The following is a 115,343-nucleotide window of genomic DNA, read 5'->3' on the forward strand; positions in this document are numbered from 1 at the left end:
TATTTGCTGTTGATAGCTTTCCCGCTAATGGGCTGGGCCAACGCTTCGTCGCGCGGCTGGCCGGTATCGCTGTTCGGCGTGCTTCCCCTGCCAGCGCTATCATCCAAGGGCTCACAACTAGGCCATACGCTTGGCGACATGCACCAGTTGTTCGTCTGGGTACTTATCGCCGTCATCGGATTGCATGTTGCGGCTGCGCTGTACCACCATTTCATCGTCAAAGATGACACGTTGCGGCATATGTTGCCGAATCGTTAGCGATTCGCAGAGACGCACTCGTTGCGTCCAATCGGGCATTTTCACCAAGGGGAAATGATGAGTCAGACAATGAAGTTTTTCCGCACATTGAGCATGGGACGGACAGCAGCTTTCCTGATGCTTGCTGGAGGCGCTGGGGGCGCTGCTGCCGCGCCCGAAGAAATTCAAGTCTATATGGATGAAATGAACAAACCTGGTGAATTTGGTTTGGACATTCACAATAACTACGTGCTTTCCGGCTCGCGCGAGCCTGATCACAGCGGCGGCTTGGTGTCGCGCCATACATTCCGTGTCACACCCGAATTCTCATATGGACTGAGCAAAAGCTTCGAACTGGGGGCTTATGTCCTGAGTGCGCGAGGTCCAGATGGCGAAACAAGAATCGATGGCGAGAAACTCCGCGTGAAATTCATTGCACCAAAAGCTGAAGAGAACCCTTTCTTTTATGGCGCGAATCTAGAAATCGGACGCGTTGATCATCGGTTGGATGAAAATCCGTGGAATGGCGAGTTGAAAGGAATCTTTGGTTATAAGGGGGGCCGTTGGACCGCAGCCATGAACGCCAATATCGATTTCAAGATTTCAGGTCCGGCGGCAAATCCTACTAGCCTGGAAATTGATACCAAACTTGCATATAAAACCAATTGCGGTTATCAACTGGGCGTGGAAAGCTATAACGCGCTGGGACCATTCCGGCAGCTCGGTGCCCTCGGCCAGCAAAGTCAGACTTTGTATGCCGTAATCGACACGTCTATCCACGGCTGGGATCTCAATTTTGGGATAGGTCGAGGCTATGCTGGGGCAACCGACAGGTGGGTCCTGAAAGCGATAGTTGGGGTGCCATTTGGAACTTGACGATATTTTTGCCCCGCTTTGACTACGTCACCTACCAGCACTAGAAACTAGCACACAGTTGTGTCGACGAAGTATCTGATCTTGCTCCTCTGGCTCAGTAGTTTTCTGCTTTATATGACTGCCACTTCCAACGCGTCAAAATGCAATTTATCTTCTTTGAGCAATGACATTAAATCAGCAACCGCGTTTTCGATATCGCAAATTAGGTCAGTGTTCTTTGACAAACGCTCGATATTGCTTAGGTGACTAAAATGATGAAGCACCTTCAAAATTCTCTTGGCCTTCAAAGTGCCGAATAGAATTTCAGAGCGCATATCGACTGTGATATCAACATTAGATGGAAAGCTCAACGACGGACGGGTCATTGTCGTTGAACAAAAGAAGCGCGCCGACCGTGGAATCGCGCGAGAGGTTTGGCTGACGATCAATCTCCCTGAATTTAGTTCTCAGCCAATTGTATGGCACGAACACCTAGATCCTCTGGTAGTTAATATTCACGCGGGAAGGCTCTATGTTGTAGGTATGCCACCCACTCAGCGCGAGTTTGAGCTGCTTGGGAGACCTCAACCTTCATACCTTGCTTATATTTGGGAAAACGGTACTTGGAGACGAATACCGTTTTCGGAAATCCCGGAAGCAATTTTCGATGCCAATATGTTCTTGGAAGGGCTCCCGCTTGCGAATGAAAAACTTGTGACTTTGGCGCAAAAGGATCCTAGTTTATTGAACGAATATCCGAGGTGGTTGAGGCGAATTGACCCAAAATTTATAGGACCGTTCTACTAAATTTTTTAACGCAATGAGTTAGGTTTGAATCCTTGGGCGTGCGCACCTCATTGTAGTGCCCTATACGAATAGCGACTGTCCACAATGTAGAAACTCGAAAGGCCACTTCGGGGCGAAATCGGGCTACCGCAATCGGCTCAAAACGGCCAGTTGCGGACAGTCGAATGTGCTTACCGCACTGGACGACGTACTGCAATCATTAAAACTCGCTCGGCATTTCAATCAAGTTAATATATGACTATGAAAATACTTCGAATTCTCTTTTCTGCTTCGGTTTTTTTTGTTGCGGGTTCCGTCTTGGCTGGAGAAAGTGGAAGCCCATCCTTTGTCTCGGACAAAAATATTCAAAAAATAGCGGAGACATACGCACTGGATGCAATCCAGCTCGCGAAAACTCAATTGGGAATTAGTCTTGACTGGACCGACGATAGTATCGGCGAGGTAGAAAAGGCGATGACAAGTATTCACACCTCTTACATGACGACATCACCACGGCCAACGGATGAGCAGGTTATGTTGTTCGCAACGCGCTACGGGAGCTATGTAGGTGAAGTTTATCGTCGTAATCATGGAGCCGAATGGGGCATGGTCACACTCGGTGGTCAAAAATTTCCAGGGCTTCAAACCAAGTCCGGAATAAATTTTTGGCCGTGGGCACGAATATCGAATCGCATCGTAGATGGCGCTGAAAATAACGTTCTCGACTATTACAAGGTGCTGTTGAAAAAGTAGGTACGCTTATGTCAGTGCGTGGGATGGGGAATGGTTCCACCACTTCTATGGACACCACGAAGAGGATGAGTGGGTTGAGATTTCCGTGACATCCGCGGCCCAGCGTGAAGCTGTTCTGCGAGTGCTCCGCTCAGTGCATGTGCCTGGCGTCACGACAGAGACAGGATTCAAAATCTTCGGCTACGTGCCCCTTGGTATGCATGTCGAATATCTATAACCCACCATGGCACTCACCTATGATCGGCCGATAAAATTGGCCGCTATTCAACAACAATGATCACTTGGTGAATTGCTGCACATTTACCTTCATCTATGTGACATTATCTCTATTGGACAATATATAGAAAAATATGGACTGGGAACCAATTTCCGAAGCATCACTATTGGATAAAATCAGCGCGGCTGAGATTCGCATGAATCCTCAGCAAGCCAGGTTGTGGGAAGCTATACGTATCGTGCCACATAAGTGGGAAGAAAAATCCTACGGAAAGCTTGGCAACGGGTTCTGGATAGTCGCTATTATCGGCGCTACGGTGATTTGGTACAACGATATTGAAGACGGGTTCAATCGTTCTCATTACACCAGTTTTGGCACGATGGATGAATATTGGTGCAACCAAGATGAACTTGAGATGGCGCTGCAGCACGTACTTAATTTCGTCGAAACTGGCCAAGAAACGAGGACAACGATAGGCCCCTCAATGCCCGGCAAATGGTCGCGCTAATTAAGGCCGCAATCAGCCAGTAGTTATTGTTCGTTCTTTGTTTGGTCATTTATCGGGTATGACATTTTTGAATATGCCACCACGTTGAGAATGCATCGATGCTAAGAATTGAATTTGAGGAGCCGACTGAGTCAGTCTGTAATTGCTGCCAAAATACGACAGTCAGACTGACACGATTTGTATACAAAGGTGACGATGCGTTCGCCGTCTACTACGCACAATATACGCATGGGCACAGCGAGAAGCGTCTCAGCGGCATTATCAGCTTAGGCGAGTGGGGCTGCGACGAGGTCGGCCCTGAAGCCAGGTTGGCGTTCCCATTCCAGATTTGGGTGAATGGTGACAATTTCCAAGTTGGTTTGGTTGATGCGGTAGACTCCCCCTGGAGCCACGTGACCTTCTTAGGCCGGATACTTGACCGCAAAGAGGCGCTGGCACATGAGTGGATTAATGACGTATTCCACATCACTGACCACATGGTTCAGGATGATAAAGAAATCGTGGAGTACCTCAGTTAATATTGGCCAATTTTGGTCGTTATGAAGGCGACGCCGACTTGCTTGCTCGTAGAGCGTTGGATGTGAACCCGAGCTATGCGGCCGAATTCGGCCACAAACGGTCATTGAAGATGCTTCGCTCGTACGGTCCACGGTGGTCGTCCGGCCGTATGAATTACTGTCAACCAGCATAATAGGTCGGTAGTCTGTCCAATTAGGCAGCATTTTTTCTTACTCTAATTCAAATTAATCGCCTATATGCATTCTTTCTCTCTCGGCGGCTCTAGTCGCGAAAAGGTCATAGTCACAGTTCATGGATACGAACGTCCTCCCATTGGGGACTACCACGATGACAACTGGCTTGCCGTCGTTGTTCAGGTAAATGCCGGCGCGTTTTCGGGGAAATTTGACGCAGCTTTTCTTACCGAGGACTTCGTCAGCTTTTTTGCACAATTGCGTGACCTCTATGATTCTCTGAAGGGTGAGGCGATTTTTTCTACTCTCGAAGAGCAGCTGACTATTCGTGTTGCCAGTGATGGTCGCGGTGGTGTTTCTGTCGCGGGTGAAGCATTAGATCAGCCTGGTATCGGAAACAAACTTGTGTTTAAGCTCGCCATGGACCAAACAAACCTATTGCCAGCATTGAGAGAGCTAGACGAAATTGTTTCGCGGTTTCCGGTTCGCGGCGCTTAACATGACAGTAGATTGTGACGCCGCGATAATGTTCGTTCTTTGGACTGGCTAGGTCTAGTGGCGCGCATCACTTTTGCGTTTGAGTGTCTGCTTTCGCAAAGCACGGGTGACCGTTTAGGGTCGTTTACTGCCTGTCGCAACACATATCAGTTGGTCATGACGTGTCTCGTATCCTGATATAGTGTCAGGATGGAATATGGCTGTAACCCGCATGGATATTAGGTCTACGAAGAATATGTCTAATATCTATGCGGAATACGTTGATTTGTTTTCGGGGCATAGCGTTTTATCATCAAACGAATATTAGACACTTTTTCGTCAAAATTTTATTCTGAGAGTAACCTTTTTAAGGATCTCAATGTGATAAATACAACCGGAGCACATGTTGCGCGAATCTGATCAGGAATCGCCTCGTAACGGAGTGGACTTGAATTCGACAATTGAAACCCGGGAGGACGCCATTCAATGGTTCTGCGAAAAGGGATTTTCTGCGTTCAGGCGCGATTGGAACTACGGAGAGACTGTGTGCGTTTGTGCGTGTCAAGATGTAGCGGCTATGCGTGAAGTACCCGTATTCCAAGGCGTAATTTGTATTCACCCCTACCGTGGAGAATGGGCCTACTCCGATTTATCAAGTCCCGAAGCGATCATCTTATGTGGAACATTGCACAATGCCTCGCACAAAGCAGCGGAACTTTTGATTCAAAAATTGGCGAATGATGCTAAGGTGTCTCGTGATTCCAATTGGCGGAGCAAGTGAAGGCGACGGACCATAACAAGTCGCTCGAAAGCTTCCCAAGCTAATTAAGTTTTCCATATTTAGCGCGGCTTCGCGGCCGATTTCCGCTTCGCAAATATCTGATTTCTGCCACCTCGCATCCCAATAAACTGGCGGGACTATACATTTTTGCGGGGCGTTTTCTATGGGGACTTTCCCTCTAAAAAAATTGGGCTATTTGTGCGCGGATTCGTGATTGTTTCTGGACTTCTGCTGGTCCCACATTTCCAGTTGTAGATGGCTGACTTCTTGCAATATTCGTCTCAAACTAATTGCCATAGAAAATTCTCAGTATTACGCTTCTCGATATCTCCTTACTGGTGAAGCACCATGAGCGTTTTGTCCACAATCCTTAAATTTTCTGTCGTCATAGTCCTGCTGGCTTCAATCGTCGAAGCAATCGTACTATCGATTACGCTAGGGAAAGATGCTTATGACTGGAAGGCGGCTTGCGTATCAGTGGTCGACTTCCTAATCCGCGAATATCCATTGCACTGGTTGCTCCCATTGTTGTTTTGGATCGATTTGATGGATTGGTTCTGGCGACATCGGCTATGGACGTTGCCAATGTTCCATTGGAGTGGCTGGCTTGCATGCTTTGTCGGGCAAGAGTTCTTCTATTATTGGTATCACCGCATGGCGCACCGCGTGCGATGGTTCTGGTGTACCCACGCTGTTCACCATTCACCCAATCAGCTCAATTTGTCGGCAGCATACCGTTTTGGATGGACCGGGCGTCTTACGGGCTCGTTACTATTCTTCATGCTAGCCCCGTTTCTCGGCATGCCACCGCGTATTGTCTTGATGTTGTTGTCGCTGAATCTCTTATATCAGTTCTGGATTCACGCAACCTGGATTCCACGCCTTGGACCGTTGGAGTGGCTGCTGAACACACCATCGGCTCATCGCGTGCACCATGCGTCGAATCCAGAATATCTAGACGGAAATTACGGCGGAGTACTGATTATCTTTGACCGCCTCTTTGGCACGTACATCAGCGAGAGAGCCGATGTGCCATGTCGCTTCGGATTAGTAACGCCTGTCAAAACTTACAATCTGCTCGTCATCGAATTCGACGAGTGGAAAAAGCTAGCTCATGATCTGAAAATGGCGCGAACAGCGCGAGAAGCTCTGACCTACTTACTGAAGCCACCGGGTTGGCGACATGATGGAAATGGGGAAACAACCGAAGACCTTAAGCGGAGGTCTGTATTGAGAAATACGCTATAGAGTGAACATCGTTTGGCCGTAGACGCATGTTCGATTCGCACTCCCAACAAATCAGCTTGCGGACGCGGGTTCGATTCCCGCCGCCTCCACCATCACACACCGCCCCAAACCTCGCCAGACCGCGTAAATGCTAGATGTTACAAAAGCTACTCGGTCTGGCGTGGTCTGGAAAGGTCTACGTTTTCGCCCAAATTCCGCCCACGTTTTAACGCTAGATGAAAAACGGGTGCGGAACAAATGATAAAAAATCTACATCATCTCTGGGGAACGCAATTGTTCAAGCTGATTCAATTCTCGCGCCTTGACTTACCTAGGGCAAGGTATCTCTGAGTATGCCGCTCACACCTGACTAAATGACAATACAAAACTCATCATTTCTCATTTCTCCATTTTCTTATTGTTAATATTATTAGTAATAGGGAAAAAGAACTGACCACAGAACACATACATAAAACACATATTTAATTTTTCTGGCGATGCTTCGTAACCAAAATACTTCGACAGTCTCACTATCAAATACAGAAGCCACGGTGCGGCAATCGCTTGCAAATTTGCAAATAAAATTTTCATTTTTTACTCATTTCAACCGGCATCGATGGGACAAACGATCCGCCGCCCTGCACAACATTTCCAGCCGTAACACCACCAATAGCAGGAATAGGATTTATGCTCTGGAGAAGCGCGGGTAGCCCGGGCTTAAAAATCGGGAAATAATTCGATAGAGAATTTTGTACTTTTAAACCAGCAAATGCACCCGCGGCACCAGCAGCCCCACCTACCACCCCACTCCACACCAAACTATTATTGTCTCCATAAAAAAGATTCTGAAATAGCCCATTGGTTGATCCATTCATAATACCAAGAACACCATTTCCAAGAAGTCCCGTATTCATGCCAAGCGGCGTTAAAAGTGCTCCCGTCAATCCGGCCACCATACTTTGCCCTATTCTAATTTGCCCATTATTTTGCTTATACTGGCCTGCGGCGTCCGCTATCGTACTTAACCCGCCACCAATACCAGAAGCAATTGCACATGACCCAGGATTTATCATGCAATAGTTGATGGTATTAGTCGTAACCCCAGGGGCTGCTCCCACCACCCCTGGTAAGAGAACCAGTGTCCCCGCCGCAGCCGCCGCGTTAAGTGTTTGATTTAGCACTTGCAAACGCGCAGCTTGATCGCTATTAATACTGCTCCCAATACTCTGCCCTGAAGGCCAATTTTCAGTACCCTGCAATCCATAAATGGGCGAATACGCATACATATCAGGATTGGCCTTCTGAGCCGGCGTCGCATAGAACATGTAACCTGGGCCACTATTACCTTCGGCTGCCAACAAGCCATGTGCCTGACTTAAAAATGCTCGGGCATTCGGATCTTCAGCACCCGGCGAACCATTCTGGACTTGACGGTCTGCCTGTGCGGTCAATGCCTGCTGCGCCTGATCAAGAGAAATGCCTTGCTGCGATGCGTAACGTGCGGCGTTCGATTTGATCCACGCTTTCTCATCTTGGTGCAACTGCCGGTTATTTTGATCTGCAATCAACGCAGCGTTCGCGCCGGTCGTCGCGCCCTGGATTCCACCTCCAGCCAATGCGCCCGACGCAGCCCCGACCAAAGTCGCCCCCAGATTCATCATGTCATTAAAAGCTCGCGTCCCTGGCGTATAGCCTTGACTGACCAGATAGTCGCTCATAACCGGCACCATCGCTTCATGCGTCATACCCGCAACAGCACCAGCAGCAGCACTACCCCCTCCGATCTTGGCCTCGATCAATCCGACGATGCCGTGCAAAACGATCTTTTCCTGGGAGCCATCAGCCCAATTATTTTTAGTGCGATATCGCCAACCATACCGCTCAACGCTGCACCGGCCAGGTCTGCAGCACGCTGATTCTCTTGTGCTTTCTGCTGCTGCGCCTGCAAATCCTGCGCTTGTTGCAACGTCAATGTATTAGTCAGCGACTGATTCGCCGTGGCCGCATTACGACCGGTCAGGGTCGTTGCATTGGCCTGGCTTTGCGCATCCTTCGCGGCGTCACCAGTGCCAGTGATAGTGACATTGGCCGGACTGATCACGCTGTTAGTGTTACTGGTCTGATCGCCGCTTTTCGGCATACCGACACTGCCGTTCAGATTGCCCAAAACATTTGCGGTCAGATTACTAGCGACACTACCGGTCGAAGCGCTGGCGCTGACGCTCTGCGAATCGGTATGTTGCGTATTGGTCAGATCGCTATAAGTCAAACTAGCCGTCTGCAGACTGTTTTGATCAGGCGTGGCAGCACTGGTAATCGCCGCGCCTCTCAGGTCGGTGTTGCCCTTGACGTTGATATCGAATCCGCCGCTGCCGGCAGCAATGCCGCTTTGGCCGACCGCACTTTGATAGTTGTGGTCAACGGTTTGCTTGGCGTAGCTGACACTACCGCTAACCATCTGGCCAGTGCAAATCGGCGGAACGCAGATACTCAAACTAAAGCCGCCGCTTTCCTGCTTGCTGTCAAAATTGCTGGTGTTTTGCAAGGTCCAGATATTGAGATCCCCGCCTACATCGGCAATGACCTTATTGCCGGCCAGCTGCGCACCCTTCATATTCAGATCGCCACCGCTCTTGACACTGAGCTGATTGGTGGCACTGATCTGCGTATTGTCGTAGGTCACCTCGGAGCCGTTGGCATGCCCCTTGGACACCGATGCGCCGATCTGGAAACTTAAACCGGTCTGCTGCCCGTTGGAGCCAAGGGTCGCGCCGATACCTGCGCTGCTACCGCTGTTCGAGGATTGCAGATTCGTCGTGCTTTGGGCCGCACTCAGATTGATATTTTTGGCGGCATCCAGACTGATATCCTGTGCCTGCAACTTGGCGCCTTCCATGCTGATATCACCTTCCCGGCTGGTGATGGCAATCGAACTCGCTTGCGCAGTAGTGCCGCGCGCCTGGGTTGCGCTGTTGTTGCTGTCCTGCTTACTTTGGCTAGTACCGAGATTCACGCTAATGCCGAAGCCAGCACCACCAGTACTAGGAGGCGCATCCGAATTCGGTCCGGCCAGGGCATTCTGTGTAGCCGATATACTGCCCTTGGCTGCATCTACAGCGCCAGGCAAATCACTCCCAAGCTTGTAGGCATCGTATCCAGCCTTGAGCGCCAGCGCGCCCTTCAAGCGATCATTGCTGGTGTTTTGGCTTTCGGTAGCCATGTCACCGATCTTGGTGAGCGCGCCGCCGATAGCCCCGGTCAAGCTGCTGCCCAAGGTCACGCTGTGGGTCTCAGCATGGAACTGGCTACTGCTACTGTCCTGGATGGCCTGCAAATCGACCGCATTGCCGCCGATGCTCATCTGGTTATTGGCCAGCAATTCCGCGCCCTGCGTGGTGACGTTGCCATGACCGGTTCCCTTGTACTGATTATCCAGGCCCGCCTGCATACTCAAATTTCCGCCATTGGCTGAGATCAAGCTGGTACTTTGCACGGCACTGGTGCCAGTGCCGTTCTGCTCCGCGCTGGTCTGGCTGTAATTGGTGAAACGGAAATTGAGACCACCCATCACACCGATGCTAGTGCCGCTGCTGTGGCTATCGCTCTGTGAGGTTTGTGTATTTGCTGCGGCCAGTACATTGATGTCACGCCCGGCGTTAATGCCGATGTTCTGATCGGCGGTCACGGCACTGGCGGTAATCGTGGTATCGCGTCCGCTACTGGTGTTCACGTTGGCGCCGCTGATGTCACTACCGATCTGGTTGACGCTAGTACCGTTCTGATGCTGATCCTGCGCACTATGCCCGAAGCTGACGCCAGTCAAGACACTACCCGAGAACCCGGATTTCGTTTCCTCAGCAGAGAAACTGTCCTTGCTCGTTTGCTGCGCGCTGACGATATTTAAATCGCGTCCAGCATTGATATTCAGATCACCTTGCGCAATCACCTGGCTACCCTGCACGTTGGTGTCACGACCTGACTGCAGAGCGATCCCAGCACCACCGTTTAAGCTGCTGCCGATGGCGTCCGTCGTGTTCTGATTCATCTGGGAACGGCTGGTCGATGATGACAGCATGCCGTGCGACGTGGTGTAAATGGCCTGATCGACGCTGCCAGTTTGCTGCGCCGTTCCAATATTGATGTCGCGACCAGCTACCGCTGTGAGTTGTCCGCCGGCATTGGCCGTCGCCGCTGCAGTGTTGATATCCTGCCCAGCGACGAGCGTCAACTTTCCGCCCGTATTGATCGCCGTACCGTTGGCCTGCGTCTGATTCTCATACAGGTGATTGTCAGCGTTGTAGGTGACGTTATAGGTGTTTTGCGTATTGACCGCCGTCAGGTTCACATCGCGCCCTGCCGACAGCGCCGCGTCCCCCGTGGTATTGACGTTCACCGCCGCCAGATTGATATCGCGTCCGGCCTGAATCGACAATTGATCGGCATTGACACTGGCAACCGGTCCCAGCACCGTGTTCGTCCCTTGCACACTGGTCGCTGAGATCGCGTCGGTGCTCATTGTCACGTCACGCCCGGCCAGAATACCGACACGGTGACCGGAAATACTGCCGCCATTGTTCAACACGTCATTCTGTGCGACCAGAATGGTCGCACCATTGGCCCCGGTACTACGGATATCGCCGGTATTGGCAATGTCCGTTGCCTGGATGATCATGTTGTTCGATGCTTGCAGCGTACCGCCATTTTGCAACGTACCGTTCACCTTCAGATCGATATCTTTACCCGATATCAGTGCCCCAGTCGGCGAAATGTCGCTGGCGTCTGCTCGGGTCAGATACACCACCGGCGCCAGCACTTGCGTATGCGTGCCATCCGGTAACGTCACATCGGTCGACACCATCCAGACGATGTCAGAGGTCAATGCCGCCATCTGCGCATCGGTCAGCGCAATGCCGGGCGTGAGCTGAAACTGTTTTGCCGTTGCCACGCCAGAGTCCATCAGCGCCTTATATTCATCCTCATTGCTGGCATGGCCGTCCAGAAAGCGCTTACCGGTCAATTGGGCGATCTGGTTGGTAACGGTTTGTGCCTCATAGAAACCGTCGCCCAATCGCTTTTCTGTGGAGGCCGGATTAACGCCCAAGAGACCCAGCATGTAGTTGCTGGAGAGGAAATTGCCGTAATTGGTAAACTTCGGATCGGTCTCAATCAGATAGGGCTGATTCGGTTGCGTATGTATGGTGTAGAGCTGGTTATTCGGCAAGACCAGATTCGGCAACGGTGCTTGAGGTGTCCCGAGGGTCTGGTGACTGCCGGTCGTACTGGTGACTTTGCCGGCGCTGCCACTGGCGGTGCCAACCGTATTGGCATTGGCAGCCCCCGTTGTCAGACCTGACTGATTAGCGCCCAATTGGAGAGCACCCACACTCGGCAAGGCGCTGCCGCCCACGCCATTGCCGACCGCCTGGTTCGGGCCGGTCACCGGTTGCGTGTTCTGCTGCACGGTCCAGACCTGCAGGGCCAATGGGGTCGACGGCAGATTCACATCATAAGCCGCGCCGTTATTGTCATACGTGTAGTAATTCTGATGCGGATGGCCGCTCACCCAATGGTAGTAATTCTCGCCGGCGGTCATGTGGTCGACCGTATCGATGGAACCGGTCGCACCAATATTATTGATGCTACCCACCATGCCGCCCAAAGTCCCGCCGGCAATGATTGTGCTCTTGTCGTTGGTCACATTGCCCGACAAGGTCATGTTACCGGCTGAGCTGATCTGGCCGGGATCGCTGCTGGTGACCACAGTTTTAGAAACCGTCTGCGTATAGTCCTTCTTGTAGAATTTCTCGAAGCGGTTGCCATCCGGTATCACCAGCACAATCCCACCATCACCGCTGTCGCTCCAGGTGACTTGACTCGGCGTGTACCAGGTCGTGGGCGCGGCCCACTGCGCATATTCGGTCACGTGCGTGGTTTGGGTCGGGTCGACCTGCTGGATTGTCGTGAAGTGATTATTTTGATTCAACAGCGACGCCGTCTGCAGCGTCAACGCGCCACCGGAATTAATGGTCGCCGAACTGTTTACAATACTGGCGGCACTGCCGGTCACATTGTTGTTGGCGTCGAGCGCGCCACCCATGGCCATATCGCTCAGGCTCTCAATCAACGCATGTTCGCGGTTGGTGATCTGCTGCGCACCGATTTGCAGCGTATTGCGCGAAGCGATCACGCCGGCCTGATTGGTCGTCGTATCGACATCGTTGGTCAGCGTCTGCGCACCCAACGCAATATCGTTGCCGTAGATGCGGCCTGTGTTGATGATCGCATTGGACGAATGAATGACCGTCTCACCATTACCGGCATTCATTAAGCCACTGCTTTGATTATCGACATTGGCTGCATTTAAGGTCAGATTGCGCACTGCCTCCAGATTGCCGGTATTGGTCAGATTACCTGTGGTCGACAACGTCAGATCACGGTTGGCGGTAAGTAAGTTGCCGGCGGTGTTGGCATAATCTCCCTGCAGGCTGATGACGGCATCCTGTTGGGCCACAACTTGACCATTGCCGACCAGCGTCGGCGCCGTCAGCGTCAAATTATGAGCGCTGGCAATGGTCCCCGCTGTGTTATCGAGATTGCCGCTGGTGGCCAGCGCAATATCGCCGCCGGCATTGGTGGCAAGCAGACCAAAGATATTCGAGAAGCTGGCGACACTCACATTGACAGGGCCGCCGGCAGTGATACGACCGCCAACATTGGTCACTGCCGCGCCCGCTTGATTCAGTTGCAGGCTCTGGCCTGCGTACAGGTTACCGGCATTGTTGTTGACGTTGTTGCTGGTATTTAAGGTTAAATTTCCGGCGGCGATGACCTGCCCGTTGCTACTATTGTCCAGATTCGTACTGGTCAGCGTCAGGTCGCCATTGCCGCCGATGGTGCCCATATTGGGTGTATTGGCCGCATTGGTATTGGTGATCTGACTACCGCCGTTGATTTGCGTTAAACCTGTGCCGCTATTGGCAATCCGGCCCGACGTGTTATCCACACTGGCGCCAGAGACTGTCATCGTCGCCGTGCTGCCATTGGCCTCAATACGACCGTTGGCGTTGTCTACGGCCCCCGTAGCAATGGCCGATAGGTCTGTGCCGCTTTGGATCACGCCATAGGAATTGGTCAGCTGACCATTCGACTGCAGAGATAACGCATCTTTTGCGTACAATGTCCCGCCGGTGTTATCGACCGGGCCAGCGTTGATCGTTGCAGAACCGGCGCTACCGATAAAGCCACCGACACCATTGGCGATACCGTTGCTGATGCCTTGCGCTGCCGTAATCGAGAGCGGTGCGCCGCCCAGGCTTTGCACGGTTCCTGCGGCATTGGAGAGGCTGTTCGCGTTGACCATGAGGCCGGATTGCGTGCCTTCGATTTTACCGGCGGTATTGTTGACGACCCCTGCCGCATTCACAGTCAACTGACTGCCGCCCAGATAGCCGCCGGCGCTGTTGTCGATGTCGCCCTGGGTAGCTGCAATGGTCGTGGCCTTCTGACCGAACATGCTGCCGCCCTGATTATCTATAGATAACGCCTTAACATTGGTCACACCGTTGCCACCGATGCTACCTTGCTGATTCTGTAGCACGCCGCTACTAGCGCTAACCGTCAACGTTCCACTGCCTGCCAAGGCAATTTGCCCGCCGGCGTTGTTCAGCGTCTGCGGGGTCAAGGTCAGATCGGCGCTATTGGTCTGAATCACACCGCCGTTGCTGTTGTCGAGCGCATTGGCAACAGCAATGATGTTGGTGCCTGTACCGAATTGAGCGATTTGGCCCGCTTCATTGGTCAAGTCGGTAGCGTGGATCGTCAACTGATCCGCAGTGATTTTACCGTGCGAGTTATCGAGCTGCGGCACCGTCAATGCAACGGTCGACGCATTGATTATCCCGGCAGTGTTCCTGACACTGGCCGCATTGACTTGCAACGCCTGTCCTGCTGCCAGGTTACCGCCGCTGTTATCTAACGCGCCGCTGACGGTTGTTGTGAGATTGTTGCCGGCGCTGATCTGGCCGCTGTTGGACATGCTGGCAGCCGTCACAGAAACATCGCCATTGCCGCCGATGACGCCGCCTGCAGCACCGCCCGCGGTCGTTCCCGCTGTATTGGTCAATTGGCCAGTAGTCGTCAGCGTCAAACCGCTTGTATCGAGCGAGGTGATCCGGCCCGCGCTGTTGTCGATGGCGCCGGCTTGCAAGTTCAACGCCGACCCGGCTTGCAGCACGCCCTGGTTGTTCGACACGGCACCACTTGCAGCGATGTGTTCTGTACCGGCTGCAATCACCTGGCCGCGCTGATTATTCAGGCTCGATGCAGTGAGGGCCAACTGGCCACCAGTCGCGACATTACCAGCGACGTTGCTCACAGCACCGGCATTCACGGTCAATGTCCCCGATCCGGTATGGCTCAAACGGCCCGCGTCATTGGAAATGCTCCCCGCCTGCAGATTGACGTTTTGTCCGGCGGTCGTGATGACACCCGAGCTGTTATCCAATAGGCCGCTGGTGGCGATACTGGTCTCACCAGTACCCGACTGATTCAACGTCCCACCATGATTCGACAGCGTTGCGGAACTGGAGGTCAACTGCGCTGCACCGATGACGCCCTGATCATTGATCACGGCGCCGCTGGCGCTGAGGGTTGCAGCGCCAGTGGCTTGCAGATTGCCGCCGGTATGGTCAATGTCGCCGCTGCGGGCCGTGACTGCGACCGTGCCGCCAGCGCTGGTCTGTGCATGCGACAGATCCACGCTGGCGCCGTTGATACCAATATTGGTGCCTGCCGTGTTCTGCCCTGTCGAGCTCAGATTACCCGCCGCAATCAAGGATAGATTGCCGCTCTGTGTGGCTTTACCGCTGGCATCGATACCAGCGCCCAGCACGCCCGTGGAGGCAATACTGCCGGCATACAGTGTCAGGTAGCCTTGTGCGGCAACCGTGCCGGTATTGGCGATCTGATTGTCGCTCGATAACTGTGCTGTTTGTCCGCTGTAGACCGTGCCGCTATTGACGATGCCGTCATGGCTGTGTATCGTCACCTGACCCGTGGCGCTCACTGGACCGGCAAGCGTGATCTTGCCCTGGCTGTCCAGATTCAGATCGCCCGCACTGGAGGCGATATTGCCCAGGCTTCTCACGCCCACACCACTCTCATTGGCTAACAGGTAGATCTTATTGGCATACATACCGCCAAGAGAGGCAATGTCCACCCCCAAGGCCGGTTTGTTGTTATCGCCTTGCAGAACCTTGACGCCCAAACCGTTGTAATTGACCTCGTTTGTTCCCACGACCGCATTGAGCTGGTTAGCCCATACCGGACCGTTGACTGCAATACTGCGCGAAATGAGATCCAGGGTATCGGCACTGGCAGCGTTTAAACCGGCACTGCCGATCTGGATATCTCCGCCGGTCACGTGAAACGTGCTGAGGCTGCCATCGGCAGCCAACACCGGTGTGCCTGTCGTCAGAATGGCACGTGATACATTGATATAACTCGCCGCTGTTCCCGCGCCACCTACCGTAATACCGTTGGGATCGGCAATCACCACCACGGCACGCTGACCAGCCACCTCAATTGTGCCGCCGATGACGGCACGATTGGTGCTGGTGACCTCATTGAGAATTACCGATGCGCTGCCGTTCGTCAAATTCGGGTTGCCCGGCACATATCCTGCCAACTGTGAATTAACCACTGTCGGAGAATTTCCAAGCACCACGCCTTTCGAGTCAATCGCCAGTTGCGAAAATTGGTTGTGACTGAGGCCAGACGAATTAGGCTTAGTGATCTGAACGAGGGGCACCCCATTCGGCGCCGTTGTGACAGTGGGTCTGCGCGAACCGGCGTTCGGATCGGCGACGATCTGGGCTGAGACGATGCTGACACAATTAAAAAGCATCGCCACGGTCACCGCCATCTGTGCGAAGCGCAGCAGCGGTGTAGTCGCGGTCGTCGCAACGGCGCTACCGGCGCCCGATGCTTTGCCCTGACTGGAGACGTTCTCCGCGACCGCCATCAACATGCCGCGGCTCTTATTGAAAATCACGCGGAAATTTTGGGTATTCATATTCTGTCGTCCAGTTCAGGTGTATCGATGGTGATAAATGTCGAACGTATTACTCAGCGCCTGCGCGTCTACGGCAAGTTAAACAAACGACCCCGTTCGGCAGAAACTGGCCGATGCTACGGATACGTCCGCACGGCCCAGCACAGCGTTGCATGGAATGATTAATCGGTGCTTTACTCGCCTGCGTGGCACGATGAAATGCCTCTGTTGCCCGTGGATGAGTATTCATATCTTCACATTCCCTTGCTCGAACTAATATTGATAGGCCAAGTTGAAACCAACAGCCGGCATCGTCGTATTAAAACCTTGTGGCTTGTATAGCGCCCAGCTGGAAAACACGTCGTAGGTCAGCCCGAACAAACCACCGCGCAGACCGACAGTCGCACCGGCCAGCTTGTTGCCAAGGAGGTTTGCGACGCTGGGGCCATACACCTGCCCATAGTCGAGGCCGACATACGCGGACTGGCCGCTGTTGGTGATCGGCAGATTCAATTCATTGCGCAGATAAAAGCCGCGCTCAGCAGCCAGCGTCAGCTCACCATCAAAGCCGCGCACGGTGTACCGATTGCCAATGCTGAATTGATCTGCCAGGTAGAGCGCGGAACGCGTCGTCTGGCCACGGAAGGTGCCGATATAGGTCAGCGGTTGACTGGCGATGTGGAAAGGCACGCTCAAGGTCGCATCGACCGTCTGCAGGCTGTAGTGGAGATTATTGGTGCTCGGATCTTCTTGCCCCGATAAATTGCGGGCATACGTCTGCCCATTGAGCCAGTTGACACCCCACTTCTGAGCGACCGTCAGATCGAGCTGAGCGTTACCGATGTAATGCGTATGTACCCAGGCCAGTTCGGCAAATGTGGTGTTACGTTCCTGCACCGCGATTTCGCTGTCCTCGATGTAGGCATGGTTCCAGCGTTTGCCGACGCGGAACTGCCAGCTATTCTTTTGCGCCTGATCGCGCTGGAACAGCTGGGCGATTTTAAGTTCCAGATTGCGTGATTTCCCGCTCGACACAAAGGTCTGACTCGCCTGAGCCACCTCTTGGTGATAATCATAGGTGCTTCCCGATACCGCAAAATTCCAGTAACCAGCGGGCACAGCGTAATACACATTGTTGCCATTGGTGCCACGCTGACCCGCCTTGCGCTGTGCATCGGTATTGATGCCGACGTTGAACAGATCGTTCAGCCCCAAAGGATTATCGACCGCCAGATTCAACCCTGCCTGCAGCTTGCCGGTTCCCTTGGCGCCACTATCATCAAACGTCCCGGTCAGCTTCCACGGCTTGCTGCGTTTGACCTGAATCACGACGTCACTCTCGCCCGGCACGTCGCCGGCACGATCTGCATATCGACATCCTGGCTCGGCACGCGCTTCATCTGCTCCAATCCCTGCTCCAGGTCGCGCAAGTTGAGCAACTGCCCGGAACCAGTTGGAAATGCACTGCGCCAGGTACCGTACAAGGTTGGATCAGAAAAACGAATCTCCCGGATTACGCCAGGAACCAATACCAGTTTCAACACGCCGCCGGTCAAGTCCTGTTCCGGTATGCCAATCCGTGTCGTGCTATAGCCGCGTTGCAGAATCAGATTGGTCAGGCGCTTGACGATCAGATTCAGGCCGCCTTTGCCAATACAGGCGCCATCGTATTGGCGTAGGTAGTCTTGGGCAAAGCGGAAGTTATCGAACGGAAGATCGCTTGCGCCAAGTGCATGAACCGCAGGCGATAATTGAGAAGGAACGTCAAGGACAAACTGGTGGATCGTGAAGCAAGGGGATTCACTAGGAATACTCAAGCCTTCCAGCGCTTCAGCTGCGGCCTTGTCTTCCAGACTCACGTTAGGCGCTTGCAACTGCCGCTGACGTTCCTGCAGATCGGCCTGATTACGGCGCCGCTGCTCTTCGCTCGACGGCGTTTGCACACTGGGGTCACGACGCCGCAACTCTTCCAGATCCGGCAACGGCGCCGTCTGTGCACTGCTGCTGTGGGCGGTGCCAGCCAATAGCAAAGTCAGGCCAATGCGCTTGGCAAGGCCCGATGGATACTGCCGCTTACGTTGAACGAACTTCCCCATGTCTACAGCTTTCTTTCTTTTTATTGCACTGGAAGAAAGAGTGTAGTGAGGAATGATCTGTTAAATGTTGTTGATTTACCAAATTTTGCAATTGTTCACTATTTTGGACGGAAGAATAACGAAAATAGTTTCGATAAAACAACACCAACTAAGAAGAAACAGATAAAAGCAAGTTTATCGCACCCAAACCACCGCACAAAGTGCGTCATTTTGCGTCAACCCGTTGCAGCCGATTTCCCGGCGAACCCCGCGCAGCTTGGAGGGTTGGCGCTTTACCCGTTTGCGTTAAAAGCACACCATTTAACGGGGCGGGCAGGCGAGGGGGGAACTGCGCCGCGCAGGGTATGTCGTGTCATTTTCTTGTCGCGGTAGGCGATTGATCTCAGATACAAAAAAGCCGCTCACAGAGCGGCTTGGATTGATGCTGGCAGTACGTTAGTTGCCGACGGCATGTATGTATGCGCCAGGCGCGTACTTGGCATACATACTCTTATCGAGAATTTGTGCGCCCGGACACCGGCTCTTTAATGAAGTTATATTGCATGCCACCGGGTTCGGCATTCATGCCGTTGATCATCCCAGTACCCCAGCTTTGCCGCGTTGATCCAGATTGCGATAGCCGGCCAGTAAATCCTTCTCAAATTGCGTTAATGCAGACGCTGCCTGTTCTCCTGTCAGGACGTACTGCACGTCCACTCCGATTGCCGCCAGCGCCCGTAAATACACGGCATCTGGCGAGCGTTCGTTTTGCTCATAGAGCGTTTGCGCACGTCGCTTCAGGCCACCTACAGCCGCAAAATCGTCCTGATTCATTGCCAATCGTAACCGTTCTTCCTTGAGGATTTCGCCAATTGATCTCATTTGAACTCATTGCTGGTAATTTCGTGAGCGACCATTATGCGTCCATTCGCGTGAGATGTGTAGTAACTAAGGTTTCATAAGGTATCACTTGTAGTTATTTGTACTCACTTGTAGTCGTTTGTAATCTCTATATATTTAACATGATCTCAAATAAGAGCTATATAATTATGCAACTTAACAACCACACCGATTCTCCGTATGAAAATTTGTTCTCCCCGCCGTTCCCCTGAAGATTGTCTACAGGCACCAATTAGCATGCGACTGAGTGCGAAGGAACTCGCCACCATCGAGGAACTTGCCGATGCCATAGGGCGGTCACGCGCCTCATTTATCCGCCGCTTGATTGTTCGCGGACTGGAGGCTTATGAGCTTGATCCACGCCACACAGTTCTTGACCGGTTGTACATACGGGACATGGCTGAACAAAAGGCGGAGGCTGCTGCGTCAATTTCTGCCGCCATCGTGACGGATGGTAAAGGCTGAACAGGATTTGCAGGCAGCGATGGCGATCAAAGCTACAGGATCGCGTCTGCTCGCGAAAATGGCGTCAACGATACGCAAGAGTTCTGTAATAACGGACATTCATCTTCAAACAAAGAACATTCAATGAGAAATATTGGTTTGCGCTGTCCCCATTGCTCGATCTTGCCGCGTGCCGTTAAAAGCCGTCCGATGTCGGCTTTGATGAAAGAAATTACGTATATGTGCCAAAACCCGGAATGTGGTTTCTGCTTTGTCGCCAGACTGGAAATCGCCCGGACCTTGTCCTTGTCGTCTATCCCGAAACCTGGCGTCAACGTGCCGCTGTCGCAACATATCAATTGGTCGGCAATTCAACAACTGCCTTAGGTTCCAGGACGCCGATGATCCATCCCACCATCCTGGCGCCGCCGTAATCACAGCCTAAGCAATCCCACTAACGAGTAGTCATTTGTCATGCCTGTCAGCAGGCATGCCGGCTTCGCACATCCTGAATAAAACAAGTAACGTTTATGCCGCACTATTTTATGTACACCATCCTCCACGTCATATGCCGTCTTTCCAGCTTCCCCGTCCTTGGCAAGACGTGGTTGTGGCGCCATGCAATTGAGTCGTTGATATCCCGTGTATCTGAACCCAGGACGGTCCGTGATGTGGTCATGTTCACGCCATCCGTGGCGAATGTCGACGTCGGGTGATCGCCATGAACCCATCCTTACATGCCGACATCCATGCCCGTCTGGCTGAATTCAATTTCAAGCCGGAAAAACAGGGCTATCTGCGCAGTGGAACTTGTCCACAGTGCCAGAAGAAAGAGTTATACATTCATGCCGACCATCCCTGGGTATTGCGCTGTGGCCGCCTGAATAACTGCGGTTGGGAGAGCCACGTCAAAGAGCGTTATCCAGAATTGTTTGACGATTGGAGTAAGCGCTATCAGACGCCGGAGACGAGCAATCCACTGGCAGCTGCCGACGCCTATATGCAACATGGCCGAGGTTTTACTCTGGCACGGGTGCAAGGTTTATATAAGCAGGAGAGCTACTACGATCCAGAACTGAAGATTGGAAGCGCCACCGTGCGGTTCCCGGTCGCCGATGGCTATTGGGAGCGTTTGATCGACAAGCCGCAGCGCTTCGGCAAGAAGAAGGCCAGATTTAGCTTTGGTTCCCATTATCAGGGTAGATTCTGGTCGCATCCGTCGCACAGCCTACAAGCTGTTAAAGAGCTCTGGATTGTAGAGGGCATCTTCGATGCCATCGCCCTGGAGCATCATGGGATAGCGGCGGTATCGATCATGAGCTGCAACAATTATCCCGCCCAGTCGCTACAGGATCTGCGTGATGCACGTGGCAACCAGGGTTGTCGCCTGGTGTGGGCGCTCGATGGCGATGCCGCCGGCCGCAGCTTTACGACCAAACACATTGAGCGTGCACGTGAGGCAGGGTGGGAGTGCACCGCTGCGCAGATCCCGCAGAACGATAAAGTCAAACTGGACTGGAACGATTTACATCAGCGCGACAAATTGACCGCTAAGGATATCGAGAACTATCTGTATCACGGCGCCTTGCTGATTGCCGGCAGCGCCAGCGAAAAAGCCTTACTGATGTACGGCAGAGACAATAAGCTGGAATTTGACTTTAGTTTCCGCAATCGCCTGTTCTGGTTTGATCTGAATCTGGTCGAATACAACAAGGTCATGGAGCAATCGGATAAGGATGGTGCCGACTGTCGCCTGTCGGAGGCTGCCAAGCGAGAAAAGGCGCTGTTCGCCAGCCATAGCATCCGACCTATTGCCAATTGTAATCCGACGCCACTGTATTACCAGAAGAACGAATTGACCGATGAAGCCTGGTATTACTTCCGGGTAGATTTCCCGCACGATGGCGCGTCGATCAAGAACACGTTTACTAGTGCCCAGATTTCCAGCTCGGCCGAATTCAAGAAGCGCCTGCTCGGGATTGCTCCTGGTGCGATGTTCAGTGGCACCAGCGCGATGCTGGATCGCATGATGGAGCGTGACTTGTTTCACATCAAGCGGGTCGAAACCATCGACTATATTGGCTACAGCAAAGAATACGGCTGTTATGTGCTGGATGACGTCGCGATTAAGAATGGCGCGCTGCATGACATCAATGGCGAGGATTTTTACGACTTGGGGCGCATTTCCGTCAAATCGTTGAATCGCTCGGTGACCCTCAAAATCAATCGCGATCCGGATGGTTACACTACTGAGTGGGTGGATCTGCTTTGGAAAGCCTTTGGTGCGAAGGGAATGGTTGCCCTGACGTTCTGGTTTGGGGCGTTGTTCGCTGAGCAGATCCGGCAACGCAAAGCTCCTATCCCTTCCTGGAAGTGGTTGGCAAGGCCGGTGCCGGCAAGTCGACCTTGATCGAATTCCTGTGGAAGCTGTTTGGTCGCATTGGTTATGAGGCTTCGATCCGAGTAAATCCAGTCTGGCTGCACGTGCGCGGAACTTCTCGCAGGTCTCTGGCTTACCTGTTGTACTGATCGAGTCTGATCGCGAGCGCATGGATGGCGAGAAGAGTCACGTCAAATCATTTGATTGGGATGAGTTGAAGACAGCATATAACGGCCGTTCCACGCGTGCGCGCGGCATGAATACCGGCGGCAATGAGACTTATGAACCGCCGTTTCGCGGCGCGATCGTGATTTCGCAGAACAACCCGGTCAATGCCTCAGAGGCGATTCTGTCGCGGATCGTTCATCTGTATTTCGATTTGACTACGCAGACACCGGAGTCCGGTGAGGCTGCCGATGCGCTGAAGTTCATGCCTGGCGAGAATGTGTCCGGCTTCATTCTGGCTGCGACCAGAAAAGAGAAGGAAATCATGGCGACCGTGGCCGAACGCACGGCAGTCTATTTGAAAGAACTGCGAATGCGTCCAGAGATCAAGATGCCGCGCCTGGTGGAAACCCATGCGCAGATGCTGGCTTTGACGGATGCACTGGCTTTGGTGATCAAGCTGACATCGGAGCAACAGAAGGCTATACGGGAACAGATCATCATCATGGCTGGCGAACGGCAGCAGGTGATTAACGACGACCATGTGCTTGTGCAGGAATTCTGGGAGGCATTCGACTATCTGGATAGCAATGACATGCATCGCTTAAATCATTCTCGCGATCCGCAATTGATTGCGGTGAACTTGAATCACTTTGTACAGATCGCCGCAGAGCGTCGACAACAGATTCCTGTGATTGGCGATCTCAAGAAAGTGTTAAAAACTAGTCGCCGGCGCAAGTTCCTCGATGTGCGCGTGGTCAATAGCCAGATTCGCGCCAAAGAAAGCCTCAGAGCCAGCACAGCAATGAAGTGCTGGGTATTTCAGAACGATATTAGTAAGGGGCAGGTATGAGTTTAATGACACAGGCGTTTATCGTTGAGCGTTTCGGCCTGCGTTTGAATATCGAACAGCTATCAGGATTGCTAGGAATAACTAAGGGCGCGCTTTATAACCAATTAAGTGCGGGGACTTGTCCTGTAAGAACCTATATTGATGGCGGGAAGCGATGGCAGACTATCGAGATGTTGCTACACATCTCGACGAATGTCGCGAGTCGGCGGTTTAATGACGGCCGGGAAGGGCAGTATGAGTTACGAAAGTATTTCTGCTGCCTTTTCTGGTCTATGGAGGTCTTCAGGTTTCAAGTTTGTGTAGCGCCGCAAATGGCGCCAGTCCTTATGGCCGGTAACTAGCGACACTTGCTGTATTTCGTACCCCTCCTCAAATAGGCGCGATGTGCCTTCGTGCCGCAGATCATGAAAATGTAGATCCGGAATGCCGAGGGTGTCGCAGGCTTCTTTGAAATACTTCGACATCGTCTGTTCATGAACTGGGAAAATTCTGTCGTCATCACGAGATTGGCTTTGTACGATATCCCACGCCTCACCCAGCAGCGGCACCCACTGATCATTGCCTTGCTTTTTTCGAGGATCTTTCCGATCGCGCACTAGCGCCAATTTTTTATCGGGATCCAGATCTGACCATTGCAATTTAACTATTTCGCCACGCCGCATAGCCGTGGCAATAGCAAAGCGAACGATGTCGCTATATGGTTGTTTGAGTTGTTGAAGTAGGCCGGCAATCTCATCCTCCGTTGGTCGACGTTCTCGCTTACCACCCCCGCCAATTAAGCCTAAATGATTCAGAAGAGGTCGAGCTTGGCCTGTAACGTCTGGAAGTGCAATTTTTAGGAATGAGCCGGTATAGCGCATAACGGTACCGAGCTTGCTAATTTCCATATTGATCGTATATGGGCCAGCCCCTTCTTCTTTGCGCATTTTGCAATATGAGACCAGATCTTGGTTCGACAGTGCTCCCGCGCGCTTATCGCCCAGCCCCTCGGAGAGGCGGCGCAGCATGTAATGTTCGTTTGACGTGTCTGTTACGGGGCGGGAGTGATCGCGAAGATCGCGGTACGACTGTATCACTTCATTCATACGTAGTATGCCCGGCTCTGCTACAATTTCGCCGCGGTCAATCTCGGCTTCGCGTTGTCGTGCCCAAGCTTCGGCTTGTGCTTTGGTCTGGAAGGTTTTACACAATCCTTTGTGGCCTTTGCGACGTATCAGTGCGCGCCAAGAAGTGCCGATTTTTACTATGCTTGCCATGTATCACTCTCCGTATCACTTTGTATCACTGCTAATGTGAAGTGGGATTATATAGGATGAGCTCTTCATAGGAGAAGTCGGTTAGAAAGTGATGTAAATTTATCCAATCTCGCCATAGTTCAATGGATAGAACGAGTGCCTCCTAAGCGCTAGATACAGGTCCGATTCCTGTTGGCGGGACCAAGTCCTCTTTTTCCAATCTCGGCTAATTGACCGTAAGCTACGTATGTAAAGGCTTTCCGGCGTTTATCTCCCTTTCCGCCAGCCCGCAAAAAAGTAATTCTCCACGTTTTACCGGCACCGTTTGCGAAAATTCTACGAACGAATTACGAAATGGCATCATTCAAAAAAAAGATGGGAATGTCTAGCGCGTTCAGCTTTACGTCCAAGGACAACGAGATTCGGGTGCGTTCGTCACCAAGGCCCAGTCGACAGCTTGGGCGGCTAGACGCTTAATTGATGGCCTGACATTTCATGACTCCGCCATGAAGCGATCACTCGATTTGCAAAAAAACGCGATGACCTGAAGTTGGCGAGAATAGTCGGATATCGTGATCTTCGTATATTGCAGATTTCTTACGACGAAACTGCTGCCGAACTGAGCGAACGCTTGGGCTGATCGCAAATGCAGGCGGACGGCAGCAAATGACCCCAAGGACACGGTCACGGATGTCCGCTTTCGGGAAGTGAAATTCGCAACCGGACCAGGCAAGGGCGGCGCCGTGACCTGTCAGGGCTTCACGAACCGATAGGCGAAGCGATCGGTCCTGCCCTTGATCGACGGATCGAACGCCTTGATCGAGTGCAGATCGCCATTGTTCGCGAGCATGATGCTCTCCGCGTCCAGTACGAAACCGGCCGCCTCCACCTCCTCGCGAACGGATGCAGGCTCAATCCGATGCAGCGACTGGGCGTCGCTCGTGCCCGCCCCGAAGGCGGCAGCGTGGTCTACGATGACGTAGTATCCACCAGGCTTCAGCCGCTCGTAGACGGCTCGATTGAAGTGGGCCGCCGTTGCGCCCCGAGCCTGCATCAGTTCGGTGTGGAGATCGTGGTAGAACAGGTGCAACCATAGGACGTCCGCTGGTTGCGTGGCCTTCGGCATCGCCACGAGGTCCGCGGAGACGGCTTCGACGTTCTCTCGGCCCGGCTCCTTCGCGAGCGTCCGCATGCGGCCTAGCGGATCGTTCTTGAAGTTGGCGACTTCGGTTGGCACGAAGCTGTAGACCCGTCCTCCGGGTCCCACGATGTCGGAGAAGAGACGTGTCCAGTCGCCGTCGCCTGGGTAAACATCGATGACGGTAGAACCCGCAGCAACTCTTGCGAACTGGATCAACTCAGATAGTTTGGATTGTTCGTACATCGGGAATCTCCGTTACGGTTGAGTATAGGTAAACGCCTTAGCAAAAGCCTGGCTGATATTGCCGATTGCTACAATTGCATAGCCCATAATGTTTCTCCGACCTTATGTTCAAACTAAAGTGTGCGAAACGTGGTCCCACGACTGGCGGGGCTTGTGGGCCAGCCGCGGAGCACAACGGGGTCAGACCTGCGCCATGCCCCATCGACGGCGAGATCCACGCCGGTGATGTAAGAACTTTCATCGGAGGCGAGGAACGCGACCGCTGCCGCGATTTCCTCGGGCATGCCTCTGCGGCCCATTGGGATCTGCGTGGTGAACTGTGCGACTGCCTGCTCGGCCTGTTCAGCGGTAAGGCCCGTCGTCGTCGCCAAGGCCGGTGTGTCGATTGCTCCGGGACTCATCGAATTCACACGAATCTTGCGATCCTTTAGTTCCATCGTCCAGCCGCGCGCGAAGTTGCGCACTGCCGCCTTACTCGCGGCGTAAGCAGTGAATCCTGGAAGCCCGAGGACGTTGGAGACCGAAGAGTTCAGGATAATGGAACCGCCGTCTTTGAAGAGGGGAAGGGCCTTCTGTACCGTAAAGAACATTCCCTTCACGTTCACGTCGAAGGTCTGGTCAAAATGGGCCTCAGTAGCTAACGCGAGCGGTGCGATTGTCCCTGCGCCTGCGTTCGCGAAGAGAACGTCGATGTGACCATGTTTTTCTTTCACGACGGCATACAGCCGGTCCAGGTCTTCCAGGCGCGACACGTCGCCCACGACCGTCGTAACGTTTCTCTTGATGGCGGCGGCGGCCTCCTTCAACTCTTTCTCTCGTCGCCCAGTAATCACGACGTGCGCACCTTCTTCCACGAAGCGCTTGGCTGTGGCCAAGCCAATCCCGCTGCTCCCACCGGTGATAACTGCAACTTACCTTCTAATTTATTCACGACTTTCACCTTTCGTTTGCGCTGTAAGGCAGCGCCGCTGTTCCCATCGGTACAAAGGCGCTGTATCATTTGGATCAGAGATCCAGATCCTGATTCGCAGTATCTGAACCAGTGATCCGATTATATGGATCAGTGAACCGTTTGTCAAGGAGCACTCATGCGAGCCGACGCCAAAAAAAATTACAACCATCTACTTGCAGTCGCGCACGACGTTGTCGCCCAGCACGGTGTCGACGCCTCCATGCGAGATATCGCCCGCCGGGCTGAGGTTGGGTTGGCCACGCTGCTACGTCATTTCCCGACGCGAGAAGCCTTGTTTGAAGCCTTGTTGTGTACGAATCTAGACGAACTGACGCAGAAGGCAGGCGAACTTGAAACGTCGAATTCACCTGCCGAAGCGCTCGTGTCTTGGTTTCGTGAATGGATGGCATTCGCGCAAAGCTATAGGGGCGTCGTCGCCCTGATGGCGGCCGCCCACACGAACCCGGACTCCGCTCTTTATGCTTCATGCGCAGCGGTGCACTCAGCGAGCGCGCGACTACTGCTCCGTGCCCAGGCCGAGGGAACGGCGCGCACCGATATGAATGGGGACGACCTGTTCGGCCTGATGGCGGCGCTCGGCTGGCTTGTCGACCTACCGTCATTCGCGCCACGGGCCGATCATCTCGTCGACATTGTCACTAGCGCCATCCTGCCAAATCGGTCGAGCAATAATGCCAAAAAGGCAGCGTGTTGAACCAGTTCGACGTAGGATGGCCATTGCCGAGACGTTGAGCGAGTGTGCAATATAGGTTGATCAACGGGCCCGTTAGAGAATCGCAGAGACCAACAGCCCGTGCCACGTTTTGTCGCGCGCACGCGGCATTCAGGCGATTGGGGCCGTGTGAAAGACTGATCATGGCCGGTCACAGACGTTTGACAGGATGTATTAATCTAAATTGAAGGCGGCTGCCCATTGCTTATAGAGGATCGCAAGATTCGTGTGAATTCGATGAGTCCTGGACCAATCGAAACTCAGGCTTTGGAGAAGGCGGGGCTCACAGATGAACAGGCAGAACAGGCCGCAGCTCAGTTCGCCTCGCAAGTTCCGCTGGGCCGCAGAGGCAAGCCTGAGGAAATCGCTGCCGTCGTCGTGTTCCTTGCTTCCGATGAAAGTTCATATATCACCGGCGTGGATCTCGCCGTCGATGGGGCATGGCGCAGGTCTGACATGAAGATGTCTTCGACACATGACTGCGACCCATTCGGCGCCTGAGACAGGAGTCTGCTGATTGGCTGTTGAGAAAAATTCTATGGATCCAAAATGAAACGGCGGATGCTCCCACGAGCATCCGCCATTTTTTTCGCACGTCCATGACTTACAAGTCTGATGGTTGCCGCGTGAAGGAGCTTGCGGCCTATCGTGCCGATGTCCCTCGTGTTCGCGTGCATGAGGCCGTAATTGGCGGGCCGTCAATGGTAATGCGATAATAGTTTTCATTAGAATGTCTTTGAGCCCTAGAGCAAAGACTCAATATGCAACGTCGAATGTGTCGACAGAACAGTCTCTGATCCTAGTGGTGCAAGTAAAAAACGAGGAAATAAATCAATGGTTACGCAGACAAGCGTTTTTGGTGCGCAGTCAACGTCTGAAAAATTACCGCTGCTAGCGGCAGATGCGCTAAGAAAGATCGCACGCGACGAGGGACTCAAAGCGCAAATAGAAAACGATCCAGTGCTATTTGGAATTCTCAAACGCGCGGCCGACCGATACATTGGCGGCAGCACCTTAGCGCAATGCATTCAGACGATACAGAACGTTAATGCACTTGGCCACGCCGCCACTGCGGACTATATGGGGGAGAGCACGCGAAATGAAGCCAAGGCAGTGGCCGAGACGGAAAAGTTTTTGGAATTGAACACAGCAATACAAGCCCATGACTTGAACTGCACCATCTCACTCGATCTTTCTCATATCGGCCTTGCCGTTGATCCTGCCCTAGGCATTGCGAACGCCGCAAAAATTGCCTTGGCCGCGCGCGCGATTGGGCGCGAAGTCATTATCAGCATGGAAGGATCGGAGCGCACGGATGCAATTCTTGCCGCACATGCTGAGCTGTGCCGGGAATTCGATAATGTGGGCATTACCTTGCAAGCGCGCCTGTTGCGTACCGCAGCTGACATTCAAAGTGTGCTCCAGCGCCCCGGAAAAATCCGTTTGGTCAAAGGTGCCTATGACGAGCCTGAGTCGCTGGCCCATCCTCGGGTGAGCGACGGCTTGACCACCGCATTCCGTGAATACACGCAAACGCTACTGGCAAGCGAGCATGAGTGCTCGATTGGTACGCATGACAGCCAACAACTTGAATGGGCGCATGCCTTCATTCAATCACAAGACTTGTCGACAAAGCACTTTGAGTTCGAGACCCTTTTAGGCCTGGGTCCCGAACAGTCTGCCCGCATGCGAGAGCTGGGTTTACCGACGCGTCAATACATTGTGTACGGAAGCGAATGGTTTCTGTATGTTTGCCATCGCATTGCCGAGGATCCGCCAAGGTTGTTCCAGGCCTTGGCAGACGTTATCGGCTGACATCGCGGGTGAACCGAACTCGTTAATCTGTTGTACAGATTGAAGCGCGCGTGTCGCAACCGGTCAGCAAGAAAATCAAGACCGGTAGCGACTTCAAAAAATCGGCCTATTCTGTTCACGGGACCAAATCCATTCTCTCTAATTTCCGTTAATTGGCCGCGACCATACGCATGTAAAAAAGCGCACATGGCAGGCCATGCGCGCTTTTCGTGTTTCTGACGAGTTCCTATCTTCCGTGTGACACCGCGGAAGATCGGGATGCGTGAAAGTTAGAACTTGTGACGGATACCAACTGCAATCGAAGTCTGGCTGTCGTTGGTCGCTCCGGTACTGTCGCCATAGACACCAGGATTGATGGTGTCGTTAGCGCGCAGGTTCGAAACGAATGCATACAGATCAGTGCGCTTCGACAGGAAGTAATCCGTACCCAGGTTAAATTGGGTCAGGCGACCCTTTGGCGCGCCGGCATCTGCAAATGTCAGCTTGTCATACTGAACGCTGGCCAACAGGTGCAGAGGTGCTGTAACGGCGTAGTTCACGCCCAGTTCGAAGATATCGGTCTTGGTGTTGTTCAGGCCGCCAATGATGAAATTGCCCGGTGTGATCGAAGTGGAGACGCCTTGGATGTAGCCGGAATCGGCAGCCAATGGCTGCTTGACGCGCGACCAGTTGCCGTACAGACGTGCTGGACCAGCTTGGTAGCTAGCGCCCAACGAGAATGTCTTCAAAGCCGTATCGCCTGGGTTGCCGACGAATGCTGGAGCGCTGTTGGTCAGGGAAACGTCGCTAGGTGTAGTACCCAGTTTCGATTGGTAGTAAGCAGCGAACAGACCCAGTGGGCCGTTTGCGTACTGACCGCCGAGACCGAATGATTGACCGCTCGATGTTTGGCCAGCTGTTTCGCCGAAGCCGTAGATTGCGCTAGCTGTGAAGCCCGATACGTCTGGTGTGTTGTAACGGATCGAATTGTTGGTACGTGTACCTTCCAAACGGTCCAGGTTATGGCCAACTGCACCAGTCACGCCGCCGAAGTCTTGAACCGAAGTCCATTGGCTAACGTCGTCCAGGATGTCAGTTTGACGACCCAGCAGAACGGAACCGAAGTTGCCGCCCAGACCAACCACCGATTTACGACGGAACAGAGTTGTGGAACCCTTGTCGCCTTGCAGTGCGCCGGTGTCGTTCGAGAAACCGGCTTCCAACTGGAACAGCGCCTTCAGACCGCCGCCCAGATCTTCAACGCCCTTGAAACCCAGGCGCGAACCTTGGATGATGCCGGAGTTGACGCTGAATTTGCTGCCGGTGTTGCCGGTCGTGGTGTTCAACACTGGATTGCTATAAACAACACCGGTGTCAACGATGCCGTAGATGGTGACCGAACTTTGAGCTTGTGCAGCACCTGCGATTGCGCCGAGTACGGCCAGTGCGATGAGTGATTTCTTCATTTGACGTCCTTTATTTGAAAAACTGTCTTAAGGATCCGTACAGCGTGTCGGATAGGTGAACATTAGAGGCTATCGCATTAAATGTATGGTCTTTTGTCTGCTGTGTCGCCATGTCTGGGTGAAACGTTACTGACTTTGTTAAATACGTTGTATTTATTCGTGATATGGAGAAAAAAGATTCGATGCGTCGGTCGCAAACCTTGTTGTTCTGCGGCTGAGCGAGCGTTAAAAATAATCGTGGATATGGGCAGGCATGACGGTAACGGTCAAACGGCGGGTCATATATTTTCCTGTTTTAGAAAAATTGAATGAAAATTTTTAGTGTGGTTTTTTTTAATGGGTAGTGCGATACAAAACGAAATATGCGCACGGATTTATGCCAAGACGCAAGCGAAATGGCATTGGATCGGTTACAGGTTTGAATCAGCTCCGCTCAGTCGCAAAGTAGAAAATGGCAAGGCGTTTTGATGCGAGAAAATGAGCGGAGAATGGCGCGATATAAAAGCTATAGGCTGTTACAAATGACGGAAATTGTCTGTCGTGCTCATGCTTCAGCATCGCCTCGGAACAACTGTTCCAGCCGATAACCAAAATTGTAGATCGGCGTGATCTGATAGCCATTTTCTGGGCGCAGTTGCAACTTGCTTCGAACTTTGGCGACATGCGTGTCCATGCTGCGAGAGGAAATTTTGAAATTGCGCGGCCATACAGCCTCGAGAATGCAGGCTCGAGAAAGAGGTCGTCCGAGATTGCGGAAAAACAGTAGCGCCAAATCGAACTCCTTTTGCGTGGTCTCGATTTCTTTGCCGGCGCGCGTCAGGCGATGGGCCTCGGTTTCGAATACATAATCGCCAAATGCGATCTGCTCATTGGAGTTTTTTGCCGGATAGGCGCGTCGTAACAGGACCTGCACTCGCGCAATCAGTTCGCTGCGCCGGATCGGTTTGATCATGTAATCGTCTATGCCCATCATCAGGCTTTCGACGATTTTATCTTCGTCGAAGCGGCTGCTGATGAACAGGATGGGAAGATTTTTCGGCAGTCTGTCGCGTACCCAGTGGACCAGCTTGGGGCCGCTGATGTCCTGGCTCTGCCAGGCCAATACCAGCATATCGTAGCTCTCGCGATGCAACTGGCTCAATATGTCATTCCCATTTTGAAATGGGTGGCAAACATGTCCACCTGATACCAGTGTTCTGCAAACGGAATCAGTTTGTCCAAGGTGGTCGTCAAGAACGGCAATTTTCATATTTCGGGTGCTTGGTTAAGAGTACCGGAGCGATGCGATCAATGTATCCGGACTCCGTTTGCGTCACATTAAGTTACGCAAAATGGTTTCTTGATGCTGCGTGATTTGATACACGCTTGCTTCGCTGGCGAATCTGTTCGGAGAATTAGAAACGTTGAGTTACATTCGCTGAGCAGGGTAAATCACATTTTTTTCAAGCTCTAAATTAGCATTGAAAACTCAGATAAATAGGTCGAAATACGTTACTTATGTAATCAGTTGTTTCTGCCGCCGCGGCGCTTCCGGAAATAGGGAAAGGGCGAACAAGATAATATTTCAGGGATTCGGCAGCTGCCGCGAGTTCGTTGCTACATGCGGCTCGCCGGTGGTTGTGCGGTATGCAGGATGAGGCTTGCGAGGAAGTTTTTTGCTTGAGATGCCGGTTCCGATTTTGTCTTTTTGAAAAAATCAGAACCGGAGCAGCGGGTGAAGTCGAGTAATGCAATGCTGGCGACATGGCGTCGCCCGGCTGATTGCTATTTGCGGCTGCTCAAGTCCATCAGCATCCGAGTCAGCAAATAAAATCGCGGTACAACACTGTCGACTTCGGCGTACTCTTCCGGTGTGTGAATGCCACCGCCGACAATGCCGAAGCCGTCCAACGTCGGTGTGCCGACACCGGCGGAGAGACTTGCATCCGCTGCGCCGCCGCTGCCTTCCAGCGTCAGTGTGCGTCCCAATTCTGCATAGATAGCTTGTGCCTTGGCTGCCAGTGCGTCCGATTGCGGATTCTTCGGCATCGGCGGGAAGCCGCGGGTCAGTTTGGTGCTGACTTGCGTATCGGGAATCAGTTTTTTCTGCGCAATCTTGGCCAGGTCTTGTTCTACCCGATCGAATTCCTCCGGCACCGCGACCCGCACATCGGCGAAGGCCGTAGCGTGATCTGGAATCACGTTCTTGGAACCGCCGGCATTGATCACCGTGAAGTTGACGGTAGTGTGCTTGTTAGGGTTGCCCAACTGCCCTAATTGCAAGACTTGATGCGCCACTTCCATTGCCGCATTGCGTCCGCTTTCCGGCGCCACGCCCGCATGGGCGGCTTTGCCGATGACATCGACTTCGGCCGTACCGCTGCCTTTGCGCCAAATTACCAAGCCGTCGGCCGGACGACCGGGCTCCAGATTCAAGGTGACGTCATGTTGTTTGGCAATTTTCTCGATCAGTGTGCGCGAGCCGGCTGAGCCGGTCTCCTCATTGGTGTTGAGCAAGAAAGTGATCTGCCCGTAATCGGTAAAATGCAACTGCTGCAGGATTTTCAGCGCATACAGGCCGGCGACGACGCCGCCCTTGTCATCCATCACGCCGGGCCCGTAAGCCCGCTTGTCCTTAATGTAGAACGGCCTGGCTTTGGCTGCGCCAGCCTTGAATACCGTATCCATGTGCGCCATCAGCAAAATCTTGACCTGTCCGCTGCCACGCAATGTTGCAACAATGTTGTTGCCGACGGCGGGTGTGGCCGGATAGGTTTCGACTTGCGCCCCGAGCTTTTTCAATTCCTCGATCACGATCGCGCCGACTTGCTGCAGGCCTTGTTCATCGGCGGTGCCGGAGTCGATGTTGACCAGGCGCTCCAGCAACTTCAATGCATCATCCTTGGATTGCTCGGCCTTTTCATAGACCGGTTGATATGGTTCGGCCAGTGCTGCAGGGGCGGCGGCGCCAAGGAGAACGCCGAGACTCAGGCTTGAGATCAATGCGGGACGTGTAAAGCGAAACTTCATTGTGTTCTCCTTTTTTTCATGGGTATTGCTGCACAAAGACGGCAGGTGTTGTGAAATGAATCATGATGCTATTGGAGAATATTTTTAATAGGATAAATCAAACATGAACTATTCGATCGTTTTTCATATCAAAACGTAATTGCATATATGCTGCTGATATGGGAATCGCTATGAAAACAATAAAAGTCCGAAGCGTAGTCCTAGCTTGTGCATTGTTTGGTCTTGCGCATGTTCTGTGCCAGGCTGCAGACGTATCCCCAGCGACGGGCATCGACGGATTCAACGGCTATGCCGCTGCATCACTTGGCAACGGCATCATCTACGGTCTGGGCACGACCGGACAAAAGCCGATGCGCTGGCGTGCTGCAGAGATTCGCTTCGGGCAGGATGTTGACTTGTTCGGGCTGCGATCGAGCGGCTATCTGTCTCAGGGTGATACAACCCGGCTTGACGTGGTCTATTACAACGAGGGCCACCCAGATAACAACCACCGCGATGGTTACGCGCTGCAAATGGTCTTCCGCAAGAAGCTGCAGCCGCATCTTGATCTGGAACTAGGCGGTGGCCCGTATTTCAGCATGAACCGGTCCACCATCAATGGCACTGAACTGGATGACGGACGCATGGGCGCGCTGTTGTCGGTGGCGTTGCTGGCCCGCCTCGATCAGTATTCGCCAGGTTTGAGCATCCGCATCGGCTATAACCACGCGGTGGTGCCCGGCGCGCCATCATCGGATGCCTTACTGGTTGGGATAGGCAAGGAGTTCGGTGGCGGGCAGGCAAGCGCACCTGATTTGACGGAACGCTTACCGGTGTGGCTGTCAGCGTCGGGCGGCTTCGCCCAGACTAATCAATCCGGGCCGGGGAAACGATTCAGCTATGCATTGGATGCAAAGACTTATTTTGGACAATGGGCGGCATCAGTGTCGGGGATTGAGGAAGGAGATGACGGCGTGCGCGTGAATCGCCGGGGGATTGCCGCACAAGGCTGGTACGTACAGCCGATCACCGAGAACTGGTCGCTTAGCGCCGGCGCCGGGCCTTATCTGGCGACCAACAAGCGCCAGTCCGACAGCACGACGTTGAACGGTTTGTTCACGATCCAGCTTGACCGCAACCTCGGTAAAAACTGGAAGGTCTTCGGCAGCTTTGGCCGGGCGGTCACTTTCACGAACAAAAACGATGCTGACCTGATGACGGTCGGTTTGAGCAGGCGTTTTGATTTTTAACCGCAGTGTGCGGCGAATCCTGCCAGCTGCAGGCTGACGCAATAGTCATCCTGCAGCGAACCGCCAATCCTGCTTATCGCAAGCTGTCGGCAAGCTTGTTCTCGTCCATGCTGCGTCCCAAGACCACCCAAAAAATGCACAGCGATAGCATGCCAGCTACGGCGTACACCGAGACATCGAGATAATTGCCGCCGATTTTCAGTGGGATCAATGGCGCGTCGGCAGTGCAGATCATATTGGCAGAGTACATGCCGACATAATGCATGCTGGAAACCGCCAGTGCCATTACCAGGGCGGCGGCGACACGATGCAACAGTTGCGTCAAGTTGAAGGCCAGCCACAATGCGGCGGCAGCGGCGACTATTGCGATCACTGCAGAAATGAAGACGGTGGCAGGATTCAAGGACATGGTGGCACGCAGATTCATTGCATACATGCCCATGTAGTGCATCACGCAGGCGCCGAGGCCCGCCAGCAGACTGCCGGCCAACCAACCGGATGCCTTGAATTTGCCGTGCCCGCCTGCCAGGTATAGCGCAATACCGGAAATCGCAATGGCTGCGATCAGGGATGCTCCGGTCAGCACGGCATCATACGAAATCGGGACAGATAAACGATACGCCTGCATGGCAAGGAAGTGCATCGACCAGATGCCAATCCCACCCAGAGACGCTGCTGCGCAGATGGTCATTCCCCAGTCAAGGCTGCCATCTTTGCGGAACATCGATTTGGCACATTGCAGGGCTAGCAGCGCGCCCCAGAAAGAAATCAAATAAGACAACAGAACTAAGGCAGCATCGTATTTTGGTGTTAACAACTGTCCTAACAATGGTTCCATGACTTTCTCCCTGGTTAATCAAACTGAATGACAAGAGAGGCGTTGCCGCATCTCTTGTGTTTGTCTTTAGAACAATATTTTTCTAACTCAGTACAATTGAAATCCATACGGAAAATGCTGTTTAACCCCCTGATCTCTATAGTTTCCAAGTGGAAATAATATAAGACGGAAATTTCGTTGTGGCAACTTATTTTGGCGGCGGTTCGGGAGAGTGGATTTTTGTATAAGCGGTGACTGGCGTCGCTGCAGAATATTCCGTATCCGACGCCACTGGTCTTATCGACGGCCGGCTACGTGCATATGGCGGAGATGCAAATTAGTGTAGATAAGCGGGAATTTTGCGTAGTACAGGTAAGGTACAATATGCGGTTCATTCATCCTATATTGACTGCGCGTTGCCAGCGTCGTGTGCCGCCGAATGCGGACACGACGCTACCGCAGATCTTTCTTTTTCTGGTCTCATCCAAATTATGGCAGTCATTTCTATCACCAATGCGCAACTCGCATTCGGTCACGTCGCGTTGCTGGACCGCGCGGAATTCTCCCTGGAAACGGGAGAGCGAGTCGGCCTGATCGGTCGTAACGGCACCGGCAAATCTTCACTGCTCAAAACCATTGCAGGCGTCTCCAAGCTGGATGATGGCCTGATGGTCATGCAGCAAGGTATCAAGATCGCGTATGTCGACCAGGAGCCGCATTTTGATGAGTCGATGTCGGTATTCGACGCCGTGGCCTCGGGCATGGGCGAGATGCAGGCATTGCTGAACGAATATGACGCGCTGACCGGGCAGTTCGGCGGTGATAACGATGACGCCATCATGGAGCGTATGCATGAGATCCAGAGCAAGCTCGATGCTGCCGATGCCTGGAGCCTGACCAACAAGGTCGAGACCACGCTGGATCGCCTGAACCTGAATAAAGACCTGCTGATGGGCCAGCTCTCCGGTGGTATGCAAAAGCGGGTGGCACTGGCTTGCGCGCTGGTCAGTACGCCGGATGTGCTGCTGCTCGATGAGCCGACCAACCATCTGGATTTCAGCTCGATCATGTGGCTCGAAGGCCTGCTGCGCGACTACAAGGGAAGCGTGCTGTTCATCACCCATGATCGCAGCTTTCTCGACAATGTCGCTACCCGCATCATTGAACTCGATCGCGGCCGTCTGCTGTCTTTCCCTGGCAACTTCACGGCGTATCAGGTGCGCAAGGCCGAGCAGCTGGAGATCGAAGAAATCGAAAACGCCAAGTTCGACAAATTCCTGGCGCAGGAAGAGATCTGGATCCGCAAAGGCGTGCAAGCGCGTCGCACCCGCGACGAAGGACGCGTGCGCCGGCTGGAAGCGCTGCGTCTGGCGCGCAGTGCACGTCGCGACCAGCAGGGTCAGGTCAAGCTGGACGTATCGTCCGGCGAACGCTCCGGCAAGATCGTGGCCGAGCTGACCAACGTCAACAAGGCCTATGGCGACAGAGTCATCGTGCGCGATTTTACCGCCACCATCATGCGCGGCGACAAGGTCGGCTTGATCGGCCAGAACGGCGCCGGCAAGACCACGCTGTTGAAACTGATTCTTGGCGTCGACCAGCCTGACAGCGGCACTGTCAAGCAGGGCACCAAATTGCAGATCGCGTATTTCGATCAGATGCGCGCACAACTGAACGAAGACGCCAGCCTGGCCGACACCATTGCCCCGGGCAGCGACTGGGTCGAAATCAATGGCCAGCGCAAGCATGTGATGACTTATCTGAACGACTTCCTGTTTGCGCCGGAACGCGCGCGTTCGCCGGTCAAGTCGCTATCGGGTGGTGAGCGTAACCGCCTGCTGCTGGCGCGCCTGTTCGCCAAGCCGGCCAACGTGCTGGTGCTGGATGAGCCGACCAACGACCTCGACATCGATACGCTCGAACTGTTGGAAGAACTATTGGAAGACTACGAAGGCACAGTGTTCCTGGTTAGCCATGACCGTACCTTCCTCGACAATGTCGTGACGCAAGTGATTGCCGCCGAAGGTGATGGCATGTGGCGCGAATATGTCGGCGGCTATACCGACTGGGAACGTGTGCGCCCGAGCCAGGCAGCATTGATTGCCAAGGCCAAGAGCGAAGCCAAGGTCGAAGTAAAGGCGGAACCTGCGCCAGCGGCCGCGCCGAAGCAGAAGAAATTGAGCTACAAAGAGCAGCGCGAACTCGAAGAGTTGCCGGTGTTGATTGCCAAGCTGGAAGCGGAGCAGAAGGAAATTTCCAGCCAGTTGGAAGATCCGGACCTGTACAAGAAAAAGCCGGAAGAAGTGAAGCGTTTGAATGACCGTTTCGCGGAAATCGATGGCTTGCTGTTGGAAAGCCTGGAGAAGTGGGAAGTGATCGAGGCACGCAGCAAAGGTTGATCCAGGTCGGCAGCCGGCATCGCTGGCGATCAGGGAAGAAGGGCGCCAGTGTTGGCGCCTTTTTTATGATGCTTATCGTTCGCACAGATTTCCTGGAGTTTGCATGATGACGACCAATCCAACAGAATTTCCATCGATCCAGACCGATCGGTTGTTATTGCGCGAAATCGTCGCGACGGATGCCAATGATCTGTTTGCTATTCATGGCGATCCCGAGCTGATGCGCTGGTTCGGTACCGACCCGCTCAAGGATATCGCTGCTGCGCATGGTTTGATCAAGGCCTTTGCCGGATGGCGCCTGCAAGAAAATCCTGGTGTGCGCTGGGGCATCCAGATCAGGGGACAGCCGCGGCTGCTAGGCACATGTGGGTTGTTTCGCTGGGACCGCAACTGGCGCAAATCTATGCTCGGTTATGAACTGGCGGCACAAGCGCAAAAGCAGGGCGTGATGTTGGAAGCAGTAAGCGCCGCTCTGTCATGGGGCTTCGCGCACATGGAATTGAACCGGATTGAAGCACAAATCCATCCGGACAATCATGCTTCACTCAAATTGGCGCGACGTCTGGGATTTGTAGAGGAGGGGCGCTTGCGTCAGGCAGGATACTGGCGAGGCGAATATCACGACTTGCTGCAATTCTCGCTGCTACGTGGCGAGTGGTCGCCACGCTGACAAACACTCATCAATTCAGCCGCCGGCACGCCTCGCGCAATTCGGCGGCTTGCTGCTGCAGTTGCTCGGCATCCGCCGCCAGCGGCCGTTGCGCCAGATAATTTTCCAGATCTTCCAACGCTGCTTGCGGACAATCCAGCTGGGAGTAGGCTTGCCCGCGGTCGCGCCGTTCGACGGCGTCGCCAGGCAATAAGATCAGCAGTCGCTGCTGTACTTCCAACAGCCGCTGCCATTGTTTATTTTGCTGAAAGATTGCTTTCAGGTTGCGTAGCATGCGGACCAGGATGTCGTGCGGATGTGCCGCCTGCAGATAGGTGATCAGAGAAATGCGGCTGGCTGCGCGTTCCGCATCGCTACCGGTCGGCAGATAAGGTTCGAGCCGTTCTTCGAGTTCCTCGCGGGACAGGCTGGCGCCATTGGCAGGGTCGATCATGATGTCGCCCGACGGGATCGTCAGCTTCATCAGGAAATGGCCCGGGAATGACACCCCCTTGACCGGCAGGCCGATCTGCTGCGCCAGTTCCATATACACCAACGCCAGCGAAATCGGGATGCCGCGCCGCTTGGCAATTACGCGGTGTAGGTAACTGTTATCGACGTCATAGTAATGATTGACGTTGATCGCAAATCCCAGTTCCTGGAAGAAGAAGTGGTTCAACAAGCGCAGCTTCTGGATCGCCGACGCATCCGATGGCAGGCGTTGCCGCAAAGTATTCGCCAGACGGTCAAGCTCGTTTTGCGGCGCGTCGAAATCCAGCTTGGGATAGGCATCCTGCGCAATCGCCAGCGCCGCCTCAAACAAGGGTACATCGTTGGCTTGCTGCACCAGCGAGGTAAAGTAATCTAGAGATGTGATCGTCATGACTCTATCCTAGCAAATTAATTTCCCGCCGCGATTTACAGACCTTAAATTTCACTTAAGTCAACGACGCCGACTTATTTGCAACATTCTCTTGCCGCTTGCTCAACGTGCAATACGCTTGAAGTCGCGGAAGCGAAAACCCATTGCCAATAAGGCACCGAAGTAGGTGACACCGCAAACCGCCAGGACGGCCAGCAGCGCGCCAACCCGTACCAGTGAATTGGTATGCGGGCCGACCCAGTCGAACTGATTTGCGCTCCACAATGCAACTGCCGCCATCAACAGCAGTGCAGTGAACAGGCGGATCAGATATTGAATCCAGCCCTTTTCTGGTTTGTAGATGCCGCGCCGCATCAGGCTCCACAGCAAGAAGCCTGCATTCAGGCAGGCGCCGATACTGATCGACAACGCCAATCCTGCCACAGCGAAGATTGGCACGAAGATGTAATTCATCGCCTGGGTTGCGATCAGCACGCCGATGGCGATCTTGACCGGAGTCCGGATGTCCTGTTTGGCATAAAAGCCGGGGGCCAGAATCTTGACCACGATCAGTCCGATCAGGCCGACACCATAGGCGATCAACACCTGGCTGGTAACGGCGACCGAGGCGGCGTCGAATTTTCCGTGTTGGAACAAGGTTGCTGTCAGCGGAACCGATAATGTCGCCAGGCCAATGGCGGACGGCAGCGCCAGCAAGAATGTCAGGCGCAGGCCCAGTCCAGCAGCGACGAATATTCATGGCGGTCGTTGTCGGCGTTGGCCTTGGTCAGGCTGGGCAGCAGGATGGTGCCCAGCGCCACGCCCAGCAGGGCGGTCGGAAACTCCATCAGGCGATCGCCATAGGTCAGCAGCGAGACGCTGCCGTTGCCCAGGCGTGAAGCGATGTTGGTGTTGATCAGCAGGCTGAGCTGGGCAGCTGACACTGCAAATACCGCCGGCCCCATTTTTTTCAGGACCCGCTGGACGCCGGCATCGCGCAAGCCGGTCATCGGATTGAAGGCAATCCGCGGCAGCATGCCGATCTTGATCAGCGCCGGGATTTGAAGTGCCACTTGCAGCACGCCGCCGACCAGCACCGCAAACGCCATCGCGTAGATCGGGTGTTCCAGATACGGGGCAACAAATAGAGAGGCGACAATAAATGCCAAGTTGAGCAGCACAGACGTGAAAGCGGGAATCTTGAATTCGCGCCACGTATTGAGAATGCCGCCCGCCAACGCGACAAAGGACATGAAGCCGATATACGGAAACATGATTCGCGTCATGAATACCGAGGCATCGAATACCTGTTGATTGCCTTTCAAGCCCGAGGCAATGAAATAGACGAAAACTGGGGTGGCCAGGATGCCGATGATGCAGGTCAGGACCATGGCCCAGGTCAGGACGGTAGCGACATGGTCGACCAGATCTTTGGTCACCAGATCGCCTTTCTGGTTCTTGTATTCGCCCAGGATCGGCACGAAGGCTTGCGAGAAGGCACCCTCGGCGAACAGCCGGCGCAGCAGATTTGGAATACGGAAGGCGATGGCAAATGCATCTGTATAGCCGTCGGCGCCGAATGCACGCGCATACAGGATTTCGCGAATCAGTCCCGTCACACGCGACAACATGGTCATGCCAGACACGGTGGCAAGCGTTTTATGCAAGTTCATGGAGCGGCATTATAGCGGTAGCCGCAGAGCAGCCGCAGCTTCGTGGAATTTGCTTAGTATCACAGTAATGTTTCAGGCGTCTTCCCGTAGCGGGAGGCCTTGAGGGCGTCGTAAAAGGTTGCGAGAATGCGACAGTTGCTGCCCGTCATGTCTGCAAATGTGCATTCTTGCGACAGAATTGCTACGAAAGCAAGAGCAGTTTGCCTGTTTTTCAAAAGACGGTTATAATCCGTGGCTTTACAGAATTCTGCGTCGCGGTCTGGTTTGTTTATGCCGCGTAAGCATTCCCGACCTCGTTTTAGGAAATATAAATGGCAAATACCGCACAAGCACGTAAGCGTGCTCGTCAAGCAGTTCAGCAAAACCTGCACAACTCCAGCCAGCGTTCGACTCTGCGCACAGCAATCAAAGCTGCTCGCAAGGCAATCACTGGTGGCGACAAGGCTGCAGCAGCCGTGGTTCTGCAGAACTCCGTATCGGTTATCGACCGTATCGCTGACAAGAAAATCATCCACAAGAACAAGGCAGCACGCCATAAGAGCCGTCTGAACGCAGCTCTGAAAGCGCTGGCAGCTTAATAGTATTTGTCGGGCGGCCCTGGTCGCCTAGCATTGCTAGCTTGTTGTTGGATTAAGAAAAACCCTGCATGGCGCATGTCATGCAGGGTTTTTCTGTTTGGCTTGGCTTTTAGTCTTCAAAGTGGATGGCGCTCAAACTGCCTGATCCGCAAGCCATTCAAATGAAGCACTTGTCTTCGCCGGCCTCGCGTTGCGAGAGTGGCGATGGCAATCCAGTGGCCTGTATCCTTTGCCGGTCGATATCGATATTTGTTATTGTGGCAAGCCGTCAATGACGGTGCCTGGCTTGATGTTCTTTTCCTTGAACCAACCCTTGTTCATCTCCAATGCGTAAGATGCGGCGCCTGCGGCGCAATGTGAATCGAGCGTCTGCGCCTTCATTTCCTCAACATTCAGGATCACGCCCTTTTTGTCGATGAAAGCGACCGACAGCGGGATCAATGTGTTCTTCATCCACATGCAGATGCCCGCCGGCGCATCGAATACGAACACCATACCTTCGTTGGCCCCCATTTTTTTGCGGAACATCAGGCCTTGCTCGCGCTCTGCTTCGCTGCGCGCGACTTCTGCCTTGATGACATGGATACCGATATTGAGTGGCGCGGTCGGAAGTGTTTGATATTCCTGCGCTGCTGCCGGCAACGATGCAAAAGCGCAGGCAGCGAGGGATGCTGAAATGATTGCGGCGAACGGAATCAGGCGATTTTTTCTCATGTTATTTCAAGGCTCCTTTGGGGTATGGCGATTATACAGAGAGCAAAATCGGGAGGGAGTCTTTGGCGCGGGAGAATATTGTTTCAGGACGTAAAAAAAAGGCAGGACGCGCCTGCCTTTCTCTTGAAGCTGATGCTGGAATTACTTGGCAGCAGGAGCGGCTTCAGCTGCTGGAGCTTCAGCTTTTGCAGCCTTGGCTGCTTTCTTTGCTTTCTTGACTTTGTGTGTAGTCTTCTTGGCTGCAGGTGCCGACGCTTCAGCAGCGGCAGCAGCAGGAGCTGCTGGTGCAGCAGGAGCTGCGTCAGCAGCGAAAACGGAAGTAGCGAACAGGCCGGCAACCAGGGCAGCGATCAGTTTAGTCATTTTGTATTCCATTCAGTTAGCGAGTTAATCAATTCATGATTCACTTGAATCACTACGATTAACGACGCTCGAAAACAGATGGTTGACACTGTTCTCCAAAAAAATCATTTATATGTTTCTAAATGTATCTGCCGTGTGTGCAGACATCTATCGCATCTGCGTCAATGTCTGCATATGTAGATGTGGGTTGAATAGGGTTATCCGCTATTTCACCGGAGTGTTCAAATCGGAAGGATCGATTTCCATCGATTCACCGGGCCACAGCGGATGACTTTGCAACGACACTTGACCTATTGCTAGCCTGACCAAGCGCAGCGTGGGTAATCCGACGGCGGCAGTCATGCGTCGTACCTGGCGGTTTTTCCCTTCGGTGAGCGTCAGCGTCAACCAGCTGGTCGGCTTGTCGTGGCGCTCACGAATCGGTGGATCGCGCGGCCACAACCAATCCGGTGCTTCGACCTGGCTTACCCGGCACGGCATCGTCACGAAATCGCCAAGATCGACCCCATTGCGCAAGCGCGTCAGCATCGCCTGATCGGGAATGCCTTCGACCTGGCTCAAATATGTCTTTGGCTGTTTCAGCGCCGGGTGACTAATATTGTGTTGTAGCTGGCCGTCATCGGTCAGCAGTAGTAATCCCTCGCTATCGGCATCTAGGCGTCCCGCTGGATAGATATTGGGGATGTTGATGTAGTCAGCCAGTGTTTCGCGGCTGGGATGTGCCGAGAACTGGCACATGACTTGGAAGGGCTTATTGAATAGGATCAGAGGCATATACCCGTAGTGTCGCAAAAACATAGCGTCTAGTAAAATACTAGTGCATAATACAAAACGATGTCTTATGTCTTATATAAGACTTGATAGTTTTGAAACTTGACCCGCCGAGCCGACTTTATCGCCTCAACTCCGGAGATTCTGATGTCCCAACATATCAAAGTGCCTGCAGAAGGCAAAAAAATCACCGTCAACGCCGATTTCTCGATCAACGTCCCAGACAACCCGATCATTCCTTATATCGAAGGCGATGGCACCGGCCTGGATATCAGCCCGGTCATGATCAAGGTTGTCGATGCAGCTGTTGCCAAGGCATACGGCGGAAAACGCAAGATCAGCTGGATGGAAGTGTACGCCGGTGAGAAGTCGACTAAAGTTTACGGCCCGGACGTCTGGTTGCCGGAAGAAACCTTGGCTGCGGTGCGTGATTATGTTGTTTCGATCAAGGGACCATTGACGACGCCTGTTGGCGGTGGCATCCGTTCGCTGAACGTGGCTTTGCGTCAGGAGCTGGATCTGTACGTCTGTCTGCGCCCAGTGCGCTACTTCAAAGGCGTGCCGTCGCCTGTGCGTGAGCCGGAAAAGACCGACATGGTCATCTTCCGCGAAAACTCGGAAGACATCTATGCTGGCATCGAATGGCAGGAGGGTAGCGAGGGCGCCAAGAAGCTGATCGACTTCCTGATCAAGGAAATGGGCGTCAAGAAAATCCGTTTCCCCAACACGTCGGGCATTGGCATCAAGCCGGTTTCGCGTGAAGGCACAGAGCGCCTGGTACGCAAGGCAATCCAGTACGCGATCGACAATGACAAGCCATCCGTGACGATTGTCCACAAGGGCAATATCATGAAGTTTACCGAAGGCGGCTTCCGTGACTGGGCCTATGCACTGGCGCAAAAGGAATTCGGCGCCGAGCTGATCGACGGCGGCCCATGGGCGAAATTCAAGAATCCGAAGACCGGCCGCGATATCATCATCAAGGATTCGATCGCTGATGCGTTCCTGCAACAAATCCTGTTGCGTCCAAACGAATACAGCGTGATCGCAACCCTGAACCTGAACGGCGATTACATTTCCGACGCGCTGGCGGCACAAGTCGGTGGCATCGGCATCGCTCCGGGCGCCAACCTGTCGGATTCGGTAGCGATGTTTGAAGCTACCCACGGCACAGCGCCAAAATATGCCGGCAAGGACTACGTGAACCCAGGTTCGCTGATCCTGTCGGCGGAAATGATGCTGCGTCACATGGGCTGGCTGGAAGCGGCTGACCTGATCATCGAATCGATGCAAAAATCCATCACTTCGAAAAAGGTCACTTACGACTTCGCACGGCTGATGGAGGGGGCTACGCAGGTTTCATGTTCCGGTTTCGGGGACGTGATGATTTCGAATATGTAATTTATTGTTATTTTCGAAAAAGCCAGAACATGTTCTGGCTTTTTTTACGTCTGTACATTTTCGGTTTGCCCATAAAAAAACCTCACCGAAGTGAGGTTTTTCACAAAAGCTGCTTAATAGCGAAAATTAAGGAGCTTGGATGTTAGAAGCTTGCTTGCCTTTAGGGCCTTGCGTGACTTCGAACTGGACTTTTTGACCTTCTTTGAGAGTCTTGAAGCCGTTCATCTGGATTGCCGAAAAGTGAGCAAACAAATCTTCACCGCCGTCATCCGGAGTGATAAAGCCGAAGCCCTTAGAATCGTTGAACCACTTGACTGTACCTGTTGCCATAAAATAGCGTCTTTCAAATAATGACTAATCACACGAGCCGTAAAAGCAAGAAGCCTCGCGTAACGCTGCCCCTTCTAGAACTTGCTCACTTCTATTAACAAGCAAAAACACACTTATCAATGAATGTCATTGTTCTCGTTAAAAATAAAAAAGTCAAGTAATTTCCATTATGCAATTAAATTTGTTGTTTTGAAATGTTTTGTGCTCTTGATTTAATCTGTTTTAACGTCATCTGCATAGCATTCAGAAAACGCGTAATATCGATATACACATTAATTAATCAGCGTTGCGCGTTGCGCATTTGTCGGAAGGTTTTAGAATAGGCGCATGGTAACCAAGCATGAAGACGGGACAGTAGCGACGCGGCAAGAGCAAAAGCTCAAGCCGCCTCCCATGTATCAGGTGTTTCTGTTGAATGATGACTACACGCCAATGGAGTTCGTGGTTGCCATCCTCCAGGAATACTTCAACAAGGATCGTGAAGCCGCAACGCAGATAATGCTGAAGGTGCATCGCGATGGCAAAGGCATGTGTGGTGTATATCCCAAAGATATTGCATCCACAAAAGTTGAACTGGTATTAACGCACGCACGCAAAGCAGGGCATCCCCTGCAATGCATGATGGAGGAAGCATGATTGCGCAGGAATTGGAAGTAAGTTTGCACATGGCGTTTGTCGAAGCACGACAAGCACGGCATGAGTTCATCACGGTTGAACACTTGCTGCTGGCCTTGCTCGACAATCCGTCCGCGGCCGAAGTGCTGCGGGCGTGTGCCGTCAACATTGACGATATGCGCAAGACGCTGACGATCTTTATTGGCGACAATACGCCGACCGTTCCGGGTTCGAATGAGGTTGATACCCAGCCGACCCTCGGTTTTCAACGCGTGATCCAACGCGCCATCATGCATGTGCAATCGGCTTCCAACGGCAAGAAGGAAGTCACCGGCGCCAATGTGCTGGTGGCGATCTTCGGCGAGAAGGATTCGCATGCAGTGTACTACTTGCACCAGCAGGGCGTGACGCGTCTGGATGTGGTCAACTTCATTTCGCATGGCGTGCGCAAGGATCAGCAGACCGATGCGCAGAAATCTTCGGAAGGCGCGGAAGAAGTACAGGCCGAAGGCCAGGCCAAGGAAAGTCCGCTCGACCAGTTCACGCAAAACCTGAACAAGCTCGCTACCGAAGGCAAGATCGATCCGCTGATCGGTCGCGAGTACGAAGTCGAACGCGTGATCCAGACCTTGTGCCGCCGTCGCAAAAACAATCCGTTGCTGGTCGGCGAAGCAGGCGTCGGCAAGACCGCGATTGCGGAGGGATTGGCATGGCGCATCACTCAGGGCGAAGTGCCTGAGATTTTGCAGAATGCGATCGTGTATTCGCTCGACATGGGCGCACTGCTGGCCGGCACCAAATATCGCGGCGATTTCGAGCAGCGCCTGAAAGCGGTCCTCAAGCAATTGAAGGACAGCCCACATGGCATCCTGTTCATCGACGAAATTCATACCATCATTGGCGCCGGCTCGGCTTCGGGCGGTACGCTGGACGCATCCAACCTGCTCAAACCGGCATTGTCGAGCGGGCAGTTGAAGTGCATCGGCGCTACGACCTATACCGAGTTCCGCGGCGTGTTCGAGAAAGACCACGCGTTGTCGCGGCGCTTCCAGAAAATCGATGTCAACGAACCGACCGTCGAACAAACCGTGCAGATCCTGCGCGGCCTGAAGTCGCGCTTTGAAGAACATCACGGCGTCAAGTATTCCGCTTCGGCACTGACCAGTGCTGCGGAACTGGCGGCGCGTTTCATCAATGACCGTCATCTGCCGGACAAGGCCATCGATGTGATCGACGAAGCGGGTGCGGCACAACGTATCCTGCCGAAGTCGAAGCAGAAGAAGACCATCGGCAAGGGCGAGATTGAAGACATCATCGCCAAGATTGCGCGGATTCCGCCGCAGTCGGTCAACCAGGACGACCGCAGCAAACTGCAAACTATCGACCGTGACTTGCGCAATGTCGTGTTCGGTCAGGACCCGGCGATCGATGCCTTGGCGTCGGCCATCAAAATGGCGCGCGCCGGTTTGGGCAAGACGGACCGTCCGATCGGTTCTTTCCTGTTCTCCGGTCCGACCGGGGTCGGCAAGACCGAGGTAGCCAAGCAACTGGCGTTCATCTTGGGCATCGACCTGATTCGCTTCGACATGTCGGAGTACATGGAACGCCATGCGGTGAGCCGCTTGATCGGCGCGCCGCCAGGCTATGTCGGTTTCGACCAAGGCGGTTTGCTGACCGAGGCTGTCACCAAGAAGCCGCATGCGGTGTTGCTGCTTGATGAGATCGAAAAGGCGCATCCGGATATTTTCAATATCCTGCTGCAGGTGATGGACCATGGCGCATTGACCGACAACAACGGGCGCAAGGCGGATTTCCGCAACGTGATCATCATCATGACCACCAATGCCGGTGCGGAAAGCCTGCAGAAGCGTTCGATCGGCTTTACCGACAAGAAGGAAGCTGGCGACGAGATGGCGGATATCAAGCGTATGTTTACGCCGGAATTCCGCAATCGCATCGATTCCATCATCAGCTTCCGTGCACTGGATGAAGAAGTCATCCTGCGCGTGGTCGACAAATTCTTGATGCAGCTGGAAGAGCAACTGCACGAGAAGAAAGTGGAAGCGATCTTCACCGAGAACCTGCGCAAGTTCCTGGCGCGCAAGGGCTTCGATCCGTTGATGGGCGCACGGCCGATGTCGCGCCTGATCCAGGACATGATCCGCAAGGCGCTGGCCGACGAGCTGTTGTTCGGCAAGTTGGTGACTGGCGGCCGCGTGACAGTCGATCTCGACGACAAGGATCAGATCAGTCTCGACTTTGCCGAGAAAGATGCATCCTCGCCGTCGGCGCCGGAAGAAACGGTCGAAGTGGAGTAAATCCGCTTTTGGCTTTTGCTTCAGCCAAAACAAAAAGCCTGAATACACGAAAGTGATTCAGGCTTTTTTACGCTTGGATGTTTGAATCTACAACATTGTTTTGCTGCCAGCGTTTCACCGGCTGGCGAAGTGCTGGCAGCAACTTGTCGCTTAGGGCAGGACAGTGCTGCCGCTCGCTTGCTTGGCTTGGATATCCGAGACGGCTTGCTCGATGGCAGCGATGCGGTAGGTGGTGGCAGGATGGATCGCCGTGTACCCGTTGAGTACCGTAGCTGGATATTGCGTGGCCAGGCGTTGCCAGAATGCCGAGGCATCGTCGACCTTGTAGCCGGCGCGCGCTACCATGTACAAGGCCAGCTTGTCGGCTGCTGCATCAAGCTGCTGCGGATATGGCTTGACGCCGGCGGCGCCGCTTAATGGCGCGTTATCCGGACGCAGGCGGACCAGGTTGTCGATCACGCCGGACAGCGTGGCGGTGAGGCGTTGCCTGGCTGGATGGGTCAGCGTGTTATGCGCCATTTCCTTGGCGATCACGTAGGCCAGTTCATCGTCGCTACGCACGAATTTCATCATGCCCGCGCTGATCAGGACGCGACGACCGTCAGCATAGCTGATCACGTTGTCGGTGTTGCCCAGTTCGATGCCGAATGCGCAAGCGCGGGTCAGCGGGACGTTCAGGGTCTGGTTGCTGCCGTTGCGTGCGATCGTCACCTTGATGTTACTGCGGCCGTTAACCAACGGTCCGAGCATCAGTGCGGTTTGGCGCTCGGCATCGGCGCCGGTCGGCACCGGTTTGTCCTGGATCGCCACCAGCAGGTCGCCGCGTTGCAAGCCGACTTTGGCCGCGCCGCTGCCGGTCAGTACGCCGGTCACTTGCAATTGATCGGTCAGTCCGAGTGAAGTGGCGGCGTCGATGAATTCGGCGGTGTAAGAGAATTTTGTCTTGGCGGTGAAGCCGAGCAGGTTGCGCGCGTTGTTGCGGCACAGGACGGCGTTATTCACCAGCAGTGGAGCTGCTACGTCGTATAAGCGGTCTTGCAGTGCGACCAGGCTCTTCAACTCCGCCTGCTGTGGCGTTACCGCTGGCGCGGCTGGCTTTGGGGCCAGTATCGGCTTGCCGGTGCTAGCGGCATTTTGCGTGCCGGATGTAGTTGGTTCTTGCGTCGCGCAGGCCGCCAGGAACAGCACTGGTAATGTCACTGCTGCATAACGCTTGACTCCCTGCCATCGGGAGTGACGTGTCAATCTCATTAAGTTCTCCATCAATGTTTTCCGGTGCTGCCGAAGCCGCCTGCGCCGCGTTCGCTGCTCTCGAAATCTTGTACAACATTAAAACGGACCCGTGCGACCGGCACGATAATCAATTGCGCCAGCCGTTCCATCGGGTTGAGGGTGAATTCGGTTTGGCCGCGGTTCCAGGTGGAAACCATCAGCTGACCCTGGTAATCAGAGTCGATCAGGCCAACCAGGTTCCCCAGCACGATGCCATGTTTGTGGCCGAGGCCGCTGCGCGGCAAGATCATGGCGGCGTAGGCAGGGTCGCCAATATGAATTGCGAGCCCGGTCGGGATCAGGTGGGTTTCACCGGGTTTGAGCGTCACAGGCGCGTCCAGGCAGGCGCGCAGGTCGAGTCCTGCGCTGCCTTCGGTGGCGTAGGCCGGCAATTGATCTTGCATGCGTGGGTCGAGGATTTTGACGTCGATGATATTCATTGAATTTTGTAACAATCTATATAAATAAAATAATTCGGGTACGTGCGGCAAATGAACGGCATGACAAGCGCAGGCCTGTCTGGAATTCATGTAACCAATTCTGATTTCGATGCGGCTCGCTGGCCTTCAGGCCGACGCTGAACTATGCAGCAACTATGCACCAAGACGCGCAGCAATGGCAGCGATCAACTGCCGCGCCAGCTGCTGTTTGCCGGCACGCGGAAGATCGGTATGACCGTTCGCGTCGAACAACACCAATTGGTTGTCATCCTTGCCAAAGGTATCGTGGCCGATATTGCCGACCAACAGTGGTACATTTTTCCTGGCGCGTTTGGCCTCGCCATATTGCAACAGCTTTTCCGATTCGGCAGCAAAACCGACACAGTACGGTGGTTTGGGCAGCGCTGCAACTGTTGCCAAAATATCCGGGTTTTGTTCGAATACCAATTCCGGCGCGCTGCCGTCGGCATTCTTCTTCAGTTTCTGGGTGCTGGCATTGGCTACGCGCCAGTCGGCAACCGCAGCGACGGCGACGAATATGTCGGTGGCGCTGCTGGCGCTTTGGGCGGTGAGCTGGGCCATGACGATATCGTGCATCTGTTGTGCAGTCTGGACGCTGATGCGGCGCACGCCATATGGCGTGGCAAGTGCGGTTGGTCCCGACACCAGCGTCACTTCGGCGCCGGCTTCATAGGCGGCGCGGGCAACTGCATAGCCCATTTTTCCTGATGACAGATTGGTGATGCCGCGTACCGGATCGATTGGCTCGAAAGTCGGGCCGGCGGTCAACAGCACGCGTTTGCCTTTGAGTAGTTTGGGCTGGAACGCAGCAATCACTTCTGCCAGCAATTGATCGGCTTCCAGCATGCGTCCCATGCCGACTTCACCGCAGGCCTGCTCGCCGGCATCGGGGCCGAGCAGCTGGATGCCGTCCGCCAGTAACTGGTTGGCGTTGCGCTGGGTGGCGGGGTTTTGCCACATTTCGACGTTCATCGCCGGTGCGACCAACAGCGGCACCATCGCCGGCCGCGCTACGCACAAGGTCGACAACAAATCGTCGCAAGCGCCGTGCGCCAGCTTCGACATGAAATCGGCGGAGCAGGGCGCGATCACGATGGCATCGGCGTCGCGGGTGAGATCGATATGCGGCATGTTGTTGCCGATGCGCGCATCCCATTGATCGGTAAACACGGGCTTGCCGGACAAGCCCTGCATGGTCACCGGTGTAATGAAATGCATGGCCGCCGCAGTCATGACCACCTGCACCGAAGCGCCTGCCTTGATCAATGCGCGCGTGAATTCCGCTGCCTTGTAGCAGGCGATGCCGCCGGTTAGTCCCAGCACGATTTTTTACCCGCGAGATCCATGTCTGCTCCTGGAGGGGGAAGGGCGTGTGCTTCGTTTGTTGAAAGCAAGATTTAACGCAAAGTTAAAAGCAAGAACGCCAACATTTTTCAACTGTCGTCATTCCCGCGAATGCGGGAACGAGCCGGTTGGTGTTTTGCAAAAAAATGGCTTACTTATTTACGCGCCGCAACTCATCAATAATGAACAATACCGCACCGACGCAAATTGCGCTATCGGCGACATTGAATGCTGGCCAGTGCCAGTTGCCGACATAGAAATCGAGGAAATCGATGACGTGGCCGTAAGCGACGCGATCGACCACATTGCCGATGGCACCGCCGAGGATCAATGCCAGTGCGGCGCAGAACATGCGTTGTCCGGCATGCCGTTTCAACAGAAAAATGATGAACACGGCGGCGGCGATGCCGATAGCGGTGAACAAGTGGCGCTGCCAGCCGGATTCCGACGACAGGAAACTGAACGCAGCACCCTTGTTGTACACCAGCACGAGGTTGAAGAACGCGGTCACCGGATGCCATTCGCCGTAGCTGAACAGGCGCACGATCGTGATCTTGGTCAATTGGTCGATCAGCAATACCAGGGCGGCAATGCCAAGCCACGGCGCCAAGCCGTATTTGGAAGAGGAGGCTGCGGCGGAAGAGCGTTTTTTAGTGGCCATATGTGTGTCGTATCGGTTGTCAGCTCAGAATCGGTGCATCAATGTTCGAGGAGCGAACGCGGCATGCATATCGTCGTTAGACGATTTCAGGCCGCGTTCGGTTATTGCAGTTGCCGGTGCAGTTGCCCGCTTACGCAAAGTGACGATGTTCGCCGCTGCCGAACAGATTGGCGACGCAGCGTCCACACAGCCCCGGATGTTCCGGATGGCTGCCGACATCGGCACGGTAGTGCCAGCAGCGTTCGCATTTCTGTTGAGCCGACGGCGTTACCAGGATCGCTTCTTCAGCTTCCGTCGCCACTTGAGTGACGACAGCGCTGGAAGTGATCAGGACGAATTTCAAGTCATCGCCGAGGCTGTTGAGCAATGCGTACTTGGCAGCGCTGGCCTTGATTTCGACTTCGGCCTGCAGCGAGGATCCGATGCCGCCGCCCACTCGCACTTCTTCCAGTTGTTTGGTGACGTCGGCGCGCACAGCGCGTACAGCATTGAATTTCTCGATCAGTGCCGCGGCATCGCTGATTTCCGGCAGTACATAATAGGTTTGCGTGAAAATGGTTTCATCGCTGGCCGCATACGCTTCCGGGCTGGCAAAGAATGACCAGGCTTCTTCTGCGGTGAACGACAAGGTCGGTGCCATCACGCGCAACAGCGCTTGCGTGATATGCCAGATCGCGGTTTGTGCAGAACGACGCGCTTGCGAAGTGGCGCCGCTGGTGTACAGGCGATCCTTCAGGATGTCGAGATAGAAACCGCCCAGGTCTTCCGAGCAGTACATCTGCAGCTTCGAGATCACCGGGTGGAATTCATAGGTCTGGTAGTGCTGCAGGATGTCGGCTTGCAGCTGCGTCATGCTGGCGATCGCATAGCGGTCGATTTCCAGCAGGTCGGCGATCGGCACCGCATCTTTCAGCGGATCGAAATCCGAGGTATTCGCCAGCAGGAAGCGCAGCGTGTTGCGGATGCGGCGATACGACTCGGTGACACGTTTCAGGATTTCGTCGGAGATCGTGATTTCGCCGGAGTAATCGCTGGAAGCGACCCACAGGCGCAGGATTTCCGCGCCCAGCGAGTCCGCCACTTTTTGCGGTTCGACGCCGTTCTTCAACGACTTCGACATCTTGCGGCCTTCGCCATCGACTACGAAGCCGTGCGTCAGCAAGGCGTCGTAAGGCGCGCGGCCGTTCAACATGGCCGAGGTCAGCAGCGACGAATGGAACCAGCCGCGATGCTGGTCCGAGCCTTCCAGATAGAGGTCAGCCGGAAATTTCGATTGGGCCGCGTGCGAACCACGTAATACGGTCTGGTGCGTGCTGCCGGAATCGAACCAGACGTCCAGCGTGTCCTTGTTCTTGACGTAATTGTCGGCGTCGTCGCCCAGCAGTTCGCGTGGATCAAGGGCTTGCCAGGCTTCGATGCCGTGCTGCTCGATGCGCTTGGCGATCTGTTCCAGCAGTTCCGGTGTGCGTGGGTGCAACTGTCCGCTTTCCTTGTGCACGAAGAACGCCATCGGCACGCCCCATTGGCGTTGGCGCGACAGCGTCCAGTCCGGACGGTTGGCGATCATGCCGTGCAGGCGCGCCTTGCCCCAGCTAGGGAAGAATGCAGTGGCTTCGATCGCCTCCAGCGCGGTGGCGCGCAGGCTCGGATGGCCATCCTTCGGCAGGTTGTCCATGCTGGCGAACCACTGCGAGGTGGCGCGATAGATGATCGGGCTCTTGTGGCGCCAGCAATGCATGTAGCTGTGGTCGAACATGACCAGCTTGAACAGCGCGCCGACTTCTTCCAGCTTGCTGCAGATCGGCTTCGATGCTTCCCAGATGGTCATGCCGGCAAAGAACGGCAGCCACGATGCAAATTTGCCGTCGCCCATCACCGGGCTGATGATGTCGTCATCCTTCATGCCATGCGCCTTGCACGAGATAAAGTCTTCGATACCATAGGCTGGCGCCGAGTGGACGATACCGGTGCCGCTGTCGGTGGTGACATAGTCGCCAAGATAGATTGGCGACAGGCGGTCGTAGCCGGGATCGGTGTCGGCCAGCGGATGTTTGAAATTGATTAGCGACAGCGCCTCGCCCTTGCAGGTGGCGATGGTTTTGCCTTCAAGGCCGAAGCGTTGCAGGCTGCTCTCAACCAGTTCCTGCGCAAGGATCAGCAGCAACGGCACGCCGTTGCGTTCAGTCTGGACCAGCGCGTAGTCGACTTCCGGATGCACGTTGAGCGCCTGGTTGGACGGGATGGTCCACGGCGTGGTGGTCCAGATCACCACATAGCCTTGCTCGACCGGCAGCGATGTCAGGCCGAATGCTGCGGCGATCTTGGCCGGTTCGGCAAATGGGAAGCCGACATCGATCGACGGATCGCGCTTGTCCTGGTATTCGACTTCCGCTTCGGCCAGCGCCGAACCGCAATCGAAGCACCAGTTGACCGGCTTCAGGCCACGATACACATAACCTTTTTCCAGGATCGTGCCGAGCGCGCGCAATTCATCGGCTTCATTGCCGAAGGCCATGGTCTTGTACGGGTTGTCCCATTCGCCGAGGACGCCAAGGCGGATGAAGTCCTTGCGCTGCAGGTCGATCTGTTCGTTGGCGTAAGCACGCGCCTTGGCTTGCACTTCGGCCACCGGCAGGTTCTTGCCGTATTTCTTTTCGATCTGGATCTCGATCGGCATGCCGTGGCAATCCCAGCCCGGCACGTAAGGCGCATCGAAGCCGGCCATGTTGCGGGCTTTGACGATCATGTCCTTGAGGATCTTGTTGACGGCGTGACCCAGGTGGATTTCACCGTTGGCATACGGCGGGCCATCATGCAGGATGAATTTCGGGCGGCCTTTGGACGCCTTGCGGATCCGTTCGTAGACTTTCTTTTCCTGCCATTGCTTGACCCATTGCGGCTCGCGCTTGGCGAGATCGCCGCGCATCGGGAACGCAGTTTCGGTCATGTTGACCGGGTACTTGCTCTGCGGCTTGCTTTGCGGCTTGGCGGCTTTATTGTTTTCTGGTTTGCTTGGCTGATCGGACATAATTTTCTTCAATGGAATTCAGTGGAGCCTGCCCGTCGGCGGGCAGAGCGGAATGAGGTGCTGCCGAACAGCGTCAAATTCGATCTGTGGCCGAAGTCGGCGCACGCGTGGTGGGATTCATCGACTCGCCGGTGTGCTGACGGAAGTATGCGCGTGCATTGTCGACGTCGCGACTGATCGCGGCGGTCAGGGTTGGCAGGTCGACATATTTCTCTTCATCGCGCAGCTTTTGCAAGAATTCAACCTGTATAAGCTTGCCATAGCAGTCGCCGGCGAAGTCAAGGATATAGCTTTCCAGCAGCACCCGGCCGCTATCGTCGACTGTCGGGCGGATGCCGATGCTGGCGACGGCAGGCAGTGGTTGCTCACTCAAGCCATGGACATTGACCACGAAGATGCCCGACAGCGCCGGCAGCTTATGGTTGACGCGCAGGTTGAGGGTCGGGAAACCGATGGTGCGGCCGAGTTTCTTGCCGTGCACCACGCGTCCGGAAATTGAATAGGGGTGGCCGAGCAGGGCGCGCGCATGGTCGAAGTCGCCGGCTGCCAGCGCCGCGCGCACTGCGGACGACGAGACGCGGGCGCCTTCATTCATGACAGTCGGCAAGGTCTCGACGTGGAAGCCGTATTTCTTGCCGGCTTCGACCAAGGTTGCGATATTGCCGGCGCGGCGGGCACCGAAGCAAAAGTCCTCGCCGACCATCAGCCATTTGACATGCAGGCCTTCGACCAGCACCTTTTCGATAAAGTCTTGCGGCGACATGGCGGCAAAGCTGGCATTGAAGTGTTCGACGATCACGCGATCAATGCCTGCCTGCGACAGCGATTCCAGCTTGTCACGCAGGTTGGCGACGCGGGTCGGCATGTTGTCAGGCTGGCCGGCGCGGCGCGCAAAGAATTCGCGCGGGTGTGGCTCGAACGTCATCACGGCTGCATCCAGGCCGAGTTCCGTGGCTGCCTTGCGGACGTGCGCGAGCAGTACCTGATGGCCGCGATGCACGCCATCGAAGTTGCCGATAGTGAGCGCACACGGTGCGCGCGATTCGGCGTTGGGAAGTCCGCGAAATACCTTCATTGAAGTAACCGGAATATTTATCGCAAAAACCTTGGATTATAAATGCTTTCGGCGTCCAATCCCCGCGAAGAAGTCGATCGGCAGTGGTTTGCGTGCCTCGAAATTGCCGAATTTGTCATTTTGCCGGGAGAAATGCCGCAATTACAGGACGAAGCGGCCGCCAATTCGACGCATATTGTATTTTAGATATGGGCGAACGCTATCGCTGCAATCCGATTGCCCAAAAAAAATCGCCCCGAAGGGCGATATCAGACTATTGGCAGATTGCTATGTTGCCGCTTGTCTCGCCTTTTCAGGCTTTCTTGTCACCACCCAGCAGGCCGCCCAACAGGCCTGCCAGATCACCCATGCCGCCGGCCGGAGCTGCAACCTGGCCGTTAGGCGTCAGTTTGTCGACCAGGCCTGGCAGAATTTCCGACAGGTGGCTGGCTGCTTCGCTTGGGGAAATGCCGGCCGCCTGAGCCAATTCCTGCAGATGGCCGCCACCCAGTGCCTGCTGCACCTGATCCGGCGAAATCGCCTGGTTCTGGCCGTTGCCGATCCAAGACTGCACAACCGAGCCCAGACCTGCACCTTCGAATGCGCTGAGAAGCCCGCCGCCAGCACCTTGGCCTGCGCCCGTGCCGCCGCTTTGCAGTGCCTTCAACAGCAAAGGTACAGCAGCTGCCATCAACATGGCTTTCGGATCATTCGATTGCTGCTGGCCGCCACCGCCGATTGCGCCAAGTACCGAATCCAGTAGTCCCATAATATTCTCCAGAGTAATAGTGCGATAAGCCGTCAAGGCAGAGGTTACTTCGTCGAAAAATACAAAGTAGTTCAGAAAATCGATATTACAACGCGGCAAGGGCTTTGAGTAGTTGCGAAAGTGAAAACGATTGTGTCATGGCGACGTTTATCATTTTAGTCAGGCTTGGAATAATTGCTTAGACCAAATTGTAAAAACCATAGAAAGAAGCCGACGTCATTCATCTGCCTGGCTACATCTCGCCCCAGATGGCATTGATGGCCGCCAGCGCCGCCAGGCCGGCGGTTTCGGTACGCAGGATGCGCGGGCCCATCGACAGCATCAGCGCACCATGCGCGCAGGCGGTATCTTCTTCCGCTTCGGTGAATCCGCCTTCCGGGCCGATCAGCAGTGCCAGCGCCTGCGGCGGATGGTGGCGCGCCCAATCCGAGAGTGATTGCTCGCCGCGCGGGGACAATAGGATGCGCTTGTGCAAATCCTGCTGTCGCACCCAGTCGTTAAATGGCGTCAGCGCGGCCAGGTTCGGCATGCGATTACGGCCACTTTGCTCGGCTGCGGCGACGATGACGGCTTGCCAATGGCTCTGTTTTTTCTCGGCCCGTTCGCTATTCAGGCGCACCACGCAGCGCTGTGCAGCCAAAGGCTGAATCGCTGCTGCGCCAAGCTCGACCGCCTTCTCGATGATCCAGTCCAGTTTCGACGACTCCGGCAGCGCTTGCGCCAGGGTGATCGCGTAGGGTAGCTCGACTTCGCGCGGTGAGAAGGTCTTGATTTCGGCGTTGACACGCTTTTTTTCAATGCTGCTGATGGTTGCCGTATATTCGCCGCCCTCACCGTTGAACAGGGTGATCGGCGTGCCGGCGGGCAGGCGCAGGACCTGCACGTGATGTGCAACCTGTTCCGGCAATGCCAGCTGCTGGCCGATTTCGAGAGGAGTGGAGACGTAGAAGCGCGGCATGAAGTAAGTCGATTCCTTGGGTTATTGGGGGGGGGGCGGAGTGGTTCTTGTCATCTGATTAATAAGTCATGCAGGCTGCGCTCAACAAGCCCAGGCCAAGACTGACTGTACCAAGAAAGATGCCGGATGCAATCTTGTTTTCTGGGATATCGGCAAGCAGCGTTGGCAACATCAGACGGACGATCCCGAAGGCCAGCAGCTGGACCACCAGTGCGACGATGCCCCAGATCAGCATATCCATCAGGTTGATGCTGTTGGAAATTGCCGAAGCCAGCGCCACGACATAACCCAGCAACGCACCGGCCAAGCTGGCGGTGGCGGCGTGGTTGCCGGCCCGGATCAATGCCAGCTCATGGTACGGCGTGATGAAAATGTAAATGAGAAGAAAGGCGCCGGTCAGCACCAGTGCCAATCCGAAGTGAGACAAGAACGCGGGGAGGCCGGCGGGCAACATTGAAAGATCCATGAATCGAAGCTCCTGAAGGTAAGGGCGAGCGCGTTGGAGGCGCTTGTCGCCAGCACTTAATTAACAAAATAAGTAACAAAATAAGTAACAAAATAAGTAACAAAATTAATCAACAAAATAATGCGGGACGAAACGGCTGGTGTCTTTGGTAATCAGCGATACATCTTCGCGAATGCCGATGCCGGCAGGTGCATCGCCGACGACCCATGAACCGACCGATGTATAAGCTGGCGTGATGCCGTCGTCGAATTTCGGCTGGGCGGCAAAGGCCTGATAAATGTAGCCTTCGGCGCCGTATTGGCCAGGTTGATGATGTACTTCGCCGCCGGCGTAGATCGTGATGTTTTCACCTTCGCGCGAATACAGCGGCTTCTTGACGAAATCGCCGCTGATACGCCAGGCGTCGAAAAATGCCGGCAGCAGGTTCGGATGGCCGGGGAACAATTCCCACAGTACCGGCAGGATCGCCTTGTTGGAGAGCACCATCTTCCAGGCCGGTTCGATCAGGCGCATCGGCCGCGCCAGCAGATGCGCGGCAAACTCATCGCGGCATAGCCATTCCCACGGATAGAGCTTGAACAGGTTGTCGATTTTCAGGTCGAAGTCGTCGACGAATTCGGCATGTTGTTCATCCCAGCCGATATGTTCGATGGCCATCTGTTTGGTGGCAAAGCCGGCCTGGATTGCAGTATCGCGCAGATAGGCGAGATTGCCCTCATCTTCTTCATGGCCGCCGATACAGGCAAAGTGCAGCAGGCCCTTGCTTTGATGCTGTGTCGCCAGGGTTTGCCATTGTGCGATCAGCTTTTCATGGATCGAATTGAACTGGTCTGCCTTGGGGAATACGTCCTGCAGCCAATACCATTGCGCCACGCTCGACTCGACCAGGCCGGTCGGCGTGTCGGCGTTGTATTCGAGCATCTTGGGAGGATTTTTTCCATCCCAGGAGAGATCGAAACGGCCGTACAGCGAGAACTCCTTGTCGCGCCAGCTTTCCTCTACCAGCGACCAGAACGGTTTTGGAATCGCAAATTGTTCCAGCCTTTCGTGGGCGATCACATGCTCGACCGCCTGCAGGGCCATCTGGTGCAGCTCAGCGGTGACATCCTCGACGACATCGATCTGCGCTGCCGTGAAGCGATAGGCATAGCGCTCGTCCCAGTACAAATCATCGATCGAATGGTAAGTGAAGCCGAGTGAATCGAACTGCGCCTGCCAGTTGGGTCGCGGGGTCAGGTTTTCGCGGATCATGCTCAGCCGCCGCCGGAGATATGGACGCCGCCGAAACCGCCGCGCGCCACACTACGGGCTACGGAGTGATTGCTGACTTCACCGCTTTGCAGGCCAAAGCTTCTGCCGCCGATACGTGCGCTGCGCTGTGCGTTGTCGCGGTCTCCTAGGTCGTAGCTCGGGCCGTAGTAGCGGTAGTGGCCATATCCACCTCCGCCTGAATTGGTGCTGTTGCCGCTGCTCGGCGCAGCTTGGCAAAGTTCGGGACGGCCCCAATCCTTCTGACAATCTTCCTGGCTCAGGTATTCATCACGCGCCTGCTTGGGGCCGCAACCGGCCAGCATGGCCGACGCTGCCAGCACCAGCGGCACGGCGTGGCTTTTGCGGCCCGGCCGTGCGATTGGTTCCAGCGTTTTTTTGTTTGATGCTGAGGACTGCGGGTTGGCACTAGGTTCTCCATGAATGTGATGAAACCTGGTTCTGACGGGCGATTTATGTTTTCGAACTGCCCGGCATGTGCAAGGCATCAAAACCACAAAAAGCGTAAATTTGCGACAACGGCTTAAGTTCCAAGATAAGTGCCAAGATGAGCGCCAAGATTCTGCACGAAATTGGGCAGTGCGAATAGTGCCGGATGCACATCAGCGTTGTAATACTGAAGCTCGCCGACAGCCCGGTCTTGCAAGCGGGCGGTCACGGTGTTGCGCTCCACATCACGCGGATCGATAGAATCGCTGGCCACGGCCATGCCCCACAGCGCGCCATACAGCGGTACATACGCGGTGTACGGCGCGACATGGCGGAAAGATGCGTTGAGGCGCTGGCGCAGCAGGCCGAATCGCTGCGGATGATGAAATGGGCTGCCCAGATGCATGACCAGTGCGCCACCCGGCGCCAACGCTGCCTTGCAGGCCTGCAGGAATTCCAGCGTGTAGCAGTCGGCAGCAAGGGCGCTGCCGTCGGCGGTTTGTGGATCGGTCAGGTCCAGCAGGATCAGGTCGTAGCGCGGGCCGGCGGCGTCACGTGCGGCTTGCTGTACAAAGGCAAAGCCGTCCTGCGCCACGTGGCGAACGCGCGGCTCGTCCAGTGCGCCGCGATGGATTTTTTGCAGATGGCGGCGCGCCAGTTCGATGACCTCGGGATCGATTTCGCACAGCGTGATTTCTTCGATCGAAGGGTGCTTGAGCAATTCTTCGCTGCTGCCGCCGTCGCCGCCGCCGACGATCAGTGCGCGGCGCGGTTGCGGGTGAGTGATGGCGGCCGGATGCACCAGACATTCGTGATAGAAGAACTCATCGCGTTCCGACGTCATATAGGCACCGTCCAGCCGCATCACTTTGCCGAACTCGGCGGAGTCGGCAATTTCTATACGCTGGAATGGCGATTGCGTTTGCACCAGCGGCGGCGCCAGTCGCGTGCCGTAGGCGGTGTGTGGGGTCAACTGCTCCAGCGCCAACGTGTGACCACTTGCGTCGCCGCCGCGCTGCAGGCGATGGGTTTGCCATTGCGCCGGTGCGAAAGCGGCGATCAGCGTGTCCAGCAAACCGCTGGCCTTGGCGCTGTTGTCTTCAGTGTAGTTGCACACATACACATCGAGCGTTACCGCCCGTCGTTCCGGCCAGGTATGGATCGCCAGATGCGATTCGGCCAGCAGTAGGGCGCAGGTGACGCCGGCGGCGCTGCCATCGGCAGCCTGGAATGGATGGAATTTTTCGCCGACGATGGTGAGGCCGGCGCCTATGGTTTGCGCAACGACCAGTTGCCGCAATTGCTCGGGATCGAGTAACAAGTCAGTGCTGCAACGGCAGTCATGGCAATCGGCCGTCAAGTGTAATCCTTGCATGGGGAAATGGATGAATGATGGTCCAAGGGAGCGAATCTGATGCGGAAATTGCAAAAAATATCAATTTCTGCTGCATTCGCCATTCATTGCGGTCTTATGTGGCGCGGCAGCATTTTACTGTCCCATTGTGCATAAGATGTGCGGATTTGACCCGGGGACGAGCGCATTTTGGTAAAATATCGGCCTTTGTGGCTGTTCTGATAACCGGTGCTGACACTGTCAGGCGCGGTTGCGGATTCGCCTCCGACCAATTCACAACCATTGCCTACCCGCCCACACCATGACATCCACACTCCCAACCACCAAGATGGCCAACGCAATTCGCGCACTGGCAATGGACGCAGTACAAAAAGCCAATTCCGGCCATCCCGGCATGCCGATGGGTATGGCGGAAATCGCAGTTGCCCTGTGGGCCAAGCATTACCGTCACAATCCGGCTAATCCGCACTGGTTCAACCGTGATCGCTTCGTCTTGTCAAATGGTCATGGTTCGATGCTGCAATATGCGTTGCTGCACCTGACCGGCTACGATCTGTCGATGGACGAGATCCGCAATTTCCGTCAAATGCATTCGAAGACTCCGGGTCATCCGGAAGTTGATGTCACGCCGGGAATCGAAACCACGACCGGTCCGCTGGGCCAGGGCCTGACCAATGCGGTCGGCATGGCGCTGGCGGAACGTTTGCTGGCAGCGGAATTCAACCGCGGCAATTTCCCGATCGTTGACCATTACACTTACACGTTCGTCGGCGACGGCTGCCTGATGGAAGGCATTTCGCACGAAGCCTGCTCGCTGGCCGGCACATTGCGCCTGTCGAAACTGATCGCGCTGTACGATGATAACGGTATCTCGATCGACGGCCACGTAGAAGGCTGGTTCAAGGACGATACCCCGAAACGCTTCGAAGCCTACGGCTGGAACGTGATCCGCGCCGTCGACGGTCACAATGTGGAAGCTGTCAGCGCCGCCATCCATCAAGCCAAGCTGTCCGACAAGCCAACCCTGATCTGCTGCAAGACCGTGATCGGCAAAGGCTCGCCAAACCTGGCCGGCACCGACAAGGTGCACGGCGCGGCACTGGGCGACAAGGAAATCGCTGCCGTGCGCGAAGCGCTGGGCTGGCCTTACGCGCCATTTGAAATTCCGGCAGATGTCTACGAAGCCTGGGACGCCAAGGCGCAGGGCAAGCATTTCGAAGGCGACTGGAATGCATTGTTCGCTGCTTATGCTGCTGAATTCCCGCAGCAAGCCAGCGAATTCACCCGCCGCATGAAGGGCGAGTTGCCAGGCAATTTCGAGCAGACCGTGAGCGCCTACATCGCTACCTGCGTCGAGAAGAAAGAAACCATCGCCACCCGCAAGGCCAGCCAGAACGCCATCCAGGCGCTGGCGCCGGTGCTGCCGGAATTCCTCGGCGGTTCGGCCGACCTGACCGGTTCCAACCTGACCAACTGGAAAGAATGCGTCGCCGTGCGCGCTGACCAGCCGGGCAATCACATCAACTATGGCGTGCGCGAGTTCGGCATGAGCGCAATGATGAACGGTATCGCCCTGCATGGCGGCTACATCCCGTTCGGCGCGACTTTCCTGACTTTCTCCGACTACAGCCGCAATGCCCTGCGCATGGCGGCACTGATGAAGATCCGTTCGATCTTCGTGTTCACCCATGACTCGATCGGCCTGGGCGAAGATGGTCCGACCCACCAATCGGTGGAGCACGTATCGAGCCTGCGCTTGATCCCGCAACTGGACAACTGGCGTCCATGCGACACAGTTGAATCGGCAGTGGCGTGGCAACAGGCCGTGTTGCGTCAGCATGGTCCAAGCACACTGATTTTCTCGCGTCAGAACTTGCAGTATCAGGAGCGCGATGCGGAACAGATCGCCAACATCCAGCGCGGCGCTTACATCCTCAAGGATGCACCTGATGCCAAGGCGATCCTGATCGCCACCGGTTCCGAAGTCGAACTGGCGATGCAATCGGCAGCGGCGCTGGAAAAAGAAGGCATCGCGGTACGCGTGGTGTCGATGCCTTGCGCCGACGTGTTCGATCGCCAGGAAGCATCCTACAAGGCGAGCGTGCTGCAACGCGGCTTGCCACGTGTGGCGATCGAAGCCGGCGTGACTGCTTTCTGGCACAAGTATGTGGGCCTGGAAGGCGCCGTGGTCGGTATCGATACCTTCGGCGAATCGGCTCCGGCTCCAGTGCTGTTCAAGCATTTCGGCTTCACTGTTGAAAACGTCGTGGCCAAGACCAAACTGGTACTGGCATGAATCTGAGAGCAGCACGGGCTATCGGCAAGATGGACATCACCAACATCGTTGGTGATGTCGTCATCCGTCGCGCCACCGTCGCCGATGCGGGAGTGATCGCGGCGGTGCGCATCGACAGCTGGCGCGCTACATACCGTGGCATCATTCCGGATGACTATCTGGATGGCATGAAGATCGAAGACAGCACCGCCATCTGGAGCCGTATCCTGGGTGCGACCTCGAATGCGGCTAACGTATTCGTGGCCGAAGTGGATGGCGAAGTGCTGGGTTTTGCAGCCGGCATGACGCTCAAGGAAGCCAAGCTCGGTTTCGATTCCGAGCTGACAGCGATCTATCTGGAACCGTCGGTGCAACGCGCCGGCATCGGCCGCAAGCTGGTGGCGCATGTGGCGGCAGCATTGGCCGCCGCCGGCGCTAACAACATGCTGGTCTGGGTGTTGGCTGAGAATCGTCCGGCGCGGCAGTTTTACGAGATGCTGGGGGCAGAGCTGCTGGCCGAACAGCCGTTCAGCTGGGATGGCCTGGATTTGCAAGAAGCCGGCTACGGCTGGCGTACTATCAGAGTAAATTGAAGCCGGATTGAATGGCGTTGATTGCAGCACAAGTTTATTGTTAATGTTAATACCTTAGGAGAAAACCATGACTATTCGCGTCGCCATCAATGGCTATGGCCGCATCGGCCGCAACATCCTTCGCGCCCATTACGAAGGCGGCAAAAGCATGACATCGAGATCGTTGCCATCAACGACCTCGGCGATCCAAAAACCAACGCCCACCTGACCCAGTACGATACTGCCCACGGCAAGTTCCCTGGCACCGTGACAGTTGATGGCGATTCGATCGTGGTCAATGGTGACCGTATCAAGGTATTGGCACAGCGCAATCCGGCAGAACTGCCATGGGGCGAATTGGGCGTTGACGTCGTGCTGGAATGCACCGGCTTCTTCACCACCAAGGAAAAGGCCAGCGCCCACATCAAGGGCGGCGCCAAGAAAGTCATCATCTCGGCACCAGGCGGCAAGGACGTTGACGCGACTGTCGTGTTCGGCGTCAACCACGGCGTGCTGAAGTCCAGCGACACAGTGATCTCCAACGCATCCTGCACCACCAACTGCCTGGCGCCGCTGGTCAAGCCGCTGAACGACAAGATCGGCGTGCTGAACGGCCTGATGACTACCGTTCACTCCTACACCAACGACCAGGTGCTGACTGACGTTTATCACGAAGACCTGCGCCGCGCCCGTTCCGCCACCATGAGCATGATTCCTGCCAAGACCGGCGCCGCCGCCGCTGTCGGCCTGGTGCTGCCAGAGCTGAACGGTAAGCTGGATGGTTTCGCGATCCGCGTGCCGACCATCAACGTTTCGCTGGTCGATCTGTCGTTCGTTGCTGCGCGCGACACCACTGTCGAAGAAGTCAACGCCATCATGAAAGAAGCGTCGGAAGCCGGCGCTCTGAAGGGCATCCTGACTTACAACGTCGAGCCGTTGGTATCGGTCGATTTCAACCACAACCCTGCATCGTCGAACTTCGACTCCACGCTGACCAAAGTTTCGGGTCGCCTGGTCAAGGTGTCGAGCTGGTACGACAACGAGTGGGGTTTCTCGAACCGCATGCTGGATACCACGATTGCATTGATGACGGCCAAGTAAGCTGTCTTTGCCACGCCAAAAAACGCTCTGCTTGTCGGGGCGTTTTTTTATTGATTCCGCGGTTTGTCGAACGAGCGGCGGTTTTCTAAAAACTGTTACTATTGAAGCAACTCGATTGGGGAGCGAATATGGCAAACACCGGATACTCTAGCAATCCAGGCGATTTCGAGACGATTGCCCGTTCGACTGTGCCGTCAGAATTGGCGGTGATGCAAGCGCTGTTGGAGTCCGAGCGGATACCGGCGTTTATCGTCGATGGCGGCATCCATCAGCTACATTTCCTGATTGCGGTAGCGACCGGCGGCGCGCGGCTGCAGGTAGCCTCTGAATATGCCGCCGCCGCGCGGCGTATCCTGGCGGATCTGGCGACGGGTCAGCTGATGCTGGAGGAAGACGATAAGACGTTGCACGAACCGTTGGAAGAGAAGGGCGCGGTGCCGGAAAACAAGCGCAGGGGCCGCGCGCTTGGCGCAGCCCTGCTATTTTTCCTGGGCGGCAGTTAACGACTCGCAACTCTAGTTAAAAATACCAACCCATAACTGCTTCACCACAGCGATCTCGTGTGCGATACGCGTCGCAGCGACGCGAGCCCGCTCTTCACCCTGCAAGCGGATCTGATGCTGCAGCTTGCGGAAGGTCCGATAGGCATCCGCGACTTCCACCGATAGAGCCGCATCGATCAGCCCCAATTCTCCACACAGTTTCAACAAGGCGATATTGCCGATGTCGGCCGTCAGCTGCGGGTACGCCGCGGCGTGACGCAGGATCAGGTACTGCACGATGAATTCGATATCGATCATGCCACCGGCGTCATGCTTGAGGTCGAAGCGATCGCTGCGGTTGGGATGGGCATCGCGCATCTTTTGCCGCATCTCCTGCACTTCGCGTTGCAGCACGACGGGATCGCGTTCTTGCCGCAGCACTTCCTCGCGCAAGGTTTCGAAACGTTCGCCGATGGCGGCATCGCCTGCGCAAAAGCGGGCCCGGGTTAGTGCCTGATGTTCCCACAACCACGCCGATTCGCGTTGGTATTTCTCGAACTTGGCAAACGACGACACCAGCAGGCCACTGGCGCCGTCGGGACGCAGGGCGATGTCGATGTCGAACAGGATGCCTGCCGAGGTATGGCTGGTCATCCAGGTAATGAAACGTTGCGCCAGCTTGGCGTAGAGCGCCGGACCGTCCTGGTCGTCGTCTTCATATAGGAACACCACATCGAGATCGGATACGTAGCCGAGTTCCTTGCCGCCGAGCTTGCCATAGGCGATGACTGTGAAGCGTGGCGTGTCGCGATGACGGCCCGGCATCATGTTCCAGATCGCCTGCACCGTGGCGGCGACCAGAATGTCGGCCAGGATCGACAAGTGGTCGGCCAGCGCCTCGACGCTCAGTACGCCTTCCAGGTCTTGCGCCAGCAGCCGGAATTGCTGGCATGGTGCATTTCACGCAACAGGTCCATCTGCCGTTCGGTGTCGCCTGGGGCGCTCTCCAGCTGACGCCGGCATTCCAATGCGAATTCAGGCCAGTCGGGAGCGGCATTCAGGCTACGCGGATCGAGCAGTTCATCCAGCAGGATTGGGTGCTGGGTCAGGTACTGAGCGGCCCAGCCGCTGGCACTGATCATACGGATCACGCGGTGCAGGGTGGCGGGATATTCAGTCAGTAGCGCCAGATAGGCGGCACGGCGCGCGATCGCTTCGAGGAAATCGAGCAAGCGGCTCAGGGTTGGCAGATGCCGCTCCGGTTCTGGGATCGCAGCGATGACCGGCAGCGCCGCATTGACTAGCGCCAGCAATCGGGTGCGGCTGGTCAGCGGCAGGTTTTGCACGCGCGTCGATTGCCAGGTCGTGACCAGCCGCTGCGCCGCCGCAGAGGCATCGGAGAAGCCGCAATGGGTGAGCACGATGGCAATCGTTTCGCGATTGTCGGTGTCGCTCAGTGTGTGTAGCACATTGTCTTCTTCGCTCCAGTCCTGCTGGCCGGTGCGACCACTCTGCTTGTCCTTGAATATGTCGTCGAACTGGGCATCGACCAGCGCCCGATGCCGGTCCAGCACCTGCATCAGCGAAGGCACGTCGGCAAACCCCATGGCTTGCGCGATGATCAGGCAATCGGCCGGATTAGTCGGGAAGGTATGGGTTTGCGCGTCGTCCAGGTATTGCAGCCGATGCTCCAGGTTGCGGAGGAAATCATAGGCCTGCAGTAACTTGTCGACCACTTCGGCATCGAGCAGATTCTTGCAAGCCAGGGTGCGGAGCGTAGCCCGAGTGGAGCGGTCGCGCAGGCCAGTGTCGCGGCCGCCGCGGATCAGCTGGAACACCTGTGCCAGGAATTCGATTTCGCGGATGCCGCCGCGTCCCAGCTTGACGTTGTTGCTACGCTCCGGATGCAGTGCTTCCAGCCGCTTTACTTCGGTGCGGATTTGCGCGTGCATCGAACGCATCGCATCGATCGAGCCGAAATCCAGGTAGCGGCGAAACACGAACGGGCGGCTAATGCTTTCTAACGTGGCAATGTCGTCGGCGCGGCCAGTCAGAGCGCGGGCCTTGCACCAGGCGTAACGCTCCCATTCACGGCCCTGCGTCACGAGGTAGGTTTCGACCATGTTGAAGTTGGCCACCAGTGGCCCCGACGCGCCGTTCGGCCGCAGCGCCATGTCGACCCGGAACGTGAAACCGTCTTCGGTGATTTCCGACAATGCGCCGATCAGTTTCTTGCCGAGCCGCGTAAAAAACTCCTGGTTCGACAGTGAGCGTTGCTCATCGTTTGCTGTACGGGTGTCGCCGTCTTCGGGGTAGGCGAAGATCAGATCGATGTCGGACGAAACGTTGAGTTCGCAACCGCCCAGCTTGCCCATGCCCAGGACGATCAACTCTTGCGGCTGGCCGGATTCCTCGCCGTAAGGCGTGCCGTGCAGCGCTTCCAGATCGGCGGTCAGTGCTGCCAGATGGGTCTGCACCGCGAATTCGGCAAACGATGTGATGGCGCTGACCACTTCGTCGAGATCGGCGCGGCCGCCCAGATCGCGCTCGATCAGCGTGCATACCAGCAGATTGCGCAGCCTGCGCATGGCGCGCGGTAACGGCATGCCGGAATCTGTTTCATTTTGTAACAGGCGGCTGAACTGCGTTGGCCCGAAGGTTAATCTTGTCAGTGGAGCGGCCAGTTCTGCAACCTGCGCGGCGCGACCGGCTTCGGCATTTACCCAGCGCTGGTAATAGCGGGAGGCGGCGGTACTGCTGATGAGCGATGGAGTCACGGATTGGGCGAGTAAATGAGGGAAAATTGATCGGAAATCAGCGGAGCGGCGACCGTCTGTTGGTTTTTTAGCTACGAGTACGTCGATCCATGCGAACATATGGGCTTGTGGCCTGTCGAACCCCAAGGTTTCCTGATTTGGAGCTTACCCCGGAATTTGACAGCTTGCCGCCCTGAAATCGATCAGATGCAGCCGATTTATTCTACCTTGAGTTTCTATCTCTAGTCAGTTGGGGGCAGTGTAATTCGCCACAGGGCTTGCCCGGCGACACTTGAACTCTGCTTCACAATGATTAATTTTACCGAATCTGATTGATGTTGGAAGAACAACCAAAATCTCTGCCGCCGACTACGCGACTTGCCCTTTGCTGGCGTGCCTGGATTGTCACCTATAACCACATCAACCTGGCGACGCACCATCTTGTCGGCGCAGTGCTGAAGCTGTTGATCGTCGCGTATTTCCTGTTTTGCGGATTGTTCCTGGGTTTGCGTTACGTGGTGCTGCCGAATGTCGGCCATTACAAGACCGAGATTGAACAAGTAGTGAGCAAGGAAATCGGCAATCCGATTTCGATTGGCAGCATCGCGGCTTCATGGCATGGCTTGCAGCCACACCTGACGCTGGGCAACGTCATTATCCATAACAAAAATGGCCAGGCGGCGCTGACTTTGCCGCAGGTGGCGACCACGGTGTCATGGCGCTCGCTGCTGGTAGGCAGTGTCCGACTGGCATCGCTGGAAATAGACAAGCCCGACCTGGAGATTCAACGCGATGCAGAGGGCCAACTGTTCATTGCCGGAATTCTGATCAACTCAAAAGAGCAGAATGATCGTTCTGGTTCCGAATGGCTGCTGGCGCAGCATCGGATTGTCATTCGCGATGGACGCCTGCACTGGCGCGACGATCTGCGCAAGGCGCCCGAATTGACGCTGACCAATATTGACCTGGTGCTGCAGAATCGCTGGCGCCGTCATCAATTGTCGCTGCGGGCAACACCGCCGGCATCGTTTGCCGGGCCGGTGGATGTACGGGCCAATTTCGTCCATCCGCCGTTCGCCCACAAGATCTCTGACGTCACTCGCTGGAAGGGCACCTTGTACGCCGATCTGCGCGATGCCGACCTGACCGCGTGGAAGGATTACGTCGACTACCCACTGGAACTGAACCAGGGCAAGGGCGCTGTACGAGCCTGGCTGGATCTGGATCAATCCAGGGTGCGCGATTTCACCGCCGACCTGCAATTAACCGATTTGTCGATGCGCCTGCGCAGCGATTTGCAACCGTTGCAGCTGGAGAATATCAGCGGCCGCATTTCCGCCCAGGAGGAACTGGGAGCAATACCGGCGGATGGCAAGCCGACCTTTGGCGGCAACGGCCATACATTGACGCTTACCAATTTTTCGCTGAAAACTGCCGATGGACTGAGCTTGCCGCGCACCACCATCAGTGAATCGTATTTGCCGGCCAAGGGCAAGCAACCGGAAAAATACAGCCTGCAGGCCAAGCAGCTGGATTTGCAGACCATGGCCAGCTTTGCCCAGCGGCTGCCGTTGACAACTGCTCAAATCAAGATGGTCGACGACTTTGCGCCGCGTGGCCAGCTGCGCGATTTTGCCGCCGAATGGCAGGGCGCTTATCCGGCGATCGTTTCTTACAGCGCCAAGGGCCAGTTCGATGGCCTTACCATCAACGCCCAGCCGCCGCGCGAAGCCAAGCCGAAGACCGCCACCCAGCCGGCGCAAGCGGCGGTGCCAGGCATTCCTGGTGTCGACAACCTGACCGGCAGCATCAATGCTAACCAGGACGGCGGTGTCTTGAGCCTGATGTCGGAAAAGATGCAGCTGGATTTGCCGGGTTATTTCAGTACGCCGGTGCTGCCGTTCGACAAGCTCAACCTGCAGGCACGCTGGCATTTTCAGGACAAGAACGTGCTGCTGCAGATCGATAGCATGAATTTCATCCAGGACGGTCTGGTGGGTTCGCTATCTGGCAGCCATTTGTTGCCATTGGCAGATCGTCACGGCGTGGCGCTGGGCGTGATGGACATGACCGGCAAGATCAGCGAATTCGATCTGAAAAAAATCGGCACTTACCTGCCGATCCATACTCCCGAGCATTTGCGCGACTGGCTGGTTGGCGCACTCAAGGATGGCAAAGCCAAGGATGTGGTGATCCGCGTCAAGGGCGACCTGGCCGATTTCCCGTTCCGGACCGAGCAGGCCAACGCCAAGCCGAAGGGTGAATTCAGCGTCAACGGCAAAATAGAGAACGGTACGTTGGAATACGAGCCGGGCCATTTCGGGCAGGACGGCAGGCAACCGCTGTGGCCGTTGCTGGAAAAGATCAACGGCACCATTGCGCTGGAAGGTAGCCGTTTGCAGATCAAGGCCGACAGTGCCCAGACTTCGTCGGTTGCCTTGAGCAATGTAACAGCGACCGTACCCGATCTGTCATCGCACGATGAGATGCTGCTGATTGATGGCAGCGCTGCCGGCGCGTTGCAGAATTTCGTGCAATTCACCAATAATAGTCCGGTCGCGCACTGGATTGACGGTTTCACCAGCGAATCCCAGGGCAAGGGCGACGCCAAGCTGCAGTTGAATCTGCAATTGCCTCTGACACATGGGGCGGATAGCAAAGTCACCGGCGTACTGCAATTCATGAATAACGACGTGCTGCTGCAAAAGGCCATTCCTCCGATTGCCAATGCCAGCGGCAAGCTTGAGTTCAATGAAAAAGGTTTCAATCTGAACGGCATCAGGGGAATCATGCTGGGCGGTCCGGTGCAGGCCAGTGGCGGTACGCAGGCCGATCACCAGACTGTGATCAAGATTGAAGGCACGGCAGCGATCGATGGCTTGCGCAGCGATTACCCGAATCCGGCGATGCAAAAGCTGCTGGCGCGTGCCAGCGGTAGTAGCCGTTACAGTGCGACGGTTACCGTGCGCGACCACCACGCGGAATTACTGATCGACTCCAGTTTGCAGGGAATCGGACTGGATTTTCCGGAACCGCTGCGCAAGAGTGCAAGTGAGGCGATGCCGCTCAAGTTTGAATGGGTTGGCGTTGCATCCGACGATGCATCGATTGCGCGCGACGAACTGCGTCTGGCGCTCGGCTCGACGATCGTTGCGCGTTATCAGCGGCAGAAGGCACTCACTAAAATATCGCCGGAAAATGGTGGAGGAAGCGGCGTGGCAGCCATCAAGCCCGCAGACTGGAAGCTGCTGCGCGGCGGCATCGGCATCAACGCATCCGCACCGGAGCCGGAAAGCGGACTGGCGATCAATCTGAACGCCAAGATCTTGAATGTAGATGCTTGGAACAATCTGACCGGTTCCATCAACGACGGCAGCGCGGGCAAAGGCACCGAAGAATCGCCATTGGCGGGACTGGCGCAATATGCTGAGCCGAACGTGGTGTCGGTGCGCGCCAACCAATTGGTGTTGTTGGGCAAGACATTAGATAACGTGGTGCTCGGCGCTTCCCATCAGAAGAATCAATGGCAAGTGAATATCGATTCGAAGCAAGCGTCCGGTTATGTGACCTGGAGCGAATCGCCATCGGGGCATGGCCTCGGCAAGGTGACTGCGCGGCTGTCGTCGCTGATCATTCCGCAGGGCGGTGAGTCGGATGTCGGCGACGTACTGGAAGGGAAAGGCGCTTCCACCCAGATTCCCGGCCTGGATATCATTGCCGACGATTTCCAGCTGCTGGGCAAGAAGCTGGGACAGCTTGAACTGACGGCGAATAATGTTCGCGCCAATGTCGGCAGCGAATGGCGGATCCACAAATTGTCGATCAAGAATCCGGACGCCGAATTGAAGGCGGCCGGCAAATGGACCACCGTCAACAACGACAACAGCACGAACCTGACCTATGCGTTGGATATCGTCGACGCCGGAAAATTGCTGGATCGCTTTGGGTTTGTGCATGTGCTGCGCGGCGCCAAGGGACGTATGGACGGTGATGTCAGCTGGAAGGGTTTGCCGTTCACGATGGATATTCCATCGTTGACCGGCCAGGTGAGCCTGGACATGGCATCCGGACAATTCCTGAAAGTCGATCCGGGCGCCGCCAAATTGCTGGGCGTGCTGAGCCTGCAATCGCTGCCGCGCCGTCTGACGCTGGATTTCCGCGATATCTTCTCCGAAGGCTTCGCCTTCGATAGCGTGGTCGGCACTGCCACGATTGCGCAGGGCAAGGCGCACACCGACAATTTCAAGATGCGTGGCGTCAGCGCCACCGTATTGATCGATGGCGTTGCCGACATCGCTCGCGAAACCCAGGACCTGCATGTGGCGGTGCTGCCGGAAATCAATGCCGGCACCGCTTCCGTGGTGGCGCTGGCAATCAATCCGGTGGTCGGCATCGGGACTTTCCTGGCGCAGCTGTTCCTGCGTGATCCGCTGATGAAGGCATTCACCTTTGAATATAATATCAGCGGTGGCTGGGCCGATCCGGTCGTGACCAAGCTGGATCACAAGAGCGAAGCACCGGCCAGCAATTCAGACCTGTCCTCCGGACGCTGATATGCTGTCGAGGTATACAACGTTGGCTTGAGCCTGATAACCGGCCCCAGGCCATCGTTGTTGAATGCTTTATTTTCCCAGCGCAGGAGTCCGCAAGCATGAGTCAAACCACATCGCAGCAAGGCAGTTCGGTCGGTTTCGGGATCGCCGCCATCCAGATGGTATCGACGCCGGTGATCGATGAAAATTTGAAGACGGCGCGGCGTCTGGTGTCGCAAGCGGCGGAGCAAGGCGCGCAACTGGTCTTGCTGCCGGAATACTGGCCGATCATGGGCATGAAGGAAACCGACAAGCTGGCCGTCGCAGAAACCCTCGATGAGGGCAAGATACAGGCTTTCATGGCGGAGTTGGCCGCAGAGCAGAAGATATGGCTGATCGGCGGCACCTTGCCGATGGTGGCCGGTGAGGCCGGTAAAGTGCTCAACACCACCCTGGTCTACGGTCCGGATGGCCAACGTGTCAGCCGTTACGACAAGATCCATTTATTCAGCTTTACCAAGGGTGAAGAATCCTACGACGAGGCGCGCACCATTGCCTACGGCAAGGAAATCGGGAGTTTCGAGGCGCCGTTCGGCAAGGTCGGCTTGTCGGTCTGCTACGATCTGCGCTTTCCCGAACTGTACCGGGCAATGGGCGATTGCGCGCTGATCGTGGTGCCAGCCGCATTTACTTACATTACCGGCAATGCCCATTGGGAAACATTGCTGCGCGCCCGCGCCATCGAAAATCAGTGCTATGTGCTGGCGGCGGCGCAGGGCGGCAAGCATCCGAATGGCCGTCGCACCTGGGGCCACAGCATGCTGATCGACCCTTGGGGTGAAATTAAATCGGTGCTGGCTGAAGGCGAAGGGCTTGTCAGCGGTGTGATTGATCCCCATTTCATTAAGGGAGTGCGGGATAGTTTGCCGGCGTTGCAGCATCGCAAACTATAGCCGGCCATTGACAGTCAAGCATGTTTTAATATTGCTGCAGATAATTGTTTTAACATTTTCCGATTGATGCAGCGCAACTCCTTGGCCCGGCCCATGCCGCCGCCGCTACACGATACCCGGGCGGATGCTCTACAATCCGCATTACTCCATTTGCAAAGCCGAATTACCATGAAGCCATTTGAACCAAACCTGGGCACCTTAGCCATTGCTCGCGATATCCTGTTGACCCCTTTCGGCCTGGACGAATCGAGCCTGCTGAAAGCGCTCGGGACCATGTTCACGCACAAGGTCGATTATGCCGACCTGTACTTCCAGTTCACCAAGAGCGAAGGCTGGAGCCTGGAAGAGGGCATCGTCAAGACCGGCAGCTTCTCGATCGACCAGGGCGTCGGCGTGCGCGCCATCTCCGGCGACAAGACTGCATTCTCGTATTCCGATGAAATCTCCGAGCGCGCATTGCACGATGCGGCGCTGGCGACGCGCACCATCGCTCGTCAAGGCGCCGGCAAGATCAAGATCGCCGCCGGCATGCAACAGAGCGGTGGTCGCTCGTTGTACATGCCGCATGATCCGTTGGTGTCGCTGGATGCGACCGAGAAGGTCAAACTGCTGGAGCGCGTCGAGCGCATGGCGCGGGCCAAGGATCCACGTGTGGTGCAAGTCATGGCCGGCCTGGCTGCAGAATACGATGTGGTGCTGGTGGCGCGCAGCGACGGTGTCATCGCCGCCGATATCCGGCCGCTGGTGCGCCTGTCGGTGACCGTCATTGCGGAACAGAATGGTCGTCGCGAAACCGGCAGCAGCGGCGGTGGTGGACGTTACAGCTACAACTATTTCAGCGATGCCTTGCTGGAGCAATATGCCGCCGATGCGGTTGCTTCTGCATTGGTCAACCTGGATGCGCGTCCCGCGCCGGCAGGTCCGATGACCGTGGTGCTCGGACCGGGCTGGCCCGGCATCCTGTTGCACGAAGCGATCGGCCATGGCCTCGAAGGCGACTTCAACCGCAAGGGATCCAGCACATTCTCCGGCCGTATCGGCGAACGGGTTGCCGCCAAGGGCGTGACCGTGGTCGACGATGGCACCATTGCCGATCGGCGCGGTTCGCTGAATATCGACGATGAAGGCAATCTGAGCCAGTGCACTACACTGATTGAAGACGGCATCCTGAAAGGCTACATTCAGGACACGATGAACGCGCGTTTGATGAAGATGCCGGTGACCGGCAATGCACGCCGCGAATCGTTCGCCCACCTGCCGATGCCGCGCATGACCAACACCTACATGCTGGCCGGCGACAAGGACCCGGCGGAAATCCTGGCATCGGTCAAGAACGGTTTGTATGCGGTGAATTTCGGCGGCGGCCAGGTCGATATCACCAACGGCAAGTTCGTGTTCTCGGCGAGCGAGGCCTACATGATCGAAAACGGCAAGGTCACTTATCCGGTCAAGGGTGCAACCCTGATCGGCAATGGCCCTGACGTGCTGAACCGGGTTTCGATGATCGGCAACGACATGAAACTCGATCCAGGTGTCGGCGTCTGCGGCAAGGAGGGCCAGAGCGTACCGGTCGGCGTCGGCCAGCCGACTTTGCGCATCGATGGCGTGACTGTTGGAGGTACGGCTTAAGATGACGGTGGAAGCATTGGTTGAAAAACAGCAGATGGCGTGGCAGTGGCTGTCATTCCAGGAATTGAATACCTTGCAGTTGTACCAGGCAATGCAATTGCGGCAGCGCGTTTTCGTGTTGGAGCAAACCTGCGTATTTCAGGATGCCGATGGCATTGATGTGGACTCCTGGCATGGCCTCGGCTATTTGCCGAATGGTGAGCTGGGCGCGTATGCGCGCATCGTGCCGCCTGGTAAAGCGTTTGAGTATCCATCGATCGGTCGTGTGGTGACGGCACCTGAACTGCGTGGCAAAAGAGCTGGTTACGAACTGATGCAGCAGGCCATGGCGCAAACCGCTGCGCTGTTTCCCGGTAACGCCATCAAGATCGGCGCCCAGGCGCATCTGCAGCGCTTTTACGGGAGCTTCGGTTTCGAACCGGTCGGCGAGTTGTATGACGAAGACGGCATCTCGCACATCCACATGATCGCGCCGCCATTGTCACAGCAGCCGTCACGCTGATTTATTAGTGGCTTTCCAGCGCACATAGGCCTCTGGCAAGCACACCGCGCAGGGCCGGTAGCCGGCGCTGCGCGCATCTTCTTCGTTCAGAAAAAACACTCGGTTCGCCACATAGCCGCCACGCGCAATAGCTTGCAGCGCCGCGCGGCAATCGAGGCGGCCGTATATCCGTCCACGACGATGACCGCCAAGGCTGCCGATCTTCTTGCTATCGTAGCTTTTGCCATCGGGACCGATAAGTTTCCACATCCGCGTCAATCCTGGCTTTCGCGTTCCAGCAGGGCGCGCTTGCGTTCCACTCCCCAGCGGTAGCCTGAGAGCGCGCCATCGCTGCGCACCACGCGGTGGCAGGGAATTGCCACTGCCAGCGAATTTGCGCCGCAAGCCTGGGCAACCGCGCGTACCGCTTTGGGCGCGCCGATGCGGGCGGCGATTTCCGCATAGCTTGCCGTACTGCCGATAGGAATTTCGCGCAGCGCCTGCCACACGCGCTCCTGGAACGCAGTGCCGCGCACATCCAGCGGCAGGTCCAGACCCAGCGCCGGCGCTTCGATGAAGCCGACCACTTGCGCCACCAATTGCTCGAAATGGCGGTCGCCTCCGATCAGACTGGCGCGCGGGAATTTATCCTGCAGGTCATGCGCCAGTTTGTCCGGATCTTCGCCCAGCAGGATGGCGCACACGCCGCGTTCGCTTTGCGCCACCAGGATCGCGCCCAGTGAACATTCGCCAATCGCAAAGCGGATCTCGGTGTTGGCGCCGCCGGCGCGGTAATCGCTCGGCGTCATCCCCAGTACCTTGCCTGAAGCTTCATAGAACCTGCTGTTGGAATTGAAGCCGGCGTCGTAGATGGCTTCGGTCACCGAATGATTGCGGTCGAGGCCGGCGCGGATTTTTTTTGCACGATGGGCGTCGGCGTAGCCTTTCGGCGTCAGTCCGGCGACGGCCTTGAATACGCGATGGAAATGGTACAGGCTCAGGCCGGCTTCGGCCGCCAGCATTTCCAGGCTGGGCAACTCCTCAGCGCTTTCGATGTGACGGCAGGCCTTGGCGACGAGCGTGGCATGCTGGGCGGCGATCGAGGTCTGGTCGGCCGCACGTTTGCTGGCCCGATAGCCGGCGGCTTCCGCTGCCGCCGGGGTATCGAAGAATTCGACATTTTCCGGACGCGGCAGGCGCGTCGGGCTGCTTGGCCGGCAGTACACGCCGGTGGTCTTGACCGCATATACGAATAGCTTGTCCGCAGCCGGATCGCGCGCCTGCACCATGGCCCAGCGCGGATCGCTTTGCGCCGCTTGCTTGTCGGTTTGCTGGTGTTGCGTCAGCGTTCGCATATCTGCTTCCAATGGTTATCTTGGTATCCACCTTACTGCGGCTTGCTGCGGTTGACACTCCGGCTCTTGCTTTCAAATTCCGATCATTTTCGATCATACCCGGTTTGTCGTTGCTTTCACTGCACTTGCTCTTTCGGCATACGCCACAAATACCAGGCCGCCACAGTGCGGTAGGGGCTCCAGGCCAGGCCGATTTGTTCCATCTGCTTCCTGGTTGGCGCCTGCTCTAGTTGTTTCAGGCGGCGATAGCCTTCGCGCACGCCAAAGTCGTCGGCAGGCAGGATGTCGGAACGCTCCAGGGTATAGATCAGCAGCATTTCCACAGTCCAGCGACCGACGCCGCGCAGCGTCACCAATCGTTCGATGAGTTCCGCATCGTACATTTTTAGTGCAGTGGCGCGTAATGGAACGATGCCATCCAGCGCAGCTTGCGCAATGCCGTGGATGGTGGCGATCTTGGTGGCCGAGAAACCGCAGGTGCGCAAGGTGGCGACTTCGGTATCCAGTAATTGCTGCGGGCTGGGGAAATCGGCATCGGCATAGAGCGCCAGCATGCGAGCCAGGATGGCGTCGCCGGCGCGCGCGTGCAACTGCTGGTAGGCGATCGCGCGCACTAACGCCTGATACGGTTCGCGCTCCGGCTTGGCGGTGTGGCGGCAAGGGCCGATGTTGGCGATATGGCGCGCCCAGTCGTTGTCCAGTGCGGACAGGAAAGCTTCGGCGCAGCGATAGGATTTTGCGGAAATATCCGCGGCGATCTTGCTTGATGTAGGCATTTAACCTGCCTTGCGAAATGTGAAATTGATGCGTTGCCGGCCCAGCAGCGGATGCTGGCCTTCCTTCAGTGGCAGCACGCCGTGGTAGCGCAGCCGGTCGACGCCGCCCACACCACCACGTCGCCGTGGAACAGCGGTACGCGCTCTGTCTTGTCGCTGCGCGCATGGCCGCCGAACTGGAACAGTGCGGGGATGCCGAGCGAGACAGAAACGATGGGCGCGTTGTAGTCCTGCTCATCCTTGTCCTGATGCAGCGACAGTTTGGTGCCGGGTTCATAGCGATTCACCAGGCAGGCATCGGGCATGAATGCGTCAAAGCCGGCTTGTGCCGCTGCCGCTTGCGCCAGGCGCAGGAACACCGCCGGCATGGCTGGCCACGGGCGGCCGCTGTCGGGATCGGTTGCGGTATAGCGATAGCCGTGGCGGTCGCTGGTCCAGCCGAGCCGGCCGCAATTGGTAAGTGCCACCGACATGCGCAAGCCGCCGGGTGTCACCAGATGCCGGAACGGTGCGGCTTGCTGGATGGCTGCCAGCGCCGGCAGCAGTTCAGGCACATACGGAATGGCGAAGCCGCGCAATACGAATGCATCTTGCGCCAGCTGCTGCTGACGATTGTCGCTTGGCTCCAGCGTATCGAACAAATCCAGGTTCATGCAGTACTCTTCATTGGGCATCGTGGAAAATCACGCCTAGCGTGTGCCGCGCCCCGGATCGGATGCGGCTGACGCCATGCCGTAAATTTACCCTATAAGTGCCGCGTTGGCCTTGCACTGGACGATGATGGACCGCGAACACCAGCGCGTCGCCCTGCGTCAGCGGCAACACTTCGGGACGCGATTGCATGCGTGGCCGCTGCTCGGTCATCACGAATTCGCCACCGCTGAAATCGCGGCCTGGTTCAGATAGCAGGATCGCCACCTGCAGCGGGAAAACGTGTTCGCCGTACAGGTCCTGGTGCAGGCAGTTGTAGTCGCCGACGCCGTACTGCAGCAGCAATGGCGTCGGTCGCAATTGGCCGGCGGCGTGGCAGCGGGCGATGAAATCGGCGTGCTGTGGCGGGAAGCGGGTAGCGATATTCATCATGTCGTGCCAGCGGTTGGCGAGCGGCGCCAGGCGCGGATAGAACGCGCTGCGCAAGTCGCCGATCAGATCTGGCAGCGGGTAGCTGAAGTATTTGTATTCGCCGCGACCGAAGCCGTGGCGTTCCATCACGACCCGGCTGCGGAAGATGTCGTTGCGCGGATACATGGCCGTCAGCGTGTCGCATTCATCCGGAGTGAGCAGCCTGGGCAGTATCGCACTGCCGTAGCTGTCCAGGTTTTCTTGCACATCAGGCCAGACGATATTCTGCAAGCGTTCCTCGATTGTTGCGGCAAGCTGCATATGCGTTCGCGCGTTCATGCCTGCGCCTCGCGTTGCAGTAGTGTCCGCTTGCGTTCTACGCCCCAGCGATAGCCGGACAGCGTGCCGTCGAGTTTGATCACGCGGTGGCAGGGGATCGCGAGCGCGAGGATGTTGGCGGCGCAGGCACCGGCTACTGCGCGCACGGCGTCGGGTTGGCCCAGGCGCTTGGCGATGTCGGTGTAGCTGGCGGTGCTGCCTGCGGGGATGGTGAGCAGGGCTTGCCATACTTGCTGTTGGAATGCGGTGCCGCCGAGGTCTAGCTTTTGATCGATGCCTTGTTGGGGCGAGTCGATCAGGGTGTTGACTTGTTCTAGTAATGCGCCAAGGGTGTCGGTGTTGTCGGCGAGTTTGGCTTGCGGGAAGTGTTGCTTCAGTTCTGCTTCCATGGTTTTCTGATCATCGCCGAACAGGATGGCGCAGATGCCGTGGGTGGTTTGGGCAACCAGGAAATTTCCTAGTGGGTTGTTGCCGATGGCGTATTCGATCGTGTCCGTTACTGTTGCATCGGATTGGCGCAGATGGAGTTTTGTGGTGCTTGTGTTGTGCGAGGTATTCATGAGTTCTCCGGAGAGGGGATGTTGACGGGTTCCAGTTTAGGTATCGTGCTGAGGTGCCGCACTCCGGGTCTTGCGGTCAAATTCAGATACAGTGTCACGCAGTAAAAAGGGGGGCAGTGGCTAAATGAGCGCAGTAGTTAAATGGAGCGGTAGTTAAATGGGATAGTAGTTAAATGGGACAGTAGTTAAATGGGGTCGGAGTTTTTTTTCGGCGGGGTTTTGCCGAAAATTACTCTGACCCTTTTAACGGGCCACGGAGTAAGTACGTTGGCGTATCTACAGTGAATGGTTGTCGTTACTTAATGCTGTTACTACTCCGTGGAAGCTTGCCGGGGGTAGCCCGGCAGCTACTCACTTTCTTTGCTTCGCCAAAGAAAGTGAGCAAAGAAAGGCGATCGCACAGCCGTTGCCCGCCGTTGGCGGGTTCCCAAATGAGACGCGCGCCAGTCGGATGGGACACAAACTCGCTGCGCTCAAACATGTGTCCCATAATTCCCGACTGTCACCCGTCTCATTTGGCAACGTCAGCATGCGAAAAGTCAAAAGCAACGGCAACTTCAAAAGCAACGGCAACTTCAAAAGCCAATTCAAAGCAACGTCAAAACCAACCCATCGGAGTTAAATGGGGTCGGAGTTTTTTTTCGCGGTTTTTTGCGAAAATTACTCTGACCCTTTTAACGGGCCACGGAGTGAGTGTGGTGGTGCATCAGCTTTGTTCGTCTGATTCTAATTAAAACGGTTGCTACTCCGTGGGAGCTTGCCGGGGGTAGCCCGGCAGCTAGTCACTTTTCTTGCTTCGCCCCTAGCCGGGCGCAAAAAAAGTAACCAAAAGAAGGCGATCGCACAGCCGTTGCCCGCCGTTGGCGGGTTCCCAAATGAGCCGTGCGCCAGTCGGATGGGACACAAACTCGCTGCGCTCAAACATGTGTCCCATAATTCCCGACTGTCGCGCGTCTCATTTGGCAACGTCAGCATGCGAGAAGTCAAAAGCAGCGGCAACGTCAAAAACCAGTTCAAAAGCAACATCAAAACCAACATCAAAACCAACATCAAAACCAACATCAAAACCAACATCAAAACCAACATCAAAACCAACATCAAAACCAACATCAAAACCAACATCAAAACCAACATCAAAACCAACATCAAAACCAACATCAAAACCAACATCAAAACCAACATCAAAACCAACATCAAAACCAACATCAAAACCAACATCAAAACCAACATCAAAACCAACAACAACGTCAAAACCAACCCCGCGCAGTTAAATGGGGTCGGAGTTTTTTTTCGCGGCTTTTCGCGAAAATTACTCTGACCCCATTTAACGGACCACGGAGCACACACAGGAACTAGAGTGTTTTTGTATGTTTCGTGCAAAATTCGTACCAAATTCTAAGTATTTATGATTTCAGGTCAAATATGTATTGTGGGCAGAGCGGTTTTTCTTTGGCGCCGGGGCGGTCAAACTGCATGGCGTTTAATTGAATAGGAAAACATCATGCCACTCGCACTTTGGGCGCTGACGCTCAGCGCTTTTGCTATCGGGACGACGGAATTCGTCATTGTCGGGCTGATCCCGACTATTGCTTCCAGCCTGGGAGTTTCGGTTCCTTCGGCTGGGCTGTTGGTTAGTCTTTATGCGCTGGGGGTTGCCGTTGCCGCGCCGGTGTTGACGGCGTTGACTGCGCGAGTGCCGCGCAAGGCCTTGCTGCTGGGGCTGATGGCGCTGTTCACGGTCGGTAACCTGGTGGCCTGGATGGCGCCGGGATACGAAGCCTTGATGGCGGCACGCGTGCTGACCGGATTGGCGCACGGCGTGTTCTTTTCGATCGGCTCCACCATTGCTACCAGCCTGGTGCCGAAGGAAAAGGCGGCTAGCGCGATTGCCATCATGTTTACCGGGCTCACCGTGGCGCTGGTGACCGGCGTGCCGCTGGGAACCTGGATCGGCCAGATGTGGGGCTGGCAGTCGACTTTCCTGGCGGTGTCGCTACTGGGCGTAGTTGCCTTTATCGGCAGCTGGGTGCTGGTGCCGCATGACATCGCGGGTAGCAAGCCTGCTTCGCTGCTGACGCAAGCTGCGGTGCTGAAGAAGCCTCGGCTGCTGCTGGTTTATGCGATCACGGCGCTCGGCTATGGCGGTTCGTTTATCGCGTTCACTTATCTGGCGCCGATCCTGCAGGAAATCACCGGCTTCTCTGCCTCCACTGTCAGTTTGGTGATGCTGGTATACGGCGTCTCGGTCGCCTTCGGCAATATCTGGGGTGGCAAGCTGGCCGACAAGAAGGGCCCGATTCGCGCCCTGCAGATCGTGTTTGCGTTGCTGGCGTTGGTATTATTTGCGTTGACCTTTACGGCTTCGAATCCATGGTTGGCTGTGTTGACCGTACTGGCCTGGGGCGCCTTCGCTTTCGGCAATGTACCGGGATTGCAGGTGTACGTGGTGCAACAGGCGGAACGGCATGCGCCGCAAGCAGTAGATGTGGCGTCCGGCTTGAATATCGCCGCTTTCAACGTCGGCATTGCGCTCGGCGCTTGGGGGGGCGGCCTGATCGTCAGCCATCTGGGCCTGATGGCGACACCGTGGATCGGCGCCATCGTGGTGCTGGCGGCACTGGGTTTGACATCGCTTGCGGGACGTTTGGACCGGCGCGACGGCATCTCGCCGCTGGCGCGTCCTCAACATGCGGTGGCCGGACATTGAATTTGCAAACGGGCAATGTTGATTTGTTGCATATGAATAATGTGGTAATACTGGCCTTGCCAAACCGCCGGAATTGCTGCACTATTGGCCTTGGTTTTAATCATACTTAGCTTAAATACATGACCTTCGCACGCGCTTACTTCTTTTTTTACTTTAGCTATTCCAGCCCCACGGCGGTGAAAAGCGGTAAGCGTTCGTAAGTAGAAACCAAACCGAAATTTTCTAAAAAACCGCCAGCGATGGCGGTTTTTTTATACCCAGTCACTTTTGAGCCAGGAGAAAAACATGCTACGCACCGACGATCTGCGCATACGAGAAATGAAAGAATTAGTCCCACCATCACATTTGATCCGCGAATTCGGCTGCTCCGAGAAAGTGGCTGATACCGCCGCCAATTCCCGGATTGCGCTGCATCGCATTCTGCACGGCCAGGATGACCGCTTGATGGTTGTCATCGGGCCTTGCTCGATCCACGACACCAAGGCCGCGATGGAATACGCGCGTCGCCTGGTCGGTGAACGCGATCGTTTCAAGGGCGAACTGGAAATCGTGATGCGGGTCTATTTCGAAAAGCCGCGCACCACGGTCGGCTGGAAGGGCCTGATCAACGATCCGTACATGGATAACAGCTTCCGCATCAACGACGGCCTGCGCATGGCGCGCGAACTGCTGCTCAACATCAATGAACTGGGCCTGCCGGCCGGCACCGAATTCCTCGACGTGATCAGCCCGCAATACATTGCCGACCTGATCAGCTGGGGTGCAATCGGCGCCCGCACCACCGAATCGCAGGTGCATCGCGAGTTGGCATCCGGTCTGTCGTGCCCGGTCGGTTTCAAGAACGGCACTGACGGCAATATCAAGATTGCAGTTGACGCGATCAAGGCCGCTTCGCAGCCGCATCATTTCCTGTCAGTGACCAAGGGTGGCCATTCCGCGATCGTCTCGACCAACGGCAATGAAGATTGCCATATCATCCTGCGCGGCGGCAAGGCGCCGAACTATGATGCGGCCAGCGTTGATGCGGCTTGCAAGGATATCGCCAGTAGCGGTCTGGCTTCGCGCCTGATGATCGACGCATCGCATGCCAACAGCTCGAAGAAGCCGGAAAACCAGATTCCTGTTTGCGCCGATATCGGCCGCCAGATTGCCGCCGGCGACGATCGCATCGTTGGCGTCATGGTGGAATCGCATTTGATCGGCGGACGCCAGGATCTGGTGCCGGGCAAAGAATTGACTTACGGCCAATCGGTGACTGACGGCTGCATCAATTGGGAAGAAAGCGTGGCAGTGCTGGAAGGATTGGCCGAGTCGGTCAAGCAGCGCCGTTTGCTGAACAGCAGCCCGGCTTAAGGCGAGTACTAAAAACTTCGTCATCCCCGCGCACGCGGGGATCCAAGTTACTACCTAAAATGGATTCCCGCGTGTGCGGGAATGACGCAATGGAAGTTATTCGAGGTGTCCTGCTCCAGTTGACCTAAAATCAGAAGCGTTTGGTCAGCACCATCATCTCGCCTTCACGACGCATCTCGGTGCGGTTCAGGAACGACATGCCTAGCAGTGCAAACGGCAGCCCGCCTTCCTGCACCAGCGCATCGACCTGATTCATTTCGATATCACCCAGCTTGACCGTATTGAGCTTGACTCGATACGCTGGCGCAGCGCCGTTGGCGGTGCTGACCATGGTCATCTGACCTTTTTTATAATCGACGCCTAGTCGAGACGCTTCCGACGCCGGCAGCGCGATCATGGTGGCGCCGGTATCGACCAGCATGGTGACCATGCTGCCGTTGATCTGGGCCTGCGCCACAAAGTGGCCTTGCGGATTGACTTTCAAGGTGACGCTGGATGCGGCTCCCGGCGCGCTGCGGCTGACGTAGTCGCCGATGCCGATGACTTGCCGCTTGCCTTTGACCTCCAGCGTGGCGCTCGAGCCGTTGGCCTCCACCAGTTTGACGTCGTCCGTCACTTTGCTGCCGACCGAGAATGTCTTCGGTGCGGAACCATCGATCACCAGCACCGCTTTGCCCGGAAACAGGCCGACCACGCCGATATCGGAAGCTTGGGCTGCAAGCGCAGCAAACAACAACAGGCTAGGGGTTAATGCAAGCAGGCGCATGGTTATCCGACTTTCGTGGCAGGAGTTGAAGAGGGCGCTGCTGGTTTGATGGGCCGCCGGCAACAGTGGCTGAATGATAACCCTACAGGTTGCCGCGGCACAATTTAATTGCGGGATTTAATCGCGGAAGTTATTGAATTCCAGTGGCAGGTCAGCGACTTCCTTGCGCAGCATCGCCATCGCAGCCTGCAGGTCGTCACGCTTGGCGCCGGTAATGCGCACAGCGTCGCCCTGGATGCTGGCCTGGACCTTCATCTTGCTGTCCTTGACGATACGCACGATCTTCTTGGCGGCTTCGGATTCGATGCCGTTCTTGATCTTGATGACTTGCTTGACCTTGTCGCCGCCGATCTTCTCGATCTTGCCAATGTCGAGGAAGCGCACATCGACGTTGCGTTTCACCAGTTTGGAGGTCAGTACATCGCGCACCTGGCCGAGCTGGAATTCGGAGTCGGCGTAGGCGGTCAGGTCGCGTTCCTTCAGTTCGATGCGGGCGTCGCTGCCCTTGAAGTCAAAGCGTGTCGTGATTTCCTTGTTGGCCTGGTCGTTGGCATTCTTGACTTCAACCAGATTGGCTTCCGATACGGTATCGAATGATGGCATGGTGCTATTCCTTTACTTTGTTCAATCAAATCCAGGCAGCAGCCCAATGTGGCGCTGCCCTCGGTTAATGCGCATTCTATCGGACAAAAAACTCGAGGTGTCGGTCACAACGGTCTATTTTCATGCAATCCGAATAATTTCCGTGTGCAGCAGTCGCCGCCATTGCAGGCCGCCGCGGACAGTTACGTCTATAATTCCGATGCTATGACCTCCACTATCCCCAAACTGCCGTTCCAATACGACTTTTCGCTGCGTTCACATAACACATTCGGTATCGATGCCAGCGCCCGTGCCTATCTGCCGGTGGCCACGCTGGCGACCTTGCAGGCACTTCGGGCCGATGCTGATGCCGTTAGCATGCCGCGCCTGGTGCTGGGCGGCGGTAGCAACCTGGTCCTGACCCAGGATTTCCCCGGGCTGGTGTTGCATATGTGTAATCGCGGACGGGAAATTGTCGGCGCCGATGAGCATGCGGTTTATGTGCGCGCCGCCGCCGGTGAAAACTGGCACGATTTTTTGCAATGGACCCTGGCGCAAGGATTCGGCGGACTGGAAAATCTGTCCTTGATTCCCGGCAGCGTCGGCGCTGCGCCGATCCAGAATATCGGCGCCTACGGCTGCGAGTTGCAGGATCGCTTCCATAGCCTGACCGCGCTCGATATGGATAGCGGTGAGATATTGCAATTGGACCGCGAGGCTTGTGCATTTGCCTATCGCGATAGTATCTTCAAGCAAAGCCTGCGCGATCGGGCGGTGGTGCTGGACGTGACGTTTGCCTTGCCCAAGGATTGGCAGCCGAATCTGCGCTACGCCGATGTCGCACAAGAATTGGCGGCGCGCGGCCTGGACAATCCGACTGCTCGCGATATCAGCGATGCCGTGATCGCGATCCGTACCCGCAAGCTGCCCGATCCTCTATTGCTGGGCAATGCCGGCAGTTTCTTCAAGAATCCGATTGTTCCTGCGGCTCAGCGTGACGCATTGCTGGCGCAGAATCCGCAACTGGTGAGTTATCTGCAGGCGGATGGCAGCTACAAGTTGGCAGCCGGCTGGCTGATCGACCAGTGTGGCTGGAAAGGAAAGAATCTAGGGAATGCCGGAGTCTATGAAAAACAGGCGCTGGTACTGGTCAATCGCGGCGGCGCCAGTGGGCAGGATGTGGTGCGCCTGGCGCAGGCAGTGCAAGATGATGTAATGGCAACATTCGGGGTGGCACTGGAGCCGGAACCGATGTTTATTTGAAGACGAAGGATTTTGTTGTAAGGAAGACGCTTGTCACAACCGGGTCACATGAACCGGCTATGCTTCGATCTGTCTCATCCTACACTCCCTAAGGTAAAGGATTTTGCCCCCGGCGCAACTGCTCCGGGGGCTTTTTTTTGCTTGCGCAGATGATTTCTCAGGCGTAATGGCAAACGTAATTGACGGTTTCCAGCGTCTCGATATCGAAACTGGAATTCGCCGGGATTTCAAAGCGTTCGCCGCCAGTGTACTGGACCCAGTCTTGCTGGTCCTTCTGGCGCACACGGCAAACGCCGCTGGTGATTTCCATGATTTCTGCTACGCCGGTACCGAAGTTCAGCGCCGACGGCAGGATGACGCCTAGCGTCTTCTTGCTGCCGTCGGCGAAAATGACGGTGTGGGAAACACATTTGCCGTCGAAATAGACATTCCCCTGCTTGAGGACGCTGACATTTTCGAATTGAGTCGTCATGTTAGTTCTTCTCGTCTTTGTCGAGCAGCGGCAGAGATACGGCGTTGCTGGATGCCAGCAGACCGGTGCTTTGATAGATCGCCAGTTTTTGGCGCGTATCGCTGATGTCGAGGTTGCGCATCGTCAGTTGGCCGATGCGGTCTTGTGGCGAGAACGCGCCTTCGCCCTTTTCCATGGTCAGGCGATCCGGATGGTAGGTCAGGTTGGCCGACTCGGTGTTGAGGATCGAGTAATCGTTGCCGCGACGCAGTTCGATGGTGACTTCGCCAGTGATGGCGCGCGCCACCCAGCGTTGCGCCGATTCGCGCAGCATGATCGCTTGCGAATCGAACCAGCGGCCTTGATACAGCAGGCGGCCCAGGCGACGGCCGCTCTCGCGGTATTGCTCGATGGTGTCTTCGTTATGGATGCCTGTGACCAGGCGTTCGTAGGCGATGAACAGCAGGGCCAGGCCCGGCGCTTCATAGATGCCGCGACTCTTGGCTTCGATGATGCGGTTCTCGATCTGGTCGCTCATGCCGAGGCCATGGCGGCCGCCGATGCGGTTGGCTTCCATCATCAGCTCGACCTGGTTGGCAAACACGATGCCGTTGAGGGCGACTGGACGGCCTTCTTCAAAGCGCACGGTGACTGTTTCGCGCTTGACTTCAACATCGTCGCGCCAGAAGGCGACGCCCATGATCGGTTCGACGATCTGCATGCCGGAGTTCAGGAATTCCAGGTCTTTCGCTTCATGGGTTGCGCCGAGCATGTTGGAATCGGTCGAGTAGGCTTTTTCCACCGACATCTTGTAATCGAAACCCGATGCGATCATGAATTCCGACATTTCCTTGCGGCCGCCCAATTCCTGGATGAACTTGTCATCGAGCCAAGGCTTGTAGATGCGCAGATTCGGATTGACCAGCAGGCCGTAGCGGTAGAAACGCTCGATATCGTTGCCCTTGAAGGTGCTGCCGTCGCCCCAGATATCGACCTTGTCTTCGCGCATCGCGGCCACCAGCATGGTGCCGGTGACGGCGCGTCCAAGCGGAGTGGTGTTGAAGTAGGTGACGCCTGCGGTGGAAATGTGGAAGGCGCCGCTCTGCAACGCTGCGATACCTTCGGCCACCAGCTGTTCGCGGCAATCGACCAGGCGCGCCAGTTCTGCGCCGTAGGCCTTGGCCTTCTTTGGAATAGCGTCATAGTCCGGCTCGTCTGGCTGGCCCAGGTTAGCAGTATAGGCATAAGGAATAGCGCCTTTCTGGCGCATCCAATGCAGCGCAGCGCTGGTGTCGAGGCCGCCTGAGAAAGCGATGCCAACTTTTTCGTTGACCGGAACGGATTGCAGGATATTGGACATGATATTTCTAAGTAGGTTGAAATGATTACTGAGGATCGTGGCAAACGGCTTCGATGTTGTGGCCATCGGGGTCTTTCACGAACGCACCATAATAATTTTGGTGATAGTGCGGTCGTGGACCGGGCGCGCCGTTGTCGGCACCGCCCGCGTTGAGTCCTGCTTGATAAAAGGCGTCGACCTGGGCCCGGCTGGCGGCCCGGAAGGCGAAATGGATGGATTGCTTGTGCGCTGGCTTTTCCGTAGTCGCCTGGGCGATCCAGAAATCGGGTTTGGGCGCTTCGCCGAAACCGGCGACATCAGTGCCAGCCACCGCTGCCGGGATTTCCAGCAGCAATTCATAGCCGATAGCGGCCAGCGTGGCGCTGTAAAAAGCCTTGCTCTTGTTGTAGTCGCTAACGGTAACGCCGGTATGGTCGATCATGGCTTACTCCGCAACTTTGCCCAGCACCAGATATTCGAGCAACGCTTTCTGCACATGCAGGCGGTTCTCGGCTTCATCCCAGACCACCGATTGCGGGCCGTCGATCACTTCGGCGGATACTTCTTCGCCGCGATGCGCCGGCAGACAGTGCATGAACAGGGCGTCCGGGTTGGCGCGCTGCATCTTGGCCTGGTCGACGATCCAGCCGTCAAAGGCTTTCAGGCGCGCGGTGTTTTCATCTTCGTAGCCCATGCTGGTCCAGACATCGGTCGTGACCAGGTCGACGCCTTCGCAGGCGTCGGATGGGTTGGCGAAGAAGGTATAGCGCTGATTGTCGGCAGCCACCTGGGTCGGGTCGATGTCATAACCTTTTGGCGTCGATACATTGACGTGGAAACCGAAGACCTGCGCCGCTTGCAGCCAGGAATACAGCATGTTGTTGGCATCGCCGATCCAGGCCACTTTCTTGCCGGCGATGGAACCGCGGTGCTCGATGTAGGTGAAGACGTCGGCCAATACCTGGCAGGGATGCTGCTCGTTGGTCAGGCCGTTGATCACCGGCACCCGCGAGTGGGAAGCGAAGCGTTCGATGATGTCCTGGCCGAAGGTGCGGATCATGATGACGTCGCACATGCGCGACATGACCTGCGCCGCATCTTCCACCGGCTCGCCGCGCCCCAGTTGGCTGTCGCGCGTGTTGAGGTAGATTGCGGCACCGCCCAGCTGATGCATGCCGGCTTCGAACGACAGGCGGGTGCGGGTCGAGTTTTTCTCGAACACCATCACCAGCGTGCGATCGAGCAGCGTGTAGTGCGGTTCGTAATTCTTGAATTTGCGTTTGATGAGACGGCTACGTTCAATCACGTATTCGTATTCGTCCAGCGAAAAATCAGAAAACTGCAGGTAATGTTTGATTGCCATAAATGAAAACGGCGGCCGCTGTGGCGACTGCCGCCGAAAGTTGGAATTCCATTTCTAAATCAACCGCTGCTACAACCGCCATTGCCGACTTTATTGGTCCATCCTGACGCTGTCGACGCTCCGGCTAGCGCCTCCGCGATTGGCTTAGAAATGAAATAAGTGCTTCAATTATAAGGGATTTCACTAGAAAAGATACCCGCCAAAATATTGCTTTTTAATTAATTTAATGCGGCGCGGCAGTTTTTTCAGGACTGCCGCGATCTGCTAGCGCTTAATACAGCTTCTGCGACGATTCATGCAGCAACTGCACGTAAAGCTGATGCCGCATCGGCGAGATATTGTTGTCCTTGACCGCCTCCAGCACCGCACAACTCGGCTCGATCAGGTGATGGCAGTTATAAAACTTGCACTTTCCCAGGTATGGCGTGAATTCGACGAAAGCACGTTCCAGCATGCCTTCGCTCAACTGGTACAAGCCGAATTCCTGGAATCCCGGCGAATCGATGATATTGGCCGGGTTGCCATCCAGGCTTTGGTCGGCCGCATCCATTTCATACAAGCGCGTGAACGTGGTGGTGTGCTTGCCGGTATCGAGCGCGGCTGAAATTTCGCGTACGGCGATATCCGCGTCGGGCACGATCAGGTTGATCAGCGATGATTTTCCCATGCCCGACTGGCCGATCAGGATGGTCGATTGTCCTTCCAGTAACGGCTGCAGCGTGGCGCAGGTCTGTTCCGGAAAGGCACGCGCCGAGACTTCGTGCACCGGATAGCCAAGGCCGGCATACAACTGCAAGCGCTGCCTGGTCTTCTCCAGCGCATCGACAATATCGGTCTTGTTGAGCACGATATGGGCTTTGACGCCGGCGGCTTCGGCCGCTACCAGCGCACGCGAGATCAGATCGTCGGCAAAGCCCGGTTCGGTCGCTACCACGATGAACAACTGCGTGACGTTGGCGGCGAGCAGTTTGGCCTTGTATTGATCGGAGCGATACAGCAGGCTGTTGCGCTCGTCGATGGATTCGATCACGCCCTGGTTGGGCGAGGTCAGCTTCAGCTTGACGCGATCGCCGACCGCCACATCGCTTTTCTTGCCGCGGGTGACGCATTGCAATTTGAGTGATTCGTCGCCGATCCGCGCTTGCACCAGATAGTGCCGGCCATGGGCGGCAATCACCAGGCCGTTGCTGTCCTGCTGCTGGCCTTGCTTGGCGCCTTTGCTGTGGTCAACCATGAGCAGCCGTCAGCTTGTTGATGCGAACGGCGGCGGGCGGGTGCGAGTCGTAGAAGGCAGAGTGCAACGGATCCGGGGTCAGGGTCGAGGCATTGTCTTCATACAGCTTGACCAGCGCGGTCACAAGATCGCTGGCGTCGGTATGTTTGGCGGCAAATGCATCCGCTTCGAATTCGTGCTTGCGCGAGCTGATCGATGACAGCGGCGACAGCAGGAAAGTAAAGATCGGCAGTGCCAGCATGAACAGGATTAGCGCCATCGCGTCGTTGTTGCTGAGATCGGCCAGCAGTAGCGGATTGACACCCAGGCCGGTGTAGAACCAGAGTTGCTGTTTCAGGTAGCCGAGCAGTGCCATGAATGCCAGAGAAATGGCAAACATCACGACGATGCGCTTGACGATATGCTTGAGTTTGAAATGGCCGAGCTCGTGCGCCAGCACAGCTTCGATTTCCTGCGGCGCCAGGCGTGCCAGCAATGTATCGAAGAAAACGATGCGCTTGCCGGCGCCGAAGCCGGAGAAATAGGCATTGCCGTGAGCGCTGCGCTTGGAGCCGTCCATCACGAACAAGCCCTTGGAGGCGAAACCGACCCGCTTCATCAAGCCTTCGATGCGGTTGCGCAGGCTGTCGTCGGTCAGTGGCGTAAATTTGTTGAACAGCGGCGCAATCACTGTGGGGTAGAGCACCAGCATCAGCAACTGGAAGCCGCTGAATACCAGCCATGCGTAAAACCACCAGAGATCGCCCGATTTCGCCATCAACTGCAGCACCACCCACACCAGCGGCAAGCCGATGACGGCGCCGATCAAGGTGTTTTTCAGCATGTCGGTGAAGAACAGCTTGACCGTCATCTTGTTAAAGCCGAAACGCGCTTCCAGCACGAATTGCTTGTAATAATCGAGAGGCAGGTCGATCAGGCCCGAAATGGCGACGAATGCCACCAGCAAGCTCATTTGATAGATCATGCCTGGGCCAGCCCAGCTGAATATGATGTTGGAAAGCAACTGTAAGCCGCCCAACAGGGTGAAACCGATCAGGACAACGGTGCTGATCAGCATCGATAACATGCTGAATTTGGTCTTGGCGACGGTATAGTCGGCAGCGCGCTGGTGGGCCGCCAATGGGATCTTTTCGGCGAATTCGGCCGGTACTGCGCTACGGTGCGCCAGCACATGGCGAATCTGGCGCGAACCCAGCCAGAAGCGCACGGCCAGGGTGATTGCCAGGAAGATTACGAATAAAACTGAAAATGCAAATGAAGACATGAAGTCCCTATATGAGAAAATACTATCCATCGGCGCCTCAGATAACCTACTGCGCGTCCCAATCTCCGGCCTGTGATGCTCGCTGTACTTGAGTACAGCTGCGCTTCTCGACCAGACCTTGGGCCGCTCGCTACGGTTCCCTGAGGCGCTTTACGGCCAGTTTCAACTGAAATGCCGCAAAACTGCTTAAATAACTAAGAGAACAATTATGTCACAAGCCACCGATATCTCCGCTAATCCCGTAGCTGCTGCTCCTGCTGCGCCGGTGCGGCCCAATGAGTTCAACCTGATCTGGGTCGATATGGAAATGACTGGGCTGAATCCCGACAGCGACCGCATCATTGAGGTTGCGGTGGTGGTTACCGATCCACAGTTGAACATCCTGGCCGAAGGGCCGGTATTTGCGATTCATCAGCCGGACGAGATCATGGATGGCATGGACGCCTGGAACAAGGGCACCCATGGACGCTCGGGCTTGATTGAAAAAGTCAAAGCGTCGACCGTGACCGAAAGCGATGCCGAATTGGCATTGATCGAGTTTTTAAAAAAATACGTGCCGAACGGCAAATCGCCAATGTGCGGCAACACGATTTGCCAGGATCGCCGCTTTATGGCACGCGGCATGCCGAAGCTGGAAGCATTTTTCCACTACCGCAATCTGGACGTGTCGACGCTGAAGGAATTGTGCCGTCGCTGGAAGCCTGAACTGGCGAGCGGCTTCAAGAAGCACCAGAAACATACCGCGCTGGCCGACATCATTGAATCGATTGAAGAACTGCGCTACTACCGCGAGCACTTCATCAAGGAATGATGGCAGTGCAATGAAAAAAAAGACACGCTACATGGCGTGTCTTTTTTTTGATCAGTCTTCGGCTTTATTGAGGCCGCAGCACTTCTTGTATTTCTTGCCGCTGCCGCAGCTGCAATCATCATTACGACCAATCTTCGGCGTCTCGCGCTGGATCGTGGTCACCGCTGATTTGCGGTGCGGAAGCCAATAACGGTAAATTTCCGGAATTGCTGCCTCGACCTCTACCGCCAGCTTGTGACGCTGCATAGGATCTTCGCGCAGCGCCATTTCCTCTTCTTCCAGCTCTTCCGCGCCGAGCAGGTAAATCGGCCGCACAACCGTTGCCAGGTTCGAATGCCAGATCGGCTCCCAAGCCTTGGCGCGCAGGTTGATGCCTTCCCAGAAACCCCAGGCCCAGGCTTCGCCGTCGAGCAGGTTCTTGCCTTCGAACTCATGCTCACAGAACAATGGCTCATATTCTTTTGGGGCAACTTCCAGCGTGACCGCGATTTCATTCATGTAGCGGGCGATCAGGCCAACGATCTTTTCGTATTCCTTCTCTGACTTGAATTTCGGCGCGTCCTTCAGCGAAGGTCCCCATACATGCGGCAGCCATTCGCCCAGCAAGACTTGCTCTGGACCGACTACCAGCGCAGTCAGATAACCATGCAGGGTATCCATGGTCATGCTGTCTTCAGCGCAACGATCGGACAACAAAAAGTCGTCCAGTTCGTCAAATTCTTTGTCTGAGAGGGGTTCGTCGAGATTCATGGTGATAACCGCTTAAAAAATGGGGGATACGGATTTTATGATTGAAATAGCTTCAAGCTGCAAAATATTTCACCCAATCCAGCGATTCTACTGCTGATATTCCCGCATGAAGCTGGCGAATCGCGGTATTCCGCCTGGATTCAATCCCCTGAAGCGATAAGTCACCAGGCTGCCCAGCGCCGGCGGGTGGCGTCGTTGGTCGTCGCTGAAACCGGTGCCTAGCTTGAAACGCAAGCCGTCCGGTGTTTCCACCAGCAATGCGCCCATCATGCCCTGATATTTCCCCTTGCCGGGCAAATGGGCAATGACCCTGGCTTCCGCATCCTCATGGGTTTTCAGTTTGAGCAGGTCGTCGTTGCGCAGCGCCTGATAAAGCGAGGCGCCTCGATGCAGCATCAATCCTTCGCCACCTTGTCTGACTATGCGGTCCAGCATGCGTTGCAGCGTGGCGTGATCGCTGATCTTGATTTGTTCGACGGCCTGTACCCACGGCGTTTTAAGGCTGGGGATCAGCGTTTTTAGTGCTTGCAGTCGCTGATTGAAGTTGCCGCCATGCGCCGGCAGGTCGAATACCATGAAGCGCATGCTGCGCCAGGCGCTGTCGTCTGCTGTCTCGCGACGCACGGTGGAGACCGCGTGATTGAAGCGGCCGCGGCCGGCCCACAGCTCGCCATCCATCGCTATCGCGGGCCAGCCGGCGGTGAACCAGGGCGGGGCGATCACCGGCTGGCCACCGCGGGTCAGCAGCCGCTTGCCATCCCAGTAGCCGCGCACGCCATCGTATTTTTCACTGACCCAATACTCCGTAAGCGGGATGCCGGGGTGGTAGGAATTGGCCAGCATCAACGGTGGGGCGTTGTCGGCAGCGACAATCGGCGGCGTCAGCGCGAGCAGGAAGCTGAGCGCCAGCGCCGTGCAGAGACGTGGTTTGAATCGCGTTATCGATGGCTGTTTCATGGCGGTGGCCCAAGTCGAAAATGATGGTGTTCTGAAAACTATCATCTGTCCTTCGACGGCATCTATTGGCATTTCCACCTAATCGTGGAGAAAACATGGCGTGGGCGCTTACAATGCCGGGATGGCTACTTCACCTCCCGCATCATTCTCGACCCTGACTCCCGATACCGTACTGGACGCGCTCGATAGCATCGGGCTGCATGGCGACGGTCGTCTGCTGGCGCTCAACAGCTACGAAAATAGGGTGTATCAAATCGGCATGGAGGAAGGGCCACCGCTGGTTGCCAAGTTCTATCGGCCCGGGCGCTGGAGCGATGCGGCGATCCTGGAAGAGCACGGTTTCGTGCAGGAACTGGTGGAGCGCGAAATTCCAGTGGTTGCGGCTTGGACCGCACCGGATGGAAAAACGCTGCATCAGTTCGATGGCTTCCGTTTCGCGGTATTCCCGCGTCACGGCGGCCGCTCGCCGGAACTGGAGGACGATGCCACGCTGGAATGGCTGGGTCGCTTCCTTGGGCGTATCCACGCGGTTGGCGGTTTGCGCATTTACCAGCACCGGCCGACGCTCGACATCGCCAGCTTTGGCGAGGAGCCGAGCACGTTTTTGCTGGCTAACGGTTTTGTGCCGGAAGATTTGCTGGAAGCTTATCGCAGCACCGTCACGCAAGCGCTGCTGGGCGTGCGTCGTTGCTTCGAGCGCGCCGGCAGCGTCGGCGCCTTGCGTTTGCATGGCGACTGCCACGGCAGCAACGTGTTGTGGACCGACGCCGGCCCGCATTTCGTCGATTTCGACGATAGTCGCATGGGGCCTGCGGTACAGGATCTGTGGATGCTGTTGTCCGGTGAACGCAAGGACATGGTGCGGCAAATGGGATCGCTGCTGGCCGGTTACGAAGACTTCTGCGATTTCGATACGCGCGAGCTGTACTTGATCGAAGCGCTGCGCACCTTGCGCTTGATTCACTACGCGGCGTGGATCGCGCGCCGCTGGGACGACCCGGCTTTCGCCGTGGCCTTCCCGTGGTTCAATACGCAGCGCTACTGGCAGGACCGGGTGCTGGAATTGCGCGAACAAATCGCGCTGATGGACGAACCGCCGTTGTGGCAGGCATGAAGCGAGAGTTAGTGCGGCACTGACTTCGAAAAGATATTCATCACCAGCACACCTGAGACAATCAGGCCGATGCCGATCAATGCTGCGGTATCGAGACTTTGTTTCAACACCAGCCAGCCGACCAGGGCGATCAGCGCGATACCGATGCCGGACCACATCGCATACACGATGGCCACCGGCAAGGTGCGCAAGGTCAGTGACAGGAAATAGAACGCAATCAGATAGCCGCTCACCACCACAATCGACGGCACCAGCCGGGTGAATTCGGCGCTGGCTTTCAAGGCGCTGGTGGCGATCACTTCGGCGACGATGGCGATCAATAGATAGATCCAATGCATGACTTCTCCTGGCTGATAAAAAATAGAAATGCGCAAAAAATGCGCAAAAAATACGCATAGAAATGCGCGTAAAAACGAAACGCTAATCGATAGCAGCGAACAGCTCTGTGACGAAATCGACAAAAACCCTGACCTTGGCCGATAACTGGTGGCTCTGATGATAGACCACCGACACCGGCGGCCCTGGCGTGGCCCAGTCGGCCAGCACCGGCGTCAGCAGGCCGGCGTGGATCTGCGGATTGAGCGACAGCGTCAGCAACTGGACGATGCCGGCGCCGCTAGCGGCTGCGTGGATCAGGGTTTCCGCATGATTGATGGCGATATTGCCGGGCGGCGCCCAGTTGAATTCTTGCTTGCCTTTGCTGAAGGTCCACGGCACGTTCTGGCCACTGTTGGGATGGATGAACGCCAGGCAACGGAAGCTGCTTAGTTCCTGCGGCGTGCGCGGAGTTCCGTGCTGCGCCAGGAATTCCGGCGCGGCGCAGCACAGGTTGCGGGTCTGGTAGATGCGCCGCGCCACCATGCTGGAATCCTTCAGCTCGCCGATGCGGATCCAGACATCGCCACGGCCTTCCACCATATCGACCATGCGGTCGCCGACATTGAGCCGGATCGACAGATCGGGATACAGCGCACTGAAGCGCGCCAGCGCTGGCGCCAGGTAAATACGGGCGATCACGGTCGGCACATCGACCCGCAAAATGCCCTGCGGCGTGACGCGTCGGCCTTGCAGCCCGTCTTCCAGTTCGGTCATGTCGCCCAGCAGGCGCTGCGCCCGCTGGTAGCAGCTATGGCCATCATCTGTCAGGGAGATTTTGCGGGTGGTGCGGTTCAGCAGGCGCACGCCGAAATGCCGCTCCAGCGCGGCGATGTGGTTGGTGATGGTGGCGTTCGACATCTCCAGCTGCTCAGCGGCGCGGCTGAAACTGTTCAATTCCACCACTTGGCAAAATACCCGCAATGATTCCAGACGATCCATGATGGCAATTTTATATTATTCAAGATAATTAAAAAATGATTTTAATTATTGTCTATTTTTCTGATTCTTAAAAAGAATGATAATGCACGAAAACAGATCGTATCGATACGACGCCAATACCTGACAGGAGACATGCATGGCCATTGCGACAGATAGCACCCAGAGCAACGCGATAGACATTCCCGCCTTGATCGACTGCAGCCGCATCGGTGGTTTCCAGGTAGTCATGCTGACCTTATGTGCGCTGTGCCTGATCATCGACGGCTTCGATGTGCAGGCGATGGGCTATGTGGCGCCTGCCATCATCCAGGAATGGGGGATCGCCAAGGGCAACCTGGGGCCGGTGTTCGGCGCCGGATTGTTCGGCATGCTGCTCGGCTCCCTGACGTTCAGCATCTTGGCCGACCGCATAGGCCGCCGCCCGGTGCTGATTGCCGCTACCTTGTTCTTTGCCGCCTGCATGTTGCTGACGCCGCTGGCCGGTACGGTCGAACAGCTGATTGCGTTACGCTTTATCACCGGCCTTGGCCTGGGCGCGATCATGCCGAATGCGATGGCGCTGGCCGGCGAATACAGTCCGCTGCGCAAGCGCGTGACCCTGATGATGCTGGTGTCGTGCGGCTTCACGCTGGGCGCGGTGTTGGGCGGCTTGCTGTCGGCGGCGCTGATTCCGCGCTTCGGCTGGCAATCGGTGTTCCATGTCGGCGGCGCGGTGCCGCTGGTGATCGGCGTGCTGATGATTTTCCTGTTGCCGGAGTCGATGCAGTTCCTGGTCCTGCGCGGCAAACGGCTGGAACAGGTCGGCAAGTGGCTGCGCCGTATTGATCCTGCCGTCGTGGTCGATCAGCAGACCCGCTACGTCGTCAATGAAAAGGCCGGCAAGGGCGCACCTGTGATGCAACTGTTCCAGGACGGGCGGGCCAAGGTTACGATCCTGCTGTGGATCATCAATTTCATGAATCTGGTCAACCTGTATTTCCTGTCGAACTGGCTGCCGACGATAGCCAAGGATGCCGGCCTGTCGACTGCCACCGCAGTGATGGCCGGCACCACATTGCAGATCGGCGGCACGCTTGGCACCTTGATCATGGGCCAGTTGATCGATCGCTCCAGTTTCCGCCGCGTGCTGATTCCGGCTTTCCTGATTGCCGGCGTCTCGGTGGCGTTGATCGGCCGTCCCGAGCTCTCACTGCTGTTCCTGTTTGCCAGCATCTTCGTCGCCGGCTTTTGCATCGTCGGCGGCCAGCCTGCGGTGAATGCGCTGGCTGGCACCTATTATCCGACCACCTTGCGTTCGACCGGCATCGGCTGGAGCCTTGGGGTTGGTCGCATCGGTTCGATTGTCGGGCCGGTACTGGGTGGTGAACTGATTCGTTGGAATTGGCCGAACAGCACGATTTTCATCGTACTGGCGGTGCCGGCGCTGGTGTCGGCCGCGATGCTGGTGCTGATGCAGGAAACTTCACATCGCAAGAATACGCAAGCTGCGATTGTTTAAGATCAGAACTTGAACCAAGGATAAAAACCATGGAAAACACACTCCGCTACCAGACCGGATTTTGCAATGACTTTGCCAGCGAAGCCTTGTCCGGCGCGTTGCCGCTTGCACAGAATTCACCGCAGAAGGCGCCTTATGGCCTGTACGCAGAACAACTCTCCGGCACCGCATTCACCGCGCCGCGCGCGCACAACCGGCGCTCCTGGCTATACCGGATTCGTCCCGGCGCGATGCATCACGCCTTTGAGAAAATCGAACACGGCTTGCTAACCAGCGGACCGTTCACGGCGGTCGATACGCCGCCTAACCAGCTGCGCTGGAATTCGCTGCCGCTCCCGGCAGATGACCGGCCAACCGATTTCATCGATGGCATCGTCACCTTTGCCGGTAACGGCGATCCGGCGGCGCAAGCCGGCATTGCGATTCACCTGTACGTGGCGAATCGTTCGATGCATGATCGCTTCTTCTACAATGCCGACGGTGAACTGTTGATCGTGCCGCAGCAAGGGCGTTTGCTGGCCAGGACTGAAATGGGCCTGCTCGACGTCAAGCCGGGTGAAATTGTGGTGATTCCACGTGGCGTGCGCTTTCGCATTGAATTGCCGGACGGTGCGGCGCGTGGCTACATTTGCGAAAACTACGGCGCGGCTTTCCAACTGCCGGAACTGGGTCCGATCGGCGCCAACGGTTTGGCCAATGCTCGTGATTTCCAGGCCCCGGTCGCTGCCTATGAGGATCGTGAAGGTGAGTTCCAGTTGCTGGCGAAATTCGGCGGCAAGCTGTGGGCGGCGCGCATTGACCATTCGCCGCTGGACGTGGTGGCCTGGCACGGTAACTACGCACCCTATAAATACGACTTGAGTTTGTTCAATACCATCAACACGGTCAGCTACGATCATCCTGATCCGTCGATTTTCACGGTGCTGACTTCGCCGTCGGATACCGCCGGTACCGCCAACGTCGATTTCGTGATTTTCCCGTCGCGTTGGATGGTGGCCGAGCACACATTCCGCCCGCCATGGTTCCACCGCAACGTCATGAGCGAATACATGGGGCTGATTCACGGCGCCTACGATGCCAAGGCCGACGGTTTCACGCCCGGCGGCGGCAGCCTGCACAATTGCATGAGTGGCCACGGCCCCGATGCCGCTACTTTCGACAAGGCATCCAATGCCACATTGGCGCCGCATCGCATCGACAATACAATGGCCTTCATGTTCGAAAGCCGCTACCTGATTCATCCGACGCCATACGCGTTGGCGACGCCGCAATTGCAGCGTGATTACTTGCAATGCTGGCATGGCTTGCAAAAGCATTTCAACGGTCAACCTTAATGAAAAAAGACATCATGCAAACCAACGATCCAACATTGAAATCATTTATCCCGACGCCGCCGGAGTCGCATTTTCCAATCCAGAACCTGCCGTTCGGCGTGTTCAGCACGGCCGCCGATCCGGCGCCGCGCGTGGGCGTGGCAATCGGCGATCATATCCTCGATCTGGCTGCGATTGCCGAGGCCGGGCTGTTGAATGTCAAACCGGAAATTTTCCGTCAGGCCAGCCTCAACGCATTTATCGCACTCGGCCGCCCGACATGGCGCGGCACCCGTGCCGCCATCAGCGATCTACTGCGCGCCGACAACCTGCAACTGCGCGATAACCAGGCGTTGCGCGCCAAAGCATTGGTTGCACAAGATCAAGCAACGCTGCATCTGCCGGTAGAGATTCCAGGCTATACCGATTTCTATTCGTCGATGGAACATGCAACCAACGTCGGCTCGATGTTCCGCGATCCGGCCAATGCGCTGCTGCCGAACTGGTTGCACATCCCGATCGGCTACAACGGCCGCGCCAGTTCAGTGGTGGTCAGCGGCACGCCGGTGCAACGTCCGAACGGCCAGCTGAAATTGCCGGATGCCGAAGCGCCGGTATTTGGCGCTTGCCGCAAACTCGATTTCGAACTGGAAACCGGCTTCATCATCGGCCAGCCGAATGCGCTAGGTGAGCCGATTGATATCGCCAATGCCGAGCAGCATATTTTCGGCATGGTGCTGCTCAATGACTGGAGCGCGCGTGATTTGCAGCAATGGGAATACGTACCGCTCGGTCCGTTCAACAGCAAGTCGTTTGCGACTTCGATTTCGCCATGGGTGGTCAGCATGGATGCATTGGAGCCGTTCCGGGCCGAGAGCCCGGTGCAGCAACCAGAGCCGTTGCCATATTTGAAGCAGAGCGGAAAAAACGGTTACGACATCACACTGGAAGTCTCGCTCAAGGCAGGCCAAAGCGCAGCGCCGCAAACCATCTGCCGCACCAATTTCAAGGCGATGTATTGGACCATGGTGCAACAGCTGGCGCATCATACGGTATCGGGCTGCAATACGCGCATCGGTGACCTGATGGGTTCAGGTACGATCAGCGGCAGCACGCCAGGCGCCTACGGCAGCTTGCTGGAACTGACCTGGAACGGCAAGAATCCGCTGGTGCTGGCGGACGGCAGCCAGCGCACGTTTATTCAGGATGGCGATGAAGTGGCGATGACTGGCTGGTGTCAGGGCGACGGTTACCGGGTCGGCTTCGGCGCGGTCAGTGGCAAGGTATTGCCGGCGCGAGGGTGAGGAAAGCAGGAGCAAAATCCATGCGCAATGCAAAGAGAATTGCTCATGGTTGTGCCACCTGTTGCAAGACCTACTGAAAATCTGAAAAAAGACCGTCAGATGAAAAATTGCGTTGTTTACCAGGGCATGTGTCGGTGTACAAGATGTAAAAAAGCCGCCTCGAAGGCGGCTGAGAGCGGTGCAAACGCTATCGGCGCTGCGCCCGGCTCGCGCGCTTAATGCTGCCGGGGAGCGTGCCTCAAAGATAAATGATGGCGAGCACCGCGCCAATGATCAGTCCGAATTTGATGCAGAGGTACAGCGGCTTGCTGAACTTCTTCAGGCGGCGGCGATATTGGCCGGCAGCCCAGACGAAGCGGAACAGCTTGTTGATGCCGCCGGTTTCGTCGCCGGTTTCGTTCGGTGAGGCGGCGGCGCTCATCATGTGGCGCCCGAGCCAGCGGTTGATTGCTTGCGCCCAGCGGTAGCGCATTGGCCGTTCGATGTCACAGAAGATGATGATGCGGTTGACGTCGGTGCCGTTCTGCGCCCAGTGGATATAGGTTTCGTCGAATACCACGCCTTGGCCATCGCGCCAGCTGTAGCGTTGCTGATTGACTTCAATGAAGCAGCGGTCGTCGTTCGGCGTGACCAGGCCGAGGTGATAGCGTAGCGAACCGGCAAACGGGTCGCGGTGCGGATTGAGTGTGCCGCCCGGCGCCAGTTCAGCAAACATCGCGGCCTTGACGCTTGGGGTCTGGCGCAGCAGCGCCACGGTCTTCGGGCAGAACTGTTCTGCCGACGGATGGCTGGCGTCATACCATTTCAGATAAAAGCGTTTCCAGCCGGCCTTGAAGAAAGAGTTGAAGCCGGCGTCGTCGTTCTTTTCCGCCGCGCGGATTTTTTCCAGGCCGATCAGACCCTTGGCCTCATCGCGAATGGTTTCCCAGTTGTCTTCCAGTATTTTCAGGTCTTTGAAAGTGCTGGTCGGCAGGTAAGGCGTGTTGGTCGGCACCTTGGAAAACATGTACATGAAGATGTTCAGCGGCGCCATGATCGACGAGTGGTCGAACAGCTGGCGGAAGAACGGCAGACGTGCCTTGCCGCGGAAGTGCACATACAACACCGATAAAAGAAAAATACTGACTACTGCCCATTTCATAAAAATGTGCTCCGTTTCAAAAAAAGCTTGGCCGACGGCAAATGCGCGGCGTTCCTGTGGTGGGAAGGAGGAAGGAATACTGCCATAAATCAGGTCAGCCGCCATTTTATCCCTTTTGCTGCTCCTTATTGCCAACTTGTGTCGTTTGTTAACTGAACGAGTGGGCTGTCACAGCTCGCTAGTTGCATGGGAGAATGTTTGCGACGCGCCGGCTATCGTTGCCGCGACCGATATTTCGATGTTAAGATTGCGCCTCCTTAGGGGAGTAGCCGCCTTCGAAACTTTCGAAGAGCGCATGTCAACATACTTGGCGCTGTACCAAATTTACGCCATGGCATGCGCGACCGCACGGTTTGGCAAGACCTATGGTGCATTCCTTTTCCTGGCCGGGCGAAGGCATTGTGCCATTCGTCAGCGCCCGGCCCTCAGGATTTCCATATGTTTATCTATCGCCATCGGCATTGTCCACAGATTGCCGCAGCCAGCTTGAATACCTCGTTTTCCGTCTTGTCCGATGTCGCCATTGTCCCTGCAGGAGCACGCGCATGATGCTCGCTATCGCATTATTGCTGGGTTCCGCCGTCGTCATCTACTTATCGTGTGAATATTTTGTCAATAGCATCGAATGGGTCGGGCGTCGCCTCGGTATTGCGCAAAGCGCGGTAGGTACAGTGCTGGCAGCATTTGGTACGGCGCTGCCGGAAAGCGTGGTGACTTTCGTCGCCGTGGTGTTCGGACGCGATGCCGCGCATCGGGAAATCGGTGTTGGCGCTGCGCTGGGCGGCCCTCTTGTACTGGCGACCATCGCCTACGCGGTGGTCGGCCTGATGTTTGTCCTGAACCGCAAGAAGCTCGGCGGCATCCTGCTGTCGGCTAGCGCTGCCCAGCGCTTGAGCCGGGACCAGGCCTGGTTCATCGGCATCTTCCTGCTCAAGGTTGGGCTGGGGCTGGTTGCGTTCACGCTCAAGCCGTGGCTTGGCATTCTTTTCCTGCTGGCCTACGGCGTGTATATCTGGGGCGAGATGCGCAAGGAAGAAGACGCCGATGCCGAAGTGCATGACCTGGAGCCGCTGAAATTCCGGCCGCACAATCCGCAGCCTGGCATCGGCTGGGCCTTGCTCCAGACGCTGGTGGCGCTGGTGGTGATTTTCCTGAGTTCGCAGCTGTTCGTGCATCAACTGGGAGAAGTCTCGCCTTGGCTCGGTATTTCGCCGCAACTGACGGCACTGCTGCTCAGCCCGATCGCCACTGAGCTGCCGGAAATCCTCAACGCCGTGATCTGGGTGCGCCAAGGTAAGCAGACGCTGGCACTCAGCAACATCAGCGGCGCCATGATGATCCAGGCCACCATTCCGACCGCGCTGGTGCTGATCTTCACGCCCTGGATGCTGGGGCCGGCACTGTTATGGGCGGCGGCAGTCACCATGCTGTCGATGCTGGGGTTGTATGCGCTACTGCGCAAAGGCATGCTGACCGGTGGGCGGCTGGCGTTGTTCGGCGTGCTGTACCTGTTGTTTGCCGCCGGGTTAGGGACTATCGGCGTGCATTGAACCGGCTCAGGCGCGTGCGCCCAGGGCAATCACGGCAGCACCTGCCAACGCCAGTCCGGCGCCGAGCAGGTCGCTCCACCTGGGCGTAACGCCATCGACGCTCCAGAGCCAGAAGATGGCGGTGGCGATATACACCGCGCCATAGGCCGCATATACGCGGCCGCTGGCGATCGGATGCAACGTCAGCAGCCAGACGAACGCTAGCAGGCTGATCGTGGCTGGCAACAGCAGCCACGCCGAACCTTTGCCGGACAGCCAGAGCATAGGCAGGTAACAGCCGAGCAATTCGGCGATGGCGGTCAGCAGGAATAATCCAAAGGTCTTGGTGATGGTCAGCATGAAATTGATCGATTTGAAGTAGTCATTGTGTCAGCAATCTGTGGGCATTTCTTGCCGCATCGGTTGCGGCACGTGAAAATTACCTGCGTGCTATTCTTGGCTTTTACACCACGGTGTCTGGACGACCTGACACTGTATCTTATCCGGGGACGACCCCATTTTTTCAGGAGGTCGCATGGCCTGGGTGATTCTTTTTCTTGCCGGTATCGCTGAAGTGATCTGGGCGGTTGGTCTTAAATATTCAGAAGGTTTTACGCGCACCTGGCCATCGGTGATTACGGTGGTCGGCATGGCGATCAGTATCTGGTTGCTGGCCTTGGCGATGCGCACTTTACCGCTCGGTACGGCATATGCCGTCTGGACCGGCATTGGCGCGGTCGGCTCGTTCATCGCCGGTATTCTGTTGATGGGAGAGGCCGTCAACGCCGCGCGCATTGTCAGCGTGAGTTTGATCGTGCTGGGACTGATCGGGTTGAAGCTGTCTTCGGCGAGCTGAGCTGTCGCTTATACGGTTATGCGGCAGCCTTGTTTTTTTCGTTTGTGGTGGCGCTCTTGAGCTGTTGGCCGGCTTGGGTTTTCAAGGTTTGATAACGCAGGCAGGTGACGCGCAGGAAAGAAGAAAAATTGCTGGCTTCACCGAAATGCGCGGTGACTTCGCCATGCAGTTTTGCGATTAGCTGGCTGGTGGTCATGTCATTATCCGCGGCCAGTTCAGCCAGGGTTTGCCAGAACAGGTTCTCTAGCTTGATGGTGGTGATGACGCCCATGATGCGTACCGAGCGGGTACGCGATTCATACAAGATCGGATCGGCTTGCGCGTAGATTTGACACATCAAACACCTCTGAAATGTTGAAACATCTGGTGCAAGCGGCGTCGCAGCCGCTTGCATCATGCTACATCATAATTCGATGCGAGTCCCCAATGCCGCCAGGAACAGCGCCAGCCACGCCGGATGCGCAGGCCATGCCGGCGCGGTCACCAGGTTGCCGTCGCGGTGTGCGGCGGTGACATCGATTTCCGCATATTTTCCTCCGGCCAGTTTGACTTCCGGTGCGCACGCCGGGTAGGCTGAGCAGGTTTTTCCTTCCAGTACGCCGGCTGCAGCCAGCAGTTGCGGGCCGTGGCAGACGGCGGCGATTGGTTTGTCCGCGGCATGGAATTGCTGGACGATTTCGATCACGCGCGGATTCAGGCGCAGGTATTCGGGCGCGCGTCCGCCCGGAATGAGCAAGGCGTCGTAGCGGCTGACATCGACATCACTGAAGGCTGCATTCAATGTGAAGTTGTGACCAGGCTTTTCGCTGTAAGTCTGGTCGCCTTCGAAGTCGTGGATGGCTGTGCGGATCTGCGCGCCGGCGGGTTTGTCAGGGCATACCACATCGACCTGGTGGCCGACCATCTGTAGCGCCTGGAACGGCACCATCAGTTCATAATCTTCAACGTAATCGCCGGCGAGAAACAGGATTTTCTTGGCACTCATGATGAACCTCTCAATGAAATTGCTGGTGGGGTAGAGTGGCCTGAGTATGGAGCAGCGAGAATCTGTCAGGTAATAACCGGTTATTACTCAGTGGACTTTCGATGTTGCGGCGCAAAATCCTGGCCGTTGCCAGATGCAGAAGAATCCGCTGTTTGATGAATGCAATGCATCAATGCTGCAGCTGAATTAAACTGTCACCGTTAACTGCTACCTCAACTGTCGTGATCAATTGCTGCCATGCAGCGTTGCACCATCGTCATGATCCTACATATGTCGCGAATGACGACCGGCAAGTGAAATTTTTTTAGAAAAGGTAAATCCAGATGGCCTCAAAAGACGCATTACAAACCGTTGCGGCTAGCGCATTATCCGAACGTCCCAGCAGGGCAGAGGCAGAGTCCGCTATTCGCACCTTGCTGCGCTGGGCCGGGGATGATCCTGACCGCGAAGGCTTGCTCGACACACCGGCACGCGTGGCGCGCGCCTATGAAGAATTCTTTGCCGGCTACAGCAAGGATCCGGTTGAAATTCTTTCAACCACTTTTTCGGAAGTCGAAGGCTACGATGAAATGGTGGTGCTGACCGATATCCGTTTCGAGAGCCATTGCGAGCATCACATGGCGCCGATCATCGGCAAGGCGCATGTGGCGTATCTGCCGGACCGCCGCGTGGTGGGCATTTCCAAGCTGGCGCGCCTGGTGGATATTTTCGCCAAGCGTCTGCAGATTCAGGAAAAGATGACAGTCCAGATCGCCGATACCCTGCAGCAAGTGTTGCTGCCGAAGGGTGTTGCAGTCGTGATCGAAGCCTCGCACGGTTGCATGACCACGCGCGGCATCCACAAGCCGGGCACCAGCCTGGTGACCAGCCGCATGCTGGGCGCATTCCGCGACGATCCGTCGACTCGCCGCGAATTCATGAGCATCATTAGCCAGAAACGCAACGGCTGATTCCAGCGGACAGGATCGGCAGGCTTAGCGCGCCGATCCTTCCTTGTCGCCGTGACCCGTCACGCGAGCCAACATCGCACGTGCCACCACGCTGCGCGCCAGATACCAGTAGAGGCCGATCACCGCGGCCGAGAACAGCGCAAACCCCATCATTCCCGCGTGCAAGTAAAACACCTTGTACAGTTCGATGCCGACTCCGTACAGCGTCATGTTGATCATGCCCATGGTCGCCGCGACGGTAGCTTTGGAGACGGCGCTTTCAGTTAACGTGAAGCGGATCATGACGGCTGCCGACAAGCCTTCGCCGAATGCGATTATGCTGATGGCGGCGACCAGGAAGTAGGGTTTGTCGAAGAACGCCGCGCCGAGCAGCATGATGGCGATACCGACGCCAATCGGATACAGCGCCAGTTTGATCGAACTGCCGAGGCGCCAGCGGTCTACCTGGCGCGCCAACACCAGGTTGCCGGCGATCAGGCAGCCGAACACGGGAATCTGCCAGTAGCCGTACTCGACCACGGTCAAGTGGCCGTCTGTTACCAGGATCACCGGCGACATGGCGATCCAGCCGATCAGTGGAATCGCCAGCAATGGCATGCACATCGCCGCCTTGAGGAAGTGGACATTGCTGACCACTTCACGGTAGTCGTGCAGGATCTGCATCAGCGGCAGCTTTTCCTTGCGCGGCTTGACGGTTTCCGGCATGTGCCGGGCCAGTCCGACCAATGACAGTGAAGCGATCGCGGCGATGAAGACGAACACCATGCGCCACGGCAGTACTTCAATCATGAAGGCGCCTGCCACTGGCCCGATCAGCGGTGCAATCAGCGCCACATTCGCCATCAGCGCAGTGACTCGGATCGCCGCCTTTTCTTCAAACGCTTCCTGTACCACGGCATAACCGACCGAGGAAATGAAGCACAAGCCCATACCTTGCAACACGCGCAGCACGATGAAGCTCTCGATGCTGTTGGAGAACAGCGTGGCGAGGCAGGTCAGGATGAAAAACAGCGTACCACCCAACATCACAGGGCGCCGTCCAATGCGATCCGACAGCGGTCCGAACAGCCATTGAAATATGGCGCCGCCGACCAGGAACGCGGTCATCGCAGACGCCACCCAGGCCGCGCTGGCGCCGAATTCATGGGTGACCATCAGCATGCCTGGCTGGATCATGTCGTTGGCGATGTAGACCGAAAACTCGAACAAGACCAGAGCTAGCGGGAACATCAATGTGGCACGGCTGAGAGTAGAGATTTTTTGCATTGTTCTGTTATGGATGACACTGTCCTGTCAGCGGAAAGGCATTGAGCAACGCCGCGGCAGGATGTTGAATTTCTAAAAAAGAGGTGCTGGTTCGACGCCGCGTCTCGCGCAGTCAACGTCGGGTGTTATGCACGCATTTGCGTGACCAGGCTTGAGCGATTCGGTTTGCTTGATTCAGTGTGCTTGATTCAAACGACCGGTGTTTCCCAATCAGGATCTGCGCTGAACTCTTCGACCAGAAAGTCGAGCATGGCGCGCAGGATGGCTGGCATTTGGCGGCGCGAAGCATAGACGCCGTAAATGCTCATTTCGCGCGGTTGGTATGCCGTGAGCAGCGCACGTAGTTTACCACTACGCAGCAGTTTTGCCGCAGCATAGACCGGCTGCATGGTAATTCCAGCGCCGCTGACCGCTGCTTCCAGCAATACCGACGATTCGTTGGCGCTCATGTTGCCGCCAACCGGCACCGCTACCGGCACACCATCCTTTTCGAATTCCCATAGACTTTTGCCGAAATAAGAATAGGTCAGGCAGTTATGCAGCGCCAGGTCTTCGGCTTTTTTCGGCGTGCCGTGCTCTTGCAGATAATCCGGCGAGGCGCACACCACTGAACGACACACCGCCAGTTTGCGGGCGATCAGGTTAGGATCGAGCGAGTTGGTGATGCGGATCGCCAGGTCGACCCTTTCCTCAATCAGGTTGACGGCGCGATCGACTAGTAACATCGATACCGCAGTACCCGGATAGCGTTTCAGGAAGCGCGCCAGCAACGGCGCCAGATAGGCTTGTCCCAGAGACATGCTGCAGGTCAGGCGCAGCGTGCCGCGCGGCGCGTTCTCGGGTGTCGCCGCGGAGGATTGGATGTCGCCGGCCATATCCAGCAACTGGCGACAGCGTGGCAGGGTGTCGCTGCCGGCCGAGGTCAGGCTCAATTTGCGGGTGGTGCGGTGGAACAGGCGAGCGCCAACCCATTCTTCCAGCTCAGCAAGGTAGCGCGAGACCATCGCTCGCGACATGTCCAGATGATCCGCGGCCGCTGTCAGGCTGCCGCGATCCGCGACTTCGACAAACACCTGCATTGCGACCAGACGATCCATATTCTTAAATTCCTCAGTTATCTACTTACTTTTGTCTGAAAAGGCGGATAAGCGCGCGTAGATTTGGGTTTGAACGTCCTGTTCTCTTGAGGAATTCAGGATGATTTGCTCGATTTATGCAACTAACTGGTCACTATTATGGGGTTTTTTGCATCGTTTTTGGCAACTATGATGGTGGTTCTTTCACCACACTTGGAGATATGCATGAACAAACGCACTTTATTCCGCTCGTTCCTGGCAACTACCGTCGGCCTGATGCTAGCCGGCAGCGCGGTGGTTGCTGTCGCCGCCCCGCAGCCGCTCAAGCTGGAGGTTTACAATCCAGGCGCCAACGGTGTGTTCCCGGTATCTTCGGAGTTGGTTACCGGTAACAACGAGGCAATCCTGATCGATGCCCAATTCGATCGCGCCAATGCTGGCCAATTGGTGAAAAAGATTCAGGACAGCGGCAAGAAGCTGACCACGATCTACATCAGCCATGGTGATCCGGATTATTACTTTGGACTGGAGGTGCTGAAGGAAGCCTACCCGGACGCGAAGATCCTGGCGCCAGCGCCGGTGATCGCCCACATCAAGGCCACCATGCAGGACAAGCTGGCGTTCTGGGGCCCCAAACTGGGCGCCAACGCACCCAAGCAATTGATCGTGCCGGAGCCGATGCAGGGTAATACGTTGGCCCTGGAAGGCCGCAAGCTGGAAGTGATCGGCCTGGACGGTGCCAGCCCAGACCGCACCTTTGTCTGGATTCCATCGCTGAAGGCGGTGGTCGGTGGCGTGCTGGTGAACGGCAACGAGCATGTGTGGACCGCAGATACCCAGACCCTGGCGTCGCGCCAGCAATGGATCAGGATGCTCGACAAGATCGAAGCTCTGCATCCGAAGATTGTGGTGCCTGGGCACTTCAGCGCCGGTGCGCCGCAAAACATCGAATCGGTGCGTTTTACCAAAAATTATCTGAAGACGTATGAAGCGGAAACTGCCAAGGCCAAGGATTCCGGTGCTCTGATCGAGGCGATGAAAAAGCACTATCCGAACCTGGAAGGCGTGTCCTCGCTGGAATTGGGCGCCAAGGTCAGCAAAGGGGAAATGAAATGGTGAATGACATGGTAAATCAGGAGCTTGAATGCGGTGACGCCGTTTGCGCAGTTCCGGCTGCAGCAGCCACCAGTGAAACCGACAATGGCGCGGCGGCGGCAGTTGACGCCGGCAAGGTGCTGCACTACATCTACGATCCGATGTGCGGCTGGTGCTACGGCGCCGCGCCGTTGCTGCAAGCAGCGCGCCAGATCGATGGCCTCAGCATCGTGCTGCATGGAGGCGGCATGATGACCGGCAGCAATCGGCGGCAGGTCAGTGCGGCATTGCGCAATTATGTGATGCAGCACGACCATCGGATTGCAGCGATGACCGGCCAGGTATTCGGCGACGATTACTTCAACGGCCTGTTGCTCGATACGACGGCAACGTTTGATTCCGAGCCGCCGATTACTGCCATCCTGGCCGCGGATGCTGTATCCGGGCAGGGGCTGGAGTTGCTGGAACGGATTCAGCAGGCGCATTATGTGGAGGGACGGCGGGTCGCTGATCTGGCGGTGCTGCGCGATCTGGCGGTGGCGGTCGGAATGGAGCCGACGCAATTTGATCGCGCGTTCGCCGAACTGAGTGGCGCGACGACGCAAGCGCATATCGCCCGCAGCCGGTCTTTGCTGACGCAGGTTGGCGGCCAGGGTTTTCCCACTTTTGCATTGCAGCGTGGCGAGCGTATTGAGGTGCTGGATACGGGGCGATTCCTGGGGCAGACGGAAGCGTGGAAGGCTGTTCTGAGCAGATAATTGGATGTTGTTGTGAGATAGAAAAAACCTCCGCAAGTTGGTCTTGCGCAGGTTTTTTTGTTTCTGGATAGAACTGCCTGGAATTCACATTTTTACAATAATGTGGAATATTTCCAAAATACATTTAATTGTCAATTTGTAGTCATTTATTGATAATTAGTTGCTATTTTGCGTGAAAATTAGCGATTTTTCATGATGTTCGGCAACAACAAACACTCATTATTTAACGTTTCATGCCATCCGTGCATTGTATCGAATAGTGTCGAAAGGTATCTTTGCAGGCACTTTTTTGATTTTGTAATTTGACGTGAAGCACCAGGGCATTATCCGGCCCGGACGTGTGTTTGCTGCAAGTTAATACCCCGAGCAAATCTATGAATCGCCATCTCGCAGCACGCTTTCCTCTTTCTGTTGTTTCCATCGCAGTCATTACCATGTTGTCGGCTTGTGGCGGCGGAGGTGGTGGCTCTAGTCCTTCCTCTGGCACTCAGGCACCGGTCCCAACCACCACGCCAAGCCCGACCGGCAGTACGCCGGCAGCCACTGCATCGCTGCTTAATCCGGCCGATCCGAGCAATGCCGTTGCAGCACACGCACGTGGCATCGTCGGCGCTGGCGTCGTCGTTGGCATTATCGATACTGACTTCAATGTCGCTGACCCCGATCTCGGCGGTCGTCTTACCAAGACCGTGTACAACAGCGGCGGTGCCGGCAATCCCCATGGCACTGAGGTGGTGGAGGCGTTGGGCGGGAGCAGCTACGGTGTGGCGCCCGGGGTGACGATGCTTGGCGCAGCGGTCGGCACCGGTGGCGACAATGTGTCGTTCAGCAGTCCGGTGTATCAAGACCTGTTCAATAAGGGTGTGCGCATTTTCAATCAATCGAATGCTTTCGGTTCGATTGCAACGCCAGCCGGCAACGGCCCGGCTTTCTACAATATCTACCAGCCCTTCGTGGCGCAGGGCAGCCTGTTTATCTGGGCCGCCGGCAACGATGCCAGCGCCCATCCGTCGCTGACCGCAGGTTTGCCAGCGCTCTATCCTGATTTGCAAAAGGGTTGGCTGGCAGTGGTGGCGGTGAATGCCGCCGGCGGCTCGCAAGGTTATACCAGCAGCGACACTACGCCCGGCGTGATCTCCAGCTATTCGAACCGCTGCGGCGAGGCTGCCAACTGGTGCCTGGCTGCGCCTGGCGATTTTATTTCGCCGAGCACCGGCACCCGGGTTTACGGCACTTCGTTTGCGACACCGGCGGTGACCGGCGCTGCAGCGCTGGTGCAGCAAGTCTATCCGTGGATGAGCGCCGACCAGATCCGTCAGACGATCTTGTCAACCGCCACCAGCATGGGCGATACCGCCACTTACGGCTGGGGATTGCTGAACGCCAGCAAGGCCGCGAACGGTCCCGCTCTGTTCGACACGCGCCTCACGCTGAACGGTAATTTTATCGCCAAGTTCGACTCTGTCAGCTCTACTTTCGGCAACGATATCGGCGGTAACGCCGGCTTGCTCAAGGATGGCAGCGGTACTTTGACCTTGTCCGGCAATAACACCTACAGCGGCGCCAGCGAAGTGCTCAAAGGCACACTGAACGTCACTGGTTCGGTCGCTTCAGGCGTCACGATCGACAGCGCCGGCATCCTTTCCGGAGATGGCGGACGCATTGGCGGCAGCGTGGTCAACAGCGGTCGTTTGACCAATGCCGGAAACGGCATGAGCATTGCCGGTAACTACACAGCTTCGTCCAGCGCTGTGCTGGCGAATCAGTTCAATACGACACTCGCCGTCGGCGGCAGCGCGACGCTCGGCAGCTCGCATCTGGTGGCGATGACGCCGGCCGGCAGCAGTGATCCGTCCGGTTATGTGGCGCAGCAAGTCGGCGTCAAGGGCAAGGTGCTGACCGCGGCCAGCGGCGTGTCAGGGCAATTCAGCGATGTCTCGTTCGAGCATGACGGCACCGCCTTCAACCCAGGCACCTTCCTCAACGCGACGCTGGCTTACAGCGCCAATGAAGTCGATCTCACCATCAGCCGCAATAGCGCCAACGCTGTCGCCGCACAATCCTTCGCCGCCGATCCGACTCGCACCAGCAGCGCCGCCAATCTGGAGCAAGGCCTGAAGGCCGCCGACAATATGGTTGCCAGTGGCAACGCCAGCGGCAGCAACGCCGGTTTCGTGGCGAGCGCTGCAGCGATTGAGCGGACGGCAAGTATTGCCGCTGCGGCGCAGGTTCTGGATAGTTTGTCCGGGCAAATCTATGCGTCGTCACAGGCGCTGACTTTCCAGCAATCGCAAGCGATCAACCGCGATTTGTCGAATCGTTTGTCGCTGTTGGGCGGCAGTGCGGCAGGGCAGGCCAAGGCCGGTCTGTGGGCCAGCGTGATCGGCGCCAGCGGCAAGCTGGGACAGTCGGGTTATTCATCCGCCGATACGTCGACCTGGGGCGGCCAGTTCGGCTTCGATACACATCTGACTGACAAGGCCATCGTCGGCGTGGCGTTGTCCTATTCGGAAAGCAAGGCCAACTTCGATCGCTTCGGCGGTGCGTCCGATAGCCAGAACACCGGTTTGTCGTTGTATGGCCGCTATGCGCTGAGCAACGACGGCATCTATGTGTCGGGCCGTGCCGGCGCGGCCACGGTGACCAGCAAGATCAACCGCACGGCGATCCTCGGCAGCGAAGTCGACAGCCTGTCGGCCAGCCATACCGACAGCATGATATCGGCCTATGCCGAAACCGGTTACGTGCGCAACCTGTCGACCACTGCGGCGCTGACGCCATTCGCCGGCATCAGCTACGACCGCCTCAAGCGCGGCGGCTTTACCGAAGCCGGCAGCGCGTTTGGCCTGACCGCAGGCAGCAATTCGTATCAACAGACTGCGAGCGTATTGGGTTTGCGTGGCGATGCAAAAGTCGACTGGTTCGGCGGCAATACCAACCTGCAAGCGTACGCCGCGTGGCAGCATGCGTTCAATGACGGTAGCCTCGATTTCAACGCTGCCTTTGTCGGCGCGCCGGCCGCCGGGTTCACCGTGCAGGGTATCGGCCTGCCGCACAACAGCGGTTGGGCTGGCCTCGGATTCACCACTGTGGTCAATCGCAAATGGAGCTGGTACGGCAATTACGATGCGCAATTCGGCAAGGGCGGCTTGGTCAACAATGTGTTCTCTGCCGGCGTGCGGATGGCTTTTTAAATTCGTCGCTGCATAAAAAAACGGCCCGTATAACTCATGAGAGTTGTACGGGCCGTTTTGCTTGCAGTTGTGTTTTAGGCGACTGCTTTCAGCTTGTTGAAGTCGGTGTTGCTGGCTGGTGCAAAACCGGCGTGACCGCTGGAATGGCTGGCATAGAACTGGCCGAAACGGTTCGACAGGAAATCCGCCAGCGTCGCTTGTTCCTGACGCACGAAACCGCTTTGTGGCAGGACACCGGTGACGACCAGGTCAACCATCGCGCAAATGCCGGCGGCAGTAGTCAGCTGGATCGCCGACAGCAACTGGCCATTGACGTGCTGGCTGTAGATTTTCTTGGCGTAGGTTTCCTGCTCAAGACGACCGTCGCGCATGCCGCTGACGCTGACGAAGGTCAGCACCACGTCCTGCTTGGTGATCGGGATCGAATTTTCCAGCACTTCTTTCAGGATCGGACGACGTTCCAGTTTGCCCAGTTG

At 56.1% G+C, this 115,343-nt stretch carries 96 protein-coding genes, 2 tRNA genes, 7 pseudogenes and 1 riboswitch (2 of these 106 cut by a window edge); of the genes and pseudogenes, 49 read left to right on the top strand and 56 right to left on the bottom strand.

Annotated elements, in window-relative coordinates; genetic code table 11:
• The 10 genes and pseudogenes from CAter10_RS05145 to CAter10_RS22725 form a co-directional block, all read left to right on the top strand.
• Positions 1–258, top strand: partial view of a cytochrome b gene (locus CAter10_RS05145; protein ID WP_061532568.1) — the end only. 285 nt of this gene lie to the left of the window's left edge; 258 of the gene's 543 nt are visible here — the last part of the coding sequence; its start codon lies beyond the left edge, outside the window; it ends in the stop codon at positions 256–258.
• Between the two features lie 57 nt (positions 259–315).
• Positions 316–1,113, top strand: coding sequence for a hypothetical protein (locus CAter10_RS05150; protein ID WP_128082986.1), 798 nt, complete (start codon positions 316–318; stop codon positions 1,111–1,113).
• 276 nt (positions 1,114–1,389) lie between these two features.
• The gene (locus CAter10_RS05160) at positions 1,390–1,899 is read left to right on the top strand and encodes a hypothetical protein (protein ID WP_061537023.1); all 510 of its coding nucleotides are present in this window, start codon (positions 1,390–1,392) and stop codon (positions 1,897–1,899) included.
• Between the two features lie 234 nt (positions 1,900–2,133).
• Positions 2,134–2,631 carry a hypothetical protein gene (locus CAter10_RS05165; protein ID WP_061532572.1) on the top strand — a complete coding sequence of 166 codons (498 nt, stop codon included), beginning with the start codon at positions 2,134–2,136 and terminating at the stop codon, positions 2,629–2,631.
• Between the two features lie 13 nt (positions 2,632–2,644).
• A pseudogene (locus tag CAter10_RS24490) lies at positions 2,645–2,848 on the top strand (DUF6678 family protein); the annotation flags it as partial.
• Positions 2,849–2,981: 133 nt separating this feature from the next.
• Positions 2,982–3,356, top strand: coding sequence for a hypothetical protein (locus CAter10_RS05170; RefSeq protein WP_061532573.1), 375 nt, complete (start codon positions 2,982–2,984; stop codon positions 3,354–3,356).
• Positions 3,357–3,454: 98 nt separating this feature from the next.
• Positions 3,455–3,874, top strand: coding sequence for a hypothetical protein (locus CAter10_RS05175; RefSeq protein WP_061532574.1), 420 nt, complete (start codon positions 3,455–3,457; stop codon positions 3,872–3,874).
• Between the two features lie 237 nt (positions 3,875–4,111).
• On the top strand, positions 4,112–4,546 hold the full coding sequence (locus CAter10_RS05180) for a WapI family immunity protein (RefSeq protein WP_061532575.1): 435 nt from the start codon (positions 4,112–4,114) through the stop codon (positions 4,544–4,546).
• Positions 4,547–5,654: 1,108 nt separating this feature from the next.
• Entirely contained in the window at positions 5,655–6,554 is a 900-nt protein-coding gene (locus CAter10_RS05185) for a sterol desaturase family protein (RefSeq protein ID WP_061532576.1), read from the top strand.
• A tRNA-OTHER gene (locus CAter10_RS22725) sits at positions 6,526–6,646 on the top strand. Before CAter10_RS05185 ends, CAter10_RS22725 begins: the two co-directional genes overlap by 29 nt.
• 474 nt (positions 6,647–7,120) lie before the next feature.
• On the opposite strand, the gene CAter10_RS05195 is transcribed toward CAter10_RS22725, so the two are convergent.
• The 4 genes from CAter10_RS05195 to CAter10_RS23405 all read right to left on the bottom strand — a co-directional run bounded on the left by CAter10_RS05195 (position 7,121) and on the right by CAter10_RS23405 (position 18,680).
• Positions 7,121–8,332, bottom strand: a complete 1,212-nt coding sequence (locus CAter10_RS05195; protein ID WP_128082987.1) for a hypothetical protein — start codon at positions 8,330–8,332, stop codon at positions 7,121–7,123.
• On the bottom strand, positions 8,329–16,605 hold the full coding sequence (locus CAter10_RS05200; RefSeq protein ID WP_061532579.1) for a hemagglutinin repeat-containing protein: 8,277 nt from the start codon (positions 16,603–16,605) through the stop codon (positions 8,329–8,331). The genes CAter10_RS05195 and CAter10_RS05200 overlap by 4 nt, the downstream gene beginning before the upstream one ends.
• 252 nt (positions 16,606–16,857) lie before the next feature.
• On the bottom strand, positions 16,858–17,913 hold the full coding sequence (locus tag CAter10_RS23400; protein WP_236905496.1) for a ShlB/FhaC/HecB family hemolysin secretion/activation protein: 1,056 nt from the start codon (positions 17,911–17,913) through the stop codon (positions 16,858–16,860).
• Entirely contained in the window at positions 17,910–18,680 is a 771-nt protein-coding gene (locus tag CAter10_RS23405; RefSeq protein WP_236905497.1) for a POTRA domain-containing protein, read from the bottom strand. Before CAter10_RS23405 ends, CAter10_RS23400 begins: the two co-directional genes overlap by 4 nt.
• Between CAter10_RS23405 and CAter10_RS22295 the strand changes: the two genes are divergently transcribed.
• Positions 18,663–19,052, top strand: a complete 390-nt coding sequence (locus CAter10_RS22295) for a hypothetical protein (RefSeq protein ID WP_128082988.1) — start codon at positions 18,663–18,665, stop codon at positions 19,050–19,052. The genes CAter10_RS23405 and CAter10_RS22295 overlap by 18 nt on opposite strands.
• A gap of 201 nt (positions 19,053–19,253) precedes the next feature.
• Here CAter10_RS22295 and CAter10_RS05210 read toward each other — a convergent pair whose 3' ends face one another.
• Positions 19,254–19,541 carry a helix-turn-helix domain-containing protein gene (locus CAter10_RS05210; RefSeq protein WP_164840419.1) on the bottom strand — a complete coding sequence of 96 codons (288 nt, stop codon included), beginning with the start codon at positions 19,539–19,541 and terminating at the stop codon, positions 19,254–19,256.
• 255 nt (positions 19,542–19,796) lie between these two features.
• On the opposite strand from CAter10_RS05210, the gene CAter10_RS05215 reads away from it, so the two are divergent.
• The 4 genes from CAter10_RS05215 to CAter10_RS23415 all read left to right on the top strand — a co-directional run bounded on the left by CAter10_RS05215 (position 19,797) and on the right by CAter10_RS23415 (position 23,401).
• Positions 19,797–20,024, top strand: coding sequence for a ribbon-helix-helix protein, CopG family (locus tag CAter10_RS05215; RefSeq protein WP_061532581.1), 228 nt, complete (start codon positions 19,797–19,799; stop codon positions 20,022–20,024).
• Positions 20,025–20,147: 123 nt separating this feature from the next.
• On the top strand, positions 20,148–20,390 hold the full coding sequence (locus CAter10_RS05220) for an Ogr/Delta-like zinc finger protein (protein WP_082797799.1): 243 nt from the start codon (positions 20,148–20,150) through the stop codon (positions 20,388–20,390).
• A 334-nt stretch (positions 20,391–20,724) separates the two neighbouring features.
• Positions 20,725–22,413, top strand: a complete 1,689-nt coding sequence (locus tag CAter10_RS23410; RefSeq protein ID WP_236905498.1) for a toprim domain-containing protein — start codon at positions 20,725–20,727, stop codon at positions 22,411–22,413.
• 184 nt (positions 22,414–22,597) lie between these two features.
• Positions 22,598–23,401, top strand: a complete 804-nt coding sequence (locus CAter10_RS23415) for a hypothetical protein (protein ID WP_236905499.1) — start codon at positions 22,598–22,600, stop codon at positions 23,399–23,401.
• Positions 23,402–23,640: 239 nt separating this feature from the next.
• Here CAter10_RS23415 and CAter10_RS05230 read toward each other — a convergent pair whose 3' ends face one another.
• Positions 23,641–24,657, bottom strand: coding sequence for a site-specific integrase (locus CAter10_RS05230; RefSeq protein WP_061532583.1), 1,017 nt, complete (start codon positions 24,655–24,657; stop codon positions 23,641–23,643).
• Between the two features lie 108 nt (positions 24,658–24,765).
• Here CAter10_RS05230 and CAter10_RS05235 point away from each other — a divergent pair.
• Positions 24,766–24,840, top strand: a tRNA-Arg gene (locus tag CAter10_RS05235).
• Positions 24,841–25,387: 547 nt separating this feature from the next.
• Here the strand turns inward: CAter10_RS05235 and CAter10_RS05240 are convergent.
• Both CAter10_RS05240 and CAter10_RS05245 read right to left on the bottom strand, forming a co-directional pair.
• The gene (locus CAter10_RS05240; RefSeq protein ID WP_061532584.1) at positions 25,388–26,020 is read right to left on the bottom strand and encodes a class I SAM-dependent methyltransferase; all 633 of its coding nucleotides are present in this window, start codon (positions 26,018–26,020) and stop codon (positions 25,388–25,390) included.
• A gap of 182 nt (positions 26,021–26,202) precedes the next feature.
• Positions 26,203–26,951: pseudogene (locus CAter10_RS05245) on the bottom strand (SDR family NAD(P)-dependent oxidoreductase); the annotation flags it as partial.
• 157 nt (positions 26,952–27,108) lie between these two features.
• Here CAter10_RS05245 and CAter10_RS05250 point away from each other — a divergent pair.
• From CAter10_RS05250 to CAter10_RS05260, 3 genes are all read left to right on the top strand, one after another.
• Positions 27,109–27,687, top strand: coding sequence for a TetR/AcrR family transcriptional regulator (locus tag CAter10_RS05250; protein ID WP_061532585.1), 579 nt, complete (start codon positions 27,109–27,111; stop codon positions 27,685–27,687).
• 219 nt (positions 27,688–27,906) lie between these two features.
• Positions 27,907–28,206: an SDR family oxidoreductase gene (locus CAter10_RS05255; RefSeq protein WP_236905500.1), complete on the top strand. Its 300-nt coding sequence runs from the start codon at positions 27,907–27,909 to the stop codon at positions 28,204–28,206.
• 333 nt (positions 28,207–28,539) lie between these two features.
• Positions 28,540–29,520 carry a proline dehydrogenase family protein gene (locus CAter10_RS05260; protein WP_061532586.1) on the top strand — a complete coding sequence of 327 codons (981 nt, stop codon included), beginning with the start codon at positions 28,540–28,542 and terminating at the stop codon, positions 29,518–29,520.
• 269 nt (positions 29,521–29,789) lie between these two features.
• On the opposite strand, the gene CAter10_RS05265 is transcribed toward CAter10_RS05260, so the two are convergent.
• The 3 genes from CAter10_RS05265 to CAter10_RS05275 all read right to left on the bottom strand — a co-directional run bounded on the left by CAter10_RS05265 (position 29,790) and on the right by CAter10_RS05275 (position 33,974).
• A complete protein-coding gene (locus CAter10_RS05265) occupies positions 29,790–30,965 on the bottom strand; it encodes a porin (RefSeq protein WP_061532587.1) in 1,176 nt (391 codons plus the stop codon).
• A gap of 544 nt (positions 30,966–31,509) precedes the next feature.
• Entirely contained in the window at positions 31,510–32,214 is a 705-nt protein-coding gene (locus tag CAter10_RS05270) for a response regulator transcription factor (RefSeq protein WP_061532588.1), read from the bottom strand.
• Between the two features lie 515 nt (positions 32,215–32,729).
• Entirely contained in the window at positions 32,730–33,974 is a 1,245-nt protein-coding gene (locus CAter10_RS05275; RefSeq protein WP_061532589.1) for a M20/M25/M40 family metallo-hydrolase, read from the bottom strand.
• 158 nt (positions 33,975–34,132) lie between these two features.
• On the opposite strand from CAter10_RS05275, the gene CAter10_RS05280 reads away from it, so the two are divergent.
• The gene (locus tag CAter10_RS05280; RefSeq protein ID WP_128082989.1) at positions 34,133–35,203 is read left to right on the top strand and encodes a hypothetical protein; all 1,071 of its coding nucleotides are present in this window, start codon (positions 34,133–34,135) and stop codon (positions 35,201–35,203) included.
• Between the two features lie 73 nt (positions 35,204–35,276).
• On the opposite strand, the gene CAter10_RS05285 is transcribed toward CAter10_RS05280, so the two are convergent.
• The gene (locus CAter10_RS05285) at positions 35,277–36,041 is read right to left on the bottom strand and encodes an MHYT domain-containing protein (RefSeq protein ID WP_061532591.1); all 765 of its coding nucleotides are present in this window, start codon (positions 36,039–36,041) and stop codon (positions 35,277–35,279) included.
• A 470-nt stretch (positions 36,042–36,511) separates the two neighbouring features.
• On the opposite strand from CAter10_RS05285, the gene CAter10_RS05290 reads away from it, so the two are divergent.
• On the top strand, positions 36,512–38,419 hold the full coding sequence (locus CAter10_RS05290; RefSeq protein ID WP_061532592.1) for an ATP-binding cassette domain-containing protein: 1,908 nt from the start codon (positions 36,512–36,514) through the stop codon (positions 38,417–38,419).
• A 106-nt stretch (positions 38,420–38,525) separates the two neighbouring features.
• The gene (locus CAter10_RS05295) at positions 38,526–39,089 is read left to right on the top strand and encodes a GNAT family N-acetyltransferase (protein WP_061535170.1); all 564 of its coding nucleotides are present in this window, start codon (positions 38,526–38,528) and stop codon (positions 39,087–39,089) included.
• Positions 39,090–39,099: 10 nt separating this feature from the next.
• Here CAter10_RS05295 and CAter10_RS05300 read toward each other — a convergent pair whose 3' ends face one another.
• A complete protein-coding gene (locus CAter10_RS05300) occupies positions 39,100–39,951 on the bottom strand; it encodes a SirB1 family protein (RefSeq protein WP_061532593.1) in 852 nt (283 codons plus the stop codon).
• 102 nt (positions 39,952–40,053) lie between these two features.
• A pseudogene (gene murJ / locus CAter10_RS05305) lies at positions 40,054–41,603 on the bottom strand (murein biosynthesis integral membrane protein MurJ).
• A 311-nt stretch (positions 41,604–41,914) separates the two neighbouring features.
• On the opposite strand from murJ, the gene rpsT reads away from it, so the two are divergent.
• Positions 41,915–42,181, top strand: a complete 267-nt coding sequence (gene rpsT / locus CAter10_RS05310; RefSeq protein WP_061532594.1) for a 30S ribosomal protein S20 — start codon at positions 41,915–41,917, stop codon at positions 42,179–42,181.
• 252 nt (positions 42,182–42,433) lie between these two features.
• Here the strand turns inward: rpsT and CAter10_RS05315 are convergent, their stop codons facing one another.
• The 3 genes from CAter10_RS05315 to CAter10_RS05325 form a co-directional block, all read right to left on the bottom strand.
• Positions 42,434–42,895: a DUF192 domain-containing protein gene (locus CAter10_RS05315; protein ID WP_061532595.1), complete on the bottom strand. Its 462-nt coding sequence runs from the start codon at positions 42,893–42,895 to the stop codon at positions 42,434–42,436.
• A 141-nt stretch (positions 42,896–43,036) separates the two neighbouring features.
• Positions 43,037–43,258, bottom strand: coding sequence for a hypothetical protein (locus CAter10_RS05320; RefSeq protein WP_061535171.1), 222 nt, complete (start codon positions 43,256–43,258; stop codon positions 43,037–43,039).
• Between the two features lie 204 nt (positions 43,259–43,462).
• A complete protein-coding gene (locus CAter10_RS05325) occupies positions 43,463–44,032 on the bottom strand; it encodes a pseudouridine synthase (RefSeq protein ID WP_061532596.1) in 570 nt (189 codons plus the stop codon).
• A 144-nt stretch (positions 44,033–44,176) separates the two neighbouring features.
• Between CAter10_RS05325 and icd the strand changes: the two genes are divergently transcribed.
• Positions 44,177–45,430 (top strand): NADP-dependent isocitrate dehydrogenase, encoded by a 1,254-nt coding sequence (icd, locus tag CAter10_RS05330; RefSeq protein ID WP_061532597.1) that lies wholly within the window; start codon positions 44,177–44,179, stop codon positions 45,428–45,430.
• Positions 45,431–45,556: 126 nt separating this feature from the next.
• Here icd and cspE read toward each other — a convergent pair whose 3' ends face one another.
• Positions 45,557–45,760: a transcription antiterminator/RNA stability regulator CspE gene (cspE, locus tag CAter10_RS05335; RefSeq protein ID WP_009665919.1), complete on the bottom strand. Its 204-nt coding sequence runs from the start codon at positions 45,758–45,760 to the stop codon at positions 45,557–45,559.
• A 327-nt stretch (positions 45,761–46,087) separates the two neighbouring features.
• Here cspE and clpS point away from each other — a divergent pair, with 327 nt between their 5' ends.
• Positions 46,088–46,396: an ATP-dependent Clp protease adapter ClpS gene (clpS, locus tag CAter10_RS05340; protein WP_014007243.1), complete on the top strand. Its 309-nt coding sequence runs from the start codon at positions 46,088–46,090 to the stop codon at positions 46,394–46,396.
• Positions 46,393–48,693: an ATP-dependent Clp protease ATP-binding subunit ClpA gene (gene clpA / locus CAter10_RS05345; RefSeq protein WP_061532598.1), complete on the top strand. Its 2,301-nt coding sequence runs from the start codon at positions 46,393–46,395 to the stop codon at positions 48,691–48,693. Before clpS ends, clpA begins: the two co-directional genes overlap by 4 nt.
• Before the next feature lie 150 nt (positions 48,694–48,843).
• On the opposite strand, the gene CAter10_RS05350 is transcribed toward clpA, so the two are convergent.
• From CAter10_RS05350 to speE, 12 genes and pseudogenes are all read right to left on the bottom strand, one after another.
• The gene (locus CAter10_RS05350) at positions 48,844–49,944 is read right to left on the bottom strand and encodes a M48 family metallopeptidase (protein ID WP_231879181.1); all 1,101 of its coding nucleotides are present in this window, start codon (positions 49,942–49,944) and stop codon (positions 48,844–48,846) included.
• Positions 49,945–49,955: 11 nt separating this feature from the next.
• Complete coding sequence (gene dut, locus CAter10_RS05355; RefSeq protein ID WP_061532600.1) at positions 49,956–50,405, bottom strand: dUTP diphosphatase; 450 nt, start codon at positions 50,403–50,405, stop codon at positions 49,956–49,958.
• A 153-nt stretch (positions 50,406–50,558) separates the two neighbouring features.
• Positions 50,559–51,772 (bottom strand): annotated as a pseudogene (gene coaBC / locus CAter10_RS05360) (bifunctional phosphopantothenoylcysteine decarboxylase/phosphopantothenate--cysteine ligase CoaBC).
• A gap of 149 nt (positions 51,773–51,921) precedes the next feature.
• Positions 51,922–52,431 carry a signal peptidase II gene (gene lspA, locus CAter10_RS05365; RefSeq protein WP_061532602.1) on the bottom strand — a complete coding sequence of 170 codons (510 nt, stop codon included), beginning with the start codon at positions 52,429–52,431 and terminating at the stop codon, positions 51,922–51,924.
• Positions 52,432–52,561: 130 nt separating this feature from the next.
• Complete coding sequence (gene ileS / locus CAter10_RS05370; protein ID WP_061532603.1) at positions 52,562–55,459, bottom strand: isoleucine--tRNA ligase; 2,898 nt, start codon at positions 55,457–55,459, stop codon at positions 52,562–52,564.
• 73 nt (positions 55,460–55,532) lie between these two features.
• Positions 55,533–56,534, bottom strand: a complete 1,002-nt coding sequence (locus CAter10_RS05375) for a bifunctional riboflavin kinase/FAD synthetase (protein WP_061532604.1) — start codon at positions 56,532–56,534, stop codon at positions 55,533–55,535.
• A 292-nt stretch (positions 56,535–56,826) separates the two neighbouring features.
• Positions 56,827–57,282, bottom strand: a complete 456-nt coding sequence (locus CAter10_RS05380; protein WP_061532605.1) for a YidB family protein — start codon at positions 57,280–57,282, stop codon at positions 56,827–56,829.
• 232 nt (positions 57,283–57,514) lie between these two features.
• Entirely contained in the window at positions 57,515–58,240 is a 726-nt protein-coding gene (locus CAter10_RS05385) for a 16S rRNA (uracil(1498)-N(3))-methyltransferase (protein WP_061532606.1), read from the bottom strand.
• Positions 58,241–58,298: 58 nt separating this feature from the next.
• Complete coding sequence (locus CAter10_RS05390) at positions 58,299–58,706, bottom strand: DUF350 domain-containing protein (protein ID WP_061532607.1); 408 nt, start codon at positions 58,704–58,706, stop codon at positions 58,299–58,301.
• A 105-nt stretch (positions 58,707–58,811) separates the two neighbouring features.
• Positions 58,812–59,957: a glutathionylspermidine synthase family protein gene (locus CAter10_RS05395; RefSeq protein ID WP_061532608.1), complete on the bottom strand. Its 1,146-nt coding sequence runs from the start codon at positions 59,955–59,957 to the stop codon at positions 58,812–58,814.
• A 2-nt stretch (positions 59,958–59,959) separates the two neighbouring features.
• Positions 59,960–60,307 (bottom strand): hypothetical protein, encoded by a 348-nt coding sequence (locus CAter10_RS05400; protein ID WP_061532609.1) that lies wholly within the window; start codon positions 60,305–60,307, stop codon positions 59,960–59,962.
• 191 nt (positions 60,308–60,498) lie between these two features.
• A complete protein-coding gene (gene speE / locus CAter10_RS05405; RefSeq protein WP_061532610.1) occupies positions 60,499–61,779 on the bottom strand; it encodes a polyamine aminopropyltransferase in 1,281 nt (426 codons plus the stop codon).
• A 280-nt stretch (positions 61,780–62,059) separates the two neighbouring features.
• Here speE and tkt point away from each other — a divergent pair, with 280 nt between their 5' ends.
• The 4 genes and pseudogenes from tkt (at position 62,060) to CAter10_RS05425 (ending at position 66,209) form a co-directional block, all read left to right on the top strand.
• Positions 62,060–64,054 (top strand): transketolase, encoded by a 1,995-nt coding sequence (gene tkt / locus CAter10_RS05410; RefSeq protein ID WP_061532611.1) that lies wholly within the window; start codon positions 62,060–62,062, stop codon positions 64,052–64,054.
• Positions 64,051–64,626, top strand: coding sequence for a GNAT family N-acetyltransferase (locus CAter10_RS05415; RefSeq protein WP_082797800.1), 576 nt, complete (start codon positions 64,051–64,053; stop codon positions 64,624–64,626). The genes tkt and CAter10_RS05415 overlap by 4 nt, the downstream gene beginning before the upstream one ends.
• 67 nt (positions 64,627–64,693) lie before the next feature.
• Positions 64,694–65,706 (top strand): annotated as a pseudogene (gene gap, locus CAter10_RS05420) (type I glyceraldehyde-3-phosphate dehydrogenase).
• Between the two features lie 128 nt (positions 65,707–65,834).
• Positions 65,835–66,209: a hypothetical protein gene (locus tag CAter10_RS05425; protein ID WP_061532612.1), complete on the top strand. Its 375-nt coding sequence runs from the start codon at positions 65,835–65,837 to the stop codon at positions 66,207–66,209.
• Between the two features lie 12 nt (positions 66,210–66,221).
• On the opposite strand, the pseudogene glnE reads toward CAter10_RS05425, so the two are convergent.
• Positions 66,222–68,965 (bottom strand): annotated as a pseudogene (gene glnE / locus CAter10_RS05430) (bifunctional [glutamate--ammonia ligase]-adenylyl-L-tyrosine phosphorylase/[glutamate--ammonia-ligase] adenylyltransferase).
• Between the two features lie 314 nt (positions 68,966–69,279).
• Here glnE and CAter10_RS05435 point away from each other — a divergent pair.
• From CAter10_RS05435 to CAter10_RS05450, 4 genes are all read left to right on the top strand, one after another.
• Positions 69,280–73,497 carry a YhdP family protein gene (locus tag CAter10_RS05435; RefSeq protein ID WP_061532613.1) on the top strand — a complete coding sequence of 1,406 codons (4,218 nt, stop codon included), beginning with the start codon at positions 69,280–69,282 and terminating at the stop codon, positions 73,495–73,497.
• A 98-nt stretch (positions 73,498–73,595) separates the two neighbouring features.
• Positions 73,596–74,429 carry a carbon-nitrogen hydrolase family protein gene (locus CAter10_RS05440; protein ID WP_061532614.1) on the top strand — a complete coding sequence of 278 codons (834 nt, stop codon included), beginning with the start codon at positions 73,596–73,598 and terminating at the stop codon, positions 74,427–74,429.
• 168 nt (positions 74,430–74,597) lie between these two features.
• A complete protein-coding gene (gene tldD, locus CAter10_RS05445) occupies positions 74,598–76,058 on the top strand; it encodes a metalloprotease TldD (RefSeq protein WP_061532615.1) in 1,461 nt (486 codons plus the stop codon).
• Complete coding sequence (locus tag CAter10_RS05450) at positions 76,042–76,560, top strand: GNAT family N-acetyltransferase (protein ID WP_231879189.1); 519 nt, start codon at positions 76,042–76,044, stop codon at positions 76,558–76,560. Before tldD ends, CAter10_RS05450 begins: the two co-directional genes overlap by 17 nt.
• Here CAter10_RS05450 and CAter10_RS05455 read toward each other — a convergent pair.
• From CAter10_RS05455 to CAter10_RS05480, 6 genes and pseudogenes are all read right to left on the bottom strand, one after another.
• Entirely contained in the window at positions 76,552–76,809 is a 258-nt protein-coding gene (locus CAter10_RS05455) for an Ada metal-binding domain-containing protein (protein ID WP_061532616.1), read from the bottom strand. The two genes, CAter10_RS05450 and CAter10_RS05455, sit on opposite strands and share 9 nt — an antisense overlap.
• A gap of 5 nt (positions 76,810–76,814) precedes the next feature.
• Positions 76,815–77,894: a bifunctional DNA-binding transcriptional regulator/O6-methylguanine-DNA methyltransferase Ada gene (gene ada / locus CAter10_RS05460; RefSeq protein WP_061532617.1), complete on the bottom strand. Its 1,080-nt coding sequence runs from the start codon at positions 77,892–77,894 to the stop codon at positions 76,815–76,817.
• A 116-nt stretch (positions 77,895–78,010) separates the two neighbouring features.
• Positions 78,011–78,670: a DNA-3-methyladenine glycosylase family protein gene (locus tag CAter10_RS05465; RefSeq protein ID WP_061532618.1), complete on the bottom strand. Its 660-nt coding sequence runs from the start codon at positions 78,668–78,670 to the stop codon at positions 78,011–78,013.
• A pseudogene (alkB, locus tag CAter10_RS05470) lies at positions 78,671–79,323 on the bottom strand (DNA oxidative demethylase AlkB).
• 10 nt (positions 79,324–79,333) lie between these two features.
• Positions 79,334–80,071: a 2OG-Fe(II) oxygenase gene (locus tag CAter10_RS05475; protein ID WP_061532619.1), complete on the bottom strand. Its 738-nt coding sequence runs from the start codon at positions 80,069–80,071 to the stop codon at positions 79,334–79,336.
• Positions 80,068–80,631 carry a methylated-DNA--[protein]-cysteine S-methyltransferase gene (locus CAter10_RS05480; RefSeq protein WP_197467190.1) on the bottom strand — a complete coding sequence of 188 codons (564 nt, stop codon included), beginning with the start codon at positions 80,629–80,631 and terminating at the stop codon, positions 80,068–80,070. Before CAter10_RS05480 ends, CAter10_RS05475 begins: the two co-directional genes overlap by 4 nt.
• A gap of 757 nt (positions 80,632–81,388) precedes the next feature.
• Here CAter10_RS05480 and CAter10_RS23080 point away from each other — a divergent pair.
• From CAter10_RS23080 to aroG, 3 genes are all read left to right on the top strand, one after another.
• The gene (locus CAter10_RS23080; RefSeq protein ID WP_205630291.1) at positions 81,389–81,949 is read left to right on the top strand and encodes a hypothetical protein; all 561 of its coding nucleotides are present in this window, start codon (positions 81,389–81,391) and stop codon (positions 81,947–81,949) included.
• Positions 81,950–82,132: 183 nt separating this feature from the next.
• On the top strand, positions 82,133–83,338 hold the full coding sequence (locus CAter10_RS05490) for an MFS transporter (RefSeq protein ID WP_061532621.1): 1,206 nt from the start codon (positions 82,133–82,135) through the stop codon (positions 83,336–83,338).
• Between the two features lie 285 nt (positions 83,339–83,623).
• Entirely contained in the window at positions 83,624–84,691 is a 1,068-nt protein-coding gene (aroG, locus tag CAter10_RS05495; RefSeq protein ID WP_061532622.1) for a 3-deoxy-7-phosphoheptulonate synthase AroG, read from the top strand.
• Positions 84,692–84,821: 130 nt separating this feature from the next.
• On the opposite strand, the gene CAter10_RS05500 is transcribed toward aroG, so the two are convergent.
• Both CAter10_RS05500 and CAter10_RS05505 read right to left on the bottom strand, forming a co-directional pair.
• Positions 84,822–85,457, bottom strand: a complete 636-nt coding sequence (locus CAter10_RS05500) for a retropepsin-like aspartic protease family protein (RefSeq protein ID WP_061532623.1) — start codon at positions 85,455–85,457, stop codon at positions 84,822–84,824.
• A 117-nt stretch (positions 85,458–85,574) separates the two neighbouring features.
• Positions 85,575–86,060 carry a YajQ family cyclic di-GMP-binding protein gene (locus CAter10_RS05505; RefSeq protein WP_061532624.1) on the bottom strand — a complete coding sequence of 162 codons (486 nt, stop codon included), beginning with the start codon at positions 86,058–86,060 and terminating at the stop codon, positions 85,575–85,577.
• 204 nt (positions 86,061–86,264) lie between these two features.
• On the opposite strand from CAter10_RS05505, the gene murB reads away from it, so the two are divergent.
• Positions 86,265–87,302: a UDP-N-acetylmuramate dehydrogenase gene (gene murB / locus CAter10_RS05510; protein ID WP_061535175.1), complete on the top strand. Its 1,038-nt coding sequence runs from the start codon at positions 86,265–86,267 to the stop codon at positions 87,300–87,302.
• A 157-nt stretch (positions 87,303–87,459) separates the two neighbouring features.
• On the opposite strand, the gene ppnP is transcribed toward murB, so the two are convergent.
• The 6 genes from ppnP to CAter10_RS05540 all read right to left on the bottom strand — a co-directional run bounded on the left by ppnP (position 87,460) and on the right by CAter10_RS05540 (position 92,953).
• Entirely contained in the window at positions 87,460–87,774 is a 315-nt protein-coding gene (ppnP, locus tag CAter10_RS05515; protein ID WP_061532625.1) for a pyrimidine/purine nucleoside phosphorylase, read from the bottom strand.
• A 1-nt stretch (position 87,775) separates the two neighbouring features.
• Positions 87,776–89,113: an argininosuccinate synthase gene (gene argG / locus CAter10_RS05520; RefSeq protein ID WP_061532626.1), complete on the bottom strand. Its 1,338-nt coding sequence runs from the start codon at positions 89,111–89,113 to the stop codon at positions 87,776–87,778.
• Between the two features lie 25 nt (positions 89,114–89,138).
• Positions 89,139–89,534, bottom strand: coding sequence for a VOC family protein (locus CAter10_RS05525; RefSeq protein ID WP_061532627.1), 396 nt, complete (start codon positions 89,532–89,534; stop codon positions 89,139–89,141).
• 3 nt (positions 89,535–89,537) lie between these two features.
• Positions 89,538–90,455, bottom strand: coding sequence for an ornithine carbamoyltransferase (gene argF / locus CAter10_RS05530; RefSeq protein WP_061532628.1), 918 nt, complete (start codon positions 90,453–90,455; stop codon positions 89,538–89,540).
• Between the two features lie 271 nt (positions 90,456–90,726).
• A complete protein-coding gene (gene rsgA, locus CAter10_RS05535) occupies positions 90,727–91,689 on the bottom strand; it encodes a ribosome small subunit-dependent GTPase A (RefSeq protein WP_061532629.1) in 963 nt (320 codons plus the stop codon).
• Positions 91,682–92,953 carry a M48 family metallopeptidase gene (locus CAter10_RS05540; RefSeq protein ID WP_061532630.1) on the bottom strand — a complete coding sequence of 424 codons (1,272 nt, stop codon included), beginning with the start codon at positions 92,951–92,953 and terminating at the stop codon, positions 91,682–91,684. The genes rsgA and CAter10_RS05540 overlap by 8 nt, the downstream gene beginning before the upstream one ends.
• A 208-nt stretch (positions 92,954–93,161) precedes the next feature.
• Here CAter10_RS05540 and orn point away from each other — a divergent pair, with 208 nt between their 5' ends.
• Positions 93,162–93,764, top strand: coding sequence for an oligoribonuclease (gene orn, locus CAter10_RS05545; RefSeq protein ID WP_061532631.1), 603 nt, complete (start codon positions 93,162–93,164; stop codon positions 93,762–93,764).
• A 51-nt stretch (positions 93,765–93,815) separates the two neighbouring features.
• On the opposite strand, the gene CAter10_RS05550 is transcribed toward orn, so the two are convergent.
• Together CAter10_RS05550 and CAter10_RS05555 are read right to left on the bottom strand one after the other, a co-directional pair.
• The gene (locus CAter10_RS05550) at positions 93,816–94,514 is read right to left on the bottom strand and encodes a UPF0149 family protein (RefSeq protein WP_061532632.1); all 699 of its coding nucleotides are present in this window, start codon (positions 94,512–94,514) and stop codon (positions 93,816–93,818) included.
• Positions 94,515–94,601: 87 nt separating this feature from the next.
• Positions 94,602–95,471 carry a DNA ligase gene (locus CAter10_RS05555; protein ID WP_061532633.1) on the bottom strand — a complete coding sequence of 290 codons (870 nt, stop codon included), beginning with the start codon at positions 95,469–95,471 and terminating at the stop codon, positions 94,602–94,604.
• 121 nt (positions 95,472–95,592) lie between these two features.
• On the opposite strand from CAter10_RS05555, the gene CAter10_RS05560 reads away from it, so the two are divergent.
• Positions 95,593–96,585: a serine/threonine protein kinase gene (locus CAter10_RS05560; RefSeq protein ID WP_061535176.1), complete on the top strand. Its 993-nt coding sequence runs from the start codon at positions 95,593–95,595 to the stop codon at positions 96,583–96,585.
• Between the two features lie 8 nt (positions 96,586–96,593).
• Here CAter10_RS05560 and CAter10_RS05565 read toward each other — a convergent pair whose 3' ends face one another.
• Together CAter10_RS05565 and CAter10_RS05570 are read right to left on the bottom strand one after the other, a co-directional pair.
• On the bottom strand, positions 96,594–96,923 hold the full coding sequence (locus CAter10_RS05565; RefSeq protein ID WP_061532634.1) for a DMT family transporter: 330 nt from the start codon (positions 96,921–96,923) through the stop codon (positions 96,594–96,596).
• An 82-nt stretch (positions 96,924–97,005) separates the two neighbouring features.
• The gene (locus tag CAter10_RS05570) at positions 97,006–97,902 is read right to left on the bottom strand and encodes a LysR family transcriptional regulator (protein ID WP_061532635.1); all 897 of its coding nucleotides are present in this window, start codon (positions 97,900–97,902) and stop codon (positions 97,006–97,008) included.
• A gap of 136 nt (positions 97,903–98,038) precedes the next feature.
• Between CAter10_RS05570 and CAter10_RS05575 the strand changes: the two genes are divergently transcribed.
• From CAter10_RS05575 to fahA, 3 genes are read left to right on the top strand one after another with little or no spacing between them, the layout of a single operon-like run.
• Positions 98,039–99,400: an MFS transporter gene (locus tag CAter10_RS05575; RefSeq protein ID WP_061532636.1), complete on the top strand. Its 1,362-nt coding sequence runs from the start codon at positions 98,039–98,041 to the stop codon at positions 99,398–99,400.
• A 29-nt stretch (positions 99,401–99,429) separates the two neighbouring features.
• Entirely contained in the window at positions 99,430–100,734 is a 1,305-nt protein-coding gene (gene hmgA, locus CAter10_RS05580; protein ID WP_061532637.1) for a homogentisate 1,2-dioxygenase, read from the top strand.
• Between the two features lie 14 nt (positions 100,735–100,748).
• On the top strand, positions 100,749–102,017 hold the full coding sequence (gene fahA / locus CAter10_RS05585; RefSeq protein WP_061535177.1) for a fumarylacetoacetase: 1,269 nt from the start codon (positions 100,749–100,751) through the stop codon (positions 102,015–102,017).
• A 238-nt stretch (positions 102,018–102,255) separates the two neighbouring features.
• Here fahA and lpxO read toward each other — a convergent pair whose 3' ends face one another.
• The gene (lpxO, locus tag CAter10_RS05590) at positions 102,256–103,158 is read right to left on the bottom strand and encodes a lipid A hydroxylase LpxO (RefSeq protein WP_061535178.1); all 903 of its coding nucleotides are present in this window, start codon (positions 103,156–103,158) and stop codon (positions 102,256–102,258) included.
• 252 nt (positions 103,159–103,410) lie between these two features.
• Positions 103,411–103,591: riboswitch (yybP-ykoY riboswitch) on the top strand.
• A gap of 112 nt (positions 103,592–103,703) precedes the next feature.
• Here lpxO and CAter10_RS05600 point away from each other — a divergent pair.
• Complete coding sequence (locus tag CAter10_RS05600; protein WP_061532639.1) at positions 103,704–104,708, top strand: sodium:calcium antiporter; 1,005 nt, start codon at positions 103,704–103,706, stop codon at positions 104,706–104,708.
• Between the two features lie 6 nt (positions 104,709–104,714).
• Here CAter10_RS05600 and CAter10_RS05605 read toward each other — a convergent pair whose 3' ends face one another.
• Positions 104,715–105,047 carry a YnfA family protein gene (locus tag CAter10_RS05605; RefSeq protein ID WP_061532640.1) on the bottom strand — a complete coding sequence of 111 codons (333 nt, stop codon included), beginning with the start codon at positions 105,045–105,047 and terminating at the stop codon, positions 104,715–104,717.
• 175 nt (positions 105,048–105,222) lie between these two features.
• Between CAter10_RS05605 and sugE the strand changes: the two genes are divergently transcribed.
• Positions 105,223–105,543 carry a quaternary ammonium compound efflux SMR transporter SugE gene (gene sugE / locus CAter10_RS05610; protein ID WP_061532641.1) on the top strand — a complete coding sequence of 107 codons (321 nt, stop codon included), beginning with the start codon at positions 105,223–105,225 and terminating at the stop codon, positions 105,541–105,543.
• Between the two features lie 16 nt (positions 105,544–105,559).
• Here the strand turns inward: sugE and CAter10_RS05615 are convergent, their stop codons facing one another.
• Both CAter10_RS05615 and CAter10_RS05620 read right to left on the bottom strand, forming a co-directional pair.
• Positions 105,560–105,880, bottom strand: coding sequence for a ribbon-helix-helix domain-containing protein (locus CAter10_RS05615; protein ID WP_061532642.1), 321 nt, complete (start codon positions 105,878–105,880; stop codon positions 105,560–105,562).
• Positions 105,881–105,946: 66 nt separating this feature from the next.
• The gene (locus tag CAter10_RS05620; RefSeq protein WP_061532643.1) at positions 105,947–106,528 is read right to left on the bottom strand and encodes a DJ-1/PfpI family protein; all 582 of its coding nucleotides are present in this window, start codon (positions 106,526–106,528) and stop codon (positions 105,947–105,949) included.
• Between the two features lie 323 nt (positions 106,529–106,851).
• Here CAter10_RS05620 and folE point away from each other — a divergent pair, with 323 nt between their 5' ends.
• Positions 106,852–107,478 carry a GTP cyclohydrolase I FolE gene (folE, locus tag CAter10_RS05625; protein ID WP_061532644.1) on the top strand — a complete coding sequence of 209 codons (627 nt, stop codon included), beginning with the start codon at positions 106,852–106,854 and terminating at the stop codon, positions 107,476–107,478.
• A 24-nt stretch (positions 107,479–107,502) separates the two neighbouring features.
• Here the strand turns inward: folE and CAter10_RS05630 are convergent, their stop codons facing one another.
• Both CAter10_RS05630 and CAter10_RS05635 read right to left on the bottom strand, forming a co-directional pair.
• Complete coding sequence (locus CAter10_RS05630; RefSeq protein WP_061532645.1) at positions 107,503–108,744, bottom strand: MFS transporter; 1,242 nt, start codon at positions 108,742–108,744, stop codon at positions 107,503–107,505.
• Between the two features lie 188 nt (positions 108,745–108,932).
• The gene (locus tag CAter10_RS05635; protein WP_061532646.1) at positions 108,933–109,841 is read right to left on the bottom strand and encodes a LysR family transcriptional regulator; all 909 of its coding nucleotides are present in this window, start codon (positions 109,839–109,841) and stop codon (positions 108,933–108,935) included.
• 204 nt (positions 109,842–110,045) lie between these two features.
• Here CAter10_RS05635 and CAter10_RS05640 point away from each other — a divergent pair, with 204 nt between their 5' ends.
• From CAter10_RS05640 to CAter10_RS05650, 3 genes are all read left to right on the top strand, one after another.
• Positions 110,046–110,939: an MBL fold metallo-hydrolase gene (locus tag CAter10_RS05640; RefSeq protein WP_061532647.1), complete on the top strand. Its 894-nt coding sequence runs from the start codon at positions 110,046–110,048 to the stop codon at positions 110,937–110,939.
• Between the two features lie 137 nt (positions 110,940–111,076).
• The gene (locus tag CAter10_RS05645) at positions 111,077–111,673 is read left to right on the top strand and encodes a DsbA family protein (protein WP_231879286.1); all 597 of its coding nucleotides are present in this window, start codon (positions 111,077–111,079) and stop codon (positions 111,671–111,673) included.
• 374 nt (positions 111,674–112,047) lie between these two features.
• Positions 112,048–114,867 (top strand): autotransporter serine protease, encoded by a 2,820-nt coding sequence (locus tag CAter10_RS05650; protein WP_082797803.1) that lies wholly within the window; start codon positions 112,048–112,050, stop codon positions 114,865–114,867.
• Between the two features lie 74 nt (positions 114,868–114,941).
• Here the strand turns inward: CAter10_RS05650 and CAter10_RS05655 are convergent, their stop codons facing one another.
• On the bottom strand, positions 114,942–115,343 hold the 3' end of the coding sequence (locus CAter10_RS05655; protein ID WP_061532649.1) for a saccharopine dehydrogenase family protein. 759 nt of this gene lie beyond the right edge of the window; 402 of the gene's 1,161 nt are visible here — the last part of the coding sequence; the start codon falls outside the window, past its right edge — the gene reads right to left on this strand; it ends in the stop codon at positions 114,942–114,944.

The sequence above is a fragment of the Collimonas arenae genome (assembly GCF_001584165.1).
Lineage (GTDB): Bacteria > Pseudomonadota > Gammaproteobacteria > Burkholderiales > Burkholderiaceae_D > Collimonas > Collimonas arenae.

What these genes read in the sequence shown, in the direction of transcription:
- CAter10_RS05150 (WP_128082986.1), top strand. Translation starts at nt 316, where the DNA reads ATGAGTCAGACAATGAAGTTTTTCCGCACATTGAGCATGGGACGGACA.
- CAter10_RS05165 (WP_061532572.1), top strand. Translation starts at nt 2,134, where the DNA reads ATGACTATGAAAATACTTCGAATTCTCTTTTCTGCTTCGGTTTTTTTT.
- CAter10_RS05170 (WP_061532573.1), top strand. Translation starts at nt 2,982, where the DNA reads ATGGACTGGGAACCAATTTCCGAAGCATCACTATTGGATAAAATCAGC.
- CAter10_RS05175 (WP_061532574.1), top strand. Translation starts at nt 3,455, where the DNA reads ATGCTAAGAATTGAATTTGAGGAGCCGACTGAGTCAGTCTGTAATTGC.
- CAter10_RS05180 (WP_061532575.1), top strand. Translation starts at nt 4,112, where the DNA reads ATGCATTCTTTCTCTCTCGGCGGCTCTAGTCGCGAAAAGGTCATAGTC.
- CAter10_RS05185 (WP_061532576.1), top strand. Translation starts at nt 5,655, where the DNA reads ATGAGCGTTTTGTCCACAATCCTTAAATTTTCTGTCGTCATAGTCCTG.
- CAter10_RS05200 (WP_061532579.1), bottom strand. Translation starts at nt 16,605, where the DNA reads ATGAATACCCAAAATTTCCGCGTGATTTTCAATAAGAGCCGCGGCATG.
- CAter10_RS23405 (WP_236905497.1), bottom strand. Translation starts at nt 18,680, where the DNA reads ATGGGGAAGTTCGTTCAACGTAAGCGGCAGTATCCATCGGGCCTTGCC.
- CAter10_RS05210 (WP_164840419.1), bottom strand. Translation starts at nt 19,541, where the DNA reads ATGAGATCAATTGGCGAAATCCTCAAGGAAGAACGGTTACGATTGGCA.
- CAter10_RS05215 (WP_061532581.1), top strand. Translation starts at nt 19,797, where the DNA reads ATGCGACTGAGTGCGAAGGAACTCGCCACCATCGAGGAACTTGCCGAT.
- CAter10_RS05220 (WP_082797799.1), top strand. Translation starts at nt 20,148, where the DNA reads ATGAGAAATATTGGTTTGCGCTGTCCCCATTGCTCGATCTTGCCGCGT.
- CAter10_RS23410 (WP_236905498.1), top strand. Translation starts at nt 20,725, where the DNA reads ATGAACCCATCCTTACATGCCGACATCCATGCCCGTCTGGCTGAATTC.
- CAter10_RS05230 (WP_061532583.1), bottom strand. Translation starts at nt 24,657, where the DNA reads ATGGCAAGCATAGTAAAAATCGGCACTTCTTGGCGCGCACTGATACGT.
- CAter10_RS05240 (WP_061532584.1), bottom strand. Translation starts at nt 26,020, where the DNA reads ATGTACGAACAATCCAAACTATCTGAGTTGATCCAGTTCGCAAGAGTT.
- CAter10_RS05250 (WP_061532585.1), top strand. Translation starts at nt 27,109, where the DNA reads ATGCGAGCCGACGCCAAAAAAAATTACAACCATCTACTTGCAGTCGCG.
- CAter10_RS05260 (WP_061532586.1), top strand. Translation starts at nt 28,540, where the DNA reads ATGGTTACGCAGACAAGCGTTTTTGGTGCGCAGTCAACGTCTGAAAAA.
- CAter10_RS05265 (WP_061532587.1), bottom strand. Translation starts at nt 30,965, where the DNA reads ATGAAGAAATCACTCATCGCACTGGCCGTACTCGGCGCAATCGCAGGT.
- CAter10_RS05270 (WP_061532588.1), bottom strand. Translation starts at nt 32,214, where the DNA reads ATGAAAATTGCCGTTCTTGACGACCACCTTGGACAAACTGATTCCGTT.
- CAter10_RS05275 (WP_061532589.1), bottom strand. Translation starts at nt 33,974, where the DNA reads ATGAAGTTTCGCTTTACACGTCCCGCATTGATCTCAAGCCTGAGTCTC.
- CAter10_RS05280 (WP_128082989.1), top strand. Translation starts at nt 34,133, where the DNA reads ATGGGAATCGCTATGAAAACAATAAAAGTCCGAAGCGTAGTCCTAGCT.
- CAter10_RS05285 (WP_061532591.1), bottom strand. Translation starts at nt 36,041, where the DNA reads ATGGAACCATTGTTAGGACAGTTGTTAACACCAAAATACGATGCTGCC.
- CAter10_RS05290 (WP_061532592.1), top strand. Translation starts at nt 36,512, where the DNA reads ATGGCAGTCATTTCTATCACCAATGCGCAACTCGCATTCGGTCACGTC.
- CAter10_RS05295 (WP_061535170.1), top strand. Translation starts at nt 38,526, where the DNA reads ATGACGACCAATCCAACAGAATTTCCATCGATCCAGACCGATCGGTTG.
- CAter10_RS05300 (WP_061532593.1), bottom strand. Translation starts at nt 39,951, where the DNA reads ATGACGATCACATCTCTAGATTACTTTACCTCGCTGGTGCAGCAAGCC.
- rpsT (WP_061532594.1), top strand. Translation starts at nt 41,915, where the DNA reads ATGGCAAATACCGCACAAGCACGTAAGCGTGCTCGTCAAGCAGTTCAG.
- CAter10_RS05315 (WP_061532595.1), bottom strand. Translation starts at nt 42,895, where the DNA reads ATGAGAAAAAATCGCCTGATTCCGTTCGCCGCAATCATTTCAGCATCC.
- CAter10_RS05320 (WP_061535171.1), bottom strand. Translation starts at nt 43,258, where the DNA reads ATGACTAAACTGATCGCTGCCCTGGTTGCCGGCCTGTTCGCTACTTCC.
- CAter10_RS05325 (WP_061532596.1), bottom strand. Translation starts at nt 44,032, where the DNA reads ATGCCTCTGATCCTATTCAATAAGCCCTTCCAAGTCATGTGCCAGTTC.
- icd (WP_061532597.1), top strand. Translation starts at nt 44,177, where the DNA reads ATGTCCCAACATATCAAAGTGCCTGCAGAAGGCAAAAAAATCACCGTC.
- cspE (WP_009665919.1), bottom strand. Translation starts at nt 45,760, where the DNA reads ATGGCAACAGGTACAGTCAAGTGGTTCAACGATTCTAAGGGCTTCGGC.
- clpS (WP_014007243.1), top strand. Translation starts at nt 46,088, where the DNA reads ATGGTAACCAAGCATGAAGACGGGACAGTAGCGACGCGGCAAGAGCAA.
- clpA (WP_061532598.1), top strand. Translation starts at nt 46,393, where the DNA reads ATGATTGCGCAGGAATTGGAAGTAAGTTTGCACATGGCGTTTGTCGAA.
- CAter10_RS05350 (WP_231879181.1), bottom strand. Translation starts at nt 49,944, where the DNA reads ATGAGATTGACACGTCACTCCCGATGGCAGGGAGTCAAGCGTTATGCA.
- dut (WP_061532600.1), bottom strand. Translation starts at nt 50,405, where the DNA reads ATGAATATCATCGACGTCAAAATCCTCGACCCACGCATGCAAGATCAA.
- lspA (WP_061532602.1), bottom strand. Translation starts at nt 52,431, where the DNA reads ATGGCCACTAAAAAACGCTCTTCCGCCGCAGCCTCCTCTTCCAAATAC.
- ileS (WP_061532603.1), bottom strand. Translation starts at nt 55,459, where the DNA reads ATGTCCGATCAGCCAAGCAAACCAGAAAACAATAAAGCCGCCAAGCCG.
- CAter10_RS05375 (WP_061532604.1), bottom strand. Translation starts at nt 56,534, where the DNA reads ATGAAGGTATTTCGCGGACTTCCCAACGCCGAATCGCGCGCACCGTGT.
- CAter10_RS05380 (WP_061532605.1), bottom strand. Translation starts at nt 57,282, where the DNA reads ATGGGACTACTGGATTCGGTACTTGGCGCAATCGGCGGTGGCGGCCAG.
- CAter10_RS05385 (WP_061532606.1), bottom strand. Translation starts at nt 58,240, where the DNA reads ATGCCGCGCTTCTACGTCTCCACTCCTCTCGAAATCGGCCAGCAGCTG.
- CAter10_RS05390 (WP_061532607.1), bottom strand. Translation starts at nt 58,706, where the DNA reads ATGGATCTTTCAATGTTGCCCGCCGGCCTCCCCGCGTTCTTGTCTCAC.
- CAter10_RS05395 (WP_061532608.1), bottom strand. Translation starts at nt 59,957, where the DNA reads ATGATCCGCGAAAACCTGACCCCGCGACCCAACTGGCAGGCGCAGTTC.
- speE (WP_061532610.1), bottom strand. Translation starts at nt 61,779, where the DNA reads ATGCAAGGATTACACTTGACGGCCGATTGCCATGACTGCCGTTGCAGC.
- tkt (WP_061532611.1), top strand. Translation starts at nt 62,060, where the DNA reads ATGACATCCACACTCCCAACCACCAAGATGGCCAACGCAATTCGCGCA.
- CAter10_RS05415 (WP_082797800.1), top strand. Translation starts at nt 64,051, where the DNA reads ATGAATCTGAGAGCAGCACGGGCTATCGGCAAGATGGACATCACCAAC.
- CAter10_RS05425 (WP_061532612.1), top strand. Translation starts at nt 65,835, where the DNA reads ATGGCAAACACCGGATACTCTAGCAATCCAGGCGATTTCGAGACGATT.
- CAter10_RS05435 (WP_061532613.1), top strand. Translation starts at nt 69,280, where the DNA reads ATGTTGGAAGAACAACCAAAATCTCTGCCGCCGACTACGCGACTTGCC.
- CAter10_RS05440 (WP_061532614.1), top strand. Translation starts at nt 73,596, where the DNA reads ATGAGTCAAACCACATCGCAGCAAGGCAGTTCGGTCGGTTTCGGGATC.
- tldD (WP_061532615.1), top strand. Translation starts at nt 74,598, where the DNA reads ATGAAGCCATTTGAACCAAACCTGGGCACCTTAGCCATTGCTCGCGAT.
- CAter10_RS05455 (WP_061532616.1), bottom strand. Translation starts at nt 76,809, where the DNA reads ATGTGGAAACTTATCGGTCCCGATGGCAAAAGCTACGATAGCAAGAAG.
- ada (WP_061532617.1), bottom strand. Translation starts at nt 77,894, where the DNA reads ATGCGAACGCTGACGCAACACCAGCAAACCGACAAGCAAGCGGCGCAA.
- CAter10_RS05465 (WP_061532618.1), bottom strand. Translation starts at nt 78,670, where the DNA reads ATGCCTACATCAAGCAAGATCGCCGCGGATATTTCCGCAAAATCCTAT.
- CAter10_RS05475 (WP_061532619.1), bottom strand. Translation starts at nt 80,071, where the DNA reads ATGAACGCGCGAACGCATATGCAGCTTGCCGCAACAATCGAGGAACGC.
- CAter10_RS05480 (WP_197467190.1), bottom strand. Translation starts at nt 80,631, where the DNA reads ATGAATACCTCGCACAACACAAGCACCACAAAACTCCATCTGCGCCAA.
- CAter10_RS05490 (WP_061532621.1), top strand. Translation starts at nt 82,133, where the DNA reads ATGCCACTCGCACTTTGGGCGCTGACGCTCAGCGCTTTTGCTATCGGG.
- aroG (WP_061532622.1), top strand. Translation starts at nt 83,624, where the DNA reads ATGCTACGCACCGACGATCTGCGCATACGAGAAATGAAAGAATTAGTC.
- CAter10_RS05500 (WP_061532623.1), bottom strand. Translation starts at nt 85,457, where the DNA reads ATGCGCCTGCTTGCATTAACCCCTAGCCTGTTGTTGTTTGCTGCGCTT.
- CAter10_RS05505 (WP_061532624.1), bottom strand. Translation starts at nt 86,060, where the DNA reads ATGCCATCATTCGATACCGTATCGGAAGCCAATCTGGTTGAAGTCAAG.
- murB (WP_061535175.1), top strand. Translation starts at nt 86,265, where the DNA reads ATGACCTCCACTATCCCCAAACTGCCGTTCCAATACGACTTTTCGCTG.
- ppnP (WP_061532625.1), bottom strand. Translation starts at nt 87,774, where the DNA reads ATGACGACTCAATTCGAAAATGTCAGCGTCCTCAAGCAGGGGAATGTC.
- argG (WP_061532626.1), bottom strand. Translation starts at nt 89,113, where the DNA reads ATGTCCAATATCCTGCAATCCGTTCCGGTCAACGAAAAAGTTGGCATC.
- CAter10_RS05525 (WP_061532627.1), bottom strand. Translation starts at nt 89,534, where the DNA reads ATGATCGACCATACCGGCGTTACCGTTAGCGACTACAACAAGAGCAAG.
- argF (WP_061532628.1), bottom strand. Translation starts at nt 90,455, where the DNA reads ATGGCAATCAAACATTACCTGCAGTTTTCTGATTTTTCGCTGGACGAA.
- rsgA (WP_061532629.1), bottom strand. Translation starts at nt 91,689, where the DNA reads ATGGTTGACCACAGCAAAGGCGCCAAGCAAGGCCAGCAGCAGGACAGC.
- CAter10_RS05540 (WP_061532630.1), bottom strand. Translation starts at nt 92,953, where the DNA reads ATGTCTTCATTTGCATTTTCAGTTTTATTCGTAATCTTCCTGGCAATC.
- orn (WP_061532631.1), top strand. Translation starts at nt 93,162, where the DNA reads ATGTCACAAGCCACCGATATCTCCGCTAATCCCGTAGCTGCTGCTCCT.
- CAter10_RS05550 (WP_061532632.1), bottom strand. Translation starts at nt 94,514, where the DNA reads ATGAATCTCGACGAACCCCTCTCAGACAAAGAATTTGACGAACTGGAC.
- CAter10_RS05555 (WP_061532633.1), bottom strand. Translation starts at nt 95,471, where the DNA reads ATGAAACAGCCATCGATAACGCGATTCAAACCACGTCTCTGCACGGCG.
- CAter10_RS05560 (WP_061535176.1), top strand. Translation starts at nt 95,593, where the DNA reads ATGGCTACTTCACCTCCCGCATCATTCTCGACCCTGACTCCCGATACC.
- CAter10_RS05565 (WP_061532634.1), bottom strand. Translation starts at nt 96,923, where the DNA reads ATGCATTGGATCTATCTATTGATCGCCATCGTCGCCGAAGTGATCGCC.
- CAter10_RS05570 (WP_061532635.1), bottom strand. Translation starts at nt 97,902, where the DNA reads ATGGATCGTCTGGAATCATTGCGGGTATTTTGCCAAGTGGTGGAATTG.
- CAter10_RS05575 (WP_061532636.1), top strand. Translation starts at nt 98,039, where the DNA reads ATGGCCATTGCGACAGATAGCACCCAGAGCAACGCGATAGACATTCCC.
- hmgA (WP_061532637.1), top strand. Translation starts at nt 99,430, where the DNA reads ATGGAAAACACACTCCGCTACCAGACCGGATTTTGCAATGACTTTGCC.
- fahA (WP_061535177.1), top strand. Translation starts at nt 100,749, where the DNA reads ATGCAAACCAACGATCCAACATTGAAATCATTTATCCCGACGCCGCCG.
- lpxO (WP_061535178.1), bottom strand. Translation starts at nt 103,158, where the DNA reads ATGAAATGGGCAGTAGTCAGTATTTTTCTTTTATCGGTGTTGTATGTG.
- CAter10_RS05600 (WP_061532639.1), top strand. Translation starts at nt 103,704, where the DNA reads ATGATGCTCGCTATCGCATTATTGCTGGGTTCCGCCGTCGTCATCTAC.
- CAter10_RS05605 (WP_061532640.1), bottom strand. Translation starts at nt 105,047, where the DNA reads ATGCTGACCATCACCAAGACCTTTGGATTATTCCTGCTGACCGCCATC.
- sugE (WP_061532641.1), top strand. Translation starts at nt 105,223, where the DNA reads ATGGCCTGGGTGATTCTTTTTCTTGCCGGTATCGCTGAAGTGATCTGG.
- CAter10_RS05615 (WP_061532642.1), bottom strand. Translation starts at nt 105,880, where the DNA reads ATGTGTCAAATCTACGCGCAAGCCGATCCGATCTTGTATGAATCGCGT.
- CAter10_RS05620 (WP_061532643.1), bottom strand. Translation starts at nt 106,528, where the DNA reads ATGAGTGCCAAGAAAATCCTGTTTCTCGCCGGCGATTACGTTGAAGAT.
- folE (WP_061532644.1), top strand. Translation starts at nt 106,852, where the DNA reads ATGGCCTCAAAAGACGCATTACAAACCGTTGCGGCTAGCGCATTATCC.
- CAter10_RS05630 (WP_061532645.1), bottom strand. Translation starts at nt 108,744, where the DNA reads ATGCAAAAAATCTCTACTCTCAGCCGTGCCACATTGATGTTCCCGCTA.
- CAter10_RS05635 (WP_061532646.1), bottom strand. Translation starts at nt 109,841, where the DNA reads ATGGATCGTCTGGTCGCAATGCAGGTGTTTGTCGAAGTCGCGGATCGC.
- CAter10_RS05640 (WP_061532647.1), top strand. Translation starts at nt 110,046, where the DNA reads ATGAACAAACGCACTTTATTCCGCTCGTTCCTGGCAACTACCGTCGGC.
- CAter10_RS05645 (WP_231879286.1), top strand. Translation starts at nt 111,077, where the DNA reads ATGTGCGGCTGGTGCTACGGCGCCGCGCCGTTGCTGCAAGCAGCGCGC.
- CAter10_RS05650 (WP_082797803.1), top strand. Translation starts at nt 112,048, where the DNA reads ATGAATCGCCATCTCGCAGCACGCTTTCCTCTTTCTGTTGTTTCCATC.